This is a genomic window from Microterricola gilva (genome assembly GCF_004217495.1).
GTDB lineage: Bacteria > Actinomycetota > Actinomycetes > Actinomycetales > Microbacteriaceae > Microterricola > Microterricola gilva.
In genome coordinates this window covers 2,962,406-3,077,748 of sequence record NZ_SHLC01000001.1, presented here as the reverse complement: position 1 = coordinate 3,077,748, position 115,343 = coordinate 2,962,406, and the positions used below count along the sequence as shown (strand labels likewise).

The window sequence follows — 115,343 nt, the reverse complement described above, 5'->3', positions numbered from 1 at the left end:
GCGAGAAGCCCATGCCGAACATGCCCTGGTAGGCGCCGGCGCGCCGCGGATCGGCGAGCTCGAAGCTGAGCCCCCACGTCCCGGCCTGCGAGAGGATCTCGGCCAGTGCGTGGGTGAGGGCGCCGGCCACGAGCAGGGCGATCGCCACCGCGATGGCAGCGTCGATACCGCCGCCCGCGGCATCCGGTTCCCCGGCCGACGCCGCGTAGAGGGCGCAGGCGAGCACCATGAGCGCGCCGGCGAGCAGCACGGAGCGGCCGGCCCTGCGGATGTCGTCGGTGCCGCGCGAGAGCGGAATCTGCAGCGCGATCACCACGAGGGTGTTGATGATGAGGCTGACCGACACCATCACGTCCGGCGCGGCGGTGTTGTGCGCGATCCACAGCGGCACCCCGATCTCGCCGAGCGCGAACTGCATGCCGAAGACGCCGGAGAGCACGGTGAGCGCGATGTAGCGCCGGTCGCGGAATGGCGAGCGCGCGGATGCCGCGGCGGCCTCCTCCGCGGCGACGCGCGCCTCGGCGATGTCGGCTGCGGCGTGCGCGGCGGTGTCCGCGTCCGGCTCCAGGGTGATGCGCACGGCGCGCGGCGGGGCATCAACGCGGGCAGGCAGCCGCAGCAACTGCACCGTGCTGAGCAGGTAGATCACACCGGCGGCGATCATCAGCCCACGATAAGCCTCCATCGTGCCGGCGAGGAGTGCGATGCCGCCGATCGCGCCGCCCGCCGCGATGCCGACGTTGGTGATGGTCCGCAGCACGGCGCGGGTGTGCACCCGGTGCTCGGCGTCAAAGGCGCGGGCGATGATGGCCGAGCGGGTGGAGTTCGCCGCCCGGTTCAGGCCGGTAGCCAGGGTGGCGAGGATGAGGGCCGCGGTGAAGTCGCTCGCGAAGGGGTAGGCCGCCATCGCGACCCCCTCGAGGGCCACGAAGACCACGAGCATGCGGCGCGCGGAGAAGCGGTCGGCATAGTGCCCGCCCGCGTAGGAGGTGAGCACCCCGACGCCGGCCGAGACGCCGAGGATCACGGCGATCTCGGTCGCGCTCAGCCCGACGAAGTGCGTGAAGTAGAGCACGGTGAGGGTGTAGAAGATGCCACGGCCGACCGTGGAGACGATCGTGGCGCCGGCCAGGACCCGCAGCACCGGGTCGGCGAGGGCGCCGCGGATGCCGGCCGGGCGCTGGGCGCGGTCGGCGGCTGCCGCCCCGGCATCCGCAGTGGAATCCGGGCCGGAGTTCGGGGAGCCGCCGGGGATCGTCTCGATGCCGTCGGTCTCGGGGCTGGCGTTCGTGCTCATGGTCCATTTCTCGCACTCGCGGCATCGCGGCGAATATTGATGTAGCTTGGGGCTTCATGTTGCGCTACGTGCTGCACGACGCCGACCTCGGCGATGTGCGCTTCGGAATCTCGCCGCTCTGCGAGCTCGGCCTCTCGCTGCGCACCCTGCGCGAGCCCTCCCGCTACCCGCTGCAGCTGCCGTGGCTGCGCCGCACCGAGGCGGCCAGGGCCGGACTCGACCTCGAGGTGCTGACCGCGCTCGTGGACGAGCGGCTCTGGACGCCGGACTTCCTGAACCCGCGCCCGCTCTCCCCGCTGACCCGGCTCGACGACGAACTCGCCGCCCTGCGCCGGATGCCGAGCGAGCGCTTCGTCAGCCAGATTCTCGGCGTGCACCAGGGCGAGATGCCCGCCGTGCTCGACGGACCGCCGCGCGTCGCCATCGCCAGGGTCGTCGATGCGCTTGAGGGGCTGTGGGCGGCCTGCTTCGCGCCGTACTGGGTGCGGATGCGCGCGATCCTCGAGGCCGACATCGTCTACCGCGGGAGGCAGGTCGCGCAGAGCGGCCTCGCCGTGATGCTCAACGGCCTGGCCCCGACCGCCGAGTTTGACGGCCGTGTGCTCTCGCTCCGGCTGCGCGACCCGCGTGAGCGTATCGAGCACATCGGGGGTGCCGGCCTCACCCTGGTGCCGACGATGTTCACGACGCGGGCCTCTGCGCCGGTCGACCCCGCCGAACCGCCGTCGATGTTCTATCCGGCCCGCGGGCAGGGCGCGATGTGGGAGGCCGAACGGGTGCAGAACCCCGCGGCGCTCGCCGCGATCGTCGGGGAGACGCGGGCCCGGCTGCTGATCGCGCTCGCGGAGCCGGCGTCATCCACCGAGCTGGGGGTGCGCTTCGGCGTCTCGACCTCTGCGGTCAACCAGCACTTGCGGGTGTTGCGGGATGCCGGGCTGCTCACCGCTACGCGCTACGGGCACAGCATGCTCTACCTCCGCAGCGAGCTCGGCTCGGCGCTCCTCGCCGGCTGACCCCGCCCAGCGCCCCGACGTCACATCAGCGGCGCCGGAGCCGCTCGTATGCGGCGAGGGCGGCACGGCGGCTCTCGGCGAGGTCGACGAGCGGTTCCGGGTAGTCCGGCGTTCCCCACTCGGGCAGGTGACGGCGCACGTACTCCCCGTGCGGGTCGAACTTCTGCTGCTGCAGTAGCGGGTTGAAGACCCGGAAGTAGGGCGCGGCATCCGCCCCGGACCCGGCGACCCACTGCCAGTTGAACGCATTGCTCGCCGCGTCGGCGTCGACGAGGGTCTGCCAGAACCACTCCTCGCCGTGGCGCCAGTCGATCAGCAGGTTCTTGCACAGGTAGGAGGCGACGACCATGCGCACCCGGTTGTGCATGGTGCCCGTCGTCCACAGTTCGCGCATGCCGGCATCGACCAGGGGAACCCCCGTTCGCCCCCGCTGCCATGCTCCGAGTGCGGCAGAATCGAGCGGCGGCCACTCGAAGCCGTCGAACTCGCGACGCCAGTTGACCCGACCGAGATCCGGTGCGTGGAAGCTCACGTGGGCGGCGAACTCCCGCCAGGCCAGCTGGCGCAGGAATGCGGTCGCGGCGGAGGCGAGCGGGCTGGAGCCGCCGGATGCCGCAGCGGCGGCGTTGCGCACCCGCACCGTCTCGTGCCACACGGTGTGCGGGCTGATCTCGCCCCAGCGGAGCGCGGGGGAGAGGCGGGACGTCGCCTGCTCGGCCGGCACATCGCGCTCCGCCTCATAACGGGGGAGTGCGTCGGCGAGGAACTCCCGCAGCAACCGCAACGCGGACGCCTCGCCCGGTTGCCAGCTCGCGCGCAAGCCGCCTGCCCAGTCTGGGCGGCTCGGCTGCAGTTCCCAGGCGTCCAGCTCATCGCCGGCCAGCGTCGCCGCGAACCCTGCGGCCGCCGCGGCATCCGCCGCCCCCGGGCCGGCCGGCGTTGGCAGCGGTAGCCGGGGTTCGGGCAGCGCGATCAGCCGTCGCCAGTACGGGGTGAACACCGAGTACGGCGCGCCGGAACCCGTCGACACCGTCCACGGTTCAAACAGCAGGGAGGCGGCGAAGCTCTGTGCGGTCACGCCGGCGGCGCGCAGCTCGGACTTCAGCGCGGCGTCGACGGTGCGCTCAGCCAGGCCGTAGCGCCGATTCCAGAACACGGACATCGCGCCGCTCTCGGCCGCGAGACCGGCGATCACCGAGTCGGCCCTGCCGCGGCGCAGCAGCAGCGGGATTCCGATCGCCGCGAGCTGGGCGCGGAGCGAGCTCAGGCTCTGGTGCAGCCACCACCGGGCGGCCGCGCCCAGCGGGCGCACCCCATCGGATTCCTCGTCCAGCACGTAGACGGCGAGCACGGGGCCGCCGGCGTCGATGGCGGCCGTGAGCGCCGGGTTGTCGCCGAGGCGGAGGTCATCCCGAAAGCAGAGCAGCGCGGGCGCGGTGGTCACTGGAGAGTGTCGTCGACCTGCAGGACGAGCTTGCCGCGCACGTGGCCGCCCTCCTGCACGCGGTGGGCTTCGGTGGCCTCCGCCAGGGGGAACACGCGGTCGACGTGCGGGCGCACCTGGCCCTGCTCGATCAGCCGCGTGATCACGGCGAGCGTCCGTGCGTCCGGGGAGGTGTTGAATCCGGTGGCGCGGATGCCGCGTGCTGCGGCATCCGCGACCATGCTCGGCCAGCTGCCCGTCGGTGCGTTGACGAGCAGACCGCCGGGGCGGAGCACGTCGAGCGAGCGGGTGCCGGTGTCTGCGTGCACGTTGCCGATCAGGTCGATCACGACGTCGACGTCGCTCACGACGTCTTCGAAGCGCTCGCTGCGGTAGTCGATGACGGTGTCGGCGCCGAGCCCGCGCACGAAGTCGGCGTTCTCGGCCGAGCAGGTCGCGATCACGGTCGCACCGAAGAAGCGGGCGAACTGCACGGCGAAATGGCCGACTCCGCCCGCGCCGGCGTGCACGAGCATCCGCTGGCCCTGGTGCGCCTTCGCGACCTCGACGACCATTCCCCACGCGGTGAGCGCGGCGACGGGGACGGCGGCGGCCTCGGCGAAGCTGAGGGTCGCCGGCTTCGGCGCGACGCTCATCGAGGACACCGTGATGTACTCGGCGTAGCTGCCACTCGCACGCGGCACGCGGCCCATGCCGTAGACGGCGTCGCCCGGCTGAAGCGGGTGCGCGGCGTACGGCACCTGCTCGATGACACCGGCGAAGTCGAGGCCGAGAATCTGCGGATACGCGGTGATGGCGGCGGAGACCCCGCGGCCGGCCCTGGTCTTCGCATCGATGGGGTTGACCGCCGCGGCCACGACGCGCACGAGCACCTCGTCGCTGATGCGAACGGGGACGGGCACCTCGGCGATGTGCAGCAGCTCTGCCGGGCCGAGTTCGCTGATCACGGCCGCCCGCATGCTGCTCGGGATCGCTGCGCCAACGGTGGCTGGTGCGGTGTTCTGCTGCGACATCCTGTGCTCCTCACTGTCTCTGACCACTGTGCCATCACTTCGATCCCGGTGTGGCACCGGCGCCAGGCGCCATCTCAAATATAACGATTTGGTAAAGAGGCTCACCGTCGGCGGTCGGCGTACGCGACCCTCGTACACGTGCCCCAAACAGGGGCCGCATCTCGAAGGAGACATCGTGCAAAAAAGAGCAATGGCGCTCGCCGGCCTGGTGCTGGCCGCGGTCGTGCTGGTTCCGGCAACCCCGGCACTGGCGGGCAACGGTAACGGCAACAACGGCAATGGCAATGGAAACGGCGGCAGCAGCACCGAGAAGCTACTCAAGGCGGTGACGGTCAACGGCATCCTGCAACACGAGCGCGCGCTACAGCGCATCGCGAACAACAACGGTGGAACGCGCGCATCGGGTACCTCGGGCTTCGACGCCTCGGCCGCCTACGTCAGCGATCAGCTGCGCAAGGCCGGATACACGGTCACCTCGCAGCCGTTCGACTTCCCGTACTTCGAGGAGACCGGGCCGGCCTCGCTCAGCCAGGTCTCACCGACCCCGACCGACTACGAGGTGTCGACGCTCGAGTATTCGGGCAACGGTGAGGTGACCGGTGCCATCGTGCCGACGCTCAACGTCGTGATCCCGGCCACGCCGACCCCGAGTTCGGCATCCGGATGTCTGCCGGAGGACTTCACTCCCGCCTCGGCAACGGAGCCTGAGGTCGCGCTCATCCAGCGCGGCACATGCACCTTCGAGGTGAAGGTCGCCAACGCCGCAGCTGCCGGCTATGACGCCGCCGCAATCTTCAACGAGGGCAACCCCGGCCGGACCGACCTGCTTGCGGGCGTGACGCTGGGCGTTCCGGCAGCGATCCCGGTCGTCGGCCTGAGCTACGCCGACGGTGTCGCACTCTACGACGCCTCCCAGGCTGGGTCGACCGTCGTCGCGCTGAGCACCTCGACCATCTCGGAGACCCGCACGACGACGAATGTGCTGGCCGACTCCAAGAGGGGCGATCCAGGCAAGGTCGTCGTCGTCGGGGCGCACCTCGACTCGGTGCTCGTCGGACCGGGCATCAACGACAACGGCAGCGGAACGGCCACGATACTCGAGACCGCCATCCAGATGGCGAACCTCAATATCAAACCGCAGCAGCAGCTGCGTTTCGCGTTCTGGGGTGCAGAGGAGAACAATCTGCTGGGATCGACGCACTACGTCGACACCCTCAGCGATGTGCAGTTGGCGACGATCTACGCGAACCTGAACTTCGACATGCTCGGGTCGCCAAACTACGTGCGCTTCGTCTACGACGGCGATGGCTCGGCCGACCCCGAGGGGATCGGTGGCCCTCCCGGATCCGCGCAGATCGAGGCGGTCTTCACCGACTACTTCGCCTCCAAGGGACTCGCCAGTGAGCCGACCGCCTTCGACGGTCGCTCCGACTACGGCCCCTTCATCGCCGTTGGTATTCCCGCCGGTGGACTGTTCAGCGGTGCGGAGGGTCTGAAGACCGCGGAGGAGGCCGTCGTCTACGGCGGCACTGCGGGGGCGCCATACGACGCCTGCTACCACCAGGCCTGCGACACGGTGGACAACCTCAGCACGGCCGCGCTCAACGAACTCGGCGATGCGGCGGCCCACTCCATCATGACCCTGGCCGTCAGCAAGACCGGATTCTTCGAAGACGGCAGCCGCATGGCCAAGTCGGCGCAGCTCGACGTGAGCAGCGTCGACTACTGGGGCAGCAAGCTGATCCGCTAATGCCCTGAGCACAGCGATCAGGCGCAGGCCCGGTTCCCACCACGGAGGGGTCGGGCCTGTTCCTGTGCGCGGCGGGGGATGCCGGCGCCGCCGGGTCGCGCTGCCGGACCGGCGCCACCGGTTCAGCCGCGCAGCCAGTCAGCCACACCGGTGCGGAGGGCGGCGGTCTGCGCCGGCTGCCCGTCGTCACGGGCCGGCACACGCAGCAGGGGTGAGCCGAGCCCCGCCGCCCACTCCTCGGCCACCGTCATCGGGTGCACGGGGTCCCGCGGCGCGGCCACGACGAGGGAGCTCACCCCGCGCGCGGCGAGGGCGGCGAGCTCGGCCGGGTCCCGGTAGGCGCTGTTGCGCGGAATCTCGCTCAGGCGCACGGCGCGGGCCGCGGCATCCGGTGCCGTGAACTGGCCGAGCAGCCCGCTGGCGCCGAGCGGCGATGCGGCGGCGACATGCTGGTACAGCGAACTCTCGCGGAAGGCGGCGGCACCCGCGGCCGGCCCGAGCCGCGCGAGCAACTCGGCGATCACCGGGAAGGCGCGCAGATTCGGCGGCAGCGACTCGCCCGCGAATGCCGGCCGCACGAATACGGCCCGCCGCACCGGCAGCATCTCGCCGAGCGCGATCCGCAGCGCGAGTGCCGCGCCCATCGAGATGCCGATCAGGGTGACGGGCTCAGCTTCGGCGGGCGTGCCGTCGGTGGCAGCGGTGACGGTTGCCGCGAGCTCCCGTGCGAGCGCGTCGAGGGCGAAGTCACCGGCCGCACCGAGCAGCGGCGAGTCTCCGTGGGCGCGCACATCCAGGGCGATGACGGAGTCGCTCCGCTCGGCGGTGGTCAGCACGGGGGCGAACAGCCCGAGCGGCTGGTGCCGGTCGGCACCGAGGCCGTGCAGCAGAACCGTGACCACTGGCCTCCTAGGGAACGTAGAGCGCGCCGGGGCCGTAGAGTTCGCGGGCCTCGGCGGCGCGGGCGGCGCGGGCGGATGCCGCGGCGGCGGCCTCCAGCTTGCGGGCCGTACGACCGCGCAACTCGTCGACGAGCTGCCCGGCGAGCCCGATCAGCACCGCGATCTGTTCGTCGTCACGGTCGACCCAGCGCGAGAGTGGCTCGTCGCCGATCGGCACGAAGTTCTCGTGCTGCTCCCACACGACGAGCGTGCGCTCGGCGCCGAGCACGTACTGCTGCCACCAGACCTGACGCAGGTACGCGCGCGGAATGCTGCGCCACGCCTTGCTCGTCGTCTTGATCTCGGCCAGTTCGACCCGGCCGCCGTCACGCACGACGATGCCGTCAGGTGTGGCCAGGTGCAGCCGCTCCTCAGCGGCGTGGAACAGGCTCGAGCTCGGCTCGATGCCGTGTTCGCGGCGCACCCACTCGGCGATCACCGGTTCGCGGGCGCGGCCGTGGTCGGTCCAGGAGTTCCCGCCGAAGTTCGAGCCGTTGAGCTTCTCGTGGGCCGCCGACTGGATGGAGCGCGGGGTCGAGAGCTTCGCGACATCCGTCGCGGTGATGCCGCGGGCCCTGGCGTAGAGCCAGGCGGCGCGGTCACCCGAATCGGCCACGATGCGCGTCAGGCAGGGGGCGACGGATGCCGGCGGGGCGGCGTCACCGATGGAATCGGTGTCGAACAGGCCCAGCACAGCATCACTCACCCGTCCATTCTCTCTCGCGCTCGCCGAAGTGCGAACCGCCGGAACGTCTGGGCAGGCTCAGGCGCGCGGAGAGAGGGCGTCGACGCCCTCGGGGGAGAGCGCGTGGTGGATCGCCAGCATGCTGGCGCCGAGCACCGCGGCGTTCTCGGCCGCCGAGCTCTGCACGATCGAGAGGTGCTCTGTGGCCAGCGGCATCGACCGCGTGTACACGACCTCACGCACACCGGCGATGAGGTGCTCTCCGGCGCGGGCCATGGAGCCGCCGATGGCGATGACCGAGGGGTTGATCAGGCTCACGGCGGCCGTCAACACCTCGCCGATGTCGCGCCCGGCCTGCCGCACGGCCTGGATGGCCTCGATGTTGCCGCGCTTGACGAGTTCGACGACGTCGCGGCCGGAGCTCACGTCGAGGCCGGCCTCCCGCAACGACCGTGCGATGGCGGGGCCGGATGCGAGCGCCTCCAGGCATCCGCGGTTGCCGCAGTGGCAGGGCACGCCCGCCCCGCGTGCCACCTGGACGTGGCCGATGTCGCCGGCAATGCCCTGGGCGCCGCGCTGCAGCAGCCCGCCGGAGATGACGCCGGCACCGATGCCGGTGGCCACCTTGACGAACATGAGGTGCTCACTGTTCGGCCAGGCGAACGCGCGCTCACCGAGGGCCATGATGTTGACGTCGTTGTCGACCAGAACCGGTACCTCGAGGTGCTGCTGCACCCAGCCGGGGACGTCGAAGCGATCCCAGCCGGGCATGATCGGAGGGTTCACCGGCCGGCCAGTGGAGTACTGCACCGGGCCGGGAATCCCGACGCCGATCGCGACGAGGTCGTGGCGCGGGCGCCCCAGCTCGTCGAGCAGTTGCCTGGCGGCCGACACCATCCAGCCGAGCACGGCCTCGGGGCCGCTCGCGATGTCGATGCTCGTGTGCACCTCTCCGAGCACAGCTCCGTTGAGGTCTGTTGCGGCGAGCGTTGCGTGGGAGGCGCCGAGGTCGGCGGCGAGCACCACCCGGGCAGAAGGGTTGAACGCGAACTGCGAAGAAGGGCGGCCACCGGTCGAGGCGGCGTCTCCAACAGGAGAGATGAGCTCGAGCGACATCAGCGATTCAACGCGTGCGGCGACCGTTGAGCGGGCAAGGCCGGTCATTGCTGCGAGTTCTGCACGTGTGCGCGGCTGACCGTCGCGCAGCAGTTGGAACAGCTCGCTCGCCCCGAATGTTCCGAGGGCGGCACCCCGGCTAATGTCCACCATTCGCACAGTAAACCACATCGGCTTACTGAGGTAGAACTTAATGAAGATGTTGTACAACAAACAACTTTTGATTTTTAACTAGCAAAAGTCGAATGATGTGTGTCACACTCTCCAGCATGACAAAGACAGTCATTGACTCCGCCGCACCGGCCGGAGCCGACCGCACCGAAGCGACTGGCCCGGCCGTCGCTTTGCGTGCGGGCTTTATCGGTGCTGGCTTTATGACCACCGTGCACAGCAGGGCCGCTCGCGCGGCGCGTGCCGAACTCGCTGGCGTCGCATCGTCGAGCAGCGGCAGCGCGGAGCGCGCAGCCCTCGAGCTCGGGCTCGCACGCTCGTACAGTTCGGTTGATGCGCTCCTCGCCGATGACGCGATCGACATCATCCATGTGTGCACCCCCAACACCACCCACGCACGATTTGCCTTGGCTGCTCTCGACGCGGGCAAGCACGTGGTGTGTGAGAAGCCGCTTGCAACATCGGTGGTGGATGCCGCTGCTCTTGTGCGTCGGGCAGAAGCAACGGGGCTCACCGCTACCGTCCCCTTTGTCTACCGCTTCCACCCCATGGTGCGCGAAGCCCGCGCCAGAGTGCAGGCGGGCGAGACCGGACGCGTACTCACGATCAACGGCGGCTATCTGCAGGATTGGCTGGCAGAGCCTCACGCAGACGACTGGCGTGTCGACGCTGACCTCGGCGGCCCATCTCGTGCCTTCGCCGACATCGGCTCGCACCTCGTCGACCTGCTCGAATTCATCACAGCCGACCGCATCGTCCGTCTGAACGCCACAACCCGCACGGTGTATGGCAACCGTTCGAACAACCACGACATCGCAACAGAAGACCTCGTTGCCCTGGTTGTCGAGATGAGAGGCGGTGCCGTCGGCACGCTGCTGATCTCGCAGGTCGCGCCCGGCCGCAAGAACAGCCTCGTGCTCGAGATCGCCGGCACAGAGCAGAGCATTCGCTTCGACCAGGAGCGCCCCGACGAACTCTGGCTCGGTCGTCGGGTGGGCTCACAACACATTCTGCGCGACCCGGCAGAGCTTGCACCAGATGCAGCCAGGCTCAGCACAGTGCCGTCCGGGCATCCAATGGGCTACCAAGACGCCTTCAACGCTTTCGTCGCAGACAGCTACGCCGACGCAGCGGCCAATAGCCTCGCAGCCAGCACGGGCGTGGAGTCGGGCTGCAGCCCAGAGGGCCTCCCCACCTTCGCCGACGGCCTGCGCGCGGTGCGCGTGACCGCCGCAGTGTTGGAGTCAGCGGCATCCGGAGCCTGGGTCGAGGTGCTGTCATGAGCGCTCGGCCACTCACAGAAGATCGCACCATCCCACAGACGAACCACGAGACAAGGACAGAGAACCGATGAGCGAGACCTACGACGTTGTCATCGTCGGCAGCGGCATCAACGGCGCGATCGTTGCTGCGCGCATCCATTCTGCATCGCCAGAGACGTCGGTTCTCGTGCTGGAGGCAGGCCGCGAGATCACCGGCATCGCCGGTGAGCACCTCGTCGAAGCCGACGAGAACGCGATGAACGCCTCGTACGAAGACCTCATGCGCCGTGCGCGCCAGATCGAGTACGTGAAGGGCGCCGTCTCGATGAACGAGATTGAAGGCGACTCCTGGCGCGACGACCTGCCTGGGGTGTTTCCCGCGGCATTCCTCGGGCACAACTTTGCCGAGTTTCCCGGTGCGTCAATTGCGTGGAACATCGGCGGCATGGGTGTGCACTGGACTGCTGCGTGCCCGTGGCCCTACGCAGAAGAAATCCCCGACTTTCTGCCCAGTGCAGAGTGGGATGCCGACGTGGAGGCGGCCCGTGAGCTCTTGCGCGTGAGTCGAGGCCCGCTGGTGCCCAACCCATTCACCGAGCCCATCTTCGAGGCGCTCCGCACGGCAGTGCCGAGCCCAGACCCCAGCCGCGAAGCCGGCTTCATGCCGATGGCCGGCGTTGACCGCGATGGCGCGCCCTTTGCGCGCACCGGACCGCGCGATATCGCACCGTTCCTCTTTGACGGCAGCGCAGCAGGCGTGGCTCTCAAGACCGGAGTGCTCTGCACACGCATCGTGAGCGACGGGCACGACGTGAGCGGCATCGTGGGGCGTGACATCGTCACCGGCGAGGAGCGCACATACACGGGGCGCACCTACCTCGTCGCCGCAGACGCGCTGCGCACCCCCCAGCTGCTGTGGGCCTCCGGCATCCGCCCTGAGGCCCTCGGCGTGCGCCTCAACGAGCATGCTTCGATCGACGGCGATGTCGTCATTGACGCGGAACGGTTCGGCCTGACGGATGCCGACATTCCCACCCCGCCTGCCGGCGAACCGTTCATCGGCTCGTACTGGAGCCCATCCATCGGTGCCGAGCGCCCAACACACGGGCAGCTCATGGAGCGCGACGCAGAAGGTCTCGGACACGTTCTCGGCGTCGGATGGTACTGCTCAACCGAGATTCGCCCCGAGAACCGCATCGAGTTCTCCGACGAACTGACAGATTCACTCGGGATGCCGCACATGACTGTGCACTTCTCCTACTCGGAGCGCGATCTCGAGCAGATTCGCGCCACCCAAGAGGTACAGAGCGCTGCTGCCAACGCCATTGGCGTATTCAGTGCGGAGTCCTCTGAGGTTCTCCCCGCCGGAGCGTCGCTGCACTACACCGGCACCGTGCGCATGGGCCCCGTCGACGACGGCACCAGTGTGTGCGACACAGATGGCCGCGTGTGGGGGTTCTCCAACCTCTACCTCGCGGGCAACGGCGTGACCCCGACCGCGCTCACCTGCAATGCAACCCTCACAGGCGCAACCCTCGCCGTGCGCACTGCACGGGCGATGGTCGCCCACATCAATTCCTAAATCACGACCCGATTCACAATCGCACAACGTTTCACCATCCCCCCCCAGAGAACTCAAAGGAGTAGAAGGCCATGCGAAGCTACCTGACCAAGCGGAATAGAGTGCTGCTCGGCGCGGCACTCATCACCGTTACAGCAGTCGCCCTCACAGGCTGCGGCCGTGCATCCGACACCGGCAACGCCGCCGGCGGAAGCGGTGCCGCCATCGATGACAAGCCGGCAACAGGAACCGTTGAGCTCTGGGCACAGGGCGCCGACGGCGACAAGCTGCCAGACATGATCGCAGAGTTCAAGAAGTCGAACCCCGATGTCGAGATCGAGCTCACCAAGCTTCCTGGTGACCAGTTCGCGTCGAAGATGACCGCGGCGATCACCGCGGGCACCGTGCCCGACCTGATCTTCTCCTACACAGAAGACCAGCCCGCGCTGCTCAACACCGACGGATTCGACCCGATGCCGGAAGGACTTGTCAAGGAAGACGACTTCTTCTCAGCGATGTGGGCCAACTCGATCGTTGACGACGTTCAGTACGGTGTGCCGTGGTACACCTACGCGAATGTGCTGATCTACCGCACCGACCTCGCGCAGGAGGCCGGCGTCGCAGCAGCTCCGAAGGACTGGGACGAGCTGCGCACCTTTGCCGAGGACCTCAAGTCCAACGGTGTGGAGTTTCCGCTCGCGCTCGCTGCCAGCTACGACAAGTACACGGCCGCGCAGGTGGGTGTCTTCGCCGTGCAGAATGGCGGCTCGCTTCTGAAGGCCGATCGCTCTGCCTGGACGATCAACGACCCCAAGAACGTTGAAGCTCTGGAGTTCTGGTCTGGCCTGATCAAGGACGGGCTCTCGTCGGCAGACGGCCCGCAGTTCCTCGACACCGTTCCGTGGTCGTCGCAGGGCAAGAACGCGGCAATCGTTGACGGTGGACCGTGGTTTGCCTCGTGGTTCGATGACGCCAACGGCGCGGGCTGGGGCGCAGACCACCTCGCATTCGTCGACAACCCCACTGGCCCCGGTGGCGACCAGGCTGCAACAACGGGTGGCGGTAGCTGGTTCGTGCCGAAGGACGCCAAGAACAAGGATGCAGCGTGGAAGTTCTCGCGCTTCATGTCGGAGCCGACCTCGCAGGTGAAGTGGTACGAGCTCATGCACAACATGCCCGCGCTTCGCGCCGCATGGGAAGACCCTGCGCTGCAGGGAGACCCGCTGCTCGACGCGGTGCACTCCGCGCTTGAGCACGGTGTCGGCCAGCCGAATGTGTCGACGTGGTCGCAGGTTGGCGACATCCTCGGCAAGCAGATCGAGACGGTCGTGCGCGGCGATGTATCGGCGCAGGATGCGCTCGATGCCGCCCAGCAGCAAGCTGAATCAATCGGCGTAGGGCAGTAGTCCCCACCATGTCGATGAGTGCAACGCGCTCGGTAACTGTGCCAGAGGCGCCCACGCGGCGCCTCTGGGACAGCCGCCCGAGCCGTAAGACGTCTGAAGGCAGTCGTGCTGAGACTGCCACCGCTTGGGTGTTTCTCGCACCCTTCCTCGCGATCTTCCTGATCTTCACCGCGATTCCGACGGTTCTCGCCGTGAGCGCGAGCCTCACCGATATGTCTGCACGTGACGTGCGCGACCCTTTCGCCGTCAACTTCGTCGGTCTCGATGCATTCGCAAAGGTGCTCGGCAACCCGTCCTTTCAGGGCGCGTTCCTCAACACCATCATGTTCGTGGTTCTCTGCGTTCCGCTCAGCATGGCACTGGGGTTTGCGCTGGCGCTCATGCTCAACCGGGGTATTCGCCGCTTGCGCGCATTCTTTCGTGCCGCTGTGTACGTGCCCGTGATCACGAACATCGTGGCTGCCGCGGTGATCTGGCAATACGCGTTCTCGATCTCGGGGCCGGTCAACTCGTCCCTGGGCGCGTTGGACCTCGCCCAGCCGAATTGGCTCGGTGAGTCGGGGTGGTCGATCACACTCGTGGTGATGATGGGCATCTGGCGCACGGCCGGAACCTGCATGATCCTCTTTCTTGCCGGGCTGCAGGCCGTGCCAGAGGAGATGTATGAGGCGGCGGCAACAGACGGTGCGAGTGGCCTGCGGCGGTTGTGGTCGATCACCCTCCCGCTGTTGCGCCCGACGACTTTGCTGGTGACCGTGCTCATGACGGTGTCATTCCTCAATATTTTCGAGGAACCATTCCTGCTCACCAAGGGTGGGCCGCTCGGCTCAACGCGCTCGATGGCGCTCTGGGTTTATGAGCAGTTCGGATTCGGAAACATTTCGGCGTCTATGGCCGGTTCCGTAGTGCTGCTGGTGCTCGTGGGCATCGTGGCCATTGTTCAGTTTCGAATGCTGAGGCCAAAACATTGAAAACTGCATCGCCTACCCGTCTCGCCCTGACCTACACGGGACTCATCGTCATCACCGTTGTGATGTTGCTGCCATTCGTGTGGCTGTTCTTTGGATCGTTCAAGACACAGTCAGAGTTCTTCTCGAACCCCGGCGCGTGGTTTCCTGAGGCATTCCAACTGGGCAACTACGTCGAACTCTTCATCTCGGGCGGCTTCGGCGGCTACATGAGCAACAGCATCATCGTTGCGGTGGCCGTCGTCGCCGGGAACGTGCTGTTCAGCGCGATGGCGGGCTACGCGCTCGCCAAGCTTCGCTTTCGGGGCAAGGGGTTCGTCTTCCCCCTGGTGATCGTGTCGATGATCGTGCCCTACGTTGCGCTGTTCGTGCCACAGTTCGTGATCGTGGTGCAGATGGGCCTCGTCAACACGCTCACAGCCATAGCCCTGCCGCTGCTCGTGATGCCGCTGAGCGTGTTCATCATGCGGCAGTTCGCGCACGCCGTGCCGTTCGAGCTGATGGAAGCTGCGCGACTCGATGGCGCGGGTGAGTCGCGGATCTTCTTCCGTATCTTCTTGCCGTTGTCGGGCCCCGGCCTGGCCACGGTTGGCATCTTGTCGTTCCTTGCGGCATGGAACAACTTTCTGTGGCCGCTCGTGGTAGCCCAGTCGCAAGACACCTACACCGCTCCGGTTGGGTTGGCCGTGGCCTCTCAAGCCTCCAACACACTCAACTTCGGAGTGATGCTCGCCGGTTCGATGATCGTGCTGCTTCCAATCCTCATCCTGTTCCTCTTTCTGCAGAAGTACTTCATTCAAGGCGTCGCCACCGCAGGGCTCAAGTAGTCACCGCCCAACACCTGCCGACACTGCATCCGTTTCAAGAAAGGACATGCCATGTCTCGTCGAGACCTCAAATTCGCGCTCAACGCCATCCAGTGGATCAACGTCAAAGAAGACCCCAACGACCCGAACAGCGCAGACCTGTGGCGCTTCGCAGACCCGAGCTTCGTGGCTGACTACCCCGATGTGCTCGGCCAGATCAAAGCCGCTGGCTTTGACACCACCATGCTCGAAGTTCTCGACACCCAGACTCTGCAGAACTACAAGGCGATGGTGGATGCCGCTGGCCTGCAGCTCTCGCCTGGCTACGTCGAGGTGCCGCTGCCATCCGATCACGGAGGGCAGCTTGCGCGAGGCTCATACGAGCGTGCGCACTGGTTCGACCACGCGCGCCGCCGCGCCGAGGAGTCAAACTACTTCGGCCTCGACACGATCTTCGTCTCGGCCGAGGTGAACCAGACTCCCAGCGGCGTGCGATTCAATGAGAGGGCCGCCGTTGGCTACGACTTTCGGCAAGATCGGCTCGACGAGTTCGTCGAGTACCTCATTGAGACGTGTGAGGTGCTGAAAGCTGAGGGGATCCGCTCTGGCCTGCACAACCACGTGGGAACATGGGTCGAGACGGAGGCCGAGATCGAGTACGTGCTCGGCCAGGTCGACAGCTCACTGCTCGGTGCCTCTTTCGACATCGGCCACCTTGAGTGGGCCGGTATCGACTCCCCGAGCTACCTGAGCAAGTGGTCGGACCGACTGATGGATCTGCACATCAAGGACCTCAACCTCGCCGTGGCGCGTTCTGCGCGCGAGAACCCCGTGCCCTACAACGTGAGCACGAACCGTGGGCTCTTCCTCGAGCCGGGTCTGGGGCAGATCGACCTGCCTGGCGTTCTGAACGCCCTGCCCGAGGCGTTTGACGGGTGGGTGCTCATCGAGGTTGACCGTGCATCGATGAATCCGGGCGAGAGCGCTGCCGTCTCTGCCGAGTGGATGCGTCGAGTGAAGGCCGGTGAACTGTGACCGAGACCACGCATCCGATCACGCTCTTCACCGGCCAGTGGGCGGACCTCCCGTTCGAGGAGGTGGCGCGGCTCGCGAGCGAGTGGGGCTACGACGGGCTGGAGATCGCGGCATCCGGCGACCACCTCGACCTCAGGCGAGCCGACGAGGACGTGGCCTATCTGCGCTCGCGGCTCGAGATCCTCGACCGCCACGGACTCAGCGTCTACGCGATCTCGAACCACCTCACCGGGCAGGCGGTGTGCGACGACCCGATCGACTTCCGGCACCAGGCCATCCTGCGCGACTACACCTGGGGCGACGGCGAGGCCGAGGGCGTGCGCCAGCGCGCGGCCGAGGACATGAAGCGCGCGGCGCGGGTGGCCCGCAAGCTCGGCGTCGACACCGTCGTCGGCTTCACCGGCTCCAAGATCTGGCCGTACGTCGCGATGTTCCCACCGGTTCCGGCGAGCGTCATTGACGCAGGCTTCGAGGACTTCGCCACCCGCTGGAATCCGATCCTCGACGTCTTCGACGACGAGGGCGTGCGCTTCGCCCATGAGGTGCACCCGAGCGAGATCGCCTACGACTACTGGTCGAGCGTGCGCACGCTCGAGGCGATCGACCGCCGCCCGGCGTTCGGATTCAACTGGGATCCCAGCCACATGATGTGGCAGAACATCGACCCCGTCGGCTTCATCTGGGACTTCAAGGACCGCATCTACCACGTGGACTGCAAGGACACACGGATGCGGCCGCAAAACGGGCGGGCCGGAGTGCTCGGTTCGCACCTGCCGTGGGGCGACCCACGACGCGGCTGGGACTTCGTCTCAGCCGGGCACGGCGATGTCCCCTGGGAGGATGCGTTCCGCGCGCTCGACGCCATCGGCTACTCGGGCCCCATCTCGATCGAGTGGGAGGACGCCGGGATGGACCGCCTGCACGGTGGCCCGCAGGCGCTCGCCTACATCCGTTCACTGCTCTGGCCGCGGCCGACGGCCGGCTTCGACGCGGCGTTCTCGACGCAGTAGGGCTCGGGCTGGGCGCTTTGCGAACGCCCAGCCACCTCGCCTACGGTTGCACTCTGACCTGACCGGCAAACGAGGGGCACAGCCGATGAGCCAGCAACCACCACCCAGCCACGCGCGCCGCAACATCTCGCTGCTGCTGCTCCTTGCCTACGCGGGTGTCGTCGCCGCGATGACCCTCTCCCCGACCCCGCTCGACCAGGGCTTCGAGTCATCCATCGACAAGCTCCTCGGCGTGCTGCACCGCAACGGAGTCCCGGAGTGGTTCGGATACAACAAGCTTGAGTTCACGGCGAACATCGCGATGTTCATTCCGCTGGGATTCCTCATTGGCCTGGCGCTTCCGGCGCGTGTCTGGTGGCTCGCCCTGCTCGCGTCTCCGGCGATCTCCATTGCGATCGAGCTCACCCAAGCCGGCCTGCTTGAGTCGCGTTTCGCGACGGCGAGTGATGTCTTCGCGAACACGCTCGGCGGGCTCTTCGGCACACTGATTGCCGTGATTCTGCGTGCGATCGTCAACGCCCGCGACGAGAAGGTGATTGCGAGAGCGCTCTGGCAGGCCAAGCAGACCCCACGTCCCGCGGTTCCGCGCTACTGATCCCACAGCGGTGAGATTTCTCTCAGCTGTCACAGGCGAGGATGATTGATACTGAAGCTCGTCGGCACCACCGGCGAGGAGGGTGGTCACGCCGCCCCGACACCAAGCAATGGAGAGTGCCTTCGTGAAGTTGTCAGTGATCGGATGCGGTTACCTCGGCGCCGTGCACGCCTCGGCGATGGCCGAACTCGGTCATGAGGTTGTCGGCATCGACGTCGACGCCGCCAAGATCATGCAGCTCGCTGCCGGCAAGCCATCCTTCTTCGAGCCCGGCCTGCCCGAGATCCTCGCATCGGCAGGCGCGAGCGGACGTCTGCGGTTCAGCACCGACATGGCGGATGTCGCCGACGCCACCGTGCACTTCGTCGCCGTCGGCACCCCGCAGATGCAGGGCAGCCACGCCGCCGACATGAGCTACGTCGACGCGGCGGTCGCCGGCCTCCTGCCGTACCTCAAGCCCGGCGACCTCGTCGTGGGCAAGAGCACCGTGCCGGTGGGCACTGCCGCTCGCCTGGCGCAACTGATTGCCGACAGCGGCACCGGCGCGACGCTCGCCTGGAACCCCGAGTTCCTCCGCGAGGGCTTCGCCGTGAAGGACACCATCGAACCTGACCGGCTCGTATACGGTGTGGCCGACGAGAGCGCGGCGGCCGTGCTCGACGAGGTCTACGCCGCGGCGCTGGCCGCGGGCACCCCACGCATCAGCACCGACTATGCGACTGCCGAGCTCGTCAAGGTGGCGGCCAACGCCTTCCTCGCGACGAAGATCTCCTTCATCAACGCGATGGCAGAGATCGCCGAGGTGACGGGCGCCGACGTGAGCCAGCTCGCGGATGCGATCGGTCACGATGCGCGCATCGGTCGCCGCTTCCTGAACGCCGGTGTCGGATTCGGCGGCGGTTGCCTGCCCAAGGACATCCGCGCCTTCACCGCCCGCGCCGAGGAGCTTGGCCGCGGCGAATCGGTGGCTTTCCTCAAAGAGGTCGATGCCATCAACCTACGTCGTCGTCAGCGCGCGGTCGACCTCGCCGTCGAAGCCCTCGGCGGTTCCGTCTACAACAAGCGCATCGCTGTGCTCGGTGTCACCTTCAAGCCCAACTCTGACGACGTCCGTGACTCTCCTGCACTCGACATTGCGGTGCAGCTGAAGGGTCTGGGCGCCGGTGTGATCTCCACCGACCCTCAGGGCATCGAGAATGCACGGCTGCGCCACCCCCAGCTCGACTACACGGACTCGATCGACGAGGCTCTCAACGGCGCCGAACTGGTCGTGCTGGCCACCGAGTGGACGCACTTCCGCGAACTCGACCCAGCCCACGTCGCGTCCTTGGCCGCGGGGCGAACCATCATCGACGGACGGAACGCTCTCGATGCCGCTGCATGGCGCGCCGCAGGCTGGACGTACCGCGGCATGGGGCGGCCGTAGCCGACCGCCCCACGCGCGGCGGTTTCGCCTACATCGGGCTAGGAAAGTTCGTTCGTCTTGCCCTGCGCCAAGGCGAAGTCGGCCCACACTCGGTCCTCGCCTGCACCAGGCGTGTAGGTGGTGTGCGGGAGTGAGCGTCCCCGGGCAGTACACCTGCTTGGGCGGCATTCGAGCCACTACCTGTCGAGCTGGATCTCACCTTCAGAGAGCCTTCATCCTCCACCCATCGACAGTGCCGATTCGAAGCCCCCACTGCTGATGCTGTTGCGGTACACCCCGATAGCCTGCAGGTGAAAGCTGTACTACGGGGTGCCAGTGCGGGCACTGGCCATGACGGTCGCCTCGACATTGAGGTAGCACCGCTTCGTAGGGTCGAACCCGAAGGTCTGATGATGCGTGGGGCGTTCGTCGTCACGATGCCGGTGAGAGCGGAGCGCGGCTCCAAGCTCGCTCCGGCCAACGGAGAGCGCTCTACCAGCGGAGAGGCCGTTGGTGTGGAACTAGTGCTGTAATCTTCAGGAGACTATGTATGGCTCAGCCGCGGTTGCCATGCGTGGGTTGCAGGGGGCATCTGGTTCGTACCGCGCGGACGGCTGCATGTCGCAATTCTGACAGCACAATAGATGAAAGTTAGTGGTGAGTTCAATCCCAAGCGTTGCCGGCAGGTCTGAAAGTCCGTGGTGCTCGCTCATCACGGTGACGCACAATAGCCGAAAGGCTCTTGAAGAGTTTTGGGGCAAGAACGATGCGGTTCCCTCCGACGTCGAGTGGATCGTCGTTGACAATTGCTCTACGGATGGAAGTGCCGAGCTCGCCGAACGGCTAGGCGCCACGCGGGTCATCCGACTCACCGAGAACCTTGGTTTTGGTCTGGCGAACAACAAGGGTTTTGAGATCGCTCGCGGCCAGTTTGTTGGCTTCGTCAATCCAGACATTCGTGTGAAGTATGCGGACTTGAAAGCACTCGAGCTCGTCGCGACTGAGAATCAAGCGGTCGTATCGCCGCAGCTGATGAATGCCGATGGCTCCGTGCAACCAAACGGGCGAGGGTTCCCTTTCCTGCTGGACAAGGTCAGGAACAGGCTCGGCTCCGGAGAGAAGCTTCATGGTAGCTACTTGTTGTTCAGCGAATCCGATGAGCCAAGAATGGTGTGCTGGCTGATGGGCGCTTCCATCTTTGCGGCCCGTCAGAGCATTGAGATGTTCGGTGCCTGGGATTCGCATTTCTTCCTCTACTACGAGGACAAGGATTTCTGCTTGCGGGCGTGGAAGGCTGGAGTCCCCGTGGCCGTTGTCCCGCGCGTGAGGTGGACGCACGGCTGGGCTCGTGAGACCTCCAACTTGAGCGCGACGCCATGGAAGCGAGAGTTGGCGTCTATGTTCAAGTTCTACGGACGCTACCCAGAATTCCTATTGGGCAGGAACATCGCGTCTCGCAAGCACGCGAGGATCAGCCGCGAAGTCTACGGAGCTTAGGAATGCCAGTTATTCGGGCAGGGGCCCTCGTGCTGACCGTACTGAATGAGGCGCGGGGTCTTCCCGTGTTTCTGGAGAGCTTGTCGGCGCAGAGCGTTCTCCCTTCTGAAATCGTCGTCGTCGACGGTGGCTCCACCGACGGCACGGTAGATTTGCTCCGTGCCTGGCCAGCCCCAGCAAACTGCATGCTCACTTTGCTGGTGCGACCCGGGGCGAGTATCTCTGAAGGGCGCAACATTGCTGTGGCGCAGACGTCGGCCGAACGTATCCTGGTGACCGACGGCGGGACCACACTTGACCCGCGTTGGGTTGAACGCATGCTCGCTGCCTTTGATTCTCCCGAGGCGCCTCAGGTCGTGGGCGGGTTCTTTGAACCGGTCGGCCAATCGCTCACCGAACGCACCATTGCTTTTGCCGTGACACCGGAACTTCACGAAATCGAACCAACTTCGTTTCTCCCGTCTAGCCGCTCACTCGCATTCGTGCGGGAGGCGTGGGAAAGTGTCGAGGGATACCCGGAGTGGCTCGACTACTGCGAGGACCTGATCTTCGATATCAGTATGAAGAACCGCGGCTTTGTCTTTGCTTTCGTCCCCGAGGCCATAGTTACGTGGTCGGCACGATCGAGCGTTCGCTCGTTTATGAAGCAGTACTTTCGATATGCACGCGGGGATGGCAAAGCGAGCCTGTGGTGGAAGCGGCACCTTGCGCGCTATCTCGCATACATCGCGGGGTTGCTCTTGCTAGTCGGGTCCTTCTTCACCCCGTGGGCCGCGGTGGCGCTTGCGCTCGGATTCGTCTTCTACATGCGAAAGTTCTGGTGTCGCGTGTGGAATCGACGTGCGCGCTTCGGACCGGGGCTGATCTGGGGCCTTGCGCTCGTACCACTGATTGTTGTCGCCGGCGACCTCGCGAAGATGGCCGGTTATCCGGTTGGGCTCCGTTGGCGCGCCGCTCACGCCAAGGCGAACCGTTGAGTGTCTCCGAAGTGGTCGATGACGTTGCGTGCATCGTCGTGCATCACAAGAGCCCTGAAACGCTGGTGCACACCCTTGGGGCGCTCACAGCCAACGGAGTGGCTCAGGATCGCATCCTCATTGTCGACAACGGGAATGACGCGACTGACCGCCAGATCCCCGGCTGTGACGGCTATGCGGTTTTGTACACGAGAAATCGCGGCTATGCCGCGGCCGTCAACGATGGGGTCGCGCACCTGAAGTCGACTGAGCAGGATCGAGCCCTCACGCTCGTTTCAACTCATGAGTCGCTTGCGGCGCCAGGGGCGGTTCGAGCGATGAGAGAAGAGATTCTCGGCGACCCGCGGATCGCGGTCGCGGGCCCCACTTTGCTGAATGCTGACACCGGCAGGCAGATTTGGTCAGTTGGTGGGAGGCTCACACCAACATTGAAATTGCCACGGCATTGGGTCAATCTTGACGCCTTGGCGAACGAATCGAATGTCGATCGAGAATGGCTCGACGGTGCATTTACGATGTATCGCACCGCCGACCTCGAGAATTTCAAGCTCGACGAGACGTACTTCCTCTACTTCGAGGAGACTGACCTACACACGAGACTCCGACGGGCCGGGCATAGAGTCATCTGGGTTCCGCGCGCGCGCGTCAGCCAGAAGTCCAGCGGAATCCCTTCACGGCTCCTGGGGCGGAACTTGTTTCTCTTCCACCGAAAACTGTACTCAAAGAACCGTGGACGGATAGCCGTCAGTTTCGAGATCACCCGTTCAATTGCCCGCGCGCTGCTCACAAAGCGCGGTCGGTGGTCTTCCTTTCTCGAGATCGCGAAAGGCTGGCGTGAGGGAGAGCGGATGCCCGCATCCTCGCTGGACAGCCGCGAGAGGCTGGCTGGCTAGAGTGACGCAACCGCCGAATCCAAGAGTGCTTCGGCGTCTGGTCCGCGGGATGCAATGAGATGATCCACCAGCTCCCGAGGAACCGAGGTTCCAGCCAGGCTGCCGGCTAGCCGCTTCTCGATAGCGTCAAGAACGCTCGGCGCGTTCCTGCGAACCTCGCCAAGGTCGCAGGGCAGGACACGGTCGTCATCACAGAGCACAAGGGTCAGTACACCTTTTGTGATCGCATCGATCGCCGAAGTTGACGTAACGCACACAACGACGTCGCTTGCGGAGATGCTCTCCGCGAAAGATTCGCGCCCACCGGAGACTGATGAGGCCATCCTCGAGATTCTCGCCCAGTTCGAATCGAGCCCTTCCTCCACCATGCTCGGGTGCAGCCTCAGATGCACTTCAAGCCCGCGCCGCTGGAACGCAGCGACTGATGCGGTGATGCGCTCAACCTCAGTGAGGCTCAGAATTTCCCGCGAGTGGCAAACCACGACGCGCCGAAGCCGCTGTGGCGCGTCAGCAGTCCAGTTCGACAGATCCGGTCGCCCGACGACAATCGCTCGAGCGTCGGGGCTCCGCTCTGCGAACCAACTGAGTTGTGCTTGCCCCCAGACCAGCACGTTTCGCGCGAGAACAGGCACGTAGTTGGAGTCATTCGGTGAGCCGTGCACTAGTGACGCAGTTGAGAGACCACGCTCGTTTGCGGCCGAGATCCACGGCCAGTTGTACGTATGGCGATCGTAGTCCGTGACTAGAACCGTCTCCGGGGCCAGCCGACTGACGATCTCGCGTGCCTCGATGAAGCGCAGCGCCTGGGCCAGGAACAGGTACTCCCGGTAGAAGTGGTTCTGAGAGCCGATCAGCTGGTGTGTACGCGGTACAGAGCGTCGAAGGCGCAACCCCTCGAACAGTCGGCCAAAAGTCGTAGCCGCTTTGAGCGAGCGAGAGGAGATTCCGGGGAACGAGTAGTCAATCTTCAGGCTGGGATCGGCAAATCGTGCGTCTGCGACCGTGACCACGGATCTGCTGTGGATGCTGCGTTGCGTGGCGCTCGCGAGTCGAGCTCCATGGGCGAGGGGGTTTGCGATCAGAAGGAGTACTTCACCGGGCGGAAGCGCCTCCTTGTCGTTTCCGAACAAGTTCCTGGTGGCGTTGAGGAACAAAGTCGCAAGCCCGAAGGGCGCACGCAGCACAGCCTTTGAGTGAAAACCATGGTCCCCGACGGCGAGAGATCCAATGATCTCGGCCGCTAATGCTTCTCTTGCCTCTGAGGTGGGCAGAGCCTGGGGGATTGTACGGGCCGCGTCTGCGGAAGCAGGTTGGGACATTAGCAGCCGCTCCTACTCGTTTGCTGAGGACGATTGTGTGCGCTGACGCCTGCCGCCGAGTTGCGCGTCCTGATTCGGGGCCCTGCCTCGTCCCGCCGCCAAACCAGCCATATCACGATCCCCAGCGCAAGTGTGAAGAGCAAGTAGCCCAAAACAGATGCAAGCGAACCCCGAAGCAACATGATCAGAAGCGCACCGACCGGGACCTCGATCATCAGTGCAGCGGGCGTGCGCATGGGCTGGAGCACACCTGGAGACGGTCGAACTAGCCCCAAAACTATGCCAAACGCCGCGAACGCCAACGCAACTGCGACAAATCCGCCGACCAAGTAGGCTTCTCCCCACAGCGGCATGGATACATTCGTCCAGGTCATTCCGGTGATTTCGGCCACAACCGGGCCGCCGTCGTGACCCTGAGTTGTTGCAGATAACACCGGAACCCACCTCAGAACTGGCGCCAGGAAGAGCTCAAACGGGGTCGGAAAGCCATTGGGCACGTGGCCGAATACAGTCACGGCTCTGAGCAGCATTTCGAACGAGTCAAAATCAAAGGTCAGCAGAGTCTGGCTTGGCATCGAGAGCGCGAGTTCCTCGGCGCCGGTTCCGTCATTTCGCAGAATGTCCAGGGAAGGGAACAGCGTCACGAAAGTGAGCATTATCCCCAGCGGGACGAATCTCAGAAGGTGTCTGCGGAGAAGTAGTGCGCCGATTAGGGCGAGAAGGAACGTACCGGTGAGGAATCGTGAACCGGTCAGCGGATTCGTTGCGACAAATCCCAGGGCACAAACGAGCAACACGACCGGGAGCGGTATGCCAACGTCATATCGCCTCGCGATGATCGCGATCGCCGGGATGCACATTGCACCGGCGATGGCGACCAAGAACACGGTGCCGGAGCCCGGTATGCTCGCGTTCGCCTCAAGCTGGTCCTGGAAGGCAGCCTTGCCCTGGAAAAGCGCGGAGCCGTTCGAGATGATGAACCAGATCGTGACTGCGGAGTACGCGTAGCAAAATGTCAGGACTGTGATCCGCAACTTGGCAGGTCGCACGGGCGGTTCACCATGCGCGGCCGTGGCGCTGAGCACCGCGCGTTTGCGCCGCATCGTCATTTCTGAAGCGAGATACAGGGATCCGCTCCCGAGCAGAATGACCGCTTGTGCGGTTAAGACGGTCGAATCATCGAAAGCTGCTCCCCACGGGAATTTGTTGCTCGCGAGTTGATATAGCTGGGTGAGCCCGAGGAACACATACACCCACATCCAGAAGAGCGACATCGCAAAACTGAATGTCTTTCGGGCTGCTGACTGGAAAAGCGCTGCAGCGGCTCCGACGGCGATGGCAACAGCCAGAACCTTGACCAACGGCGTCCAGCCTGCGTCTGAGAACAGCACTGCAATCGACGCGGGGATCAGCGTGAGAAGGAGAGCGGCACCGTAGACCCACGGAACGTAGTCAATCTTCCTCGCGAATGCCACAGCGTTCGAAAAGCTCATTTGGCTCGTCATCGTCGTCCCATACCCTTTGCCCGATTCCAAAACAAGCCATTCACTTTCGTAGAGAACGCGAAAGCAGCGGCGAGCGTCACGAAGAGGACTCCCGTAACGACAGCGTCGATCCGAAGCAGAATAACAACTGCTGGAAGCGCCATTGCTGCGCACAACGCGGGCAGCGCGGAACGAATCCGCGGCGACTCGAATCCAGTCCGTCGACGCAACAGAATGCTGATCAACCATTGCGCGAAGTAGAAGGCTGGAACTCCACACGCGAAAATGACGAGATTGGTAGTGTCTCCGAGCTGGATGCCAGCGACCACCACTCCGACGCTGAACACCAAAGAGAGAGGCGTCGTGAGCGTCAACCAAGCCGTATTGCCCGCAAGGAACACCAGATGCATATTCGCAAGGTAGAGGGCCATGAAGGGCGCCGCGATTGTGGCCACTAGGGACGCACCCAGCATTTCGGGTGTGAAGAGACTGGGGCCGGCGATGAACGGCACGACGACGGGCGCCAGCGTGCAGTAACCGCCGACCAGGACGAAAACAAGCAGAGACACTATTCGGAGCGTGTCCTGCAGCACGTTCGAACGAGTGGCATCGCTTGAGCGATAAACGATTGGTGCCCAAGAGTTATTGAACGCACCAAGAAGGATTATCGGCGCAGTGCCGAGAAGCAGTCCGAGCTGAAGTCTTCCTGCCACCTCTGCGCCTGCCATCTGTGAAGCCAGAACCACGAGGGCGCTGATCAGAAAGGTTGTGGCGATGGTGTGCACGATGGTCGGTGCGCCGATTCGTATGCTCTGCCAGAGCTCGCGCATTGAGATCTTGGGCACAGCGATCATCACAGTCGCGAGGATGCTGACGATGCCAGCAATGAGATGTCCCATACCCAACCCGCTCAGGTAGTTGGAAGGCAATGGGCCCAATGCCAGCAGCATCCCGAACCCGAGAGCCGGCGCAAGCAGAGACGACAATGTCCCGAGACCAACGAAGAGCCACACTCTGTCGACAGCGCGCAAGAACGCCTGGGTGAGTGAAAGCATGGCTAGGCCGACCGCGGAGATGACGGGCCAGATCAGCACATCGCTGTCGCCGTTCGTAAGGACCAACGGCCCCCAAAGAGGGACAAGAACGGCGAGAGCAGCACCCGTGAGCAGTGCGAGAAGTGTTCCGAAGGCTACGAGGAAGGACGCCCCTCTGACGCCGGATTTCCGTATGATTGCATGCCGGGTGATGGCGTACGGAAGGCCGAATCCAAGGAGGATGGCGCCGACTTGGTTCAGCGTGATTGCTACGCCGACGGTTCCATAGCCTTCCGGTCCGAGGGCTCTCGTGACTAGGGGAGTGGTGAGGAGCATCGAAATGATCGGCGCAACAAGCCCCAGCGTGTAGAGGCTGCCCGTGGTCACCAATTGGCCACCGGCACGTTTCGGAACTGCTTTGATTCTTAAGATCTCTTCCAACCCCCAGTGCAACCGGTGTCGATCATGGTTGCTTCACTGCTGTTCCAACTCAGCCACGGTCGCTAGACCTCGAACAGGGCGCGCGACACGATGTTGTCGTGCGGACGATGCAATGCGGAGACGATTCAGCGGCGCCCAAGCTGAAAACAGCAACCGAGCCACTGCCGGGTTGTCTTCGTCATCCATCTAATCGGGGTCGACCTCAGCCGTTCCCTTAGCTCGGTAAGTCTAAAGGGCATTTCGGAAAACTCCAGTCCTGCCGCCCTTGCTTGCGCTTCCCGGCCCGGACCACGGCACAGAGGCATCGTTGATGCGCCCCGATCGAGCAGCTCCGCGTCAAATGAGAATCGCGGTTCAGCGAAATCGCCATCGAAACCTCGCATGTATAGTGGCTCTTCGGGGGCGGCACAAGTGCATGTCTCATGAAACTCTCACGTTCAGGTCGGGAGTCACTCGAACAAGAGTCTTATGAGGGTCAATGTCAATTCTTAGTGGAAGTTCCGTTCTCATCACCGGCGGAACTGGTTCATTGGGAAAAGCACTCATTGGTGAGCTTCTCGCCAACCATGATGTCCGCCGCTTGGCCATTTTCAGCCGTGACGAATTGAAGCAGCTTGAAGTTCGCCGGATGTTCAACGATGACCCGCGTCTTCGCTTCTTTATTGGCGATATCCGAGATGCGGCGCGCTTGCGTCGTGCTTTTCACGGCGTAGATTACGTCATTCACGCTGCGGCGTTGAAGCAAGTTGACACGGCCGAGTATAACCCTTCGGAATTTGTCGCCACGAACATTGCCGGCTCGCAGAACGTGATCGATGCATCGATCGACAGTGGAGTCAAGAAGGTCGTCGCGCTGTCAACCGACAAGGCATCCAGCCCTATCAACTTGTACGGTGCCACGAAGCTCGTCGGAGACCGGCTCTTCATCAGCAGTAATCACTATGCTGCCGGCTACGAAACGCGCTTTGCTGTCGTGCGGTACGGCAATGTCATGGGATCCCGTGGAAGCATCGTCCCTGCATGGCGTGCGCTCGCCGAGCGCGGCGAGTCGCTACCGATCACTGACAACCGCATGACTCGCTTCTGGATCACGATCTCGCAGGCCGTCGGCTTCGTGCTCGAGTCGTTTGAGAGTATGTCCGGCGGTGAGCTGTACGTCCCTCGAATTCCCTCAATGCGTATTACCGATCTGGCTGAAGCTATCGCCCCTGGAGCACGCACGCACGAGATCGGGATCCGTCCAGGCGAGAAGCTTCACGAGGAAATGATTGCTCCGGACGACTCCCGCCGCACGCTCAACTTGGGATCCCGCTATGTCGTCATGCCGCACATCGGTGGCTGGGGATACGAGGCGCCAGCAGGCACGCCTGTTGAAGATGGATTCGCCTACTACTCCAACACCAACGATCTGTGGCTGTCAGTCGATGAGCTGCGCGAGATGATCCGAGCGAACGACTAAGCACATGCCACGGTGGTTGGTGACCGGGGCCACTGGCCTGCTTGGTTCGAACGTCGCATTGCGGCTTGGCGAAGAGTCAGAGATCGTTCTGACAGCTCGGAGCGCGCCCAGGTCCGCCCCAGCGACCTTCCTCGCCGCCGATCTCGCTTCTGCCAACAGTCGAAGTGGATTGGTGGATCGTGCGGCTGCCGACGTCATTTTCCATTCCGCCGCCATCTCGTCGATCGAGGCCTGCGAATCCAACCCGGCGCTCGCACAGTTGGTCAACGTTGACGCTTCAGCCGATTTAGCGCGCCAGGCTTACGCCGTTGGAAGCAAATTCGTTTTCATTTCAACCGACGCGGTCTTCGACGGATCCATCGGAAACTATTCCGAAACCGATCCCGCCTCTCCATCAACTGAGTACGGGCGAAGCAAAGTACGGGCCGAGAATGCGGTGCTCGAGGCCAATCCAGATGCAATCATCGCCCGCGTCAACTTCTACGGGTGGAGTCCTACCGGACGACGAAGCCTTGCGGAGTTCTTTCATCGCGAGCTTGCGGCCGGTCACACAGTGAACGGTTTCACGGACACTGTTGTAAGCACGATGTATGTTGGGGATCTCGTTGAGAGCATCGCGCTTCTCGTCGCTCATCGCGCGAGTGGAATTTTCAACGTCGTGAGCAGCGAGCCAATTTCAAAGTACGATTTCGGCCGCAACATCGCTAAGGCCTTCGGCTTCGATCCCCTTCTGGTGAGGGAAGCCACCTCGGCGGATCATCTCGCAGACCGCCGCGGGTCGCAGATGAGCCTCTCGGTCGACAAGTTCTGGAGTACGACCGGTTCCCGACCGGTAGGGCAGCTTGACGGTATTGCGCGGCTCCGAGCGGCGTTCGATTCCGGTGTGCCGGAGATCATCAAACAGTACGCGAACTAGAGCGAGGAACAAATGGACCTTCAGATTGCCGGCAGAAAGATCGGGCTTGAGTACCCGACATATTTCGTCGCCGATATCGCCGCCAGCCACGACGGGGATCTGGATCGGGCCGTCGCTCTCATCCACCTCGCTGCAGAGGCAGGTGCGGAGGCTGCGAAGTTTCAGAACTTCGCAGCGAAAGAGATCGTCTCCGACAAGGGTTTCGCGGAGCTTGGCGGAAAGCTGAGCCACCAGGCGTCCTGGACAAAGCCAGTAACAGAGGTCTACGCCGAGGCGTCTATTCCCCACGCGTGGACGCCGGTGCTGAAGCAGGCGTGTGACGACGCAGGCATCCACTACTTTTCCGCTGCTTACGATTTCGAAGCAATTGACATGCTTGAGCCGTACGTTCCGGCGTACAAGATCGGAAGCGGGGACATTACTTGGCTCGAGGCGATCAGCTACACCGCTTCAAAGGGCAAGCCAATGCTGTTGGCGACCGGAGCGTCAAGCATTGGCGATGTCGATGCCGCGATGCAAGCAGTGCGCAAGCACACCAACGATATTGTCTTGATGCAGTGCAACACGAACTACACGGCATCACACGACAACTTCAACTTCCTTGATCTGAACGTGTTGAAGTCATTCGCCCAGTTGTATCCCGATGTGGTGCTGGGTCTGTCTGATCACACGCCAGGACATGCCTCAACGCTTGGCGCCATTGCTCTTGGTGCTCGCGTGGTTGAGAAGCACTTCACCGACGACACAACCCGACCCGGACCAGACCACCTCTTCTCAATGGACCCGATCACGTGGCGAGACATGGTTGATCGTTCGCGTGAGCTGGAGGCGTCACTCGGAACGTCGTACAAGCACGTGGAGGCCAACGAAGTTGACACCGTCGTCGTGCAACGTCGTGCGGTTCGTTTCCGCAGGGATGTCGCTGCTGGAACGGTCCTCAGCCGCAACGATCTCGTCGTGCTCCGGCCATGTCCTGCTGACGCTATCCCGGCGAGCAAGGTTGAGTCGCTCGTGGGCCTGGTAGTCCGCCGTGACGTGTCGGCCGACGATGCCGTGAGCTGGAGCGACCTCGAACGGCAGCCCTAGTGCGAATCCTCTACGCCTCGCGCGGTCGAACAACGCACGATGTGCGTTTTCTGGACGCGTGGATGGCTGCAGGGTTTGACGTGCTCATGGTTGCAGTCAGCGACGGGTCATCGTCGTCGCCGCAGCTTCGTGATTTTGGGGAGCGAGTAGCAGCTGCGCTTGGGGAGTTCTCGCCCAACATTGTGCAAGCTGGGCCCCTCACTGACGTAGCTGCCGAAGTGGTGAAACACTGGGATGGTCCGCTGATAGTGACCTCGTGGGGCTTCGACCTCATGAAGGATGTCGACATCGATGTGCTAGCTCTAGCGCAAGCGCGGCGGTCCATCGAGCGGGCTGACGCGATACTAGTCGACAACGATGGGCCGCAGGCAAAGGCGCTTGCGCTAGGGGCTCCAGCAGGCTCGATCGTGCAGTTTCCTTGGGGCATCGACCTCGCGCGTATGACCCCTGAGGGCTTAGACCTTCGGCAGGAGCTCGGCTGGGTGAATGATGAGCGCGTGGTACTGTGCGCCCGGCAACACGAGCCTCTATACGACCTTCATACTCTGATTCGCGCCTTCATCCTCGCGGCGTCCAGCGATCGGGAGCTTCGACTGCTTATTGCGTCTGGTGGTTCGCTTTCTGCAACGCTTGAGCAGATGATTGTGGACGCGGGCTTGGCCGAGCGCGTTCAATTCATCGGATCCGTGGATTGGGCTCGATTGCCTGCGTTGTATCGAACGGCTGATCTGTACATCAGTCCTTCCCCCGTCGATGGAACATCCGTTTCACTTCTTGAGGCGATGGCGTGCGGGACTCCTGTCTGTGTAACGGCGATCCCTGGAAACGCACAGTGGGTGACTGAACATTCCGGATCCAGTTTCCCGGTGGGCGATGTCGATCGGCTCAGTACTTTCATGCGGGAGTGCCATCGACGAACATCACCGGATGAAGCGTCTGCTGAACGCACACGCAATGCGCTGACGCTGGTGCGTGAGCGAGCTGATTGGGCCAAGGCCCCTCAAAGGCTCCGCGACCTTGCTGACTTGGCGATCAGTCGTCACCAGGATCGGCATCCCGAGAAGGGAACGCAATGAGCGTGCTCTGTTTGATTCAGGCCCGAGCCGGGTCGAGCCGCCTCCCAGGCAAGGTCTTCGCCGACATCGGAGGGGAACCGATGTTGAGCCGTGTTGTTCGGAGAGCGCAGGCATCACGCCTCGTGAGCGAGGTGGCGATTGCGACAACTGTCTCGCCGGCCGACGATCTCGTTGAGGCACTAGGCGCTGAGCTCGGCGTCAAGGTGCATCGAGGCAGTGAGTTTGACGTCTTGGACCGTTACTATCAGGCGCTCCAACAACATCCCGAAGCGAGCCTAATCGTGCGCATCACGGCAGACTGCCCCTTCATGGACCCCGCAGTGATCGACGCTGTCATTCGCGCGCAACAGGAACACAATGTCGACTTCGCCGCGAGCAGGCTGCCGCCGCCATATCCGCGCACGTACCCAGTGGGTCTCGATGTCGAGGTAGTCACGCGTGCGGCGTTGGAGCGCACGTGGGCAGAGGCGCGTGAAGGACACCACCGAGAGCACGTGATGCCATTCATCTATGAAAACCCCGACAGCTTCTCCATCGAGATCATCGATCTAGACGAAGACCTGTCAAGCCTCAGATGGACGGTTGATACCCCTGAAGATCTTGCGTTGGCCCGTGCGCTTGCCGGTTTCGTGCCGCCAACCACAATGAACTGGCTCGACCTTTTGCGCGTCGTCAGAATGCATCCGGAACTTTCCGAAATCAATGCGGGCTCGACTCAGAAAACGGTTGATGTGGTTGATGAGCGTTGGGAGCCGTGAGCCACCCCAAATTGTTCATCGAATTGGACGCACGAACTTGTGGAGTGTCTTAGGGTCGGCGGACGGAGCGGTTCACGATTCTCGCTCCAGGGAGGCAAGCACCCGAGTCTCTGAGGTGTTGGAGTTGAGAGCCGCCGTGGGCAGTTAGCGCGCACCTTCGGGGGTAACGACCGCTCGAACGGTGCGGAACAGAATCATGATGTCTACCGTTAGAGACCAATTCTCTACGTAGTAGAGGTCGAGACGAATACTGTCTTCCCAGCTGAGGTTTGACCGACCGCTCACTTGCCAGAGCCCGCTCATGCCTGGCTTCATGATCAATCGCCGATGTGCGGCGTCATCGTAAAGGGCCACCTCTGCTGCTCGCTGCGGGCGCGGGCCAACCAGACTCATCTCGCCGAGCAACACGTTGAAAAGCTGGGGAACCTCGTCGAGCGAGTACTTCCGAAGGAACTTTCCCACTGGGGTGATCCTCGGATCGTTCGTGACCTTGAAGAGCGGGGTTTCCGAGGTGCCCTGAGCGTCGAGCAGGCTCTCGAGCTGGTCGTCGGCATCTTGAACCATGGAGCGGAACTTGAGCATGCCGAACTCTCTACCGCGTCGGCCAACACGAAGTTGGCGGTAGAGGATGTCACCAGGGCCCGATCGCTTGACTGCAATGGCCACGGCGATGAGTACGGGCGATCCGAGGAGAATCAAGAAGGCGGAGCCGAGGATGTCGAAAGTGCGCTTGTACACTCGCTTCGCGCCTTCGAGAGTCGGATAGCTCACATGGATGAGCGGCAGGCCAGCGACCGGGCGAGCATGGATGCGCGGTCCTGCAATGTCGGTCAATGCCGGTGCCACAATGAGCTCGATGTTGCGTGCCTCAAGGTCCCAGCCGATGCGGCGCATATCGTCGGGACTGATCTCGTCGGCGCCGGTGAGGATCACCGTGTCGGCATTCGACGCGTCGACGGCGATCATGAGCTCGGAGTAGTCACCTAGTACCGCGACGCCCTGGATTGGCCCTTTGCTCATTGTTCCCGAACGAGTGAGCGCTCCGACTAGAAGCAGGCCGGCTCCGGGTGTGCGTTGAATTGTCTTGGCGACGTGAGCCGATTTGAGTCGCTCACCCATCAGCAGGGCCCGCGACACATACTGGTCCCCGCTTTGCTGACGACGCAGCCACTGCCGCCACGTCCAGCGAGCCACGAAGAGGAGAAGGAGGCCGATGGGGAGCGCCGTCAGAAAGTAGCCACGAGCGAGCTCGATTCGGAATAGAAACGCCAGAATCGCGAACAGGCCGAACAGCCAGATCGTCGCGTCAGCGACCCTCTTGTACTCGAGCGTGCCACTCCCGATCACCTTGTGATCGCGTGTGGCGAAAACGTCGAGGGCAATCATCCATGCTGCGACGAGAAGGACTGAAATCGTGGTGTACCCGATCCGCACGCCACCAGCGTTTTGCGCGGCAAGGTCAACGGGCTCTGAGCCAAACCAGAAGATCTGAGCTCCAAAGACGGCCACAAGTACGACAGAGATGTCGCTCAGAAAAAGACGGATCGCGTACGCGCGCTGCCAGGTCTTGCGCCTGAGAACCCCCGTCGCGCGCATGCTGTCCAAACCCAATTGCTCCCCCGTGCACTCAGAGCCAGCCGAATCGACGCCTTTGAAACAGCCGAAAACCTATGACGCTATGATTCCACAACTCTGAGCAACCGTCGGTATCGACGCTGGTGAACGAAAACCTGAATCAAGACAGGTGATAGGGATACGTGCGACAAGCGAGGGCCTAGCGTTCATCACATCTAGGGACCTGAGGCTTCCCGTAGTAGTTCCAAATTGTTGCCTGACGGGTCGATCGCCACCGTCGGTGTGTTCTGCATTGCAAGAACCCGGAGAATTTGCCGCGGCCGCTCGCTGCGACGGAGAAGGGATCCGAGACCTGGCTGCTCTCACCGGGGCGCAGCAGAGGGCGTGAAATTGACGGCCGGGCGGCCCAGGTTGTCGTTGCCGGGCTCGTGGAAGGTGCTTGTTCCAAGCGCCTCGATCGTCACGACGGATGTACCTAGAGCTCGCGCACGGAACCGTGCGCGATGTGCAGCCGGCGCTCGGCCCGCGCGGCCACGGCGGAGTCGTGGGTCACCAGCACGAGCGTGAGTCCGCGCTCACGCCAGAGGCCCTCGAGCAGATCCATGATCTCGTCGCGGGTCTGCTCGTCGAGATTGCCCGTCGGCTCGTCGGCGAGCAGCACCGCCGGTTCCTTCACGAGCGCCCTGGCGATGGCCACACGTTGTTGTTGACCGCCGGAGAGTTCGGCGGGACGGTGCTCGAGGCGGTCGGCGAGACCGACGGATGCCAGGGCGGCCGCCGCACGGGTGCGCCGAGCCTCCGCGGGGAGGCCGAGCGGAGCCAGGGCCGTCTCGACGTTCTCTGCCGCGGTCAGCGTCGGGATGAGGTTGAAGCTCTGGAAGATGAAGCCGATCTCGCGCGCCCGGATCTGCGCGAGCCGGCGGTCGCCGAGCGCCGACAGCGTGTTCTCGCCGAGCCGCACGCTGCCTGAGCTGGGCCGATCCAGCGCGCCGAGCATCTGCAACAGCGTCGACTTGCCGCCGCCGGTCGGGCCCTGGACGGCGACGAGCGCCCCCTCGGGGATGGAGAGGGTGACACCGGACAGTGCGGTTACGGTGCGCTTGCCCTGCTTGTAGCTCTTGGAGACGTTCTCGAGGGTGTACATGAGTGGGTCCTTTGTGGTGTGAAGTGGTTTCGGGGGCCTTGGTCTCGATACAGCCGTAGACGGCCTACTCGACCAGCGGGAGAGCGGGAGGCGGGGCGTTAGCCGATGCTGCGCAGGGCCTCGGCCGGGCGCAGCCGGGCGGCGCGCCAGCCGCCGAACGCACCGGCGAGCAGGCCGCCGAGCACAGCCAGCCCGACCGCGATCAGCACGACGCTGAGGGTGACGGGCGCCTGCAGTGTGACGTCGCTCGAGGCTGCAGCGGATGCCGCCTGGCCGAAACCACCCGGCATGGCGCCGGGGCCTGCCGCCGCGGCATCCGCCCCGGCACCAGGGCCGCCTGCCTGCATGCCGCCACCGGCCCCGTCGACGCCGCTGCTCAGCGTCGGGGCGACGAGGTTGACCACGAGCACCCCGATGAGGCCGACGGTCACGCCGACTGCCCCGCCGATGAGGCCCTGTACGAGCGACTCGCCCGTGACCTGCCCGACGATGCGGCGGTTGGACCAGCCGATCGCCTTCAGCGTGCCGAACTCCCGGGTGCGACGGGTGACCCCGGAGATCGTGAAGAGGATGGCGATGAGGAACGCGGCGAGCAGCACAGCGACCGAGAGCCACAGGCCGAGGCTGGTCACGAGGCTGGACGCGGTCGCGAGGGATCCGGAGACGCTCGACGCGAGATCGGCCTGCGTGCTCACCGTGGCGTCGGGCAGCGCCGTCTCGATGTCGCCCTGCACCTGGTCGATGTCGGTGGAGGAGGCGGCCTGCACATAGACGGTGCTGAGCTGGCCGTCGAGGCCGGCGAGCTGCTGCGCGAGCACGAGCGGCATGTAGACGTCGGCGGCGGTCGCGGCATCCGCGGCGTTGGAGGTGACGATGCCGATCACCTCGAGCTCAGTGTCGGCCACGGTGATGCTGTCGCCGACGGCGAGCTCGGCCGTCGTGGCGTAGGCGGAGTCGAGCACGGCGACCGCGGCCTCGGCATCGTCGGCGGTGAGGCTGCGGCCAGCGCTCAGGGTCACGGAGGAGAGCGGGCCGACGGCCGCAGCGGTCGGGTCCAGACCGAGCACACTGAAGGAGTCGACGTCGAACGAGCTGCCGCCCGCGCCGTCCGGTCCGCCCTGGGGCGGGGCCTGACCGTCGCCGGGCGCGCCCTGCTGCATCTGCGTCATGTCGGGCAGTTCGCCGCTGAACGTCGTGTTGTTCAGCGCGAGGGTGCCGGATGCCGCTGCGACATTGTCGACGCCGGCGACGGTGTCCAGGGCGGCCGCATCGAAGGTGCTCGTGCCGCGGGAGGCCTCCAGGCGTGACGTGCTGATGGCCGTGGTGCCGTCGCTGGTCGCCCCGGCCTCCGCCCCGAAGTCGAAGCGGCCGCCGCCCTCGACCGGCGCCGTTGGCGCCTGTGTCACGGTGATGTCGGTGCCGACGCCGTAGACGGAGGAGAGCACGGCGGCCTGGGCGTCTTTCACGCCGGCCGAGAACGCACTGACGACGATCACGAGCGCGATCGCGAGACCCATGCCGACGGCGATGATCACCGTCTGCTTGCGCCGGCCGGCGATTTCGCGCCGGAGAAGGGTGAAGAACATGGGGCTCCTTGACTCTGGATCTCGGCCACGGGGCGTGTCGAGGGTGGCTGGCTCGAAGCTAGGAGCGGCGACTATGGCACGCCTATGGCAGAGCTGGGAGAGCACTATGACGGCGCGTGCGGCGTCCGTAGATCTGATTCATAGACAGCTCATAGGCACGCATCGCATACTCGAACGGTGAACAGCTCAAACTTCGACGCCCCCGCCACCAGCGCAGCCATCGCGCCGCTCGTGCGCATCGACGGAAACCCCGTGCGGGTGCTCGTCGTCGACGACGAGCGTTCGCTCACCGATCTGCTCAAGATGTCGCTGCGCTACGAGGGCTGGGAGGTGCGCACGGCCGGAGACGGGCACGGCGCCGTCGTCGCCGCGCGCGAGTTCCGCCCCGACGCCATCGTGCTCGACATCATGCTGCCCGACATCGACGGGCTCGAGGTGCTCAAGCGCGTGCGCGCGGACGGCAGCGAGGTGCCAGTGCTCTTCCTCACCGCCAAGGACTCCCTCGACGACCGCATCGCCGGACTCACCGCCGGCGGCGACGACTACGTGACGAAGCCGTTCAGCCTCGAAGAGGTCATCGCCCGGCTGCGTGCACTCATCCGCCGCTCCTCGCTGGCGGTCGGTCAGGCCAACGACCCGGTGATCCGCGTCGGCGACCTCCTGCTCAACGAGGACAGCTACGAGGTGAGCCGCGCCGGCGAGCCGATCGAGCTGACCGCCACCGAGTTCGAGCTGCTCCGCTTCCTCATGCGCAACCCTCGCCGTGTGCTGAGCAAGGCCCAGATCCTTGACCGGGTGTGGAGCTACGAGTACGAGGGCAAGGCCAGCGTCGTCGAGATCTACATCTCCTATCTGCGCAAGAAGATCGACGCCGGCCGCGAGCCGATGATCCACACCGTGCGCGGTGCCGGCTACATGATCAAGGCCGCCGGATGACGCAGGCACCCGTGTCGGCGTCGAGCCCAGCGCCCGACTCCGAAACCGAGCCCGACGCCGGATCCCCGCTCGGGGCGCTGCGCGCCCCGCTCACGCTGCGCCGCCGGCTGCTGCTCGGCACGATCGCGCTGTTCGTGCTCGTCACGACGATCATCGGACTCGTGAGCGTCGCCGCCCTGCACGGCTCGCTCGTGGAACGCCTCGACGTGCAGCTGCACTCCGCGGCCGACCGCGGCCGCATCGGCATTGGCTCCGGCCTGCCGCCCGGCAGCACCCCGCCGGACGGCAGCGGCGAGGCCGGCCTGGCCCTGCAGGTTCCCGGGCAGCCGGTCGGCACCATCGGGGCCGTCATCCTCGGCGACACGATCGAGTCGGCCGGGCGCATCTCCGAGAGCGGCGGCGTGCTCGGCGTGACGCCGGAGCAACGTGCAGCGCTACTGACCGTTCCGGCCGACGGCAACCCGTACAGCGTCGACATGCCGGGGCTCGGCAACTACCGCGCGATCGTCAGCGAGCAGGGCCCGGGGCTCAGCTTCATCGTGGCGCTGCCGCTCGCGAGCGTCGAAGGCACCTCGGCGCAGCTCGCACTGATCATCGCGATCGTGGCGCTCTTCGGCATCGCGATCGCCGTGATCGCCGGAACCCGTCTCATCGACGCCTCGCTGGCCCCGCTGGAGCGGGTGACGCACCTGGCCAGGCGGGTCTCCGAACTGCCACTGGATCGCGGCGAGGTCGCGCTCGCCGAACGAGTGCCGACAACCGACACCGACGTGCGCACAGAGGTCGGGCAGCTCGGTGCGGCATTCAACCGGATGCTGGGGCACGTCGCATCCGCCCTCACCGCCCGCGAGGCGAGCGAGCGCAAGGTGCGGCACTTCGTCGCCGACGCCAGCCACGAGCTGCGCACGCCGCTCGCGGCGATTCGCGGCTACGCCGAGCTGACGCGTCGGAGTGGCGAGGCGCTGCCCCCGGATGCCGCCCACGCCCTCGGCCGGATCGAGGCCGAATCGAAGCGGATGAGCGCGCTCGTCGAAGACCTGCTGCTGTTGGCCCGCCTCGACGAGGGGCGCGCGCTGGAATCCCTGCCGGTCGATCTGACGGCGCTCGCCGTTGACGCGCTCGGCGACGCCCAGGTCACCGGACCGGATCACGAGTGGAGCGCAGCACTCGACGAGGAGCCGATCGTCGTGAACGGCGATGCGAGCCGCCTGCAGATGGTCGTCGTCAACCTGCTCGCGAACGCCCGCGTGCACACGCCGCCCGGGACGAACGTCGAGATGGGTCTGCACAAGGCGGGGTCGGATGCCGTGCTCACCGTGCGTGACGACGGCCCCGGTGTCGACCCGCTCGTGCAGGGCACCCTGTTCGAGCGCTTCGTGCGCGGTGACAGCTCGCGCTTCCGCGCCGACGGCGGCGACGGTGGTGCCGCCGTGCAGAGCACGGGTCTCGGCCTCGCGACCGTGCGCGCCGTGGTCGAGGCGCACGGCGGAACCGTCACCGTGCAGAGCGAGCCGGGCGACACGGTGTTCACGGTGCGGATTCCGATCGGCCAGCCCGAGGAACGGGTGTCGCGCGGCGAGGGGAACTCGGCCGTCCACTAGCCTTGGTGCGGGAACGTACTGCTGCGAACGCGGCTGGTCGGCCATCGCGCCGTCCCACGCCAGCGGGGGGATTGTTGTGCAGCAGACGCGCCGAGGTCGAGTGCTCAGCGCGCTCGCCGCTGCCGCGTTCTGCGCCGCGTCCGCCGCGGCGCTCGCACTGCCGTTGACGGCTGCCGCGGCATCCGGAACCGACGACGTCACGTCGTCGGTCGGCGCCTCCGTCGGCACGCCAGCAGACGAGTCAGACCGCGGATGCCGCGGCGTCGAGGTGTCGGTGCACGGAGAAGCACGCGTCGGCTCGACTCTGACCGCGACCCTGAGGTTGACGACGGTCGGAGCCGTGACGGCCGCCCTTCCGGATGCGTCAGGCGATGACGCGCTCGCGCCCGAGGTCGACGCCGTCGATGACTCGCCGCTCGGGGCAGCCGTCCAGCCGGTGGAGACTGGCGTGGCCGGGATCGAGGCGGTGGCGTTTGAGTGGCTGAGCGGGCCGGCGAGCCCGGTCCGCCCGACTCCGAGCCCAAGCCCGGTGCCGACCGCGACGCCGAAGCCGACCCCCGTGCCGAGCCCGACGCCGACCGCAACCCCGACGGCAGTGCCGACCGCGGTGCCAGGCCCGACCCCGCACCCGAGCCAGACCCCCGCGTCGACGGCGGCGCCCGCGCCGGAGCCGACCTCCCGCCCGGTGCCCGACGCGGCGCTGCCGACGCCGACGGGCGCCGACTACAGCGTGCGTGCCGCCGACCTCGGCCTCGTGGTGAGGGCGCGCGCGATCGTGACGCGCGCCGGTGAGGAGCCGGTGCGCTGCCTGAGCGCGCCGAGTGCCGTCGTGCTCGTCGCTGAGAAACCCGAGACCGCGCTCCCGCTCACGCCGTTGACTCCCGCGCTGCCCGCCGCCCCGGATGCCGCCCCCACGCCGCTCGCCCCTGCGGCCAACTGGTCGCGAGGCCACGCCGACGTGGATGCCGACCCGATCACGGACCCCGTCGCAGAGGCGCCGGCCGCGGCATCCGGACCGGTGGTGAGCGTCAACGTCTCGAGCGACGTGCTGCTGATCGGCGGAGCGGCCGCTCTCGTGCTCATCGCCGGTGCCGCCGTCCTGGGGCGTTCAGGGGACTGAGGCCCCGCGAGCACCTGCCCCAGCACCAGGGGTGGTCCCCGAGTCTGCCGCGGTTCTGGGCTGCCGCCTTTCGCGACGCTGCGCGTCGCGCAACTCGTAAAAACCGCGCCCTTCCTGAGCGGAAGGGCGCGGTTTCTACGAGGTCGACGGGGTTACTCGGCCAGGCGTGCGAGCAGCGTCGCGAAGCGGGTGAGGTCGTCGTCCGTCCAGTCGCTCAGGCGGGAGCGCAGCTGCGCCTGGTTGGTGTCGCGGATCGCGTCGATCTTCACCACGGCCTCCGGCGTCGCGGTGAGGATGCGTGCGCGCCCATCGTTCGGGTCGGGTGCGCTCACGACCAGACCGAGCTCCTCCATCAATTTCACCTGACGGCTGATCACGCTCTTGTCGGTCGCGAGGAGTTCTGCGAGAGCCCCTGCGCTGCATGAGCCCGAGCGCACCAACGTCGCCAACAGCTTGTAGCCGACGGGCTGGAGATCGGGGTGCACGCGATGCGCACCCTCTTTCCAGAGCGTGCGCACGCGGCCGAAGAGCACTCCGAGCTGCGCTTCCACCTCGGCGATGGCTTCGTCTGTCGATGGCGTCTGGTCGGGGCTCATGCTCAGCATCCTATTGTTGCCGCTCCTACTTGGCGGAGTCGCTCTGGCCAGAACCGGCGCCGGCCGATGCGGCGTCGACCAGTTCGGCCTCGCTATCGGTGGGGTGCGCCAGTCCGACGGCGGCCAGAGCCGCGACGCCGGAACTCGCGTCAATGAGCGCGTCCTCGGCATCCTCGATCTCGCGCTTGAGCGTCCCAGGGGCGTCGTCCGATGGCGTGCCCTCGGTCTTGGCCCGCTGGATCGCGGTCAGCGTTCCGAGCTTCGCGTTCGGCAGGAACGCCACGGCGATGAGCGTGATGACGGCCAACGGAACGGCCACCAGGAACACATCGCCGACACCGCTGCCGTATGCGCTCTCCACGATCACCTTGAGGAAGTCGGGCAGGGCGCTGACCTTGGGGATGGTTCCGGAGCCGAGGGTCTCCATGGCGACGGCCTGCTGCTCGGGGGCGAGGGTGAGCACGCCCTCCTTGATGTTGCTGGCCACGACTGTTCCGAGGATGGAGCCCATCACCGAGACGCCGATCGTGCCGCCGAGGCTACGGAAGAAGGTGACCGCGCTGGTGGCGACACCCATGTTCTTGACCGCGGTCTCGTTCTGTACGACGAGAACGAGGTTCTGCATCACCATGCCGACACCGGCACCGAGGAGGAACATCGAGGCGCCGACGAACCAGAAGTTGGTGTCGTAGTGCAGGAAGCTGAGCAGTGTCGTGCCGATGATCATCAGCACGCTGCCGCTGACCATGAAGGCCTTCCACTTGCCGTGCCGGCTGATCAGGGCACCGACGATCGTCGAGGAGATCAGCAGACCACCCATCATCGGGATGGTGAGCAGGCCGGACTCGGTGGGAGTGGCGCCGCGGGCGAGCTGCATGTACTGGCTGAGGAACACCGAGGTGCCGAACATGGCAACGCCGACTGAGATGCTGGCGACGACAGAGAGGGTGAAGGTGCGGCTCTTGAACAGGCCCATCGGAATGATGGGTTCCTTCGCCTTGAGCTCTGCGACGACCGCGAGAACGAGCAGCAGAACCGCGCCGCCGACCATGACGAAACTGGTCGTGGATGCCCAGTCGAACTGGCTTCCGGCCATGCTCACCCAGATGAGCAGCAGCGAGACACCGCTCGAGATCAGGATGATGCCGAGGTAGTCGATGGAGACCGTGCGCTTGGGCAGCTTCGGCAGGTGCAGGGTGCGCTGCAGCAGAACGATGGCCACGATGGCGATCGGCAGGGCGACGAAGAAGTTCCAGCGCCAGCCGAGGGTGTCGGTGATCACGCCACCGAGCAGCGGGCCGCCGATGGTGCCGATCGCCATCACGGCGCCGAAGAGACCGGCGTACTTGCCGCGCTCACGCGGGCTGATGATGTCGGCCATGACGATCTGGCTCAGTGCGGCAAGACCACCAGCGCCGAGACCCTGGAACACGCGCATCGTGATGAGCATGGAGGCATCCTGCGAGAAGCCGGCGATGGCCGAGGAGAGCACGAAGATGACCAGGGCGAGCTGCAGGAGCAGCTTGCGGTTGAACAGGTCGGCGAGCTTGCCCCAGAGCGGCGTGCTGACCGTTGTGGCCAGAAGGGTGGCGGTGACCACCCAGGTGAAGGCCGACTGGTCGCCCTTCAGGTCGCCGATGATCAGCGGGAGGGAGGTGCTGACGACGGTCGAGGCGATCATCGAGACGAACATGCCGAGGAGCAGGCCGCTGAGGGCCTGCAGTACCTGGCGGTGGGTCATGCCGCTCTCGGTGAGCTCTTCATTTTTCGGGCGGGTCTGTGGTGTTTTCTTCGGCGCGTTCTTCGTTGCGCCGGTGGTGCTCTGTGACATCTGGCTCCAGAATCTAATTGACTGTGGTCAACTATATGACTCTAGTTGACCATTGTCAACTACTTTCCGGGCCGTGCCACTCTCGGCGGCGAGGCGATCAGCGCCGTGAGCACCTGGCGCAGTGTCTCCTGCGGCAGTGGCTCGTTGTCGGAGACGTAGCGGCGGTAGAGGCCGAGGCCGAGCGCGGTGTGCACGATGGTGCGGCCGTCGGCATCCGCCGGGAGCTCGCCGCGCTCGATGGCCTTGGCGATGAACTCGTCGGCGACGCTGTCGCGCTCATTCAGGACGGCCTCGCGCAGCGCGGCGGAGACCTCGGGGTCGAGCATGGCCGTCCAGGCCACGGCTGGCAGCCGACCGAAGGTGAGCAGCGACGGGCCCTCTGTGACGTGCTGGAGGATGTCGTCGAGCAGATTGCCGTTGTCGATGACCGTCGACCCCGGGTATTCGGACGCGATCGCCGCGGCAACGAGCTTGCCCTTCGAGCCCCAGCGGCGATAGATGGTCGTCTTCGAGCAGGATGCCGCGGCTGCGATGGATTCGATCTCGAGATTGCTGTAGCCGGCCGCCGCGAGCTGTTGCAGCGTGTGATCGAGGATGCGCTGGCCGAGGGCGACGTCGACGGGGCGGCCGCGACGAGGTGGTGTGGCCGGGGTGGCGGCCGGCGTGCCCGCGTCCGGTTGAGGCGTCGTGTCCTGGGGCGTCTTGTCCTGAGGGGTTGTCGTCGCCATCGTCACACTTTCACTCAGGGCTTCCGGCCGGTGCGCTGCCGAGAACACGTAGTTGAGTAAATCACAACTCCGGCGCTCGACGAGGGTGTCGCGGGGGAGTGGGTGTTGGGCGCCGCCGCGGCGCGTGGCGCCCGATTTGCACCGGCCAGCGGCATCCGTTAGCCTGTACGAAGCCAAAGACCGCTGGTTGTTGCTGCGTAGAAATACACGGTGACCGAAGGCTTGTGAAAACAAGGCCCGCGCAGGTGTGTGAAGAAGTTTTCAATCGCAAGATTGTCTCCAGCTCCGTGCGCTTGCGCCGGAGCTTTTTTTTGTTGCCACGAGCTGGGAGAGCCGGGCGGTCTGGGTGCACATCGCTTCCGCGATGTGTGACGTAGACATATAGGAGTAGGCCATGGCGAACAAGGAAGCCACGGTTGCCGAGCTCACGAACCTGTTCGAGACCTCGACCGCCGTTCTGCTGACCGAATACCGCGGCCTGACGGTCGCCCAGCTCAAGCAGCTGCGCGGCAACATCCGTCAGGACGCGAACTACGCCGTGGTGAAGAACACGCTGACCAAGATCGCCGCGAACAACGCGGGGATCACGACGCTGGATGCCGACCTCGTCGGCCCGTCCGCCGTCGCCTTCGTGCACGGTGACTTCGTCGCCGCTGCCAAGGCCGTTCGTGACTTCGCCAAGGCAAACCCGAATCTTGTGATCAAGGGCGGCGTCTTCGAGGGTAAGGCCCTCAACGCCGACGAGGTCAACAAGTACGCCTCCCTCGAGAGCCGCGAGGTTCTGCTTGCGAAGGCAGCGGGAATGATGAAGGCAACGATGGGCAAGGCTGCCGCCACCATCGACGCGCTTCGCGAAAAGCTGGAGACCGCGGCCGCGTAAGCGCCCGACGTTCTCGTTCCACAACACCAAGAAATTTAGGAGATACATCATGGCGAAGCTCACCACTGAAGAGTTGCTCGAGCAGTTTTCCGGCCTGACCCTTGTCGAGCTCAGCGAGTTCGTGAAGGCGTTCGAGGAGAAGTTCGAGGTCACCGCGGCCGCTCCCGTCGCTGCTGCCGGTGGCGCTGGCGCTGCTGCTGAAGAGGTTGAGGAGAAGGACTCCTTCGACGTCATCCTCGAGGCTGCTGGCGACAAGAAGATCCAGGTCATCAAGACCGTCCGCGAGCTCACCTCGCTCGGTCTTGGCGAGGCCAAGGCTGTCGTCGATGGCGCCCCCAAGGCTGTCCTCGAAGGCGCCAACAAGGAGACCGCCGAGAAGGCAAAGGCTGCCCTCGAAGAGGCCGGCGCTACCGTCACCCTCAAGTAATTTGCGCCCGGCTTGCCGGGCACAAACTGCTGCGTGACGCGCCGTCTCATGGAGTTTTCAAACTCCATCGAGTAACGCTGACGCAATTTCGGACGCGGTCTCCCCGAGTACGAGGTCTCTGACCTCCCATTACCCAGGTATTCCGCGTTCCGAGGGCGTCGCCCCCGAAACGGGGCGACGCCCTTTTGTTGTTTCTTCACCGAGTTTCTGATTCAGATCGTTTCTGATTCTCACCGTGACGCGACGCGAGAGGGTTCCGCCAACGGATGCCTGCGGCATCCGTTCTGCCACTCGGCAGGCCGGCAACCCCGCGTCCGTACTGTGTGAACTGTGCTGTCGCGCCCGCTCGCTCCGCGAGTCGGCGTGATTCGTGCTCCCACAATGGGGTGGACGCGCACACAGAAATGAAGAAACAATGCGACGATTCGCGAACGCGCTCGGCCTGCTGTTGGCCGACGCCTACCTCCGCAACGATGGGCACTCGCCCGCCGCGCACCCACCGGATATGTACCGGAGCCCAGTGATGCACGGCATCACCTGGATCCGGTAGCCCACCTTCTATGAATGCCCCGACACGCCAGTCGGGGCATTCGCCCGTTAACGGGGTGCCGCGCGCGCCGGAGGCGTCAGTGCCAGAATGCGGCGAGTTGCTCGGCGCGCGCTCTGCCCTGTTCGTAGCCGGCCCGCGCGGCAGGCGGGCGAAGCGACAGATCCATCGCGTTGGCGCCGAACATGTGCTCGGCGTCGCCGTCGGGGATGATTGTCTCGACCCTGCTGCCGTGCGCGCGCAACTCGTCGAGCTGTGTCGACAGGTGCATGCCCCAGCTCTCTGGCGTCAGAGACCTGCCGCCGAACGGTGCGAGCACCAGCACACGTGCGTAGCCCGCAGCCAGGTCCGCGTTCTCGGCGTTGGACCGATAGCCGCCGTCGATGTATCGGTGCTCGCCGATGCCGAAAGCGAAGCCGCTGGAGCAGCTCGCGGCGACGGCATCCGCCAGTTCGACGCCGCTGTGGCGGTCGAACACGACCGGGTCACCGCTCTCCGCATCGACCGCCGTGATGAGCACGGTTCGCTCCGGCCAGTGCTGGCTGGGCAGTCGCGAGGCGACGGTTGCACGCCACTGGGTCTGCCAGGTGTCGCCGGCGGCGGCATCCCGCTCACGTGCCGCCGCGCCCACTCTGCGGCGCAGGTCAGACGCGTCCTCCGCTGCGGCGATGAGGGCGCGCATCCGGTCGAGGTGGTCCGTCACCGGCTTGTTCGCCGTGCGTGCTCGCTCGGCTCCGGCTCCGGACGCGCTGCGTGGCGGCAGGGGTGCGGCAAGGATCGCGGCGTAGAGCTCGGGCGGGGTCGCGCCGGCGAGCTGGGCCGCGGCCGTCGATCCGGCCGAGGTGCCGATGGTCGCGTCGGCCGCTGTGACGTCGAGCCCGGCGTCGAAGAGGCCAGCGAGGACGCCGATCAGCCACGCGTTGCCGGTCGATCCGCCGCCGCCGAGGACGAGCGCTCGTTCGCCGGCACTGGCCGTCATAGCGGGCAGTGGTGCTGAAGATGGGGTTGAGTTCATGGGAGTCGCCTTTCGCGAAGTGCCTGACGGGCGCTCCCGGTGGCGACTAGCTCAGTCGCGCGATCGGTGGCTGCGGGGGAGCGCCCAATGCGGATACTGCGTACATGGGTGTCACCTCCTGACTGCCGTTCACGATCACCGAGACGCTAGCACGCCGTCACCGGGCGCGCCAAACATTACATAGCTCAGCTATGTATAATGAATGGATGCCACAGAATCCCGCCCACGACGGCACGACCGAGCTGGCCACCGTGCTCGGCGAACTCATCGCCGCCAGCAACAGGCTCACCCGGATGGCCGCCCAACTCACCGAGGGCACCGAGTCGCCCGCGATCTGGCGCACGCTCAGCGCGCTGCGCGCCGGCGGCTCGATGCGCCTCGGCGAACTCGCCGCGCAGAGCCGCGTCGCCCAGCCGACGATGACCAAGCTCGTGCACAGCCTCGTCGAACGAGGCTGGGTGCAGCGCATCGCCGACCCGGCGGATGCCAGGGCGACCCTGTTGGCCGCGACGGCGAGCGGCACGGCCGCCATGGAAGCCTGGCGCACCGAACTCGTCGCCGCGATCCTGCCGAACTTCGCCGGGCTGAGCGCCGAGGAGGTCGCGACGATCGCCCGCGCCGTCGCGCTCGTGCAAGGCCGCCTGGACGGGGCGCACGACGACGGAATGAAGAACGAAGGAACACTGAGATGAGCACAAGCACAGAGACCGGCAGCATCCTGCGCCAACCCAAGGCGGTGTGGGCGGTCGCATTCGCCTGCGTCGTCGCGTTCATGGGCATCGGCCTCGTCGACCCGATCCTGCCCGCCATCGCCAGCGAGCTCCAGGCGACGCCGACCGAGACGGTCATGCTCTTCACCAGCTACCTGGTCATCACCGGAATCGCGATGTTCTTCACCAGCTGGATCTCCAGTCGCATCGGTGCCAAGCGCACCCTGCTCGCCGGCCTCGCGCTCATTGTGGTGTTCGCGACGGCGGCCGGCTTCTCCGGCGACATCGAGTCGGTCATCGGCTTCCGCGCCGGGTGGGGCCTCGGCAACGCGCTCTTCATCTCCACGGCCCTCGCCACGATCGTCGGCGCGGCGGCCGGCGGCACGTCATCCGCGATCATCCTCTACGAGGCCGCCCTCGGTCTCGGTCTGGCCATCGGTCCGCTGCTCGGCGGGCTGCTCGGCAGCATCAGCTGGCGGGGCCCGTTCTTCGGCACCGCCGCGCTCATGGCCGTCGGCTTCATCGCGATCCTGACCCTGCTGCGGCCGAACTCCGATGCGGCGAGGCCGACGCCCACCAGGTTGTCCGCGCCGTTCCGCGCGCTGGCCCGCCCCGCGCTCGGCCTCCTCGCCGCGGCCGCCGTCTTCTACAACTTCGGCTTCTTCGTGCTGCTCGCCTACACGCCATTCGCCCTCGTGCCGCTCGGCGTCGGTGACGCCATCGGCCTCGGCCTTGTCTTCTTCGGCTGGGGCGTCGCGGTTGCCGTCACGTCGGTGTGGGTCGCGCCGATCCTCACGAGGCGGATGCCGCGTACCAGGGTGCTCTGGTTGGTGATGCCGCTGCTCGCGCTCGACCTGCTCGCACTGGCGCTCTTCATCGACTCGCTCCCGGCGGTCATCACCGGGGTGATCGTCGGCGGGATGCTGCTCGGCGTGCTCAACACGGTGCTCACGGAGTGCGTGATGGAGGCGACCGACCTGCCCCGCTCCGTCGCATCGAGTGCCTACTCCGGCGTGCGTTTCCTGGGCGGAGCCGTCGCGCCGCCCGTGGCCACGCTGCTCGCCGAGGCGCTCTCTCCCTCCGCGCCGTTCGTGGCAGGCGCCGTCGCCGTGCTGGTCTCCGTCGCCATCGTCATCCTCGGTCGAAAGCAGCTCCGCGCGGCCGACGGCGTGCACGAGCCCGCCGCAGCGGAGGCACTGCGTGAAGCGGAGGCGATCGGCATCGGCGACGCGTCGTAGGGGCGGCCGAACGGGTGTCGGTGCGGCATCCGCAGCTCTGGTGAATCCCACTGAACGCGCGGATGATCGCGCTCTCTGACTACCAGATCGTGACTTTTGAACCCTTGTGAAACGCGCGGGCGATGTCTAGCGTGGCGAGTGCGGGCGGTTCTTCATGGGGCGCCCGTGACACCATCACACGTTCCGCGTCACATACTCAACGAGGAGTCAGAGATGAGATTCACACGGCGCCGCCGCTTGGCGATTCCGCTCGCCGCGGCAGCAACTATTGCCCTCGCGCTCACCGCATGTACGGGCGACGCAGCCCCGGAAAGCAGCGGCGATGCCGCCGATTGCAGCGACTACGAGGCCTATGGCACCTTCAAGGACGGCGCAGAGGTCAGCTTCCTCGGCACCCCGGTTGATGTGGAGGCGGAACGTCTGCAAGAGACGTTCAACGACTTCACGTCCTGCACCGGCATCCAGGTCACGTACACCGGAACCCAGGAGTTCGAGGCGCAGATGCGCGTGCTGGTCGACGGCAACAACGCCCCCGACCTGGCGATGTTCCCGCAGCCCGGCCTCTTCGCGACGTTCGCCGACTCATTCATCCCGCCGTCTGAGCAGACGGTGTCCAACGCCCAGGAGTTCTGGTCCGAGGACTGGCAGGCCTTCGGAACGGTCGACGGCGAGCTGCTCGGCGCCCCGCTGATGGCCAGCGTCAAGGGCTTCGTCTGGTACTCCCCGAGCGTGTGGAAGGACAACGGGTGGGAAGTCCCGACGACGCTCGACGAGCTCAACACGCTGACCGCTGATATCGCCGCGAGCGGCACGATGAAGCCGTGGTGCGCCGGATTCAGCTCCGGTGAAGCCACCGGCTGGCCCGGCACCGACTGGATCGAAGACTACGTGCTGCGTCAGAGCGGCCCCGAGGTCTACGACCAGTGGTACAAGCACGAGATCCCGTTCAACGACCCGCAGATCGTCAAGGCATGGGATGCCGTCGGCGACATTCTGAAGAACCCGGACTACGTCAACGGCGGGCTCGGTGATGTGCGCTCGATCAACGACGTCATCTTCCAAGAGGCCGGTTGGCCGGTGCTCGACGGTACCTGCGCCATGCACCACCAGGCGACGTTCTACGAGGGCCTCTGGCCCGAAGGAACGACTGTCGCGGAAGACGGTGACGTCTGGGGCTTCATCCTCCCGGGAACCGAAGCCGGCGCGAACGCCGTGACCGGTGCGGGTGAGATCGTCGGTGCATTCCGCGACGCTCCGGAGGTTCAGGCGGTGCAGGACTTCCTCTCCAGCGCCGAGTGGGCGAACATCCGCGTGAAGATCGGTGGAACGTTGAGCGCCAACAACGGTGTCGATCCGGCGAACGCGTCGAGCGCACTGCTCGCCTCGGCGATCGAGATCCTGCAGGATGAGAACACCACGTTCCGCTTCGACGCCAGCGACCTGATGCCGGGCGCGGTCGGATCGGACTCCTTCTGGAAGGGGATCGTGGCGTGGATCGGTGGCCAGGACACGAAGACCACCGTGGACACGATCGAGGCCAGCTGGCCGGCCAGCTAGTCGATGTCAGCAGCGGGGTCGCCGGGCGATGAGCGCCGGCGGCCCCGCTTCCTCACCACAGCCAGGGAGTGCTTCCGGGCAGAAAGGGGTAGTCGACCGTGACGACGGCGGACCTCATCGGCAAGATTGTCCAGGTGGTGCTCGCGCTCGCGTTCTTCGCGGCCGCGGTCGGGCTGATTCTCTTCCTCATCGACAAGGCGCCCAAGCGTGGCCGTGACGTCTGGCAGCTCAGCCTGTTCCTTGCACCGGCCGTGCTGCTGCTCGCGGCCGGCCTGATCTACCCCGCGGTTCGCACGACCATACTCTCCTTCGCGAACGGTGCAGGCGATCTCGTCGGTCTGGACAACTTCGTCTGGGCCTTCACCCAGCCGGCCGGTCTCATCTCGCTGCGCAACACGATCATCTGGGTGATCCTGGTGCCGCTGATCTCCACGATCGTCGGACTGGCGTACGCCGTCTTCATCGACAGGTCCAGGGGCGAGAAGATCTACAAGACCCTGGTCTTTATGCCGATCGCGATCTCTTTCGTCGGTGCAGGCATCATCTGGCGCTTCGTCTACGAGTACCGCGGCCCCGGGATCGAACAGATCGGACTGCTCAACCAGATCGTCGTCTGGTTCGGCGGTGAACCGGTGCGCTGGCTTCAGGAGTCGCCGTGGAACACCTTCTTCCTCATCGTCGTGATGATCTGGATCCAGACCGGGTTCGCCATGGTCGTGCTCTCCGCCTCGATCAAGGGCGTGCCGACCGAGCAACTGGAAGCCGCCGAACTCGACGGCACCAACGGCTGGCAGCGCTTCCGCAACGTGACCCTACCCGGCATCCGCGGAGCCCTCGTCGTCGTGGTCACAACAATCTCGATCGCAACGCTCAAGGTCTTCGACATCGTGCGCACCATGACCGCAGGTAACTTCGAGACGAGCGTTGTGGCCAACGAGATGTACACGCAGGCGTTCCGAGCCGGTGAGGCGGGGCGCGGCGCGGCGTTGGCTGTCGTGCTGTTCGTGCTGGTCTTGCCGATCGTCATCTACAACGTGCGCGTGCTGCGCCAGCAGAGGGAGATCCGATGAGCGACAACATTGTTGACCTGCCGGTTCCCGGTGCGGAGAAGCGCTCTCGCGACACCGGCTACGAGATGGCGGCATCCGACACGAAAACGTCGCGGGTCAAACGACGACTCACCTCCCGCACGGCGACGGTGATCGCACTGATCATCGCCGTTGTCTGGACGATCCCGACCTTCGGGCTCTTCATCTCCTCGTTCCGGCCGGAGCAGGACATCAAGACCACCGGTTGGTGGACGATCCTGCAGAACCCGGGCTTCACCCTCGACAACTACAAAGAGGTGCTGTTCTCCTCGTCGGCCTCGGCGCCGCAGCTCGGCCAATACTTCGTCAACTCGTTGGCGATCACGATCCCGGCGACGATCTTCCCGCTGGTGCTCGCGACCATGGCTGCGTATGCCTTCGCCTGGATGAGATTCAAGTGGAGTGGGGCACTGTTCGTGCTGATCTTCGCGCTGCAGGTGGTGCCGCTGCAGATGGCACTCATCCCGCTGCTGCAGATCTTCTCCGCATTCCTGCTGCCAGCCCAGGAGCAGCTGCACGATCTCGTGCCGATCATCCCGGCGGAGACCTACGTCCCGTTGTGGATCGCGCACACGATCTTCGCGCTGCCGCTGGCGATCTTCCTGCTGCACAACTTCATCAGCGAGATCCCGGGCGAGCTGATCGAGGCCGCCCGAGTCGACGGGGCGAGCCACGGTCAGATCTTCTTCCGCATCGCCATCCCCCTCGCCCTGCCGGCGATTGCCTCCGTCGCGATCTTCCAGTTCATCTGGGTGTGGAACGACCTGCTCGTCGCCCTGATCTTCTCCGGGGGAACGCCGGACGTCGCGCCGCTGACGCAGCGCCTCGCCGAAATGACGGGGTCGCGGGGACAGGAATGGCAACGCCTGACGGCGGCGGCTTTCGTGTCGATGGTGCTTCCGCTTCTGGTCTTCCTCGGGCTGCAGCGCTATTTCGTGCGCGGCCTGCTCGCTGGCTCGACGAAGGGCTAGCCGGCGGGCAGCTCCCCACTCCCGTTTCGGGGCGGGGCGGGAGTGTCCTGTTGTGTCAGGGCTTCGGGGGCGGCCTCGTTCCTCGGCTGCTCCCTCGAGCCAGCGTGCTTCTCCTGTCCAGTGCTGGAGCCGGCGTGCGGTCTCCTTCGGCTGCGAGGGCCGGCGTGCGGTCTCCTTCGGTCGGCTATCTGCACGCTGGCTTGAGCGAGCGGCGCAGCGACGAAGGAGCAGCGACGCACGCGAAGCCGCGAGCGTGTCTGCGAACGCGGTTGCCCTTGCGGCGGGACGTGTCTGGCGGTGGCTTCGGGGGCGGCCTCGTTCCTCGGCTGCTCCCTCGAGCCAGCGTGCTCTCTCCTGTCCCGTGCTGGAGCCGGCGTGCGGTTTCCCGTCGGTCGGCTATCTGCACGCTGGCTTGAGCGAGCGGCGCAGCGACGAAGGCGCAGCGACGCACGCGAAGCCCCGAGCACGTCTGCGAACGCGGTTGCCCTCGAAGCGGAATGTGTCTGACGGTGTCAGGGCTTCGGGGGCGGCCTCGTTCCTCGGCTGCTCCCTCGAGCCAGCGTGCTTTCTCCTGTCCCGTGCTGGAGCCGACGTGCGGTCTCCGTCGGCTGCGAGGGCCGGCGTGCGGTCTCCTTCGGTCGGCTATCTGCACGCTGGCTTGAGCGAGCGGCGCAGCGACGAAGGAGCAGCGACGCACGCGAAGCCCCGAGCGTCTGCGTGAAACCGGGCCCCTGCATCCGGGCACAGCCTTCACTCGTCGGCGCGAAACCGAGCGGCTACGTGCTCGCCGCTCGGCAGTACGCGCATCCCTGGGCCGCTGACGAGGAGTTCGTCTTTGCGCGCGCGAAGCCAGCCCTGCACGGTGTGCTCGCGGGCGAACGCAGCAGCGATGCTGTCGAACTCTTCGTAGTACAGCAGTCGCACGGGAAGCCGACGAGCCGTGTAGCGGGCGCCGCGCCCGCTCTCGTGTTGCTGCAGTCGGCCACCTAGGCTCCACGTGCTCCCGGTGTAGAGCGAGCCGTCGTTGCAGAGCAGCATGTACATGTACGGCATCCACCAAGCCTGCGTCGCGGATGCAGCGGCGGGCTCCCGAGCCAGCGACCTGTGGATGGCGCTCCTGAGTGTGGGCACTGTGCACAGCAGCTGCCCGCTCCAGCGTGCGAGACGGGATGTGTCTGTCGGTGTCAGGGCTTCGGGGGCGGCCTCGTTCCTCGGCTGCTCCCTCGAGCCAGCGTGCAATCCCCTGTCCCGTGCTGGAGCTGGCGTGCGGTTTCCCGTCGGCTGCGATGGCCGGCGTGCGGTCTCCTTCGGTCGGCTATCTGCACGCTGGCTTGAGCGAGCGGCGCAGCGACGAAGGAGCAGCGACGCACGCGAAGCCCTGAGCGTGTCTGCGAACGCGGTTGCCCTCGAGGCGGGATGTGTGTGTGGCGGTGTCAGGGCTTCGGGGGCGGCCTCGTTCCTCGGCTGCTCCCTCGAGCCAGCGTGCTTCCTCCCGTCGGCTTGAGCGAGCGGCGCCGCGATGAAGGAGCAGCGACGCCGGCTGGACGCCCGGAGCGGATGGGCGGAGCGGCCGCACTGGCATCCGGGCCCGTAGTGTGAAGCTAGGACCGGAAGGAGCGCACATGAGCGGAGCACACGGCGGTGGCGCGGGCGGAGGCGGTCGTGGCGGCGGGGGCGGCGGGGGCGGAGGCGGCGGACGCGGTGGTCGCGTGAGCGCGGCCGATGAGAAGGCCCAGCGCGCGATCAACGCGGAGGCCCCGCGCATCCCACACCTGTTCTCGCGCATCGCAGCGCTGTTCGCTCCGCACAAGACGGAACTCATCATCACCGTGGTGCTCGTGCTGATCGGTGCGGGGTTGAGCGTGATCCCGCCGCTCATCACGCAACGCGTCTTCGACCATGCACTGTTCCCGCCCAGCGGCGAACCGGACCTTGCGTTGCTCGGCTGGCTCGTGGCGGCGATGGTGCTCATCTTCGTCGTCGGCGCCCTGCTCGGGGTGTGGCAGACCTGGCTCACCGCGACGGTCGGCAACTCGGTGATGGGATCGCTGCGCGTGCGGCTGTTCACCCACCTGCAGGCGATGGAGCTGAGCTTCTTCACCCGCACGAAGACCGGCGTCATCCAGTCGCGCCTGCAGAACGACGTGGGCGGTGTGGCCAGCGTGCTCACCAACACGATCTCGAGTGTGCTCGGCAACACCGTCACCGTGATCGCCGCATTCGTGGCGATGCTGATCCTCAACTGGCAGCTCACCCTCATCGCCGTCGTGCTCATGCCGATCATGGTGATCGCCCAGCGCCGGGTCGGCCAGGTGCGGGCGCGCATCGCCGCGAAGACGCAGGAGTCGCTCTCGGAGATGACGGCGATCACCCAGGAGACGCTCTCGGTCAGCGGGATCCTGCTCTCGAAGAGCTTCACCCGACAGGGCACCGAGATCGCCCGCTACGCCGACGAGAACGCGAATCAGATCTCGCTGCAGGTGCGCCAGCAGATGAGCGGGCAGTGGTTCTTCGCGCTGGTGAACATCTTCCTGTCGAGTATTCCCGCGATCGTATATTTAGCGGCTGGCTACCTCGTTGCCGGTGGTGCACCCGACGTCACCGCGGGAACCATCGTCGCATTCACCACCGTGCAGGCCCGCCTCATGTTCCCGCTGATGGGTCTCATGCGCGTCGCACTCGACCTGCAGACCTCCTCGGCGCTGTTCGCCCGCATCTTCGAGTACCTCGACCTGAAGCCCGCGATCGTCGATGCCCCGGATGCCGTCGAGCTGCCGGCATCCGCCGCCGACACCGCCGCCGGAGCGGGCTCGACCGCACTCGGCCGCGTCGAGTTCGAGCACGTCAGCTTCCTCTACCCCGACCAGGCCGCCGACGCCCGGCCGACGCTGAACGACGTCTCGTTCGTTGTCGAACCGGGCCAGTACGCGGCATTCGTCGGCCCGAGCGGCGCCGGCAAGACCACCGTCTCCTACCTCGTTCCGCGCCTGTACGAGGCGACGAGCGGCGCCGTGAAGTTCGGCGGCGTCGACGTGCGGGGGCTCACCCAACGCTCGCTCGTCTCGAACATCGGCATCGTCAGCCAGGAGACCTACCTCTTCCACGCCACGATCGCCGAGAACCTCCGCTACGCGAAGCCGGACGCCACCGACGCCGAGCTGGAACGGGCCGCGCGCGCCGCGAACATCCACGCGACGATCGATGCATTCCCCGACGGCTATGCAACCGTCGTGGGGGAGCGCGGCTACCGCCTGTCCGGCGGTGAGAAGCAGCGCATCGCCATCGCCCGGGTGCTGCTGAAGGACCCGGCCGTGCTCGTGCTCGACGAGGCGACGAGCGCGCTCGACGTGATCTCGGAGCGCATCGTGCAGTCGGCGCTCGACGATGCGGCCCGCGGGCGTACCACCATCGCGATCGCACACAGGCTGTCGACCGTGGTGAACGCCGACGTCATCTTCGTGGTCGAGGCCGGGCGACTGGTCGAGCGCGGCACTCACGCCGAGCTGCTCGCGGCGGGCGGCAGTTACGCGCGACTGTTCGCCGAGCAGAGCGCGCTTGCCGCGGTCGGGCTGGACCTGCCGGTGGAGGAGCTGCCCGAGTAACCCGGCCAACCGGGGTCGTGGCATCCGCCCGGCGCGGTCGTGGCACGAGCCCGGCGCGGTGCTGATCGGGCCGGATTCGCCCGTGCAAGCCCGACTCGCAAAAGAACGTCCCAACGCGCTGCACGTGGAACGTTCTCTTGCGAGTCGATTGCGGCCCTCCGGGGATGCCGACGCGGGCTACTGGCGCTTGGCCAGCATGCTCTCCATCAGCTCGATCTCCGAGGTCTGGCTGGCGAGCACCGAGTTCGCGAACGGCACGATCACCGAGTTGGTGCTGCGTTCCAGCACCGACTCCGCCATCTCGAGCGCGCCCTTGTGGTGGGCGATCATCAGAGTCAGGAAGATGCGTTCGGCCTCGACACCGCTGGCGGCCTTGAGCTCGGCGAGCTGCTCTGGCGTCGCCATGCCGGGCATGGGGCCGCCCGGCACGTGGTCGGTGCTCGCGGGATCCGTCGACGCAGCGTGCGCGTGACCGCCATCGCCGTTCAGGGCTGGACGCGTCATCCACGTCATCGACGGCTCTGCACCGAACTGGCCGAGGCCCCACTCGCTGAGCCAGCCGTAGAGCTGGCCGGACTGCTGCCCCTGGGTGGTGGCGATGTCGTAGGCGAGGAGGCGCGTCTCTGGGTCGTCGGTGAGGTCGCGGATGATCATCGCCATCTCGACGCCCTGCACGTGGTGCGCCTGCATGTCACGGGCGAAGCCCGCCTCCGCGCTGGTGTCACCCGGCGTCGCGCCGATCGTGCTGAGGCGGCCGATCGAGAAGGAGACGAGCGCGACGACGATGATCGCGAGCACGGCGATGATCGCCACGAACACGCGTCCGCCGACGCGGCGCGCGGGTGCGGCGCTCTCGGGGACGTCAACAGCCTCGACAGCGCCGGTCGCGCGCTGGATCGTCTCGGTCACGGCGGCGGCCCTAGGAGACCTTGCCCGGTGCGTCCAGCGCGCCGGTGCACAGGGCGCCGGGCTCGGGAACGAACTGGCTCTTCCAGAACTCCTCGAGGAACTCGCCGACGCGCTCGTCGTCGACGGAGTCGAGCTGGATCTGGGCGTTCCAGGCGCTCAGCACGATCGTCGACGGCAGGTCTTCCTTCGGGGAGAGCACGATGTAGCTGCTGGGCAGCTTCAGCTTGAGGGCATTGAGGTCGTCCTCAGAGAGCTTGGGGTCGTACGTGACCCAGACGGCACCGTGCTCCATCGAGTGCACGGCGTTCTCGTTCGGAACCGGCTGGTCGTAGACGCCGCAGTTGAGCCACATCTGGTTGTGCTCGCCACCGGCCGGCGGGTTCTGCGGGTAGTCGACGGTGCCCTCGACGTGGCCCGCGCCATTCTTGAACGTCTCGACACCGGTGATCTTCGCGCCGTCGCTGCCGGCGGTGTAGCTCGCGCGCTGCGGGGTGAGCACGATCGCGGAGACGACCAGGGCGACCACCACGACGGCGCCGGCGACGGCCGACCAGATGCCGACCAGGCGGTTGCGGCGGGCCTTGGCCTCGCGCTTCTTGTACTCTTCGAGCTTCTTCGCGCGTGCCTCCGCGCGCTGTTCCTTCACGGTGAGCGCCTTCGCCTGTGCCTTGGCGGCAGGGGGAATGGGCGGGGTCGGGGAAGAAGACATTCTCGGCCTCTCGAATGCTGAGCGTGGGTGGGTGCAAAAGCGAATCGTCCGGTGCGCTGTGCAGACACCGAATGAATACGAATGTATCGGCATTCGCTGGGGAGGCGCTGAACATGTGCCGGATGGCGCGGGCCACCGCTCTGCCGTTCACCGGCCCCCTGCGTCCGCCGCCGGGGCGCCACCGCGACGTCGTTTGACGTCGCGTGCGTGACACGGCCGGTGCTCGTGGCTAAGGTGAGAGCGTGTCCACTGTGAAGTCCTGTTGTTGTTGTCGCTGATCGACGCGCCCACAAACAGACTCACCCACGTGCGCGGCAGCACTCCCACAGCCTGAGACCTCGACACTCGAGGCCGTTTCCGGGCGGTTTCGGGAGGTGGCGCCGCGGCATCCGTCAGAGGATCCCCTCCCTGACAAGACAGCTCGTGAAGGACACCACCATGCACTTTGCAGAATCGATCGTCGACCTGATCGGCAACACGCCCCTGGTCAAGCTCAACCATGTGACCGACGGCATCGCGGCCACCGTGCTCGTGAAGCTCGAGTACCTGAACCCCGGCGGCTCGGCGAAGGATCGCATCGCCACCCGCATCATCGATGCGGCCGAGCGCGAGGGGAAGTTGAAACCGGGCGGCACCATCGTCGAGCCGACGAGCGGCAACACCGGCGTCGGACTCGCCCTCGTGGCCCAGCAGCGCGGTTACCGCTGCATCTTCGTGCTGCCGGACAAGGTCGGCGAAGACAAGATCAACGTGCTGAGCGCCTACGGTGCGGAGGTCGTCGTGACGCCGACGGCCGTCGCGCCCGACAGCCCGGAGTCGTACTACGGGGTCTCCGACCGGCTGGTGCGCGAGATCCCCGGGGCGTTCAAGCCGGACCAGTTCTCGAACCAGAACGGTCCGCTCAGCCACTACGAGAGCACCGGCCCCGAGATCTGGCGCGACACGGATGGCACGGTGACGCACTTCGTCGCCGGCGTCGGCACCGGCGGCACGATCAGCGGCACCGGGCGCTACCTCCGCGAGGTCTCCGGCGACACGGTGCGCATCATCGGCGCCGATCCGGAGGGCTCGGTGTATTCGGGCGGCACCGGCCGGCCCTACCTCGTCGAGGGTGTCGGCGAGGACTTCTGGCCGACCGCATACGACCCGACCGTCCCGCACGAGGTGCTCGCCGTCAGCGACGCCGACGCCTTCGCCATGACGAGACGGCTCGCCCGCGAGGAGGGGATCCTGGTCGGCGGCTCCAGCGGCATGGCCGTCGTCGCCGCGCTGCGAGCCGCGGCCGAGTTGGGCCCGGATGCCGTCGTCGTCGTGCTCCTACCCGACGGCGGCCGCGGCTACCTCGGCAAGATCTTCAACGACAAGTGGCTGCGCAGCTACGGCTTCAGCAACGCCCCGAGCGGCCACACGGTCGCGGAGCTGCTGGCGTCCAAGGCCGGACACGCGCCGGCGCTGCTCTACGTGCACCCGACCGACACGGTGCGCGAGGCGATCGACGCGATGACGGCGGCCGGCGTCTCGCAGCTGCTCGTGCTGAGCGCCAAGCCACCCGTCGTGATGGGCGAGGTGGTCGGCGCGATCGAAGAGGGGCAGCTGCTCGACCAGGTGTTCTCCGGCGAGGCGCCGCTGAGCGCGCTGGTCGGGCAGTTCACCGGGGCGGCGCTGCCGCTGATCGGCGTGAACGAGCCGGTCGCGAACGCCAGGGCCGCATTCGGCACCGCCACCGCACTGCTCGTGACCGACGGCGGCAAGCCGCTCGGCGTCATCACCCGCCACGACCTGCTCCGCTACCTCAGCCAGTGACGCCAGCGGCATCCGCGCCACCGATGAGCCAACACCACCGATAAGTCAGCACCACCGATAAGTCAGCACCACCGATAAGAAGGACACAGTGAGTTCGCAAGGACGATTCGCGTCGAATCGTCCTTGTAACCGCCCGATGTCCTTGCACGCGACTCACGCACGACACAGAAAGCTCACACCATGAACCAGTCCGCACAGTCCGACGGCTTCGCCACCCGCGCGATCCACGCCGGCCAGCACTTCGACCCGACGACGGGCGCGGTGATCCCACCGATCTACCAGAGCTCCACCTTCGTGCAGGATGGCATCGGTGGCCTGCGCGGCGGCTACGAGTACTCCCGCGGCGGCAATCCCACCCGCACGGCGCTCGAGACGCAGCTGGCCGCGCTCGAGGGCGCGACCCACGGCCTCTCATTCGCCTCCGGCCTCGCCGCCGAGGACGCGCTGCTGCGCGCCGCGCTCGCGCCGGGCGACCACGTTGTACTCGGCAACGATGCCTACGGCGGAACGTACCGGCTGATCAACCGGATCCACGGTGCATGGGGCATCCGGAACACCCCGGTCGATCTCACGGACCTGGCCGCGGTCGAGGCGGCCATCGAGCCAGACACCAAGATCCTGTGGGTCGAGACGCCGAGCAACCCGCTGATGGCGGTCAGCGACATCGCCGCGCTCGCCGAGCTCGGGCACCGGTATGGCGTGCTCGTGGTGGTCGACAACACCTTCGCCTCGCCCGCGCTGCAGCAGCCGCTCGCGCTCGGCGCCGACGTCGTGGTGCACTCGACGACGAAGTACCTCGGCGGGCACTCCGATGTGATCGGCGGTGCCGTCGTGCTGAACGATGTGCAGGTGGGTGGAGAGGAGCTGCACGAGAAGATCCGCTTCATCCAGTTCGCGGCCGGCGCGGTCTCCGCCCCGATGGACGCATTCCTCACCGCTCGCGGCATCAAGACTCTCGACGTGCGGATGCAGCGGCACAGCGCCAATGCATACGCGATCGCCTCGTACCTCCAGCAGCACGCCGCGGTCGAGCGTGTCTACTACCCGGGGCTGGACACGCATCCGGGGCACGAGCTCGCGGCCAGGCAGATGTCGGGCTTCGGTGGCATGATCTCGCTCGCACTGCGCGGGGGAGAGCCGGCGGCCAGGCGCTTCGCCGAGTCGATGCGGCTGTTCCAGCTGGCGGAGTCGCTCGGCGGGGTGGAGTCGCTCGTGAACTACCCGAGCGAGATGACGCACGCCTCCGTGCGCGGCACGGAGCTCGAGGTGGCGCCGAACATCGTGCGGCTCTCTGTCGGCATCGAGGACGTCGCCGATCTGCTCGCCGACGTCGAACAGGCGCTCGCGCAGCTGTAACGGCAGCCTGGTCTCGATACGCTCGTTGCTCGCTACCCGACCGGCGGGAGGGCGCGAGGGGTGGCCACTGTCGGCGGTGCAGAGTAGAACTGTGGCATGACTGACAATGACGTGATCACGCGCTGGGTCGAGGGATACGAGCGCGCCTGGAAGAGCAACGACCCCGCAGACATCCGTGCGATCTTCACCGAGGATGCCGAGTACCGCACCCGCCCGCACCGCCAGCCGTGGCGCGGGCACGACGAGATCGTCGCGAAGTGGATCGAGAACGGCGACGGCCCGGATGACGTCACCTTCGAGTGGGAGCCGGTGCTGGTCAGCGCCGAAACCGCCGTGGTCCGGGGCAAGACCGACTACGTCGACGACAGCATCTACCACAACCTCTGGGTGGTGCAGCTGGCGCCGGACGGTCGGGCCACCTCCTTCACCGAGTGGTGGATGGAGGAGCCGAAGGGTGGGGAGCCGGCGTCCGAGTGACGGGCGCAGGAGCGCGCGACAGTTTCGTGCTCGGCGATTCGGGCTTGGCAGTTTTTGTATGAACAGTGTCATTTCTGCCAGCGCGCGGCGGTGCGCGGGAGCGGCATGATGGGGAGGTGACTTCGACCACCGTGCCCACAGCTTCCGCCTCCCGCGTGGAGACGGGTGCGCCGCCGGTCGTCGAGCACCGTGGCTCACTCGGTCTCGTGCGCGGCACTGCGCTCTACATCGCGGCCGTGCTCGGAACCGGAATCCTCGTGTTGCCCGGGCTCACGGCATCCGTCGCCGGGCCCGGCTCGATCCTCGCCGTCGCCGCGGTGTTCCTGCTCTCCATTCCGCTGGCCGGCACCTTCGCGGCGCTCGCCGCACGCTACCCCGACCCGGGCGGCGTCGCCAGCTACGTGCGCCGGGCGCTCGGCAACACCCCGGCGCGCATCGCCGGCTACTGGTTCTACTTCGGGGTCTGCGTCGGCGGCCCCGTCGTCGGTGTGCTCGGCGCCGAGTACATCGTGGCGGTGCTCGGCATCGATCACTCCGCCGTCGGCATCGTCGGCCTCGCGATCTTGGTGCCGCCGTTCGTCGCCAACCTGTTCGGCCTGCGCGTCTCCGGCACCGTGCAGCTCGGCCTCACCGTGCTGCTCCTCGCCGTCGTCATCGGCGTCGTTGCCGTGTCGTTCCCGGCCGCGGATCCCGCCAACTTCCAGCCCTTCCTGCCGCACGGCCTCGCCGGAGTCGGCGCGGCGATCAGCCTCTTCCTCTGGGCCTTCGCGGGCTGGGAGGTCGGCACCCACATCGCCGGCGAGTTCGCGAACCCGCGCAAGGTGATCCCGTGGGCGACGGGCATCGCCGTGGTCGTCGTCGGCGTCGCTTACCTGTTGCTGCAGATCGTCACCGTCGCAGTTCTCGGGCCGGATGCCGGCAACGGCCCCGTCCCGCTGATCAACCTCGTGTCGGCCGTTGCCCCCGGCATCGGGCCCGTGGCAGTCGCCATCGTCGCCGGTGTCGTCGTGCTCGGTGTCATCAACGTCTACCTCGGTGCGTTCGGCAAACTCGGCGCCTCCCTCGGCCGGGACGGCGACCTTCCGCGCTGGCTGGCCAAGGGCGTCGAAGACGGAGCCGTTCCGCGCCGGGCGCTCAGCGTGACCGCCGTGCTCATCGCGATCTACTACGCGTTGATGGCGGCGAACGGCTTCGACCTGACCGCGTTCATCCTCGTGCACACCAGCTGCATGGCGGCGATCTACGCATTCGGCATGATCGCGGCCGTCAAGATCCTCGACCGCTGGAGCATCGGCTGGTGGATGGCGATCGTGTCGAGCGTGCTCACCATCGGGCTGCTCGTGCTGGCCGGCCCGAACCTGGTGATTCCGGCGGTGCTGGCTCTCGCGGCCATCGTCGTCGCACTCGTCAAACGCCGCCGCGCCCGCCAGGTTTCGACAAGCTCAACCAGCGGGGCCCCGTTGACTGAGCCTGCGGCCCCGCCGATTGAGCCTGTCCGTCCGTTGATTGAGCCTGTCGAAATCACCCCCACCGCAACACCCTTGGAGAGCAGATGACCGAGTACCGCGCTAGTTTCGACGCCGTCGTCACCTTCGTCAACGGGGGAGACCTCGTCGCCCACGGTTTCCGGCTCGATCTGCCGTCTGGCGAGGTGTCGAAGCAGCGCCTGGCGGAGCTGTTCGTGCGCCACCTCGGGCTCACCCTCGTCGAGAACGTCACCCTGACAAACATCGAGACCGTGCGGGAACAGCACAAGGGCAGCCGTGGCATCCCCTTCGCCGACATGCTCAGCGAGGCGCTCGAGGGCAGCGCGCTTGCCGACAGCCTGGCCGAGCAGGGCGCAACGGATGCCGGCACAACCGGCTCGGCCCGGGCCGGCCGCCTCGTCGACCTCAGCCACCCCATCCGTGCCGGCCTCGTCACCTATCCCGGCCTGCCCGCGCCCGTGATCACCCCGCACCTGACTCGGGAGGACTCCCGTAACAAGTACGCGCCGGGCACCGAGTTCGCCCTCGACGTCATCACCATGATCGGCAACACCGGCACCTACCTCGACAGCCCGTTCCACCGCTACGAGGGTGGCGTCGACCTGGCCGGGCTCACGCTCGACACCCTCGTCGACCTACCCGCCGAGGTCTTCCACCTCACGGATGCCGGCAGCCGCGGCATCCCGGCCGAGGTGTTCTTCGACCGCGCACTCGCGGGCTCGGCCGTGATGCTGCACACTGGCTGGGACCGCCACTTCGGCAACCCCGAGTATGCGCTCGGCGCGCCATACCTCACGGAGGCTGGCGCCAGGCACCTCGTGGAGCAGGGCGTCGCGCTCGTCGGCATCGACTCGCTCAACATCGACGACGTCGAGCCGGAATCGGGCGGGGCACGCCCGGCGCACTCGCTGCTGCTCGAGGCCGGCATCCACGTGGTCGAGCACCTCACCGGCCTCGGCGAACTGCCGGCGCGCGGTGCGCGCGTCACCGCGGTGCCGCCGAAGGTGGAAGGCTTCGGCACGTTCCCGGTGCGCGCCTTCGCGACGCTGCCCGAGTAGCGGAATCGTCGGGACGTCGCTGAGCGCACGCAAAGCTTCAGCCGCCAGAATGGGGCTGCGCTGCATTCGACGCGACCGCCGAGCACCCGGAGAACCATGACCGTTCCCACTCCCGCACCCGCCGGGCGGGTCGACGGCGCCCCGGTTCCCGCCCCGCGGCAGGCGCAACGCGGCGTCACGACGGGCGAGCTCGCACGCCTCGTCGGAATCGACTTCGCCCGCTTCCTCGCGATCGTCGGCATGATGTGCGCGCACCTGTTGCTGCAGCCGGGAATGCCGGGGCACCAGGCCTGGGTCAGCGCCCTCGTCGACGGCAACGCCTCGACACTCTTCGCCGTGATCGGCGGCATCAGCGTCATCCTCGCCACCCGCCGCTACCTCGAGGCCGGCGCCTACGCAGCGGCCGCCTGGGCCATGGCCGCACGCGGCGTTGTGGTCATCGTGCTCGGCGCGACTCTCGCGATGCTGCCGGTCAGCGTCGTCATCGTGCTCGTGTACTTCGGCGTCGCGATGCTCTGCACCATCCCATTCCTCCGGATGCCGGTGCGCTGGCTCCTCGTCAGCGCCGCACTGATCGCGCTCGTTGGTCCGTTCGTCACCACCGCGGTCCGCGGCTCGCTCAACGTCACAGCGGAGGCGGGTGGCCTGCCCTGGACCGACCTCGCCGACCCCGCGCTGGCTGTGCGCGCGGTGTTCGTGACCGGAACGTATCCCGTCATCACTTGGTTGGTCTACCTGCTGGTTGGCATGGCGCTCGCCCGGCTGTTGCTGGCCGCTCGGCGTGACGAGCAGACGGAGCGACGGTTCATCGTCCGCAGCGGGGTGACCGGAATCGTGCTCACCGTCGTGAGTCTCGGCGCGTCCCGCCTGATCTTCGAGCTGTGGGGGCGCGCGGCCATCACCGCCGCAACACCGAGAATCGATCCGGCCCTGCTCGAGGAGCTGGTCGGGGAGTCCGGATACGGCGCCCCCGTGTCCGGGGACTGGTGGTGGCTGCTCGGAGCGGCCCCGCACACGGGCACGCTCTTCGACGTGCTCCGCGGCATCGGGGTCGCGCTCATCGTGATCGCGCTCATGCTCGCCTTCGCCCGGTGGGCGCCGCGCTGGCTGCTCGGAGCGCTGCGCCCGGTATCGGCTGCGGGTGCGGCGCCGCTCACCATATATACGGTGCACGTGCTGGGTGTCGCGGTGACCACGAGCATCGTGATGCTGCTCGACCCGGTCTCGTTCACGGAGCTGCCGTGGTGGTACCTGGGCTGGCAGATCCTCGCCGTGCACGTCGCGGTGGTGCTCGTGATCGGTGCGGTGCTGGCGGTGCTGGGCAGGCGCGGTCCGCTCGAGGTATTCGTCAGCGCGGTCGCAACGTGGGCCGCCCGCGTCGGGTCGCGCGAAAACTGGAGCAAGCACATGCGCAGGATGCCGCCGGCCGCAGGCGCTGAACAGTAGCAACCGCGCCGTCGAGGGAGACCGATCGCGCGACTGGGAACATCTAGAGTGGGGTCACCCCCTCCCCGGATCGGCCCGCGACCCCCTCGCGACGTTGCTGGGGCCGAGCCGCGATGGAGCGTGCGAGAACATGATCGATCCCCGGCGACTCCTCGTTCTCCGCGCCTTCGTGCTCTCGGAATCGGTCACCGCCACAGCCGCTGCCATGCATCTCACGCCGTCAGCAGTGTCGCAGCAGCTCGCCGCACTTGAACGTGAAGTCGGCCAGGCGCTCGTGGTCCGCACGGGGCGAAAGCTCGCTCTCACTCCCGCCGGGCGCATCCTGTCCGAGCATGCAGAAGAGATCAACTCGCGCCTGAAGATCGCCGAGGCCGAGCTCGCGGCACACTCCGGCGGCGTGCTCGGGCAGCTCCGCATCGCCGCGTTTCCGACGGCGATCAGCTGGGTCGTCGCGCCCGCCATCGTCGAGCTGCGCCGCAACGCGCCCGGCATCGACGTGAAGGTCATCGACGCGGAAGCCCACATGAGCCACAGGATGCTGATGCGCGGCGACGTCGACGTGACGGTCAGCCTCGAGTACCAGTCTGACCCGGAGCGGGACTCGCCCGACATCATGAAGTTCCCGCTGTACATCGAACGCTTCAAGGCGGTGCTGCCGCACAGTCACCCGCTCGCGGGATCGGCGGACGGCATCGAGCTGACCCAGCTCACTGGGGACGGCTGGATCATGCCCTCACCCGGAAACCCATGCCGGGCGATGGTCCTGCAGGCGTGCGCCGAAGTCGGCTTCCACCCGCCGATCACCCACGTCTCCGACGACTACCGCGCCGCCGTGGCGCTCGTCGCCGCCGAGGCGGGAATCTGCCTGGTGCCGGAGTCTGCGCTCGCGGCGACGGATGCCGAATGGGTGAGCATCCTGCCGACGCGCGGCATCGCGCCGCTCCGCAAGGTCACCATGACGACGCGGCGCGACAACCAGGGCCACCCCGTCGTCCGTGCCGGACTCGACGCGATGCGCGCCGTGCTCGCCGAGCCCGACTCGGAGATCCACGGTCCGCTCGCGCGGTCCGACACGTTCAGCGTGGAGTGACCGTCCCTACGGCCGGTGCGTTCTCGCGGAGGAACGCGTCGACGTGGCGATGGTACTCGTCCGGCTTGTCACGCCGGATGCAGTGGTGAGCGCCCTCAATCACGACGATGTCGAAGCCGGGGGCCACGGCCATCAGCCGCTCCCGCGAGTGCTTGTCGACGATGACGTCGCCGCTGCCGGTGATGAGCAGGGCAGGCACGCCGGCCGGCCCGACCGTGATCTGCCGCGCCGTCGGCGTCCAGATGCGCCGCTTCTCGTGGAGGCGCCGCTCCATGAAGTCGGTGTCGACGGCCTTCATCGCCTCCGCAAGCGGGCGCAGCTCGGACTCGGCCCAGTGCGGGTTCTGTGCGCGCTGCATCTCGACGAGCTCGTCGACCGTCGCCGTGTCGCGAAAGTCGAATGGGTCCGGGGTGGTCTGCTCAACGCTGAGCCAGGGGTTCGGCCCGTCTTCCGGAACCCACCACGGCGGATCCTCCAGCACGACGCCGGCGATGAGGTGCGGAGCGTCCGCCGCGACGAACGCGGCGATGCGGGCGCCCATCGAGTGCCCGACGATGATCGTCTTCCGCCCGCTCGATGCGAGCAGGTCCTCGAGAATGTCGATGGCATCCTGCACCATCACGTCCGTTGACGGCACGTTGTCGTGCTCGGGCAGCCGACTCGGTGAATCACCGTGCCCCCGCGCGTCGGGCGCGACGATGCAGTAGTCATCACCCCAGCGGGCGACGGCATTTGCGTAGCAGGCGCCGGACTCGACGGCTCCGTGCAGGATCAGAATGGCGGGCGCATCGCGTGCGGGCCGGCCGTACTCTCGGACGAACAGATCGGTTGCCACGTGTTCTCTTTCAGTCTCGTGCCGCGCGGGCTTCCGGCCCGGCCACGGCGTCGCGGTCGTTCGGTGAGTCATGCTGAGGATTGTCGCACGCGGCATCGGCCCCGTCATCCGTCGGCGCGGCCAGCGGTGGGATCTCCGCCTCCGGCGTCGCCTCGACGAGGGAGCGCGTGTACGGGTGTTTCGGGGCCAGGAAGATCTCGTCGGATGCCCCCGTCTCCACGATGCGGCCGAGATTCATGACGGCGACGCGGTCGCTGTAGAGACGGATCACGGCGAGGTCATGGCTGACGTGCAGGAAGGAGATCCCGTGGTCGCGCTGCAAATCGGCGAGCAGGTTGAGGATCTGGGCGCGTACGGACACGTCGAGGGCCGACGTGGGCTCGTCGGCGATGATGAGCTCAGGCTTGAGGGCCAGTGCTCGGGCGACGGCGACACGCTGCAACTGGCCGCCGGACGCCTCGTGCGGGTAGCGCTGCAGGTAGTCCGCGCCGAGCCCGACGGAGTCGAGCAGGGCGACGAGCTCGGCGGTCGACGTCGTCTCGCCATGGGCGCGGAACACGTTCTCGAGCGTCTGCCGCACGGTTTGCCGGGGGTTCAGCGACGCGAGCGGATCCTGGAACACCATGCCGACGTTGCGCCGCAGCCGGCGGAGGCCCGCCCCGCTGAGACGGCCGACATCCCGCCCGTCCGTCAGCACGGTGCCGGAGCTCGCGCGGACGAGCCCGTTCACCATGCGGGCAAGCGTCGACTTGCCCGAGCCGGATTCGCCGACGAGACCAAGCGATTCGCCGCGCTCGATACGGAGGCTGACGCCGTCGACGGCGAGCACCGTCTTCCGCTTCGCGCCGAACGCCCCGCCGCTGCGGTAACTCTTCGTCACGTCCGTCATCTCGACGATGGCCGCGCTCATCGGGCGATCTCCTGCATCTCGGGCAGGCGAGCGAGGTGGCAGGCCGCGCGGTGCACGCCGCCGGATTCGCTCGCCGTTCGGAATCCGGGCAGCGGCAGCTCGACGGTGCACCGGCCGTCGAGCTGCCCGGAGAACGCGCACCGGGGCGCGAAGGCGCACCCAGGTCCGGCATCCCGGAGCGAGGTCGGCACGCCGGGGATCGCCTGTAGCCGCTTCCGCTCGCCTCCGGCATCCAGGCGCGGAGTGGCCGCGCGGAGCCCGGCCGTGTAGGGGTGCGCCGGACGGTCGAAGATGTCCCGGAGGCTGCCGTACTCGGCTTCCCGCCCGGCGTAGAGCACGAGCACATCGTCGGCCGCTCGCGCGACGACGCCGAAGTCATGGCTGATGAGCAACATCGCCATCCCCATCTCATCTTGGAGTTCGCGCAGCAGATCGAGGATCTGCGCCTGCACCGTCACATCGAGCGCCGTCGTCGGTTCGTCCGCGATGAGCAGCGCCGGCCGATTGACGAGTGCCATCGCAATCACCGCCCGCTGCCGCATACCGCCGGAGAACTCATGCGGGAAGCGTTTCGCGGCACCGCGCGGATCCGGGATGCGCACGCGCTCGAGCATCTCCACGGCGCGTTCGAACGCGTCGCGACGCGAGACGGACGCGTCGTGCAGGCGGACAGCCTGCACGATCTGCGCCCCGACGCTGAGGTAGGGGCTGAGCGCAGAGAGGGCATCCTGGAACACCATGGCGACATCGGCGCCGCGCACCCGGCGCAGCGCATTCTCGTCGGCGGTCAGCATCTCGCGCCCCGCGACGACGATGCTTCCGCGCGTGCTCGCCCCTGGCGGCAACAAGCGCATGATCGCGCGCCCCGTGATCGTCTTGCCCGAGCCGGACTCGCCGACGACCGCGAGCGTGCGGCCACGGTCGAGGTCGACCGAGAGGCCACGGACGACGTCGACGTCGCCGCCGCCGCTGGCGAAGGAGACGGAGAGTTCGTTGATCTGGAGTACGGGCTCAGGCACGGCGGATCCTCGGGTCGAGAAGCGGCATCAGCAGGTCGGCGACGAGGTTGCCGATGATGATGAGGAAGGCGGAGAACAGCGTGACCCCGACGACGAGACTGAGATCGGATTCGTTCACACCGGAGAGCAGCAGATCGCCGAGGCCGTGCAGGCTGAACACTCGCTCCGCGATGACGGAGCCTCCGAGCAGCGCGGCGACATCGAGCGCGAACATCGCGACGACGGGGATCATCACCCCGCGGAGGGCGTGGGCGTTGATCCGGGATGGGGCGGCACCGCGGGCGGTCATGGCGACGAGGTGCTCGGAGGAGAGCTCGCCGAGCAGTTGCGTGCGTGTGACCCGGATGTAGCCGGCCGCCAGGATGAACGAGAGCACCATCCACGGGCCGATCAGGTGCCACAGCCATTCGCTCGGATTCTCCGACAGCGGCACGAACCCCGAGTACGGGAGCATGTTCAGTGTGAAGCCGAAGAACTGCACGACGAGCAGGCCGACGAGGAACGTCGGCACGGACAGCCCGAGCATGGCGAAGCCGGTGGAGAAGCGGTCGAGGACGCCGCCCTTGCGGATCGCGGACAGTGCGCCGAGGCCGAGGCCCACGACGAGGCAGAGGATCGCAGCGCCGATTGTCAGCGAGAGTGTGACGGGCAGGCGCTCGACGATGAGGGTCGTCACATCGCTCTGGTTGGGGAATGAGTAGCCGAAGCACGGTGCGGCGCAGTGCACGGCCTGGGATCCGGAGCCGTAGCTGCGCCCGACGAACAGTCCCTTCACGAACTCGATGTACTGCCAGACGATGCCGTGATCGGTCTGCATGTATGCGCGCACCTTCGCGAGCGTGTCTGGCGCGCACGGCTTGCCGCACATCGCGCGCGCCGGATCCTTGGATGCGCCGAAGAACAACGCGATCGTGAAGAAGGCGATCGAGAGCAGCACGAAGATCGCGGTGAACAGTCGGCGGATGATGTAGGTGGTCATGCGGCGTCCTCCGTGCGCACGTCCAGGACGTCGCGCAGCGCATCCCCGGCGAGCGTCGCGCCGAAGACGATGCAGAACACGACGGCTCCCGGAAAGAACATGTACCAGACATCCGCGCCGCTGTAGATCCAGGGCAGGGAGTCGGCGAGAAGTTTGCCGAGGTCGGGCACGTCGCCGCGCAGGCCGACGCCGAGGAAAGACAGGCCGGCGACGGTGCTGACGTTGGCTGGCAGTGCCATCGCGAAGAGCACGACGACGAGGCTGAACAGGTGGGGGAGCATCTCGCGGCGGATGATCTGCCACGGCGGTGCGCCCGTCGCCCTGGCGGCCTCGACGAACGCGCGGGCGTTGATCGCGCCTGCCTGGGCGCCGATGATGCGGGCCGGCACGATCCAGCCGAAGAATGCGAGGACGAGCACGAGCAGTAGTTCGCGCGGGAACTCGGGCGGAACGATCACCATGATCGCGATGACGAACATGAGCCCGGGGAACCCGAACATGAAGTCGATGACGCGCCCGGCTGCGGCGTTCAGGAAGCCGCCGAAGTAGCCCATCGCCGTGCCGAGGATCGCCGCGAACACGATCGCGATGATGCTCGCGCCGAAGGCGATGAACAGGGACGAGCGGATGCCGAAGACGATCTGCGCGAACAGGTCGACGCCGGTTACCGGCACCACACCGAGCCAGTGCTCGGCGCTGACGCCGCCGAGCGGGCCGAGTGGGCGACCGCCGTTCGGGTCAAGCAGTTCCGTGTGGAACGTGTACGGATCCTGGCCCTCCAACGCCGTGAGCAGGGGCGCACACAATCCAGCGACGAGTGGGACCGCGAGCATGATCAGCCCGATCACGCCGGAGCGCTTCCGGGTGAAGCGGCGGAAGACCGACGGACGCCGGCCCTCCGCACGCTTCGTGTCAACGAGTGACGACACCGACGACCAGCTCGTTCGCGAACGGCGGGTAGGAGGGGATGAAGTAGTTGACGATGTTTGATCCGGCGAGTCCCTGCGTGCGCTGCACGAGGATCGGCACGATCGGGGCATCCTCCATGATCTGCTTGTCGATCGCGGCCCACATCTCGGCGGCCTTGTCGAGGTCGGGTTCCGAGATGGCGGCGTCGATCGCCGCGTCGACCTCTGGGTTCGAGTACTGCGAGGCGTTGCCGCCGCCGTTGCCGATCTCGCTCGACGCGAACAGAGGCTGGATGGTGCTCATGCCGCTCGGGAAGTCGGCGCCCCAGCCGCTCGTGGTGAGGTCGTAGTCGCCGCCGGCGGTGGAGACGAGCTCGAACCAGCTATCGGAGTCGAGGCCGTTGAGTTCGATGGTGATGCCGACCTTGGCAAGCGCGTTCTTGATGCTCTTCGCCTCCTTCTCCTCGATGTCGCTGATGTCGGCGGCGTAGGCCAGGTTCAGCGTGAGGTTCTCGGCCCCGGCCTCCTTGAGGAGCGCCTTGGCCTTCTCGACGTCGCCCGTCGGGCCGCCGTCGTAGAGGTCGAACGGGGTGTATCCCGGGATGCCGGGCGTCATGATGTTCGACGTGATGGTGCCGCCGAACTTCGGTCCGCCGTAGACGCTTTGCAGTTCGCTCTTGTTGATGGCGTAGTTGATCGCCTGGCGGACCTTGAGGTCGGCTAGGGCGGGCCGGGTCACGTTCATGGCGATGTAGCGGAAGTAGCCGGAGTCGCTGTTGGCCAGGCGGGATTCCACCGACGGGTCCGACTCGATCCGCTGGAACTGGGCGGGGGAGAGCAGCGCATTGCTGATCGCGTTCTTGTCGTCGCCCTTGTCGTCGATGAGTCGCTGCACGATCGTGTCGTTGTTGAGACCCATGTCGAGGATGATCTTGTCCGGTCCGGCGAAGCGGGCCTGGTCGGACTCGGCCTTCCAGTATGGGTTCCTCTCGAAGACCGCTTGCGCGCCCTTCGTGAAGCTCGTGATCTGGTAAGGCCCGCTCGCGACGGGGTGCTCGCTGTAGGTTTCCGGGTTGGTGTCGGCCGCGGCCGGGACGGGCGCAAATGCGGGCATGCTGACGATCCACGGCCAGTTGCCGAACGGACGGTTCAGGTGGAAGACGAGCGTCTGATCGTCGACGACCTCGATCGAGTCGAGCTCCTGGCCGTCGTAGGGTCCGTCATACTCCGTGCCGCCCTCGAGCAGCGTCTTGTGGTAACCGAGTCCGCCCTGGAACATCGGTGCGAATGAGCGCTCGACGCCGTACTTGACGTCCTGCGCCGTGATCGGCGTGCCGTCGGAGAACGTGAGATCGTCCTGGAGTGTGAAGGTCCACGTCATGCCGCCGTCATCCGTCTTGCCGGTATCGGTGGCGAGGTCCGGCACCAGCACGGTGTCCTTGTCTGGGAAGGTCTGCCAGGAAGTCAGCCCACGGTGCACCCAGCGAAGGCGGCTCGTCGGAACCATCTGGGCGCTCGCGGTCTCGAACGATTCGTTCGCGCGCCTGGAGAGGTAGTGCAGCGTGCCGCCGCTCGGAACGGAGTCGAGCGCGGTCGCGCTCCCGCTCGTCGCTTCGCCGCTCGGCTGCGAGTTCGCATTGCAGCCGGACATGACGAGGACCGCGGCGAGCGCGACTCCTCCGAACAACAATTTCCGTGAACGATTCGCCATTGATCGCGCTTCCTGTGAGGCGGGTCCCCATGGGGTGAGCCCGCAGCTTGGTCTCAGGAATGCATTCTGTTGGCGCGGCGATCACCACGTCCATCGAGCAAATCTGCACGCGACCGTGAAGAAAATCTTCACGATTGTTTGGGGAGGCCAGCGGCAGCGGTGCCGCTCTGTGGCTCGCACATCCGATATGACCGGCTGAGATCCCCGGAATTCCGGGCCTCTCGCCGCGTCGACGCATCGAGGAGACGACACATCACGGCGGCCATCATTGCACCCTTTTCGAAAAGCCCCAAGCGTTACTGCATGAACGCATCAGGCGACGGGTGGACCGAGCGCGCCCAGACTCGCTCAACAGACGCCCGCCTCGCTGTGCGCCGCCAACTCGCCAACGCTGAGCGCGCGATCGGCATGTCTTTTTCACGGGCCGACACGATGTCCAGTCCTGCCGTCGCCGCCGCGCTTGATCTCAAGCACGGTTGAGGTCCTAGGCTCGAAGACGTGCCATTCCGCGAGACAGACCCCACCGAGCCCCATGACCCGTCGACACCGAACCCGGCCGTGGAGAGCGTAGTGGCGGCGACGGCCGCAACGCCCGCGACGCACTCGGCGCCGGCATCCGCGCGAATCGACGCCCCGACGCGCCCCGCGAGTGTGCTCAGCCCGGAGTATCGCTGGATCAGCATCGGCATGTGCGTACTTATTCTTCTTGCGGCATTTGAGTCGCTCGCCGTGACCACGGTCATGCCGTTGATTGCCACCGAGCTCGACGGCCTCTCGCTCTACGCGCTCGCCTTCGCCGGCCCGCTCGCGGTGAGCGTGGTCGGCATGGTGCTCGCGGGCAACTGGGCCGACCGGCGCGGGCCGAAGGCGCCGCTCTACGCCTCCGTCGCGCTGTTCGCCATCGGGCTCGTGCTCGCTGGCACCGCGACGAGCATGGAGGTGCTCGTCGCCGGACGCCTCATTCACGGCCTCGGCGGCGGCGGGCTCACCGTTGCGCTCTACGTGATCGTGGCGCGCGTCTACCCGCACGCCCTGCAGCCGCGCATCTTCGCCGGCTTCTCGGCGGCCTGGGTCGTGCCCTCCCTCGTCGGACCTTTCGTCGCCGGGGTCGTCGCCGATGCGGCCAGCTGGCACTGGGTGTTCCTCGGCGTCGTCGCGCTGGTGATCCCGGCGTTGGCGATGGTCGTGCCCGCGCTCCGCGGCATGATCCATGAAGCGGATGCCGACGCACCCGTCGCCCCCTGGAACATCGCCCGCATTCTCTGGGCTGTGCTGGCCGCCGCCGCCGTGCTCGTGCTGAACCTCAGCGCGGAGGCCGCCGGCTGGGTGCTCTGGACGCTGCCAGTGCTCGCCGTCGTCGTGCTCGCGATCGCGCTGCGCCCGCTGCTCCCAGTCGGCGCCCTCCGCGCGGCCGCCGGCCTGCCCGCCACCGTGCTCGTGCGCGGCCTCATCGCCGGCGCCTTCTTCGGTGCCCAGGTGTACGTCCCCCTCATCCTCACCGAACGCTACGAGCTCACCGCCTCGATGGCCGGCCTCGCGCTCACCCTCGGCGGCCTCGCCTGGGCCGTGACCGCGCAGATCCAGGGCCGCTACGCCGAGCGGCTCTCGCACGCCCGTTGCCTCCGGATCGGGCTGACCCTGCTCGGCGCCTCCCTCGCGATCACGGTCACCGCCGTCACGCTTGCACTGCCCGCGCTCGTGCTGATCGTGGCGTGGGGCTTCGCCGGCGCCGGCATGGGAATCATGTACCCGCGCACCTCGGTGATGACGCTGCAGTCCTCGAGCGAGGCCGATCAGGGCTTCAACAGCTCGGCGATCGCGATCTCCGACGGCATCGGCGCAGCCATCGCCATCGCGCTGGCCGGAATCGTGTTCGTGCTGCTCTCGCCGTTCGGCGGTGTGGTGCCGTTTGTTGGCTGCTTCGCCCTGGCGGGCGGCTTCTGGCTGGTCGCCGTGCTCGTGAGCAGGCGCGCAGCCGTCACGGCGCCGCTCGGCTGAGACGGGCGGCCCGACGTGCGCCAGTTCCCGGCCCGCGAGAATTGCAGGGGCCCGTGGTATTTCCCGGGCCCGCGCGAATAGTGCGGGCCACGGGAGTGCACGGCATCCGCCGACCGCGCCGACCGGGCCACGGGAGTGCACGGCATCCGCCGACCGCGCCGACCGGGCCACGGGAGTGCACGGCATCCGCCGACCGCGCCGACCAAGCCGCCGACCAGGCAGACTAAGCCGCCAGCCGCGCCGATCACCTCCCGCCGACCACCTCCCGTAGGGCCGCGCCCGCGTCCTGACGCGGATGTGCCTGTCACACGCGCCGATGTGACAGGAACACGCGCGGATGTGACAGGAACACATGTGACAGTCACAAAGCTGCGCGGGGTGCATAATTGACGTGCGCGATCGCATGTGAACGTACACATCGAGTGCAGACATCGCAGGTTCTTACATCGCAGAGACGGGATGACCGTGACAGACGAAGGCAGCCGGGGGCGGGCTCCGAGTATTCGCGATGTCGCGCGATTGGCGGGAGTCTCCCACCAGACGGTGTCGCGGGTGTTGAACCATCACCCGAGCATCCGGCCGGAGACGAAGGCGCGCGTGCTCGCCGTCATGGACGAGCTGCAGTACCGGCCGAACCGCGCGGCCAGGGCGCTGGTCACCAGCCGCTCGCGCACGATCGGGGTGCTGTCGGCATCCAGTTCGCAGTACGGCCCGGCCAGCAGCATCGCCGCGATCGAGGTCGCCGCCCGCGCGCAGGGGTACTACATCAACACGGCGAACATCGTCAGCGCCGACCGTGAAGCCATCACCGGCGCGATCGAACACCTCATGGCACAGGCGGTCGAGGGCATCGTCGTCATCGCCCCCCAGGTGCGCGTCTTCGACATCCTGGGCGAGTTCGCCATCGACGTGCCGCTGGTCACCCTGCAGTCCAGCGGGCGCTTCGACGGGAACACCCTCGCCGTCGACCAGATCACCGGCGCCCGGCTGGCGACCCGGCACCTGATCGAGCTCGGCCACCGCCACATTTACCACCTCGCCGGCCCGCAGGACTGGATCGAGGCCGAGGCGCGGATGACCGGATTCCTGCGGGAGATGTCGGACAGCGAGGTGTCAACGACCGCGCCGATCCTGGGGGACTGGACGGCCGACTTCGGCTACTACGCCGGGCGCGAGCTGCTCAGCGTGCGCGACTTCACCGCGATCTTCTCCTCGAACGACCAGATGGCGCTCGGGCTCATGCACGCGGTGCGCGATGCGGGGCTCGACGTTCCGCGCGACGTCAGCATCGTGGGCTTCGACGACATCCCGGAGGCCGCGCACTTCGCCCCGCCCCTCACCACCGTGCGGCAGGACTTCGCCGAGCTCGGCCGGCGCTGCGTCGAACGCCTGATCACCGACATCGGCCGCCGCTCGGGCGCGCACAGCGATAAGACCGCGGATGCCGCGGCGCCCCTCGCCGCCGACACCGAATCGGTCGCGGAAACCGAGGTCGCCGGCAGCCGTCTGCTCGTGCCGGAGCTCATCGTGCGCGCGTCGACGGGCCTGCCCGCGTTCTGACCCTCGCCGGCGCGCTGGGCGCATGCTCCGTGCCCCCTCCGTGCGGCCTCCGCGCGCCCGGTGAGCGCGCTGAGAGCGCGATCACCCCCGGAATCACGCGGATCGCGCGACCGTTACCGATCTGAGACATGAGGGATTTGACAATCGGATCACCGATGCGGCTAACATGAGGACACTCGATGTGACCGTTCACATTGAGTGTCACATCCGGCGCTCAGTCGCCAGGAGCGAAATGCCAAGACGCACTCGGTGTGTCGACAAAGGAGTCGAGAAACGTGAAGCAGCATTCGATGCAGACAGGCCTGGCGGCACTCGCCGGCGCCGCCGCATCCGCGTCTCGACGCAGCACAGGCGGCGACTCCACCCGCAACGGCGACGGCCTCACCGGAGCCCGCTCGTGAGCGGCTACGGACCCACGATTGAGGTGGCGATCGCCCGCCTGCGCACCGAGGTCGCCCAGCTGCACTCGGAGCTCACCCGCAACGGTCTCGTCGTCTGGACCGGCGGCAACGTCTCCGCCCGGGTGTCGGGTGCCGACCTCTTCGTCATCAAGCCGTCCGGCGTCTCCTACGACGAGCTCGGTCCGGAGAACATGATCCTCTGCGACCTCGACGGCGCCGTCATCGGTGACACCCCAGGCAGCGACAGGGCACCGTCGAGCGACACCGCCGCACATGCATACGTCTATCGGAATATGCCAGAGGTCGGCGGCGTCGTGCACACCCACTCGCCGTATGCGACGGCCTGGGCCGCCCGCGGCGAGGCGATCCCGTGTGTGCTCACCGCCATGGCCGACGAGTTCGGCGGCCCGATCCCGATCGGCCCGTTCGCGATCATCGGCGACGATTCGATCGGCCGGGGCATCGTGCAGACGCTCACCGGTCACCGTTCCCGCGCCGTGCTGATGCAGAACCACGGCCCGTTCACGATCGGCAAGGACGCCCGTGACGCGGTCAAGGCGGCCGTCATGGTCGAGGACGCCGCGCGCACGGTGCACCTGGCCCGCCAGGGCGGTGCCGTGATCGAGATCCCCCAACCCGCGATCGACGCGCTCTTCGATCGCTACCAGAACGTCTACGGTCAGGCCGGCAGCGCCCGCCCGCCGAAGGCTCCGCGCGGCGCGCGGAAGCCATCCACGACTCCACCACCCGCGCGGCGCCCCGGCGCCGCCGGTGCGAAGGCGAGCAGCAGCTAGCCGACGCACCGCCCCAGACATCGAAGGCGCGACAGCTGCGCTGCCGATCCGGATCCCGGCTCTCATGGACGAAGCCGAATCCGGTTTGCACCACCCGACAATGATGTCCATGTCACAACGAAAGGAAACACAGTGAAGACGAAGAAGGTCCTTCTCACGATGTTCACGGCCGGCGCCATGCTGGCACTCGCTGCTTGCTCCGGCACCTCCGGCGACACCGCCGGCGGCGAGGGTGGCGGCGACGGCGGCCTCATCGGCGTTGCGATGCCGACCAAGAGCTCCGAGCGCTGGATCCAGGACGGCGACGCCGTCAAGGAGCAGCTCGAGGCCCAGGGCTTCAAGGTCGACCTGCAGTACGCAGAAGACGACATCCCCACCCAGGTCTCGCAGATCGAGAACATGATCACCAAGGGCGCAGAGGCCCTGATCATCGCGTCGATCGACGGCACGACGCTGACCAGCGTCCTCGAAGAGGCCGCAGCGAACGACATCCCCGTCATCGCCTACGACCGCCTGATCCGCGACTCGGAGAACGTCGACTACTACGCGTCGTTCGACAACTACATCGTCGGCCAGCAGCAGGCATGGTCGGTCCTCAACGGACTCGGCCTCGTCGAGCTCGACGGCACCCCGATCGACGGCGCCCCCGCCGGCCCGTTCAACATCGAGCTCTTCGCCGGCTCGCCCGATGACAACAACGCCACGTTCTTCTGGCAGGGTGCCATCGACGAGCTCCAGCCCTTCATTGACGCCGGCACCCTCGTCGTCAAGAGCGGCCAGACCGAGTTCGAGCAGGCCGCCATCCTCCGCTGGGACGGCGAAGTCGCCCAGAAGCGCATGGAGAACCTGCTGACGTCGACCTACTCCGACGGCTCCAAGGTCAACGGCGTTCTCTCTCCCTACGACGGCCTGTCGCGCGGCATCATCTCCGCTCTGACGGATGCCGGCTACACGGTTGGCGCCGAGTGGCCGATCATCTCCGGCCAGGACGCCGAGCTCGACTCGGTCAAGGCAATCAACTCGGGCGAGCAGTTCGCCACCATCTTCAAGGACACCCGCCAGCTGGCAGAGGTCGCCGTCACGATGGCGTCCGCCATCCTGAACGGTGAAGAGGTCGAGGTCAACAACACGACCGACTACGACAACGGCAAGATCACCGTCCCGTCGTACCTGCTGCCCTCGCAGATCGTTGTCAAGGACAACATCAACGAGGTCCTGGTCGACAGCGGTTACTGGACCGAAGACGAGATCAAGGGCTAGTCAGCCGCGATCCATCGCACTGGGCGGCCGGTGGGGGTACTACGGTATCCCCACCGGCACTCCCACTGCGGCATCCGCTCGTCACCAGGCAGCGGACCAGACTGCGCCAGGCAGAACAAGCAAAGAAGTAGGAAGTCGAATGAGGAAGGCACACTCGTGACCACCAACATTCTGGAGATGCGCGGCATCACCAAGACGTTCCCCGGGGTCAAAGCACTCTCCAATGTCACGCTCTCGGCCGAGCGCGGCGAGGTGCTGGCCATCTGCGGCGAGAACGGCGCGGGCAAGTCCACGCTCATGAAGGTGCTGAGTGGCGTCTACCCGCACGGCAGCTACACCGGCGACATCGTCTTCGAAGACGAGATCGTCGAGTTCAAGGACATCACGGACAGCGAAGCCAAGGGCATCGTCATCATCCACCAGGAGCTGGCCCTCAGCCCCTACCTCTCCATTGCGGAGAACATCTTCCTCAACAACGAGTTGACGAACAAGGCCGGCCTGATCGACTGGAACCGCACCAACCACGAGGCGCAGAAGCTGCTCGCCCGCGTTGGGCTCAGCGACAACCCGACCACTCGCATCATGGACATCGGCGTCGGCAAGCAGCAGCTGGTGGAGATCGCGAAGGCGCTCTCCAAGCGTGTCAAGCTGCTCATCCTCGATGAGCCGACGGCCGCCCTCAACGACGAGGACTCCAACCACCTGCTCAACCTGATCCTGCACCTCAAGGGCCAAGGCATCACGTCGATCATCATCAGTCACAAGCTGAACGAGATCAAGAAGATCGCCGACTCGGTCACCGTCATCCGCGACGGCAAGACGATCGAGACGATCGCCAAGACGGATGTCACTGAAGAACGCATCATCAAGGACATGGTCGGCCGCGACCTCGAGAGCCGCTACCCCGACCACACGCCGAACATCGGCGAGGAGCTGCTGCGCGTCGAGGACTGGACGGCGCACCACCCGCAGGACCAGAACCGCGTCGTCGTCGACAACGTGAGCCTCAACGTGCACGCAGGTGAGATCGTCGGAATCGCCGGCCTCATGGGCGCCGGGCGCACCGAGTTCGCGATGAGCCTGTTCGGTCGCAGCTACGGCACCAAGATCTCCGGCCGCGTGTTCAAGCGCGGCAAGGAGATCAAGACGCGCACCGTCGCGGAGGCGATCGAGAACGGCATCGCCTACGCCACGGAGGACCGTAAGACCTACGGCCTGAACCTGATCGAAGACATCAAGCGCAACATCTCGATGGCCTCGCTCGGGAAGCTCGAGAAGTTTGGCCTCGTTCACGACAACGAGGAGTACCGCGTCGCCAACGACTTCCGCAAGAGCATGAACATCAAGGCCCCGTCGGTACTCGTGAAGACCGGCAAGCTCTCCGGCGGAAACCAGCAGAAGGTCGTGCTGTCGAAGTGGATCTACTCCGACCCCGACGTGCTCATCCTCGATGAGCCCACCCGCGGCATCGACGTCGGCGCCAAGTACGAGATCTACGCGATCATCAACAAGCTCGCGGCCGAGGGCAAGGGCATCATCGTGATCTCCTCCGAACTGCCAGAGCTGCTCGGCATCTCGGATCGCGTCTACGCGATCTCTGAGGGCCGCATCACCGGCGAGGTTCCCATCGCGGAAGCCACACCGGAATCCGTCCTCAAACTCATGACCATGGAAAAGCCCCGCTAGCGTCGGCGCTCGGGAATCTCAAGGAGACACTCACATGACAAAACTTGAAAACCGGCCGACGGACAATACCGCGGTCGGCTCACAGATCAATCCGTCGGACAACAAGTTCACGCGCTGGCTCAGCCACGTTCTGGCCGACCTCGGCAAGAACGGCATCTTCCTCGCCCTCATCGCCGTGGTCGTGCTGTTCACCGTGCTGACCGACGGCATCCTGCTTCGCCCGCAGAACATCTCCAACCTGATCGTGCAGAACGGCTACATCCTCGTTCTCGCGATCGGCATGGTGATGGTCATCATCGCCGGCCACATCGACCTCTCGGTCGGTTCCGTCGCCGCCTTCGTCGGGGCCTGCTCCGGTGTGTTCGCGGTGACATGGGGGCTGCCGTGGTGGCTCTCGATCATCCTCTCGCTGCTGATCGGTGCCCTGGTCGGTGTCTGGCAGGGCTTCTGGATCGCCTACGTCGGCATCCCAGCGTTCATCGTGACGCTGGCCGGCATGTTGATCTTCCGCGGTCTCGCCCTCGTCGTGCTCGGCAACGCCAACATCGGTTCGTTCCCGGCCGAGTACCGCGCCCTCGGCAACGGCTTCCTCACGAATGTGTTCGGGGAGTTCCCGCTCGATCCGCTGACCATCGGCGTCGGTGTGATTGCGATCGCCGCGTTGATCCTGCAGCAGGTGCGCACCCGCGTCGGTCGTCAGAAGTACGGCCAGGAGGTGGAGCCGCTCAGCTGGTTCATCACCAAGCTCGTGCTCATCGCGGCCGTCATCGGCGCATTCGCCTGGGCCCTCGCCAGCTACAAGGGCATCCCGATCACGCTCATCGTGCTCGCCGTCCTCGTGCTCATCTACGGCGTGATCATGAACCGCAGCGTCTTCGGCCGCCACATCTACGCCATCGGTGGCAACCGTCACGCCGCTGAGCTCTCCGGTGTCAAGGCGCGTCGCGTCGACTTCCTGCTGTTCGTCAACATGGGTGTGCTCGCCGCTCTCGCCGGCCTGATCTTCACCGCCCGCCTCAACCTGGCCGGCCCGAAGGCCGGTGACGGCTTCGAGCTCGAGGCCATCTCCGCCGCCTTCATCGGTGGCGCGGCGGTACAGGGTGGTGTCGGTACGATCGCCGGCGCGATCATCGGTGGTCTGATCATCGGTGTGCTGAACAACGGTATGTCGATCATGGGCATCGGCATCGAGTGGCAGCAGGCCGTCAAGGGTCTCGTGCTGCTGCTGGCCGTCGCCTTCGATGTGTACAACAAGCGCCGCGCCGGGGGGAACTAGCCGACGCGTCTCACGCAACAAGGGCCCCGGCATCCGCTTTTCGGATGCCGGGGCCCTGTGTGTGTGCACTACCCAGCCCCAGCGGCGCAACTGCCGCATCGACACGTCGCGACGCGCCCTGTCGGCTGCGGCCCGCGATACTCGCGCGGGCCCGGTGTATTCGCCGGGCCCGCGCGATTTCGGCGGGCCGCGACGGTGCGGCGTGCGGTGGGGCCGACAAGATGTTCCAGGTTCGGTGCCCACGCTACGCTGCTCCGAAGCGGTGACCGAGGAATGCGTCCGGGCGCGAGTCCTCCCCAACTCGGCCCACGGCGGCGGTTGTCCACAGGCGACGACGCGACGGATGCCGTCGCACCCACCGTGCGGCAGGCTGCCGGCATGATCGATACGCTCGAGCTCCTCAGCGCCCTCGATGGCGGACTCATCTCGGTGGTGATGCTGCGCGATGCCGGCGTCTCGAGCCGGTGGCTGGAGCGCCTCGTCGCCACCGGGGTCCTTACGCGCGTGCGCCGGGGAGCATTCGTGCTGACGTCGGTGTGGCGGACGATGTGGCCGAACGAGCGGTACCGACTCTTCGTGCGGGCGACGGTTGCCTCCTCGCCGCGAGCGCTCGTCGTGTCGCATCTCTCGGCTGCCGTCATGCACGGCCTGCCGCTGGTGGGCGAGTGGCCGCAGACCCTGCACGTGCTGGACGCGGGCGCTGGCGGAGGAGCCTCATCACGGCTGATGACGAGTCATCGTTCCGTTCCTGAATCCGACACGGTGCTCATCGACGGCGTGCGGGTGACAGCGCTCGCGCGCACGCTCGCGGACATCGCTATCGCCGAGACACTCGAACGGTCCGTGCCTGCGCTGGACGCCGGGCTGCATTCCGCCCGAGTGGCCGCGAACACGGTTGCGCGGTTGCGCGGCGTGCCGTGGGGGAGTGAAGAGATGGCGGCGTTAGCCCAGCTGGCGGAGCACGGCTTGAGGGAGCAGCTGAGCGAGGAGCTGGAGCTCCTGGCGCCCCGGCGGTGGCGCCTGCGCGCCGAGCGAGCGATCGGATTCGCGAATGGGCTGGCCGACGGAGCGGGGGAGAGTCTGAGCCGGGTGCGCTTCGTGGAGCTCGGATTCGAGATCCCAGAGCTCCAAGTCCGCTTCGACGGCGCGGATGGCCGTGACGCCTTCGTGGACTGCTTCTGGCGCGGCGTGCGCAAGGGCGGTGAATTCGATGGGAATCACAAGTACATGCGGGGTGTGATTCTCAAGCCGGGGCAAGACCCGGGTGAGATCGTCTTCGCCGAGAAGCGCCGCGAGGACGCGCTGCGCACGCAGCTCAACTCGATGGCGCGCTGGGTATGGGACGAGGTGCTGCCAGCGCGAACGTTCTTCCGTTTTCTGACGGAACACGACGTGCCTCGTGCTCAGGTGCGGGCCCAGATGCCGCGGCGCACCCCATCGCGTCCGAGCGTGCCGGCTTCCGCCATCTCGCTGCGGCCAGCCACGCCGCTCCAGCCCGTTCCGGAGTCGGGGCCCGCGAAAGCCGCAGGGGCCCGGTAAATGCACCGGGCCCGTGCGCTATCTCCGGGCCGCGAGCGCGAGCGCGAGATCACGCCGCCGCCCCGTCCGCCGCGCCCGCAGCCGCGCGAAAACGGGTGTCGGAGGGTGCTGGCAGAGTGTCCATAGCAGCACACGATCCCGTGGTCAACGACATCGGAACGCGACACGCCGGTGAGCTTTCCACAGGCAAACAGTTTCCCGAATGGGGGGCTGTGGATAAGCCTCGGCCGAGGCGCGGAAACAGGCCGAACACGCGCGCTCAGCCTGTTGAGAACCGGTGAGTAACCGGTGGATAACTACATAAATGTAACTACATCATCTAGTGGCTGTTCCCATCGGCGAGCACTAGATGTAGTATTGAGGTGTCGGCAAAACAGCGCGGACTTCGTACAAAACTAAGGGGAAATCGATGACTGTAACGGTCTACACCAAGCCTTCGTGCGTGCAGTGCACGGCGACGTATCGCGCCCTCGACAAGCAGGGTATCGAGTACGAGGTTCTGGACCTGTCGGTCGACGAGAATGCGCTCGCCGCCGTCAAGGAGTTGGGCTATCTGCAGGCGCCCGTCGTGATCACCGACGAAGACCACTGGTCGGGCTTCCGCCCCGACAAGATTTCGGAGCTCGCCTCGCGCCTCGCGTAGGTCTCGACTCCGAGAAACCGCCGCTTTGCGGCATCCGGGCAGCCCGGCACTGAGCAGCGTCTCGGTGCGTGGGGCACGCCCAAACCACAGCGAACACAACCCATTCGGCCTACCGAGAGGGGATGATCCCATGGCCAACCTGGTCTACTTCTCCAGCGTTTCGGGCAACACGCACCGATTCATGCAGAAGCTCGGCCTCCCGGCCGATCGGATCCCGCTGTACCCCAGCGATGCACCGTTGCAGGCCACGGAACCTTACGTTCTCGTCATTCCCACCTACGGGGGCGGCGACGGCAAGGGTGCCGTGCCCAAGCAGGTCATCCGGTTTCTCAATGACGAGAACAACCGGATGCTGTTGCGCGGCGTCATCGCGGCAGGAAACACCAACTTCGGCACGGCCTATGGCCTGGCCGGAGACATCATTGCGGCCAAGTGCAACGTGCCGCAGTTGTACAGATTTGAAGTATTCGGAACACCGGACGATGTGAACATCGTCCACGAAGGATTGGACTCGTTTTGGTCGGAACAACTGGCGACAGCGTCTCATTGATGGAAGCACCCCGCACGGGCATGGATTATCACTCGCTCAACGCGATGCTGAACCTCTACGGCCCGAACGGCGAGATCCAGTTCGACAAGGACCGTGAGGCGGCGCGCGAGTACTTCCTGCAGCACGTCAACCAGAACACGGTCTTCTTCCACTCGCTCAAGGAGCGCCTCGACTACCTGGTCGAGAAGGAGTACTACGAGAAGGACGTGCTCGACGCGTACTCCTTCGAGTTCATCACCACGCTCAATGACCTCGCCTACTCGAAGAAGTTCCGCTTCGACACGTTCCTCGGCGCGTTCAAGTACTACACCAGCTACACGCTGAAGACCTTCGACGGCAAGCGCTACCTCGAGCGTTTCGAAGACCGCGTCGTGATGACGGCGCTCGGTCTGGCCGCCGGCGACGAGAAGCTCGCCGTCAACCTCGTCGAGGAGATCCTCGCTGGCCGCTTCCAGCCGGCCACCCCCACCTTCCTCAACTCGGGCAAGGCCCAGCGCGGCGAGCTCGTCTCCTGCTTCCTGCTGCGCATCGAAGACAACATGGAGTCGATCTCGCGCGGCATCAACTCCTCGCTGCAGCTCTCCAAGCGCGGCGGCGGCGTGGCCCTGCTGCTCTCCAACATTCGCGAGGCCGGCGCCCCGATCAAGCAGATCGAGAACCAGTCCTCCGGCATCATCCCTGTCATGAAGCTGCTCGAAGACAGCTTCAGCTACGCCAACCAGCTCGGTGCCCGCCAGGGTGCCGGTGCCGTCTACCTGCAGGCGCACCACCCCGACATCATGCGCTTCCTCGACACCAAGCGTGAGAACGCCGACGAGAAGGTGCGCATCAAGACCCTCTCGCTCGGTGTCGTCGTTCCAGACATCACCTTCGAGCTGGCCAAGAACGACGAGGACATGTACCTCTTCTCCCCGTACGACGTCGAGCGCGTCTACGGTGTGCCGTTCGCCGACATCTCCGTCAGCGAGAAGTACCGCGAGATGGTTGACAACCCCGCCATCAAGAAGTCCAAGATCAAGGCCCGCGAGTTCTTCCAGACCCTCGCCGAGATCCAGTTCGAGTCCGGCTACCCGTACATCATGTACGAGGACACCGTGAACGCTGCGAACCCCATCAAGGGCCGCATCAACATGTCGAACCTCTGCTCCGAGATCCTCCAGGTCAACACGCCGACGACGTACAACGAGGACCTCTCGTACGACAAGATCGGCAAGGACATCAGCTGCAACCTCGGTTCGCTGAACATCGCCCTCGCCATGGACTCGCCCGACTTCGCCAAGACGATCGACACCGCCATCCGCGGCCTCACCTCGGTCTCGAACCAGAGCCACATCAGCTCGGTGCGCTCGATCGAGGACGGCAACGACAAGTCGCACGCCATCGGCCTCGGCCAGATGAACCTGCACGGCTACCTCGCCCGTGAGCGCATCTACTACGGCAGCGAGGAGGGCATCGACTTCACGAACATCTACTTCTACACGGTGCTGTTCAACGCCCTGAAGTCCTCCAACGCCATCGCGATCGAGCGCGGCGAGACCTTCGACGGCTTCGAGGACTCCAAGTACGCGAGCGGTGAGTTCTTCGACAAGTACACGGATGCCGCCTGGGTGCCCGCCACGGAGCGTGTCGCAGAGCTGTTCGCCAACTCGGCGGTCGAGATCCCGACGCAGGAAGACTGGCTGGAGCTCAAGGCCTCCATCCAGAAGCACGGCATCTACAACCAGAACCTGCAGGCCGTGCCGCCGACCGGCTCGATCAGCTACATCAACAACTCGACGGCATCCATCCACCCGATCGCCTCGAAGATCGAGATCCGCAAGGAAGGCAAGCTCGGCCGCGTCTACTTCCCGGCGCCGTTCATGACGAACGACAACCTGGACTACTACCAGGACGCCTACGAGATCGGTGCCGAAAAGGTTATCGACACGTACGCCGCGGCGACGCAGCACGTGGACCAGGGCCTCTCGCTGACGCTGTTCTTCAAGGACACCGCCACCACGCGCGACATCAACAAGACGCAGATCTACGCGTGGCGCAAGGGCATCAAGACGATCTACTACATCCGTCTGCGCCAGATGGCGCTCGAGGGCACCGAGGTCGAGGGCTGCGTCAGCTGCGCGCTGTAAGCGCGACGAACGCCCTCCGACCGGCATCCTCGAATCTCTAAGGAATCACAATGACTCTCACCGACCAGGTCAACTCGGCCCAGAACGATCCCGCCCACCAGGGCAAGATCAAGCTGGTCAGCCACGTCAATGCCATCAACTGGAACAAGATCCAGGATGAGAAGGACGTCGAGGTCTGGAACCGCCTCGTCAACAACTTCTGGCTGCCGGAGAAGGTGCCGCTGTCCAACGACATCCAGTCGTGGGCGACGCTCACCCCCGAGGAACAGCTGATGACGATGCGCGTGTTCACGGGTCTGACCCTGCTCGACACGATCCAGGGCACCGTCGGCGCCGTGTCGTTGATCCCGGATGCCATCACTCCCCACGAGGAGGCCGTCTACACGAACATCGCGTTCATGGAGTCGGTGCACGCCAAGAGCTACTCCTCGATTTTCTCGACGCTGTGCTCCACCAAGGAGATCGACGAGGCGTTCCGCTGGTCCACCGAGAATCAGAACCTTCAGAAGAAGGCCGCGATCATCATGGACTACTACCAGGGCGACGACCCCCTGAAGCGCAAGGTGGCCTCCACCCTGCTCGAGTCGTTCCTGTTCTACTCCGGCTTCTACCTGCCGATGTACTGGTCCAGCCGCGCCAAGCTCACCAACACGGCCGACCTCATCCGCCTCATCATCCGCGACGAGGCCGTGCACGGTTACTACATCGGCTACAAGTTCCAGAAGGGTCTCGAGAACGAGACCGAGGAGCGCCGCCAGGAGCTGAAGGACTACACCTTCAACCTCATGTACGAGCTCTACGAGAACGAGGTGCAGTACACGCAGGACCTCTACGACGGAGTCGGCCTCACCGAGGACGTCAAGAAGTTCCTGCATTACAACGCCAACAAGGCGCTGATGAACCTCGGCTACGAGCCGATGTTCCCGAAGACGGTCACCGACGTAAACCCGGCCATCCTCTCGGCGCTCTCCCCGAACGCCGACGAGAACCACGACTTCTTCTCGGGCTCCGGCTCGAGCTACGTCATCGGCAAGGCCGTTGTCACGGAAGACGAGGACTGGGACTTCTAGTCACCGTGTGACGCGTCAAACTAGCTGGCAATTTGTTGAAACTAGTTGTCACGGATTCAGACAACTTGGCCACGGTTACAACTAGTTTGACGCGAATCATCGGTACTAGAACAGCTGGTCGCCTGCGCGACCTTGTGGCCCCGTACGCGTGGTTGCCGAGTCCCGGACACAGCCGCACGACGTCTTCCTCTGCCGCGCCTGGCCCGACCGCCAAGCCGACGCAAGGGATGTCTACGACTTACTCATCGGCGTCGACGTATCGGTCTGGTTCATCGAGGTCGCGCTGAGGCCCGGCACCGACATGCGCGTAGCCATCGACAAGGGTCTCGTTGGTTCGCGCATCGGCGGCGTGAAGTCGTCCGGTGTCGGTCGTGAACTCGGTGAGTACGGCATGGCTGAGTTTGTGAACCGGAAGCTCATCCGGCGGCCGTGACGCCGACCGAGCGTGGCAGCGATATCGCAGATAGCCCGATGGTGGGCCGGTACTCGGGGTAAGCGAGCGCGGGTGTGACGGTCAACGCCGCCGCACCCCGCGCTTGTTCTTGCGCTCGGCGAGCTGCGGGGCTGTCGCGTCGACGAGTGTTCCGTCGGGGGAAACCACGGCGTACTGCTTCGCACTAGCCACACACGCAAAAGGCCTGCAGTCCGGGTGAAGCATCCAATGTCTGTGGCCTGCGCCATGATCGAAGAATGAGCACAGAGCACATCATGATTGTTCTATGGGTATGGGGGGTTGTTGGCCTGCTTGTGGCTGGCGCCGCTTGGCTCAGCAGCGTCATGATCACCTATTCCATGAGCGATTCCGGCTACAAAGCGAGCCGCTTAGAGCGCAAATTCGCCAAGCTCCCAGGTTGGATCCGGCGGATCCCAACTCGCTCGCTCCCTGAGTCGCCAATGATCGGGAGGAGCTGGGATCAGTTTTTCGGGGGACACGAGGTGGAGCTACGCCTGGCGCACAAGGGCCACCAAGGCCTGTCCGCGCTGCCAGCGATTCTTGCATGGCTAACGTTCCTGCTCGGAGTCTTGCAACTCGTCGTGATATCCGTGGCCTTCTTCTTCGGTCGGCCAGACCACTGGCTTCTTCTCTCAGTGGCTTTCAGCATCGCCGCTTTGGGACTGCTCGCACTCGACCTATTCCTCCAGCGCAAGCGGTGGAACTCTCGAGCTCCGTTCGAATGGCGATTTGCAGCTGCAGCGGTACTCGTGGCAAATCAGCAACGCGACGAAGAAGGACCGGGCTTAGGAATGGATCATGCGCGAAAGCGGCTTGCAGGGCTCGAGCTGTTGGAGCATGTTCTCGCCGACCGCATCCAACGTCCGGAGTCGCGCTCCGCGCATGTGGCGGCAACGAAATGGGAGCACCGAACCCGCCCACTATCCGATGCGCTGGCGTCGGCACGTTTGTCATCGATCCCTTCCGGGTTACCCCGCACCACCGCGTGGATCGAGAGCGCCGCGCACGCAATCGTCGTCCCAGTTACTCGCGCCTCGATGTGGAGCCGACTCGCGCTCGACGAGGATCCGTCAGCGCGAGCGATTAGGAATCAGAAGACTCCTGCAGATCGCGCGGCCGTATGGTTCCTCTACTTATCGTTCGGTATTGCCGCTGGCCTCGGACTGATGTTCTACGCGACATTGGTTCTGAACGGAGAAGTCGCGGCGTTGGAATTCGAGGCCATCGCCCCGTGGCTCAATAGTTTCGTGGGCGTTGCGACAGTTGTTGGTGTCGTCATCTCCGCTCGGCATCAGATAAGACGCAACTGAGCGCCGATCAGCAGCCCGAATTCTCTTTGTCTGAGGCCGCGCCTTCGTCGGCCCTTCCTGCGGGGCGTTAGCGAGAACCGCGGGGCACTTTGGCTTCGGGGTGTCGCCCCGATCCAGCTGTCCACTAACGCGCTGGGCGGGACAAGCCTTGTGACTCGGGAAGCACTGGTGTTCAGGCATGACGTTGATCCACACGATCACCACGCCCCCTTAGGGTTTCGGCGACAGCGCCTCCCCGGTGAGGATCGGGTCATCGCTGAGTCCAAAGGACATCGAGCATCCGTCATCAATCTCGTGACTCGGCGCTCGAGTGGACGGACGTATTGGGCGATCCGAGAGTTTTTCGGAGGGGGCTTTGAACACGCCGACGCCGTAGTTCTCCTAGATGGTCAGTTTTCCGTGGGATCTGAGGCGCTCCCGGCGGGCACGGTGCTCCGTCCGGCCGCGCTCCCTGACGTCGTATCGTCATCTGGCGGGTTGATTGCGCTGCTCCGGTTGGCTTCGTCGTGATGCGTGACGGCCGGCACGGGCGGGGCATCCTTTGGCAGCAGTCGGCCTACATGCGAATCCGCTTCGATTTCAACGCGATTCAGTAGATTGCATGAGCAGATAGTTCGTCTTGGCCCGCTACCCGTCGATAGCTGTCGAATGGACTGAGCTTCGACTCTGGCGTCGGTTCGACCAACGTTCCCAAACGGGGGCTCGGCAGGGACGTGGGCTTACGCAAGACTGGTCTATTCGGTCAATCATCGGGGGAGTATGGGTTTCTATGCCCGGAAGAGCATCAAAGCGGGCCCGTTCAGGTTCAATCTGAGCAAATCAGGGCTCGGTGTGAGTGCTGGCGTACCAGGTTTCCGTGTAGGGGCTGGACCGCGTGGCAACTACGTGCACCTTGGCGCCGGCGGTGTGTATTACCGGACCACCCTGGGCCCTGGCGGCGCTGGAAGTAGGCGCGTTTCCGAGGCACCCGCCGACTTTCGTGGCAGTACCCTGCTCCTTGAAGACGTGACCGGTGCCTCCGTGCAAGACTTGGCGCCGACCGGTGGCGGCGACGTCGTTGAACAGCTGAACCTCGCCGCGTCTCGCGCAAGTCTTGGCTGGCCAGTTTTGATCGCCGTCTTCCTGATCGGTGCGATCACCATGCCTTTCGGGCTAGCAGTGTGGGCGCTTGGAGTGCCGCTCGTGTGGTGGCTTTTCCTGCGAGACCGCGCTCGACGTACTGTCGTAGTCTTCTACGACGTAAATGATCGAGATGCGGAGTGGTTTGAGGCGATGACAGCCTCAGCGGGGAACCTCTCGACTGCGCAAGGGATCTGGAGAGTCCTCGAGTCCGGGCAGATCTCAACGACACATCAACACAAGACGAATGCGGGCGCCGGCAGCCTCGTTGGCCGTACCCCCGCAAAGGTCCACTTCAAGGGCCCTAAACAACTTGCGACCAACGTTGTCGTCCCCACTATTGAGGCGGGCAAGACAAGCCTGCATTTTCTCCCGGATCGGGTTCTCGTTCGAGAGAACAAGAAGTTCACGGACATCGCCTACAGCGAGCTTCTGAGTTCGGCTTCAGATCGCCGGTTCATCGAGAGTCCCGGAAAGGTCCCGAGTGACGCTCGCCTCGTAGGCGAGACGTGGCAGTACGTGAACGTCAAGGGAGGCCCGGACCGGCGTTACGCCAACAATCCTCGCCTGCCGATCATGCTCTACAGCGAAATTCTCTTGCGAAGCCGGTCTGGTTTCAACTGGGAGCTTCAAGTCTCGATTGTGCCCCAGGGAAACCACTTCGCGCAGATGCTGGACTACCGGCGCACGATGTAGTGGCTGGATTGCGCGTCGCCGCCGACGGCGACGCGAGCATGCTCGAAGTTATTTGCTAGAGCAATCGCCAAATTGCCGGGCGGAACTAGTCACGTCAACGGAGGAAGATGTCTGAGACTTTTGCACTGGCACGGTTGGTCTGCCATGACAGCGATGACCCAAATTTTTGGAAGAAAACTCCCAGACCAGAGTTTGAAATCAGATGGAACGGATGGATCGAGACCAGCCGTATCAGCTGACGAGCACTGAATTCGGTGCGAGGTCGATCTCAGTTTTGGTGACTAGAGCCCGGTGCTCAAGACCATGCTCATGAGCCTCCTGGCGCTTGAGCATTTCAACTCGACGCCTAGAACGAAGAGATGGTGACGAGCGAGTTCTGTCCCTTGTAGAACGTGAACGTGAGCTGTCCGGAGTAGCCACCTAGGTTGCACGTCTTCGTGGCGTTGTACCCCATGGTGCCGCTGCAGTTGGTGGCTCCGGTGACGCCCTTGTTCACCGTGTACTGAGCGGAGCCGGAGGAGACGTTCGAGGACACGGTCTTCAGAGTGATGGAAGTCTGAGAGACGTTGGAGCGGGTGTCGCGGCACACCTCCTGAACGGCGGAACACGAGGCAACCCGCGTCCCGATCTCGGCGGCCTGTGCGGCTGCCGGAGCGGCGACTACTGCGAGGGACGCAAGCGCGATTCCCAGTGGACACCTCCTAGGGGGTACCGCAGCTTGCATCATCTGTGCCGTCGGCACAGGCATGACTAGTCAACGCCGGCGAACACCGCAGGGTAGTCGTCAAGCAACGCCCAATGGTCCATCGGCCAGGACACCACGACGGCACGCCCAACCACGCTGTCGAGTTTCACGAAACCCTTTCCGGGTTGTGACTGCTGCTTGGACGAGTCTTTCGAGTTGAACCGGTTGTCGCCCATGACCCAGAGGCTGTCCGCGGGAACGACCACATCGAACAGGAGTGATGCGGAGTTGATGTCAGTTTCCGAGTGGACGATGTATGGCTCGTTGATTGGCTGCCCATTGATTTCCAAATTGCCCAGTGCATCGCAACACACCACGTTGTCTCCTGGCAGCCCTATCACCCGTTTGATGAGGTGCTCATCAGTGTCTTCTCCACCTCCAACGAGGGACAGAAGTGCGCGTGAGGATTGTCCCCAGAAGCTCTGCTCGGGTGCACTGGGTGGCGGCAGCCATCCTCCTGGATCCTTGAAGACCACGATGTCACCCCGCTGTAGCGGAAAGACCTGTGGCTGAAGCTGGTTCACAAGAATTCTGTCGTTCACCTGCAGTGTGTTCTCCATTGAACCCGAGGGTATGTAGAACGACCTGACGATGAATGTTCTCACCAAGAACGACACCGTGATGGCTATCACGACGATGACAAGCAGATCACGTATCAACGTCCCGGCACGGGAGCGTTTCGATCGCCTAGGGCGCTGAACAACATCATGCGTGGTCGTCAAGAGTTCAGCTTTCGGGGAGGATGTCGGTTTCGGAGACAAACCAGGCGAGAACAATCGTGCGCGTTTCTGTTCTCAACTGGATTGTGGCGGTCGAAAAGACCAGCGCCATTCCGCATCTCTGCTTCGCCGTCCACCCGTTCCCCCATCCCGGGAGCTTAGTGACGCCAGGCAAGGCATTACGGTTCCCTCGGCGCTTCTCTCGTCAGTGCCGCACGAAAATTGAGGAATGCCCCGCGAACTCGATTTCCATGCGTTCCCGCGATGCGGCCGTGGAGCACCGCGCAATTTGTTCAGCATTATGAGCATGCAACGTATGTCGTACTCCCGGAGACGTTCGTGCCCGCTCCGGAGCCAGCAGTTGCCAGCAAGACGGTGCTCGAGTAGGCGCGTATGCTGCCACTCGTGCGCGAGTTAGCCATCGAGCGGACGGGGCTGCCGAGTGCGGATACGCTGTGGATTCCAGTGCAAGTAGAGATTGTTAGCTTGTTCCCGGTGTAGCCGCCCAGGCTGTAAAGGCAAAACGAGCCAGCTGCACATCCGCCGACCGCGGCGAGCGTGGCAGCCCTTGAGGCGGCTTCAGGAGCGACAGTTAGAACGACCTCTCCTCGGTCCCAGCTCACTTCATTCCAAGAGCTCTGAACGCCGCCGGGTTCTTCGTGCAAGACAGCGTCGATGCGTGCTTGCATGTCCGCCCCTTCGTCAGCTGATGCCGCGTGGCCCGGCGCGATGCAGGTCAGTACGACGATCGCAGTCACGATTGCGGCAAGGGGAGACTTCTTCACTGAGATTCCTACTTCCAAAGGTAGTAATTGACGACGGACGGAGAGTGGATGTCGGTGCGATCGTTGCCTGTGTACACAGTCTCGGTCGCGAGGATTTTGCCGGTGTCCGGGGAGACAATCAAGTGCTCCTCATAACCAGCCCGGTCAGTATCGTTCGCCGTGAATAGCAAGGCGTTCCGCCCAAGGCGGTCGACGACCGGTCCCACGACATGCAAGTCTGAGAGCTCCGCGAGGTACGTCAGGAGAGCGACTTGTTGCGTGCCGTTCAATTGCTGCTCCATCAGGACGGAATTCAAGGCTTGGATCACTGCACCCGCGCTTGGTGAATCTCCACCGCTAAGGGTAGAGAGGTATGGGCCAACTACTTCCGCGTTGTCGGGGAAGCGCGTCGGGAACAGGAACTGATACTCCCCGGGCGCCCAGCTCTCCTCCCAACTGAGATCGCCTTCTGCGGGCAGAGCATGGCCGCTGACCGGCGTCCCGTCACCATCAACGGGCTGCGCGAATGTAACGGTTGTGCGAAAAGAGCCATCGGCACCGCGCGTGAATTCGTAGTTCTCGGGAGTGATGCTGCTCGAGATGGCGACCCCGTCGTCGTTGGTTGCGAGCGTCCAAGCCTGCACGCTGATTGCGTACGGCGCTTCAGCCAGTTGGGCGGACCCGACGAGTTCCTGGGCCATCTGTGTCAGCAGCTCCCGTGCAGTGTCGGCGGTTTCGGTCGGCTGAAGCATCCGCGGCGTGGCCGCGTAAGTCGGCTGCGGGCTCAGAATTGACGTCGTGGCAACCGTCCCGAGAGCCGCGACCACCGCCACGGCTAACGCAATGCCAACCACACGGAGGAAGCGTGAAGGCCTCAAACGGAGGCGGCTCCGTGACACGCTGGATTGATCGCCAGGCAGGAGATCAGCCAGCTCGCGCTTGGCTCGATCGGAGAGCGGGAGGCTGCGGTGACCGCTAATCGGGCGCGCGTTGCGAACGAGTCGTTCAAGCTCGTCCATGTGCTGCCTCCTCCGCCGTCAACTCGGACAGATCAGCCTGCTCGATCAGCAACTTGAGCTTTTTTGCGCGCTCGCATGAGCCGGACCCGAACAGTCACAGGCGAGCACCCGAGTATTGCCGCGATCTCCTGGCCCGTAAGGTCCTCCCAATACGCCATGTAGATGAGCTCTCGCTCCTGGAGTGGGAGAAGCTGTAGCAGGCGCCTCATCTCTAATGCGCTATCCGGGCTCTCCGCGAAGGAATTCAGCATCTGATCGCCGAATCTCTGGGAGAACTGATCAGCGCGAGTTGTGCGGCGGTACTCGTTGCCGACAACGTTCCGCAGCACTTGATAGAGCCAAGGAAGATTGAGTTCGTTACCGTCGCTGTGGTATTTCCACGCGATACGGAAGACCTCTGCAGTCAGGTCTTCGGCATCAGAGAAGCTAGGGAGCCGTTGCTGAGCGACCGTCAAGATGAGTCGATAGTACTGCTTGTAAAACGACGAAAACGTCTCAACGGCCAACTCAACCCCCCAACGGCTCCCTGTCATATCTATTTCCGATCAGCCCCATTGTGTTTCATGAATCTCAAGTGCCATGTTTCGTTCGAATGCGGTTGCTGTCGATTGGCGGTTCAAGGCCCACGGGGCGGCGGGATTCTCCTGGCCTTTCTTTGCAGGACGCCGGCGCCGACTCTCGCGGCGGACGTAACACCTGCGGCGCCACGGGAAACAACTAGTGTGAGCCGCCAAATGGCGGACACGAGTCGAGTGAGTCGCCCTCAAACGCTGCAGCGCTGCAGTTCATGGAAGGCGAACATCGAGTGAACGAGAAGGAATCTGAACTCATGAAGTTGAAGACGAACCGATCGCTACTCATGGCATCCGCCCTGACTATGGTCCTTGTGCCGGCTTTGACCGCGGTCGCTCCGGCGCAGGCCGCGCCTGCACCGACGGAGCCAAGCGTCGAATCCATCGCGCTTGAGGTCTACGAAACCCTCGACGCTGCGCCGGACCCGCAGTTGGCGTTCGCGGAGCTCTCTGCTGGCGAGAGGACAGCGTTCGAGGCGTACTTCCTGCCGGTCTCGACTGAGGTGACGGTCGTCCTCACTCCTCTCGACGCGGCGAGCGAACGTGCGAGTCGTTCCGGTGCCGTAGCGTCCACGTATTCCTCGGCTGAGGATGCTTCCGCTGCGGTGGCGGCCGTTAGCGGTTGTTGGGGCACCTACTCCGAAGCCACTCAGTCCGGGTCCCTGGGCAACGCGATTTGGGACACTTTCAACGAGGGCACTTGGTGCGCCAATGGCACGACAGTGACATCTGCCACTTTCAGCCGGTCCTGGTCGTCAATTGCTGCAGTTGGATGGCGCGACGACGGGCAGATCGGCAAAGGTGCGGGAGTTGTGAGCAACAAGGCCAGGATCTGGTCTCAGCGAAAGATGGTACTCGGGTCCGGCGGCTGGGACATCCAGACGATTCAGCCGTGCAACCGCTTCTCAGGGTCGTCTTCGGGCGGGGCCACTTCCGACAACGTCTGCTCGACACTTTGAGTTCGAAAACATGACGACAAGCAGTTCTGCTCGTGGGTCTCGCACCGACGCATACCGCGTTGTAATGCGCGTGTTGATCGTCGTGCAGGGGGCAGTGACGCTCCTGGCGTGCTTGTTCCTCTTCCCGCTCGGGGCAGCGATGGTGCTCACGAACGGAGTTCTGGCGGTCGCTACTCGGGGTGCTGACAGGCGACTCTTCGCAGGGATTGCGATCGCGGGGGCGCTGCTTTGCATCGTCCTCGCGCTCGTCCTCTCGGCTGTTTCAACCTCGAGCAACTTAGGACCGGTAGTGCGGCTCGAGGACTGACATCGATCGGCTAGGCAAGAGCAGAGGCCTCCGGGGAATTCAACGAGTCTGGTTCCTCGGAGGCTTCATTCCTGCCCACAGAAGCCCACGCCGAGGAGATGCCGACCGCGGCCTGCTCCTCGTTGGCCTGCGCAGCCGGCTCCAGGAGGGCTGGGTCTGGTTCATCAGCTGGGCCGAGTTCGCGCTCATGCACCTCACGAACGCTCTCGTCATCCGCGGCGCCGATGGCGCACCGCGAACTGATCCCAGCGCGCTCGGAACGAGGTTCGACCCCAGAACATGAAGGGCGGATGCCGCGGCATCCGCCCTTCATCGTTCGAGCGCGCTGGTCGATGAGCTACGGTCTCGACGACCGCGTGAACCAGGACCAGAGGATCCCCATTGTCGAGACGATGAAGATCGCGAACAGACTCTGGGCCACGACGCCAAAGACCGACAAACCGCCGACGAGGGCAAACACCGTCCAGTTGACGGCGACATCCGCCAAGATGACCGTCACCCCGAGAACAATGCCGGCGCACAACCGCAGCAGCAGGAGGACGACGACGGTTGGGTCGAGCACGGTCAGCGCTGTCCACAACAAGCGAACCCCCAGAGGGAAACCTTCATAGGCTCCCGTGCCACCGACGACGAGATCCGCGATGTGCGTGCACGTGCCGACCATGAATCCGACGATCCATACTCCTCGCACGATCCGGAGCGTTCGCACGGAGGGGCCGGTCGTCGTCACCGCGCCATCCTATTGGCCCGGCCGCGTTGGCCGCGGTTCTACTCGAAGACGGGAGAGAGGAAGCGCCTTTCGTAACGGCGGATGCACTGCGTCGTCTTCGCGAAATCGAACGCGGCGATGCACTCCGGGTCAGAGGCGGCCGCAATGCGGTACTGCTCGTAGCTGGCAAAGGAGTCGAAACTGAACAGCGCAAACGCTTCGTCGCTGTCGCCCTCGCTGGGGAGGAAGTAGCCGTGGTGGGTGCCGCCGAGCTTCGTGACCAGCCGGATCCACTCCTGGCCGTAAGTGCGGAAGTCGTCGAGTTTGTCGGCATCGATCTCGTAGCGGAGGTGGATGGTGATCATGGGCTTCCGTCTCTCTGAAATGTGCTGTGTGTGTTCATTGTCGCGCAGGGGGTGTCGTGTTCCATCAAGCGCATCGCCTCCTGGCGGCCGAAGTACATCATCGTCTTCCTCGGTGGCCAGGCCAGGCCTGGCGTGGCGGTGGGATCACGGTGATCCCTCGGAAGAGCGTCATGCTCCACACGCAATGCTCGCCCGCGTGCACGCAATCGTGGCGAGCCGCGCACGCAATGCCGAAGGTGTCCGCCGAATAGCGCTGCGGCGCTTCATACGGTCGGAGCATGAGCAAGAAAGTCAGCACCGTCTCTCACCCCGATCGCAGAGCTGACGCGGGATCCCGGCACCACAGCGAGGTGTTCCGTTCGGCCCGCACTGCGGCAGAGATCCACGTCAGTTGCCAGTGTGCGATTGGCAGCAATCACAGCTATGTGGGCCGGCGTGCGCGGGCCTGAGAGCTCCCCGGCCGTCGTGTCGGTCGTCAGAGCGCTGACCGAGGTGATCGCCCGTCGCACGTCGATCACTGAGTTCGCCAGGTGCCAGGGGATTGACGACGCTGAAGCGGGACGGCTCGAGGCCGCAATCGTGAACGCGGTGATGGTGCGCCGGATGACCGGCATCGACGGCATCCGCACCGTCCGGGTTCCCACGCCAGGGCTTGACGTCTTCGTGTGCCACGCTCTCGACGAAATCGCCGGTGCCACGGCTGTCTCCCTTCACATCACCGTGACGAATGAGCTGCCGGTTCCGCTGATCGGAGTGAGCCTGGCGTGTTCGGCTCTCGGCAATTCGGCGATGTCCGCACTCGAGCTGGATGGGGCGCCCGAAGCTGTGCCCGCGGTGACTGGCCAACTGGGACCGGGCGAATCGATCGAGTATCGCGCTCGATACACCGCGACGGCAGGCGACTTCCTCGACGATGCCGTCCTCATCGCTTCGTTCGTCGCTCAGGCTGTGAGTGCCTCGGGGGAACGGGCAATGGGGCAGGGTGACGCCTGGATTGCGCTGGACGATTACGCCGGCGCCCTCGCGCGCGCGTGAGCCGGGGTCTCCCGACCCGACGATGCCCAACCATTACACTCTGGCTAGGAGCATTCCGTTGAGGAAGAGGGCGCGCGCGATGATCGGCAGAGACCAAGATCTCACCATGGCGGTAAGCCTTGTGAACTCCGGCGCCAGCGTTGACATCGTCGGAAGCCGCGGAAGCGGTCGGAGTGCCTTTCTGTCGGCCCTGAAGACCCGCCTTGAACTTGATGAGTGGCAGGTGATCGCGGTGCGTGGTGTCGCCTCGTTGCGCCAGCATCCGCTTGCCGCGATGCACCTGGCCGGGGTAGGGGCGCCCAATGAGCCACGGGCGGGTGGTGCCATCCAATCAGCCGCGGAGGCGCTCAGAGAGCAAACCAGATTCGCGAAATCCGTGCTCTTCCTCGACGACTGGGACGACCTCGATGAGTCGTCATGGGGCGTTGCGGAGGCGGTGCGTCGCGCCACGGGTCTTCCCATCGTTCTCTCTCGCCTGCAAGGACTGCGTGCCCGGCACACGCCGAGCGGCCTGCACGCCTCAACGCTCGAGCCGACGTTCGTCATCGAGATGGTTCCGATTCGCTTCGAGGAACTCGAACAGGTGATCAGCGGCCACCTCGCCGGTCAGATTGAGAAGAGCACGATCAGCAGGCTCTACGCGAAATCGGGCGGCATCGTCGGTCTCGCGTTGAGCCTTGTCGATGCGGGAGTCCGCGAGGGGCGATTGCGCGAGAGCGACGGAGTCTGGGTCGCGACGCGCGACATGTGGAGCCCGGGCCTTCGCGGTGTTGTGGAAGCCCACCTCGAGAATCTCGGCAGTGACGCCCGCGACGCGCTCGAGATCATCGCCCTCGTCGGCGTCGCCGATATCGAGACCGTGCGCAAGCTCGTGAGCTGGGACACGCTTGAACTGCTCGAAGAGCGAGCGATGGTCAAGCTCGTTCCATCAGGCAACCGGCACCTTGTCACCGTCGTGCCACCGCTGTTGGTGGAGTTTTTCCGTCACGAGCCCGTCGCTGCCCGGCGGATCCGCCTGACTGAGCTCATCTTGGAGCGCCTCGGAGCGGCCGAATCGATGGGGGTTCTCCTCGCGAGCGCGGCCCCGGATGACGAGAACGTGGGCGAGAGCGATGCACTCTTTGTGCGCCTGCTGCAGGAGCGCGCACGCACGCGCCGCATCGTCACGAAGGCTGAGTGGGAGCAGTCACCGACCCCGTCAACGGCAACCACCTACATCCGGGCGCTGATGCACGCGCCGGAGGCCCGCGGCCTGATCGCCGAGGTTTTCGAGTCGACGGACTCCTCGCTCGGGGACGAGGCAAGCCGCGTCGAGTATCTGATCCTCCGAGCGCAATGGGGGGCGTTCGTCGACGGCACGCTCGACGCCGCCCTCAGCAGCCTCGCCTCCGCGACGCGCGACCTCGGCGTGCATCGTCGGGCTGCGGACGCTGCCAGCGTGATCGTCGAGACTTCGCTTCGTGCTGTTCCGAGCGATTTCGCCGATCGGCTGGAGATCACCGATGATCTCCCCGAGGCAGTGCGGGTGCGGTTGCTGGAAGCGCAGATGTTCGTGCTCATCACGCTTGGGCGATTCGGTGACGCGAGTCGAGTGTTCCTCTCGATCGGCGAGAAAGAGAAGAACGCGGTTGGCTTCGCGCCCAACGTGCTCTACGGGCTAGTGCTGCTCGGCCTCGGTGACCATGCCGGCGCGGTCTCCTGGTCGCTGCGCGGGGTCGACGAGGCCCACGGGTTCCTCGACGTCGACGCCGTGCGCGCACACGGGGCGGTCGCCGCGCTCTGCCTCACGATTGAAGGTGACTATGCCGGCACCGAATCGATCTTGAACACGATGTTCGCCGCCGGGGATGCGCCGCCGCACCTGCAGGGCAGCCAACTCACGCTCCTGAACATCGCATCGCTCGTGGCGATACGACGCGGCAATATGGCGTTGGGCGAGAAGTATGCCAGAGACCTCGCGGAGCTGCCCATTGCGGATGGACCGCTGCCCGGCCAAGCGCGAGCGTGGTCGATTGCTCAAGACGTCGCGTTCAACGGTGACCTCGCAGCGGCGGCACGGATCTTGTGGGATTCTGCGGAGGAGCTCTGGGAGCGCGGGGCGCGCTTCGCGGCGGTGCTTGCGTACATGACCAACGTGGAGATGCTTCCGGATGCGGAACGGCTGGCGACCACTCGGGAGCGGGCCGCGCTGATCGACGACGCGTACATCAAGCCGCACCTGGATTTCCTCACCGCCAGGTTTGAGAACGACCCAGCCGGCCTCATCGCCAACGTGCCGGCGCTCCTGGAGACTGGTCGGCCGGGTCTTGCCTTGATCTCACTGCGGCGGGCAGCCGAGCTTTACCAGGAGTCGGGCGAGTACGACCGCTCGGTGGCCACTGAAGCGGAGCACGACCAGGTGCTCAAGGAACTCGGAGACCGCGGTATCGACACGACGCGATTCCAGGCCACGGCGATCAACCTCACCGATCGTGAACTCGAGATCGCGCGGTACGTCGGGCAGGGCCTGACCAACCCGGAGATCGCAACCAGACTCGTGCTCAGCGTGCGCACGGTCGAGAGTCACATGCATCGCATCATGCGCAAGACCAACGTCGCAAACAGACGAGAACTCATTCGGAACCTCGAGTCCTTCGCGCGCTAGCTCCGCCATCTCTGCCGGGCGAGCACGTGACCTCGTGCCGCGCCGTTCTGGGACACGCAAAGCCGCTGAGCGATCCACACCGAAGCGCAAGTGCTCGCACTGAGATCGGCAGTTGGCGCACTGAGATGTGCCGTATCCACGGCTTCGAGCTCGGCATCCGCGGTTCCATAGAGGCACGGAGAACCCGCCGTCACAGATCGGGTCTGTGGCACGGCCCCTCCGTATGTGCGCATTGTGGTGGCCCCCCGGCGGTGTAGGGATCGGCTGCGGGGCCGCCAGATGCGCGCGGTTGTGACCGCAGACGCGGAACGCCGTTTCCAGACGCCGCTCGTGATTGCTGGCTCGCTCGTGGACCCGCCCTGTGAGGCACCGAGCTCGTGTTCCCACGCGCTGCCGGCACGGCGACATCGCTGCCGCTGATACAGAATGGAGGCATGACTTCTCGCACCCCACGCCGCTGGGTCGTGCTCGTGCTCGGGATCCTCGCGGCTTGGCTGCTCGGCGCGGTCGTCGTGCGACTGGGGCTCGACTGGGCTGACACGTACCCGTACAGCCCGGCATCCGAGATCCGCTATCTCGTGATTGCCGGGGTTGCCCTCACGATTGCCTTCGGTGGTTCGATTGCGAGCGTGCTGTGGGTTCGGCGGGGACGGAAGACGCGCCGCTGAGTGGCGAGAAAGCGCAAGTGCCCCGGGGAGCTGATCCCCGGGGCACTCGCTTTCGCGCGAGCTACGCGGCGCTGACCTCGGCGAGCCATGCCGAGACCGAGCGCGGCTGCAGCTCGAGGAGCTGCTGGGCGCTGTTGGCGGCGTCGATCGTGTTGCCATCCTGAGCGCCGAGTGCCTCGTAGAGGCCGACGACCGGCGCCGAGGCATCCGCACCGAACAGCGGCGTGATGAGCACGCCGAACTCGGCGGGGGAGAGTGCCTCGAAGCGGACGTCGCGGCCCATGTGGGCGGCGAAGCCGGCGGCGAGATCGGCGCCGGTGAGCGCAGGGTGGTGGCCGACGGCGACGGTGCCCTCGAGGGCGGGGCCGGTGAGCAGGCGCACGACGGTGGCCGCGACGTCCAGGTGAGAGCTCCACGAGACGGGGTAGTCGGCGCGCAGCGGGTAGCGCAGCACGCCGTCCTCGGCGGCGGGTCCGGCGACCATGGGCAGCAGCAGGTTCTCGAGGTACAGGCGCGGGGCGACGACCGCGAACGGCACACCTGTGGCCTCGACGCCGCGGATGAGCGTCATGATCGCGCTGTCGTCGGCGGCCTGCAGGGGCGACTCCGGATCGTCGACGATCTGACCGCTGGTGGAGATGACGACGCGAGCGGGGCGCGCCTGACCGATGGCCTCGACGACGGATGCAGCGAAGCCGGCCAGCTGATCGGGGGCACCGAGCGGGAGGTGCACGAACACGCCCTCCGAGCCGCGGTAGGCATCGGCGAGGGACGCGGCGTCAGCGAAGTCGACGGTCACCGCTCCGGCGCCGGTCGGCAGGCCAGCGGGGGTGCGGACCGCGGCGGTCGCCTCCTTGCCGGCGGCAAGGAGGGAGGAGAGAACGGGGGAACCTTGGGCGCCGGTGGCGCCATGCACGATGTAAACCATTCGTCCATTAGTGCATAGGATGCACTGGTTACGTCAACTGCACTAAAGGGAACTCGGAGGAAGTCGTGGAGAAGGATCTCGTGCCGGAATGCGGTGTCGCCCGCTTCCTGACGCTCTTCGACGGAGCCTGGGCAACGCTCATCGTGCGGGAGCTGCTGCACGGCCCGCATCGCTTCACCGAACTCCGCACGGCGCTCCCCGGCATCAGCGCGCACACCCTGACCAGCCGGCTGCGGCGCTTCGAGGAACACGGCATCGTCACGCGAACGGTCTACGCAGAGATCCCGCCGCGGGTGGTCTACGAGTTGACGCCGCTCGGCCACGAGCTGCGCGCGGTGCTGGACGCGATGAACGCCTGGGGCACCGCCGCCCCGGATTCGGCGTTCGTCGATGTTGCGTGAGCTGAGTCGAGCTGAGTCGATGCTCAGTCGAGCCTGCGGGCGAGCACCTGGCCCGGCCAGTCCTGAGGCTGCTTTTCGACCGCGAACGTCTCGGCGCGGGTGTACCCGCACGACTCGTAGAAGGCGATGAGATCGCCCGTGCCGCCCGCGTAGCAATCCACCCGCAGGAGAGTGACGCCGGATGCCGCGGCGCGCTCGTCCGCGAGGGCGAGCAGGCGTCGGCCGGCGCCCTTCGCGCGCGGGTCGCGTGAGCCAATGAGCGAGCGCACGTAGAGCTCCGGTTCGGTCGCCGCGGGCACGTAGCTCGAAGCCTCGCCGAGCACGAGTGCGCCACACACGCCGAGCTCGGCATGCGTCGCCACCCAGCTGTCCGGCGCGGCGCACCACTCCGAGATGCGCTCCACCCACAGGGCTGGCCCGAGAACGGCTCGGTGCCCCACTGGTCGGTGTTTCCGATCTGCACGAACCATGCGATCGCTTCGTCGAACAAGCCAAGGACCGCGGGGGCGTCGTCGGGGACTGCCCGGCGCACGGAGGCAGCGTTCATCACGCCACTCTATTGCCGCCGCTGATCGGCGCGACGAGCAGCCCCTCCGTCGACCGCCGCTACACGGGCTGAGGCTGGAAGCCAGGCACCTCCTCGAGCGAGAAGTAGACGGGGATGCCGCGCCGCTCCGCGATGGCGACATCCTGATCCGCACCGGCCGAGGTGCCTGGCAGGCGCAGCACGGCGTCGCAGTGCTGGAGCAGGCGGTCGGCGGTCGGGTACATGATGTCGGCCGCAACCGGATCGGCCACGCTCGTCCCGCCTGCGCCGCGGAGCACGGGCAGGGCCACCCACTCGCCGATCATCGGGATGTGCCCGGCCTGGAAGATCGGCCACGCCGCCCGTTCGAGCTGCGCCAGGTTGGCGGCCAACAGAGCGGGGTCGTCCCCGGTTCCCGAACGGTAGGGGCCTGCGATAAGAATGAGCAGTGGTGTCGTCATGCTCGCATGGTAACGTGCATAAACGTTAAAAAACAAGGAGAAACGCGAATGCTTGCAGCTGAACGGCACGAGTACCTGCTGGAGAAGCTTCGTTCAGAGGGCAAGGTTGTTGCCAAGGATGTCGCCGCCGAGCTCCGCCTCTCGGAGGACAGCATCCGCCGCGATCTGCGCGAGCTCGCCGCGGCGGGAAAGTGCCAGCGCGTGTACGGCGGGGCCCTGCCGATCTCCGCCGCGATCGCCGACTACGGCACCCGCACGGAGCTGAACGTCGGCGGCAAGCAGTCCGTGGCCCGGGCTGCCGCCGCGCTGATCCGGCCGGGCCAGACCGTCATCCTCGACGGCGGAACCACGACGCTGGAGCTCGTTCGCGAGCTCGATCGCGAGCTGGCACTGACGGTCGTCACGCACAGCCCGACCATCGCCGTCGCCCTCCTCGCGCACCCGAACGTCGAGGTGTTCATGCTCGGAGGCCGGCTCTTCAAGCACTCCGCCGTCACCTGCGGCGCCGCAGCCGTGGAGGCCGCCGCGCAGGTCAACGCCGATCTGTTCTTCGTCGGTGTGACCGGGGTTCACTCCGAGACGGGCTTCACGACGGATGACGCAGACGAGGCCGCGATGAAGCGCGCGCTCGCGCGTCACGCCGCAGACACCTATGTGCTCGCCGATGCCGACAAGATCGGCACGGCGTCCCGCTTCGTCGTGCTCCGTGCCCCCGAGATCGCCGGGTTGATCACCGATGCGCCGCGCAACTCGCAGGCGCTGGAGCTGCTTGCGGCGGGTGGCCTGCCGATCACGTACGCGACGGGCGTCTAGGCAAGCACCTCTCCGCCGTCCGTGCCGCGCACGAGCGTCAGGTCGAGGCCGGCGATCAGGGCATCCAGGCCCCGGTCGAACATCTCGAGGTCGCGGAGCCCGGCGATGCCCGGCGCCGTCGCGGCGTACTCATCCGAGCGGCCCCGCGTGCTGCTGCGGGCCCAGACGATGAGGAAGCCGGTGGCGTAGCCGTCCAGGATTCCGAGAATCTGTCGCGCCTGCTCCGGCGTGAGCCCGGCCTGCTCGAAGCTCGCCACGGTGCGGCTCAGGTGCGGTGCGACGGGGGAGGAGTCGTAGGGTGCGAGCGCGAGCAGTTCGAAGCTGTTCGGCATCTGAACGGCCAGGTCGCGGTAAGCCTCCAGGGTGCGCCGGGTGACCTGCTGCCAGCTCTCGCCGCTCCACTCCGGTGGCGCGAGTTGTTCGATCAGGTGCTCAACGACCGCGTCGATCAGGTCGTCCCTGCTGCGCACGTGGGTGTACAGGCTCATCGGGGCGCACTCGAGTTCGGTGGCCAGGCGTCGCATGCTCAAGGCGTCGAGACCCTCACGCTCGATCAGGGCGATCGCGGCCGTCGTCAGGTCGCGCCTGCTCAGCTTGTTCCGGTTCTTTTGCGAAAGCTCTTGACGTGGCGCCATGATGGCAACAGTATCGTCCGTACAGTGTACGGACAATCGAAAGGCACCATCTCCATGGATCTCTACCGGCTCACGGCCACCGAAGCGTCAGAGCAGTTCCGGCGGCGGGAGCTCTCCCCGGTCGAACTGCTCGAATCGGTGATCGCCCGCACCGCCGCAACCGAGCCGACGATCAACGCGGTCACCGAGCAGTGGATCGACAGCGCCCGCGCCGCAGCCGCCGCCTCCGAGGCGCGATTCGCCGCGGGGGAGCGTGTCGGCGCACTCGAGGGCATCCCGTTGATGCTGAAGGAGGAGCAGCCCATCGCCGGTCACCTGCTCGAAGAGGGAAGCCTGCTCGAGAAAGGAACCATCGCCGAGGAGACGCACCCGATCGTGGAGCGCATCCAGGAGGCCGGCGCGGTCATCCACGGCCGCACCACGACGCCGGAGTATAGCTGCGCACCCGTGACCCACTCGAAGCTGTGGGGGATCACGCGCAACCCCTGGAACCCCGACTTCACGCCCGGCGGCTCCTCGGGCGGCTCGGGCGCGGTCCTCGCGGCAGGGTCCACGCTGCTGGCGACCGGGTCCGACATCGGCGGATCCATCCGCATCCCCGCATCGTTCTGCGGCGTTGTCGGATTCAAGCCGCCGTTCGGCCGCGTGCCTGGCATGGCCCCGTTCAACTCGGACACCTATTGCGCCGACGGCCCGATGGGGCGCAGCGTGGCGGATGTCGCCCTGCTGCAGAACGTGATCTCGGGTCCGTGGGTCGGCGATGCCGCGTCCCTGCGCGAGATCGCGGCGGTCTCCGGCGCGGTCGGCTCGCTGCGCGGCATCCGCGTCGCGCTCTGCATCGATCTCGGCGGCTATGACGTCGATCCCGCGGTCGAGGCGAACACGCGTTTCGTCGCGGCAGCGCTGACCGCCGCCGGCGCGATCGTCGACGAGGTCACGCTGCCGTGGGGACCCCAGCGGGTGTTGACGACGGCCTGGCCGCACTTCGGTGCCGTGATGGGGCCGTTCATCGAGAGCATCGCCGATGGTGTTGCGGAGCGTGTCGCGCAGCTGATGCCGTACACCCGCGCCTTCGCCGCCGAGGCCGCTGCGGCAGGCGACTATGTGAGCGGACTGGTCGCCGAATCCGCCTTCTACCGCCCGTTCGCCGAGCTCATGACCGGGTACGACGTGTTGATTTGCCCGACGATCGCCACCGCCGGACTCGCCGCTGACGAGCCATGCACCGACAGTGAGGCCGTGTTCTCGAAGCTGATGACCTTGCCGTTCAACGTGATCGGGCGGGTGCCCGTGCTGGCCGTTCCCTCTGGCATCGCTCCGAACGGCGTGCCGACCGGCGTGCAGATCGTGGGGCGCAGCTACGACGACACCGCGGTGTTCCGGGTGGGGGCCGCGCTCGAACAGGAGCTCGCGCTGTGGACCGATCCCGCCTGGTGGCCGACGCTGTAGGCGCGAGGCCGCTCCGGCGCTCGCCGGGGGAGAATGAGGGTATGAAGATCGACGTGCTCAGCATCGCTGACTGCCCGAATGGCGACACAGCGCTGGCCAGGGTGCAGGAGGCGATCCAGGCGCTCGGGCTCAGCAAGGTCGAGCTACACAGCCACGTTCTGCGCTCGAGTGCGGACGCCGCCCGCTGGGCGTTCGCCGGCTCGCCGACGATCCTCATCGACGGCAGCGACGCCTTCCCGTCTGACGGGCGCACCGCCGAGCTGGCCTGCCGCGTGTATCCCGGCGAGCTCGCGCTCGAGGGTGCGCCCAGCCGGGAGCAGCTCGTTGCCGCGCTCCGGATGCGGCTTTCCTAGCCCTGCGGTCGCCGTGATGGGCGCGTTTCTCGCCGACTCGGCCATCGGCGCGGGAGAATGGCAGGCATGAGCCCTGCCTTCCCCGCCCTCACCGAGATGCCGAGCCCGCAGTTCGTGATGGCGGCCGACGGACGGCGCATCGCCACCTACCTCTGGGGCGATGACGACGCGCCAACCGTGCTGTGTGTGCACGGCTTCGCCTCGAGCTGCCGCGACAACTGGGTGAACACCGGCTGGGTGCGCGACCTGACCCGGGCCGGTTTCCGGGTGCTCGGTGTCGACCAGCGCGGCCACGGTGCGAGCGACAAGCCGCACGAGGCCGAGGGGTTCAGCATGGACGCCTTCGTCGACGACCTCGTGACCGTGCTCGACACCTACATGCTGGAGAGCGTGCTGTACGTCGGCTACTCGCTCGGCGCGCGCGTCGGCTGGCAGCTCGCCGTCGCGCACCCGGAGATGGTGGAGCGGGCCGTGCTCGGCGGCATCCCGGACGGGCGGCCCCTCGCCCGGCTGCAGATCGATCAGGCCCGTGCCTTCGCCGAGCACGGCACGCCGATCGAGGACCCGGTGACTCAGAACTACGTGACCCTCTCCGAGCGCGTGGATGGCAACGACCTGCATGCCCTCGTCGCGCTCGCCGAGGGCATGCGGCTGGGTGATGCCGACCCGGATGTCACGCACCCCCCGCTGCAGCCGATCCTCTTCGCCACGGGCAGCGACGACGCGATCCTCGCGCAGTCGCGGGCGCTGGCGGCCGCAACCCCGAACGGCTCGTTCGTCGAGCTGCCACGGCGGCACCACTTCAACGCCCCTGGCTCCCGGGTGTTCCGCGAGGCTGCGCTCGAGTTCTTCGGCGTCGGGGTCTGAGCGCGGGCCGGAGCCGGCGGCATCTGCTCGTCATCGAGTGAATCTTTGGGCCGTCAAGCGGTCAGCGGACGTACTATGGCCCTGTCTCGCCCGACGTCTCGACGGGAGTCGCCATGGTCAAGGTTCACGTTCTCGGAGTCGCCCTCGACGCCGAGGGTCAGCACATCATCCTGCTGAAACCGGTGCGCGATGCACCCGGCGCCGGCCGCGTGCTGCCGATCTGGATCGGGGAGCAGGAGGCGACGTCGACGTTGTTCGCCCTCGGCGGTGACACGCCGCCGCGGCCGCTGACGCACGACCTGATGAAGACGCTCGTCGAATCCCTCGGCGCCCACATCGAACGGGTGGACGTGACCCGGATCACCGAGGGAACCTTCTACGCCGAGATTACCCTGGTCACCCCGCGCGGCCCGCTCATCCTCGACGCCAGGCCGTCGGACTCCGTGGCTCTCGCGGTGCGCACCGAGGCGCCGCTCTTCGTCGCCGACGAGGTGCTGGAGGAGGCGGGGATCCCCGCCGAGCTGGTGGAGACCGTCAGTGTCGAAGAGGACGCTCTCGACGAGTTCAAGAAGTTCCTGGATGACGTCGACCCGGAGGATTTTCAGGGCTGAGCGGGGCCATCAGAGTCGAGCGGGGTCAGGGCTGGGCCGGCTCACCGCCGCCAGCAGCGCGGGCGGCATCCGCGGCCCGCTCCGCCCACTTCGGCACCTCGCCGTAACGCTGGAACGGCACGAGCAGCCCGGCCGCGCTGTCGTCGATGAGCTGCGTCAGGCGGCGTTCCCTGGTCGCCTCCTGCTTGGCGGAGAGCACCCAGTGAATGACCTGGCGCCGGTACGTCGCCGTGGCCGCCTCCCAGAAGGCGGATGCCGCCGGGCTCGCGGCCAGCCGGGACGCCGCCTCGGGCGAAAGCTCCTGCCCGGGGTTCTCGTGGGAGTAGATGCCAGAGCGGTCGTCACGCCTGCGCTCGAACGCCGCGATGCCGGCCGGGTACATCAGCCCCTCGGCTGTGAGCTTCTCGACGAGGGCAATGTTGACGCTGGACCAGGTGCTCGTAGTCTTGCGCGGCGTCCAGCGTTGGCGCCTGGCATCGTCGTCGATGCGCTGCGCAACCGAGTCGATCCAGCCGAAGCACAGGGCTTCCGGAACCGCCTGTTCCCAGGTCAGTCCGCGCTCAGGCACGTGCTTCTTGTAGAGCCCCATCCAGAGTTCGGTCGCGGTGGCGTGGTTCGCCACCAGCCAGGCGCGGAACTCCTCCGGGCTGTCGAAGAAGATGGCCGGCCGCTCTGGCGTGCCACCCGGTGTGCCGATGGTCGTGCTCATGGGCCGAGTCTGCCAGACGAGTGCGACATCGCTCAGCAGCGCGCCAAACACGGGCGGATACACGGACGTCTGCTGATTTCTGAATTGTGTCCACGTAACGCTATGCAAAGAACCGTCCGGTTGGTATGTTTACAGCGTAGGCGTCGTTCGCGACGCCTGCAGTGACGGGCAGAATTGGGGGCTGCCCGTCACCACCGGGCTCGCTGGCCCGCTGGATAAGATTGCTCTCGCGGCAGAGGTGGAGAGAGCGATGGCACAGCAGGACCGGGCGGTTCAGACGCGCGAGCGCATCGTCACCGGCGCGGCCACCGCCTTCTACCGCGTCGGCTACGCGGATGCGTCGATCGCGACCATCGCCGAGACGGCTGGCGTGACCAAGGGTGCGCTGTACTTCCACTTCAGCTCGAAGGAAGAGATCGCGCGCGCCGTCATCGACGAGCAGCACCGCCGCGTGTTCGAGTCGGCGGCGGAGATCCTCCAGGCGACAGCCAGCCCGGCCGAGACGATGATGCTCATGTGCGCCGACCTGGCCGAGTGGCTCGTGAGCGATGTCGTCGTGCGGGCCGGCATCCGGTTGACGACGGGTGGGGCCATCTTCGACCCGCCGACGCGGGCGCCATACGACGACTGGCTGGCGACATTCGAAGACCTCGTCGGCCGTGCCGTTGCAGCGGGGGAGCTCCGGCAGGGCACCGACCCGGCTCGGCTCGCCCACTTCATCATCCCGTCGTTCACCGGCGTGCAGCTGCTCTCGGACGTGCTGACCAACATGGACGACCTGAAGGTGCGGGTCGGCGAGCTGTGGGATGTGCTGCTCGCCGCCTTCGCCGAGCCCACCCGACTGGACGAGCTGCTCGCACTCCGATTCCGGATCTTCGGCCCGGCCAGCTGAGTTCGCCAGCGTGGTGAGCTCCTCCGCGCGCCGACCCTCGCGCTGAGCGGGCCAGAGGGATAGCGTGGACGCGTGCCCGCACCCGTGGTCAACGCGCGGAGCGCTCACGCCGCCGGCGTTGAGCGCCTTCTGGCGAGCTATCGGGCGGTGCCGGCAACCGCCCCGGTGCGCCTGGCCAAGCCCACCTCGAACCTGTTCCGCACCCGCAGCAGGGCCGGCGCCCCCGGGCTGGACACCTCGGGGCTCACCGACGTGATCGCGGTCGACGCCGAGGCGCGCACCGCGGATGTCGCCGGCATGTGCACCTACGAAGAGCTCGTGGCCGTGACGCTCCAGTACGGCCTGTCGCCACTGGTTGTGCCGCAGCTGAAGACGATCACCCTCGGCGGCGCGGTCACGGGGCTCGGCATCGAATCCACCTCGTTCCGCAACGGGCTCCCACACGAATCGGTGCTCGAGATGGACATCCTCACCGGCGCGGGCGAGGTCGTCACAGCCTCGCCCACCGAGAACCCCGACCTCTTCCGCGCCTTCCCCAACTCCTACGGGACGCTCGGCTACGCGGTGCGCCTCCGCATCGAGCTCGAGCCCGTCGCCCCGTTCGTCGCACTCCGGCACGTGCGGTTCCACACCCTCGCCGAGCTGCTGCAGGCGATGGCCGGGATCTTCGAGACGGGTGCATTCGACGGCATCGCGGTCGACTACCTCGACGGCGTGGTGTTCAGCGCGGCGGAGAGCTACCTCTGCCTCGGCACTGGGAGCGCGGCATCCGGCCCCGTCAGCGACTACACCGGACAGGGCATCTACTACCGTTCCATCCAGCACGCGCGGGGCGTGACGGAGGACCGGCTGAGCATCGCCGACTACCTGTGGCGCTGGGACACGGACTGGTTCTGGTGTTCGGAAGCGTTCGGCGCGCAGAGCCCAGGCATCCGCCGGCTCTGGCCGCGGCGCTACCGGCGCAGCAGCGTCTACTCGAAGCTGATGCACTACGAACAGCGCTTCCACATCGGTGACCGCATCGAGCGGCTGAACGGCCGGCCGCCGCGGGAGCGCGTCGTACAAGACGTCGAGGTGCCGATCGAACGGTGCGCGGAGTTCCTGGACTGGTTCCTCGCAACGGTTCCGATCACACCCATCTGGCTGTGCCCGCTGCGTCTGCGGGGCGACGAGGCGTGGCCGCTGTACCCGCTGCAGCCCGGGCGGAACTATGTCAACGTCGGCTTCTGGTCGACGGTGCCGATCAGCTCGAGCCCCGGCGCCAGCAACTTCGGGGCGACGAACCGGCTGATCGAGCGCGAGGTCGGCGCGCTCGACGGGCACAAGTCGCTGTACTCCGACTCCTACTACTCGCGGCAGGAGTTCGACGAGCTCTACGGCGGGGAAGCCTACCGGGCGGTGAAGCGGCGCTACGACCCCGACTCCCGCCTCCTCGACCTCTACGCGAAGGCGGTGCAACGACGATGACGACCACCAAAGGCAGGGCATCAGAGAGCCAACGGATGCCGGACCCCGCAGAGTCCGGCGGCAAACTCAGCCTCGCCGCCGTGCTCGAGATCCTCGCCGGCGGCCGGCTCCCGCTGCACTTCACCGCCTACGACGGCAGTTCGGCCGGACCGCCGGACGCGCCGTTCGGGCTGAATCTGAAGACGCCGCGTGGCACGAGCTACCTCGCGACGGGCGGCGGCGACCTCGGCCTGGCCCGCGCGTACATCGCCGGTGACCTCGAGATCCGCGGTGTGCACCCTGGCGACCCGTACGAGCTGCTCAAGACGCTCGCCGACAGCCTCGTCTTCACGCGCCCGCCTGCGCGGACGATGCTGGAGATCGTGCGCTCCATCGGCATCGAGCACCTGCGCCCGATCGCCCCGCCACCCGGAGAGGCACCGCCGCGCTGGCGCCGCGTCGCCGAGGGGATGCGGCACAGCAAGGCCCGTGATGCCGAGGCGATCCACCACCACTACGACGTGTCGAACAGCTTCTACGAGCTCGTGCTCGGCCCGTCGATGACGTACACCTGCGCGTGCTACCCGGACGACGCGGCCGGTCTCGATGCTGCGCAGGAGAACAAGTACCGGCTCGTGTTCGAGAAGCTGCGCCTGCAGCCAGGCGACCGGCTGCTCGACGTCGGCTGCGGCTGGGGCGGCATGGTGCGCTACGCGGCGCGCCGCGGCATCCGCGCCACCGGCGTGACGCTCTCGCGCGAACAGACCGCGTGGGCGCAGCGGGCCATCGCCGAGGAAGGGCTCGGCGATCTGGCCGAGGTGCGGTACGGCGACTACCGCGACATCGTCGAGGGCCGCTTCGACGCGGTCTCGTCGATCGGCCTGCTCGAGCACATCGGCGTGCGCAACTACCCGGCCTACTTCGAGTTCCTGCAGTCGAGGCTGCGGCCGGGCGGGCTGCTGCTCAACCACTGCATCACCCGGCCCGAGAACCGCACAGCGCCGGCCGCCCGCGGGTTCATCGACCGCTACGTGTTCCCCGACGGGGAGCTGACCGGTTCGGGGCGCATCATCACCGACGCGCAGGATGCCGGCCTCGAGGTGTTGCACGAAGAGAATCTGCGTCGGCACTACGCGCTCACCCTGCGCGACTGGTGTGCCAACCTCGTCGAGCACTGGGACGAGGCGGTCGCCGAGGTCGGACTCCCCACCGCGAAGGTGTGGGGCCTCTACATGGCCGGTTCCCGGCTCGGCTTCGAGAACAACGGCATCCAGCTGCACCAGGTGCTCATGGTCAAGCCGGGAGCGCCGGACGACGCGCTGCCGATGCGGCCGTGGTGGACGCCCTAGCGCGGACCTGCTTCGGACTCTGGCGTGACGTCGGACGGTGACTTCTCGGGTCGCCATCCGCGCCAGCTGGGCTGTCGCAGCTGCCCGGTCGAGGTCCATTCGAAGAACTCGACCTCCGCGACCAGCTCTGGCCTGACCCAGTGGGCGTCTCTGGCGACCGTCTCCGGCACGTCGATGAACGGGCTGCTCGCGCTGGCCAGCCCGGCCATGCGTGAGCGGGCGGCGTCCAGGGCCTTCGCGCTGAAGCCGGTGCCGACCCGCCCGACGTAGCGGAGGCCGTCATCCGACGGCACACCGAGCAGCAGGGAGCCGATGCTGTCGCGCCTGGCGCCATTGCCGGGCCGCCAGCCGCCGATGACGACCTCCTGCGTGCGCAGGTGTTTGAACTTGAGCCAGTCGGTTGAGCGCCGCCCGGGTTTGTAGCTGCCGTCGCGCCGTTTCGCCACGACGCCCTCGAGGCCGAGATCCGCGCTGATCTCCAGCGCGGCATCCAGGCCCACAGTGATCGCGGCGGGCAGCACCACCTTCTGCGTCGGCGCGAGCGCCCGTTCGAGTCGGCCGCGGCGCTCGTCGTAGCTGCTGTCGATGAGCGAGACTCCGTCGAGCTCGAGCACGTCGAACACGATGAACTGCACGGGGACGCTCTGCGCCGCGCGTTCCACCTCGCGCTCCCCGGTCAGCCCCATCCGGGCCTGGAGCCGTCCGAAGTCTGGCCGCCCTGTGCTGTCGGGCGCGACGATCTCACCGTCGAGGACGGCGTGCCCCGTGTGCGCCGCCGCGCGCAACAACGCCGAGATCAGCTCCGGGTAGCTCCGACCGAGATCGAGTGCGTTCCGGCTGGAGAGCGTCGCCGTGCCGGCATTGGCGTCGACGACGGCGATGGCGCGGATGCCGTCCCACTTCATCTCGATGGCCCACTCATCTTCGTCGTCGAGCTCCGTGCGCTCCGCGAGCGTCGCCAGCATCGGCGCCAGCTCGCCGCGTTGCCGCATCTCGTTGGCAACCGCGCCGGAGCTCTCGGCGCTCTGCCTGCTCCAGTCGTGGTCGGGCTTCTGTGCCTTCATGCGATGCAGCAGCCAGGACGCCCCTTTGCCGTCGACGGCCGGGGTGGTGCGGATGAGTGCAACCCGGGTCGGAGCGCCCAGGCCGCCGCCCGCTCGTCCGTGCAGGGAGACGATCACCTCGTCCTCTCGCCACTTCTCGAGCTCGTAGTCTCCGGTATCCCAGATCTCCACCGTTCCCGCGCCGTACTCCCCGCGCGGGATCACGCCCTCGAAGTCCGCATACTCGACCGGGTGATCCTCGGTCTGCACCGCGAGTCGATTGTGTTGCGCATCGCTGGGAAGGCCCCGCGGCAGCGCCCAGGACACGAGCACCCCGTCGTGCTCGAGCCGGAAGTCGAGGTGGTGGGCTCGTGCCCGGTGTTCCTGGATCACGAATCGCCGGCCCGGCCCGCCCCGATAGGAATCCGGCATCGGTTCCGGGGTCTTGGAGGCGTCGCGGCGCTCGCGGTAGTGCGCCAGCCGATCGCCGCCGGCCGGGGCGCCGGCCAACGCCGCCATCGGGTCGCCGCGGTCCGTGATGCGCCGGATGGTCTCCCGGTAGTCCAGCTGGCGGAGGTCTTTGGACATCAGTTCGCGCCAGGTGCGGGGTGCGGCGACCATCGGGCGAAGCTTGCCCCGCAAGGAGTACGGGGCGATCGTCGTCTTGGCGGCCCGGTTCTGGCTCCAGTCGATGAACACCTTGCCGGGCCGGAGTGCGCGCGACATCGAGCTCACGATGTCGTTCGGGTGCTCGGCCTCCAGCGCCCTGGCCAGCTCGTGGGCGACCTCGGTGACGTCATCGGAGGACTGGCTCCCGTCGAGCGCGGCGTAGAGGTGGATTCCCTTGCTCCCGCTCGTGACCGGGATCGGGTCGAGCCCCATGTCCCGGAGGATTCCGCGCGCCAGCGCGGCGACCTCCGCGCAGTCGGCGAGGGGAACCCCCTCGCCGGGGTCGAGGTCGAGGACGAAGCGGTCGGGGTTCTGCTTGCGCCCCTGCGCGTCGAACCGCCACTGCGGCACGTGGATCTCGAGTGCGGCGATCTGGCCCAGCCAGGTGAGCGTGGCCACGTCGTTGACGAGCGGGTAGCTGTTCGCGTGGTCGGAGTGTTCGATGACGCCGCGGGCGAGCCACGTCGGCGCGGAATCGCCGAGGTCCTTCTGGAAGAACACAGCGCCGGGTTCCTCGGCGGTGCCGACTCCGTGCACCCAGCGTTTGCGCGTCGCCGGCCGATCCTTCACGTGGGGGAGCATGACGTCGGCCACGGACACGTAGTACTCGATCACGTCTGCTTTGGTCGTCCCGGTCTCCGGGTAGAGAACCTTCTCGAGGTTCGTCAGCGTGATCGTACGCCCACCGACGGAGACAACGGATTGCTGCTTCGATGCCATGCCCTGAGCATGCGTCCCTAGACGCTCGCCCGCAAGGGGTGTGTACTGGAGCCATGAGAGCGATCTGGAAAGGCTCGGTTGCATTCGGATTGGTGAACGTGCCGGTCAAGCTTTACAGCGCGACCGAGGACCACGACATCACGCTCCATCAGGTGCACGACAAGGACGGCGGCCGGATCCGCTACCAACGCAAGTGTGAGGTGTGTGGGCGCATCG

At 66.1% G+C, this 115,343-nt stretch carries 106 protein-coding genes (2 of these 106 running past the window's edge); 69 read left to right on the top strand and 37 right to left on the bottom strand.

Features of this window, described 5'->3' with window-relative positions:
* Positions 1 to 1,297 carry the 5' portion of an MFS transporter gene (locus EV379_RS14245; protein WP_130506718.1) on the bottom strand. The gene continues 173 nt to the left of window position 1, outside the view, so the window shows 1,297 of its 1,470 coding nt (coding positions 1–1,297); its start codon is at positions 1,295 to 1,297; its stop codon lies beyond the left edge, outside the window.
* Positions 1,298 to 1,353: 56 nt separating this feature from the next.
* On the opposite strand from EV379_RS14245, the gene EV379_RS14240 reads away from it, so the two are divergent.
* On the top strand, positions 1,354 to 2,310 hold the full coding sequence (locus EV379_RS14240; protein WP_130506717.1) for an ArsR/SmtB family transcription factor: 957 nt from the start codon (positions 1,354 to 1,356) through the stop codon (positions 2,308 to 2,310).
* Between the two features lie 25 nt (positions 2,311 to 2,335).
* Here the strand turns inward: EV379_RS14240 and EV379_RS14235 are convergent, their stop codons facing one another.
* Positions 2,336 to 3,754, bottom strand: a complete 1,419-nt coding sequence (locus EV379_RS14235; protein WP_130506716.1) for a cryptochrome/photolyase family protein — start codon at positions 3,752 to 3,754, stop codon at positions 2,336 to 2,338.
* Complete coding sequence (locus tag EV379_RS14230; protein ID WP_242616391.1) at positions 3,751 to 4,767, bottom strand: NADP-dependent oxidoreductase; 1,017 nt, start codon at positions 4,765 to 4,767, stop codon at positions 3,751 to 3,753. The genes EV379_RS14235 and EV379_RS14230 overlap by 4 nt, the downstream gene beginning before the upstream one ends.
* 175 nt (positions 4,768 to 4,942) lie before the next feature.
* On the opposite strand from EV379_RS14230, the gene EV379_RS14225 reads away from it, so the two are divergent.
* Entirely contained in the window at positions 4,943 to 6,517 is a 1,575-nt protein-coding gene (locus EV379_RS14225; protein ID WP_207226260.1) for a M20/M25/M40 family metallo-hydrolase, read from the top strand.
* Between the two features lie 122 nt (positions 6,518 to 6,639).
* Here EV379_RS14225 and EV379_RS14220 read toward each other — a convergent pair whose 3' ends face one another.
* The 3 genes from EV379_RS14220 to EV379_RS14210 form a co-directional block, all read right to left on the bottom strand.
* Entirely contained in the window at positions 6,640 to 7,419 is a 780-nt protein-coding gene (locus tag EV379_RS14220; protein ID WP_130506715.1) for an alpha/beta fold hydrolase, read from the bottom strand.
* A gap of 7 nt (positions 7,420 to 7,426) precedes the next feature.
* Complete coding sequence (locus EV379_RS14215) at positions 7,427 to 8,125, bottom strand: YqaJ viral recombinase family protein (RefSeq protein WP_130507500.1); 699 nt, start codon at positions 8,123 to 8,125, stop codon at positions 7,427 to 7,429.
* Between the two features lie 96 nt (positions 8,126 to 8,221).
* Positions 8,222 to 9,412, bottom strand: a complete 1,191-nt coding sequence (locus EV379_RS14210; protein ID WP_130506714.1) for an ROK family transcriptional regulator — start codon at positions 9,410 to 9,412, stop codon at positions 8,222 to 8,224.
* A 116-nt stretch (positions 9,413 to 9,528) separates the two neighbouring features.
* Between EV379_RS14210 and EV379_RS14205 the strand changes: the two genes are divergently transcribed.
* The 12 genes from EV379_RS14205 (at position 9,529) to EV379_RS14150 (ending at position 22,845) form a co-directional block, all read left to right on the top strand.
* On the top strand, positions 9,529 to 10,713 hold the full coding sequence (locus EV379_RS14205) for a Gfo/Idh/MocA family protein (RefSeq protein WP_130506713.1): 1,185 nt from the start codon (positions 9,529 to 9,531) through the stop codon (positions 10,711 to 10,713).
* A 67-nt stretch (positions 10,714 to 10,780) separates the two neighbouring features.
* Positions 10,781 to 12,274, top strand: a complete 1,494-nt coding sequence (locus EV379_RS14200; protein WP_130506712.1) for a GMC oxidoreductase — start codon at positions 10,781 to 10,783, stop codon at positions 12,272 to 12,274.
* A gap of 71 nt (positions 12,275 to 12,345) precedes the next feature.
* Positions 12,346 to 13,659, top strand: coding sequence for an extracellular solute-binding protein (locus tag EV379_RS14195; protein WP_130506711.1), 1,314 nt, complete (start codon positions 12,346 to 12,348; stop codon positions 13,657 to 13,659).
* 128 nt (positions 13,660 to 13,787) lie between these two features.
* Positions 13,788 to 14,630 carry a carbohydrate ABC transporter permease gene (locus EV379_RS14190; protein WP_207226259.1) on the top strand — a complete coding sequence of 281 codons (843 nt, stop codon included), beginning with the start codon at positions 13,788 to 13,790 and terminating at the stop codon, positions 14,628 to 14,630.
* A complete protein-coding gene (locus EV379_RS14185) occupies positions 14,627 to 15,454 on the top strand; it encodes a carbohydrate ABC transporter permease (RefSeq protein WP_242616390.1) in 828 nt (275 codons plus the stop codon). The genes EV379_RS14190 and EV379_RS14185 overlap by 4 nt, the downstream gene beginning before the upstream one ends.
* Positions 15,455 to 15,505: 51 nt before the next feature.
* Entirely contained in the window at positions 15,506 to 16,468 is a 963-nt protein-coding gene (locus EV379_RS14180) for a sugar phosphate isomerase/epimerase family protein (protein ID WP_130506710.1), read from the top strand.
* The gene (locus tag EV379_RS14175; RefSeq protein WP_207226258.1) at positions 16,465 to 17,478 is read left to right on the top strand and encodes a sugar phosphate isomerase/epimerase family protein; all 1,014 of its coding nucleotides are present in this window, start codon (positions 16,465 to 16,467) and stop codon (positions 17,476 to 17,478) included. The genes EV379_RS14180 and EV379_RS14175 overlap by 4 nt, the downstream gene beginning before the upstream one ends.
* Positions 17,479 to 17,563: 85 nt before the next feature.
* Positions 17,564 to 18,073 (top strand): VanZ family protein, encoded by a 510-nt coding sequence (locus EV379_RS14170; protein WP_130506709.1) that lies wholly within the window; start codon positions 17,564 to 17,566, stop codon positions 18,071 to 18,073.
* 124 nt (positions 18,074 to 18,197) lie between these two features.
* Positions 18,198 to 19,499, top strand: coding sequence for a UDP-glucose dehydrogenase family protein (locus tag EV379_RS14165; protein WP_130506708.1), 1,302 nt, complete (start codon positions 18,198 to 18,200; stop codon positions 19,497 to 19,499).
* Positions 19,500 to 20,135: 636 nt separating this feature from the next.
* A complete protein-coding gene (locus EV379_RS14160) occupies positions 20,136 to 20,975 on the top strand; it encodes a glycosyltransferase (protein WP_165397380.1) in 840 nt (279 codons plus the stop codon).
* Between the two features lie 29 nt (positions 20,976 to 21,004).
* Positions 21,005 to 21,952 (top strand): glycosyltransferase, encoded by a 948-nt coding sequence (locus EV379_RS14155; RefSeq protein WP_165397379.1) that lies wholly within the window; start codon positions 21,005 to 21,007, stop codon positions 21,950 to 21,952.
* Positions 21,949 to 22,845, top strand: a complete 897-nt coding sequence (locus EV379_RS14150; RefSeq protein WP_165397378.1) for a glycosyltransferase family 2 protein — start codon at positions 21,949 to 21,951, stop codon at positions 22,843 to 22,845. The genes EV379_RS14155 and EV379_RS14150 overlap by 4 nt, the downstream gene beginning before the upstream one ends.
* Here the strand turns inward: EV379_RS14150 and EV379_RS14145 are convergent.
* The 3 genes from EV379_RS14145 to EV379_RS14135 form a co-directional block, all read right to left on the bottom strand.
* Positions 22,842 to 24,029 (bottom strand): hypothetical protein, encoded by a 1,188-nt coding sequence (locus tag EV379_RS14145; RefSeq protein WP_130506704.1) that lies wholly within the window; start codon positions 24,027 to 24,029, stop codon positions 22,842 to 22,844. The genes EV379_RS14150 and EV379_RS14145 overlap by 4 nt on opposite strands.
* A 134-nt stretch (positions 24,030 to 24,163) precedes the next feature.
* Positions 24,164 to 25,657 (bottom strand): hypothetical protein, encoded by a 1,494-nt coding sequence (locus tag EV379_RS14140; RefSeq protein WP_130506703.1) that lies wholly within the window; start codon positions 25,655 to 25,657, stop codon positions 24,164 to 24,166.
* 8 nt (positions 25,658 to 25,665) lie between these two features.
* Positions 25,666 to 27,069, bottom strand: coding sequence for a lipopolysaccharide biosynthesis protein (locus EV379_RS14135; RefSeq protein ID WP_130506702.1), 1,404 nt, complete (start codon positions 27,067 to 27,069; stop codon positions 25,666 to 25,668).
* 532 nt (positions 27,070 to 27,601) lie between these two features.
* On the opposite strand from EV379_RS14135, the gene pseB reads away from it, so the two are divergent.
* From pseB to EV379_RS14110, 5 genes are read left to right on the top strand one after another with little or no spacing between them, the layout of a single operon-like run.
* A complete protein-coding gene (gene pseB / locus EV379_RS14130) occupies positions 27,602 to 28,582 on the top strand; it encodes a UDP-N-acetylglucosamine 4,6-dehydratase (inverting) (RefSeq protein ID WP_130506701.1) in 981 nt (326 codons plus the stop codon).
* Positions 28,583 to 28,586: 4 nt separating this feature from the next.
* Positions 28,587 to 29,498, top strand: a complete 912-nt coding sequence (locus EV379_RS14125; protein WP_130506700.1) for an SDR family oxidoreductase — start codon at positions 28,587 to 28,589, stop codon at positions 29,496 to 29,498.
* Positions 29,499 to 29,510: 12 nt separating this feature from the next.
* Complete coding sequence (locus EV379_RS14120; protein ID WP_130506699.1) at positions 29,511 to 30,584, top strand: N-acetylneuraminate synthase family protein; 1,074 nt, start codon at positions 29,511 to 29,513, stop codon at positions 30,582 to 30,584.
* Positions 30,584 to 31,660: a glycosyltransferase gene (locus EV379_RS14115; protein ID WP_130506698.1), complete on the top strand. Its 1,077-nt coding sequence runs from the start codon at positions 30,584 to 30,586 to the stop codon at positions 31,658 to 31,660. The genes EV379_RS14120 and EV379_RS14115 overlap by 1 nt, the downstream gene beginning before the upstream one ends.
* Entirely contained in the window at positions 31,657 to 32,418 is a 762-nt protein-coding gene (locus tag EV379_RS14110) for a cytidylyltransferase domain-containing protein (RefSeq protein ID WP_130506697.1), read from the top strand. Before EV379_RS14115 ends, EV379_RS14110 begins: the two co-directional genes overlap by 4 nt.
* 144 nt (positions 32,419 to 32,562) lie before the next feature.
* Here EV379_RS14110 and EV379_RS14105 read toward each other — a convergent pair whose 3' ends face one another.
* The 3 genes from EV379_RS14105 to EV379_RS14095 all read right to left on the bottom strand — a co-directional run bounded on the left by EV379_RS14105 (position 32,563) and on the right by EV379_RS14095 (position 36,723).
* The gene (locus tag EV379_RS14105; protein ID WP_130507496.1) at positions 32,563 to 34,014 is read right to left on the bottom strand and encodes a sugar transferase; all 1,452 of its coding nucleotides are present in this window, start codon (positions 34,012 to 34,014) and stop codon (positions 32,563 to 32,565) included.
* A 454-nt stretch (positions 34,015 to 34,468) separates the two neighbouring features.
* Positions 34,469 to 35,137, bottom strand: a complete 669-nt coding sequence (locus EV379_RS14100) for an ABC transporter ATP-binding protein (protein WP_130506696.1) — start codon at positions 35,135 to 35,137, stop codon at positions 34,469 to 34,471.
* A gap of 98 nt (positions 35,138 to 35,235) precedes the next feature.
* Entirely contained in the window at positions 35,236 to 36,723 is a 1,488-nt protein-coding gene (locus tag EV379_RS14095; protein ID WP_130506695.1) for an ABC transporter permease, read from the bottom strand.
* A gap of 177 nt (positions 36,724 to 36,900) precedes the next feature.
* Here EV379_RS14095 and EV379_RS14090 point away from each other — a divergent pair, with 177 nt between their 5' ends.
* The 3 genes from EV379_RS14090 (at position 36,901) to EV379_RS14080 (ending at position 40,380) form a co-directional block, all read left to right on the top strand.
* Positions 36,901 to 37,659 carry a response regulator transcription factor gene (locus tag EV379_RS14090; protein WP_130506694.1) on the top strand — a complete coding sequence of 253 codons (759 nt, stop codon included), beginning with the start codon at positions 36,901 to 36,903 and terminating at the stop codon, positions 37,657 to 37,659.
* Entirely contained in the window at positions 37,656 to 39,260 is a 1,605-nt protein-coding gene (locus EV379_RS14085) for a sensor histidine kinase (protein WP_130506693.1), read from the top strand. The genes EV379_RS14090 and EV379_RS14085 overlap by 4 nt, the downstream gene beginning before the upstream one ends.
* A gap of 76 nt (positions 39,261 to 39,336) precedes the next feature.
* A complete protein-coding gene (locus EV379_RS14080; protein ID WP_130506692.1) occupies positions 39,337 to 40,380 on the top strand; it encodes a hypothetical protein in 1,044 nt (347 codons plus the stop codon).
* Between the two features lie 152 nt (positions 40,381 to 40,532).
* On the opposite strand, the gene EV379_RS14075 is transcribed toward EV379_RS14080, so the two are convergent.
* The 3 genes from EV379_RS14075 to EV379_RS14065 form a co-directional block, all read right to left on the bottom strand.
* Entirely contained in the window at positions 40,533 to 40,976 is a 444-nt protein-coding gene (locus EV379_RS14075) for a MarR family winged helix-turn-helix transcriptional regulator (RefSeq protein ID WP_165397377.1), read from the bottom strand.
* A 25-nt stretch (positions 40,977 to 41,001) separates the two neighbouring features.
* The gene (locus EV379_RS14070; RefSeq protein WP_130507495.1) at positions 41,002 to 42,717 is read right to left on the bottom strand and encodes an MDR family MFS transporter; all 1,716 of its coding nucleotides are present in this window, start codon (positions 42,715 to 42,717) and stop codon (positions 41,002 to 41,004) included.
* A gap of 149 nt (positions 42,718 to 42,866) precedes the next feature.
* Positions 42,867 to 43,535 carry a TetR/AcrR family transcriptional regulator gene (locus EV379_RS14065; protein WP_130506690.1) on the bottom strand — a complete coding sequence of 223 codons (669 nt, stop codon included), beginning with the start codon at positions 43,533 to 43,535 and terminating at the stop codon, positions 42,867 to 42,869.
* A gap of 394 nt (positions 43,536 to 43,929) precedes the next feature.
* Here EV379_RS14065 and rplJ point away from each other — a divergent pair, with 394 nt between their 5' ends.
* The 3 genes from rplJ (at position 43,930) to EV379_RS17535 (ending at position 45,392) form a co-directional block, all read left to right on the top strand.
* The gene (gene rplJ / locus EV379_RS14060; RefSeq protein WP_055838064.1) at positions 43,930 to 44,415 is read left to right on the top strand and encodes a 50S ribosomal protein L10; all 486 of its coding nucleotides are present in this window, start codon (positions 43,930 to 43,932) and stop codon (positions 44,413 to 44,415) included.
* A 49-nt stretch (positions 44,416 to 44,464) separates the two neighbouring features.
* Positions 44,465 to 44,842 carry a 50S ribosomal protein L7/L12 gene (gene rplL / locus EV379_RS14055; RefSeq protein ID WP_047412741.1) on the top strand — a complete coding sequence of 126 codons (378 nt, stop codon included), beginning with the start codon at positions 44,465 to 44,467 and terminating at the stop codon, positions 44,840 to 44,842.
* 415 nt (positions 44,843 to 45,257) lie between these two features.
* Positions 45,258 to 45,392, top strand: a complete 135-nt coding sequence (locus EV379_RS17535) for a hypothetical protein (protein ID WP_278044040.1) — start codon at positions 45,258 to 45,260, stop codon at positions 45,390 to 45,392.
* 76 nt (positions 45,393 to 45,468) lie between these two features.
* On the opposite strand, the gene EV379_RS14050 is transcribed toward EV379_RS17535, so the two are convergent.
* Positions 45,469 to 46,404 (bottom strand): patatin-like phospholipase family protein, encoded by a 936-nt coding sequence (locus tag EV379_RS14050; protein WP_130506689.1) that lies wholly within the window; start codon positions 46,402 to 46,404, stop codon positions 45,469 to 45,471.
* A 206-nt stretch (positions 46,405 to 46,610) separates the two neighbouring features.
* Here EV379_RS14050 and EV379_RS14045 point away from each other — a divergent pair, with 206 nt between their 5' ends.
* The 5 genes from EV379_RS14045 to EV379_RS14025 all read left to right on the top strand — a co-directional run bounded on the left by EV379_RS14045 (position 46,611) and on the right by EV379_RS14025 (position 51,968).
* Positions 46,611 to 47,096 (top strand): MarR family winged helix-turn-helix transcriptional regulator, encoded by a 486-nt coding sequence (locus tag EV379_RS14045; RefSeq protein ID WP_130506688.1) that lies wholly within the window; start codon positions 46,611 to 46,613, stop codon positions 47,094 to 47,096.
* Entirely contained in the window at positions 47,093 to 48,352 is a 1,260-nt protein-coding gene (locus EV379_RS14040) for an MFS transporter (RefSeq protein ID WP_130506687.1), read from the top strand. Before EV379_RS14045 ends, EV379_RS14040 begins: the two co-directional genes overlap by 4 nt.
* Before the next feature lie 213 nt (positions 48,353 to 48,565).
* Positions 48,566 to 49,909, top strand: coding sequence for an ABC transporter substrate-binding protein (locus EV379_RS14035; protein ID WP_130506686.1), 1,344 nt, complete (start codon positions 48,566 to 48,568; stop codon positions 49,907 to 49,909).
* A 98-nt stretch (positions 49,910 to 50,007) separates the two neighbouring features.
* Positions 50,008 to 50,979 (top strand): carbohydrate ABC transporter permease, encoded by a 972-nt coding sequence (locus tag EV379_RS14030; RefSeq protein ID WP_130506685.1) that lies wholly within the window; start codon positions 50,008 to 50,010, stop codon positions 50,977 to 50,979.
* Positions 50,976 to 51,968 (top strand): carbohydrate ABC transporter permease, encoded by a 993-nt coding sequence (locus EV379_RS14025; protein WP_130506684.1) that lies wholly within the window; start codon positions 50,976 to 50,978, stop codon positions 51,966 to 51,968. The genes EV379_RS14030 and EV379_RS14025 overlap by 4 nt, the downstream gene beginning before the upstream one ends.
* A gap of 750 nt (positions 51,969 to 52,718) precedes the next feature.
* Here EV379_RS14025 and EV379_RS14020 read toward each other — a convergent pair.
* The gene (locus tag EV379_RS14020; RefSeq protein ID WP_130506683.1) at positions 52,719 to 53,021 is read right to left on the bottom strand and encodes a GIY-YIG nuclease family protein; all 303 of its coding nucleotides are present in this window, start codon (positions 53,019 to 53,021) and stop codon (positions 52,719 to 52,721) included.
* A 569-nt stretch (positions 53,022 to 53,590) separates the two neighbouring features.
* On the opposite strand from EV379_RS14020, the gene EV379_RS14015 reads away from it, so the two are divergent.
* On the top strand, positions 53,591 to 55,570 hold the full coding sequence (locus EV379_RS14015) for an ABC transporter ATP-binding protein (protein ID WP_130506682.1): 1,980 nt from the start codon (positions 53,591 to 53,593) through the stop codon (positions 55,568 to 55,570).
* Between the two features lie 177 nt (positions 55,571 to 55,747).
* Here EV379_RS14015 and EV379_RS14010 read toward each other — a convergent pair whose 3' ends face one another.
* On the bottom strand, positions 55,748 to 56,479 hold the full coding sequence (locus EV379_RS14010; protein ID WP_242616389.1) for a DUF305 domain-containing protein: 732 nt from the start codon (positions 56,477 to 56,479) through the stop codon (positions 55,748 to 55,750).
* 10 nt (positions 56,480 to 56,489) lie between these two features.
* Positions 56,490 to 57,188 (bottom strand): DUF3105 domain-containing protein, encoded by a 699-nt coding sequence (locus tag EV379_RS14005; RefSeq protein ID WP_130506681.1) that lies wholly within the window; start codon positions 57,186 to 57,188, stop codon positions 56,490 to 56,492.
* A 438-nt stretch (positions 57,189 to 57,626) separates the two neighbouring features.
* Between EV379_RS14005 and EV379_RS14000 the strand changes: the two genes are divergently transcribed.
* From EV379_RS14000 to EV379_RS13970, 7 genes are all read left to right on the top strand, one after another.
* Positions 57,627 to 58,991 carry a cystathionine beta-synthase gene (locus EV379_RS14000; protein ID WP_130506680.1) on the top strand — a complete coding sequence of 455 codons (1,365 nt, stop codon included), beginning with the start codon at positions 57,627 to 57,629 and terminating at the stop codon, positions 58,989 to 58,991.
* Between the two features lie 180 nt (positions 58,992 to 59,171).
* Positions 59,172 to 60,347 (top strand): cystathionine gamma-synthase, encoded by a 1,176-nt coding sequence (locus EV379_RS13995; protein ID WP_130506679.1) that lies wholly within the window; start codon positions 59,172 to 59,174, stop codon positions 60,345 to 60,347.
* A 96-nt stretch (positions 60,348 to 60,443) separates the two neighbouring features.
* A complete protein-coding gene (locus EV379_RS13990; protein WP_130506678.1) occupies positions 60,444 to 60,824 on the top strand; it encodes a nuclear transport factor 2 family protein in 381 nt (126 codons plus the stop codon).
* Positions 60,825 to 60,940: 116 nt separating this feature from the next.
* Positions 60,941 to 62,380 carry an APC family permease gene (locus tag EV379_RS13985; RefSeq protein WP_242616388.1) on the top strand — a complete coding sequence of 480 codons (1,440 nt, stop codon included), beginning with the start codon at positions 60,941 to 60,943 and terminating at the stop codon, positions 62,378 to 62,380.
* Positions 62,377 to 63,369, top strand: a complete 993-nt coding sequence (locus tag EV379_RS13980) for a cyclase family protein (protein WP_130506677.1) — start codon at positions 62,377 to 62,379, stop codon at positions 63,367 to 63,369. The genes EV379_RS13985 and EV379_RS13980 overlap by 4 nt, the downstream gene beginning before the upstream one ends.
* Before the next feature lie 96 nt (positions 63,370 to 63,465).
* The gene (locus EV379_RS13975; RefSeq protein ID WP_130506676.1) at positions 63,466 to 64,815 is read left to right on the top strand and encodes a heparan-alpha-glucosaminide N-acetyltransferase domain-containing protein; all 1,350 of its coding nucleotides are present in this window, start codon (positions 63,466 to 63,468) and stop codon (positions 64,813 to 64,815) included.
* A 130-nt stretch (positions 64,816 to 64,945) separates the two neighbouring features.
* A complete protein-coding gene (locus tag EV379_RS13970; RefSeq protein ID WP_130506675.1) occupies positions 64,946 to 65,905 on the top strand; it encodes a LysR family transcriptional regulator in 960 nt (319 codons plus the stop codon).
* On the opposite strand, the gene EV379_RS13965 is transcribed toward EV379_RS13970, so the two are convergent.
* Genes EV379_RS13965 through EV379_RS13940 form a run of 6 tightly spaced genes read right to left on the bottom strand, consistent with a single transcriptional unit; the run spans position 65,892 to position 72,267 of the window.
* The gene (locus EV379_RS13965) at positions 65,892 to 66,740 is read right to left on the bottom strand and encodes an alpha/beta fold hydrolase (protein ID WP_165397376.1); all 849 of its coding nucleotides are present in this window, start codon (positions 66,738 to 66,740) and stop codon (positions 65,892 to 65,894) included. The two genes, EV379_RS13970 and EV379_RS13965, sit on opposite strands and share 14 nt — an antisense overlap.
* Positions 66,741 to 66,750: 10 nt before the next feature.
* Positions 66,751 to 67,650 (bottom strand): ATP-binding cassette domain-containing protein, encoded by a 900-nt coding sequence (locus EV379_RS13960; RefSeq protein WP_130506673.1) that lies wholly within the window; start codon positions 67,648 to 67,650, stop codon positions 66,751 to 66,753.
* Positions 67,647 to 68,669: an ABC transporter ATP-binding protein gene (locus EV379_RS13955; protein ID WP_130506672.1), complete on the bottom strand. Its 1,023-nt coding sequence runs from the start codon at positions 68,667 to 68,669 to the stop codon at positions 67,647 to 67,649. Before EV379_RS13955 ends, EV379_RS13960 begins: the two co-directional genes overlap by 4 nt.
* Entirely contained in the window at positions 68,662 to 69,648 is a 987-nt protein-coding gene (locus EV379_RS13950) for an ABC transporter permease (RefSeq protein ID WP_130506671.1), read from the bottom strand. The genes EV379_RS13955 and EV379_RS13950 overlap by 8 nt, the downstream gene beginning before the upstream one ends.
* Positions 69,645 to 70,577: an ABC transporter permease gene (locus EV379_RS13945; RefSeq protein ID WP_165397375.1), complete on the bottom strand. Its 933-nt coding sequence runs from the start codon at positions 70,575 to 70,577 to the stop codon at positions 69,645 to 69,647. Before EV379_RS13945 ends, EV379_RS13950 begins: the two co-directional genes overlap by 4 nt.
* The gene (locus tag EV379_RS13940) at positions 70,561 to 72,267 is read right to left on the bottom strand and encodes an ABC transporter substrate-binding protein (RefSeq protein ID WP_130506669.1); all 1,707 of its coding nucleotides are present in this window, start codon (positions 72,265 to 72,267) and stop codon (positions 70,561 to 70,563) included. The genes EV379_RS13945 and EV379_RS13940 overlap by 17 nt, the downstream gene beginning before the upstream one ends.
* 303 nt (positions 72,268 to 72,570) lie before the next feature.
* Between EV379_RS13940 and EV379_RS17260 the strand changes: the two genes are divergently transcribed.
* The 16 genes from EV379_RS17260 to EV379_RS13870 all read left to right on the top strand — a co-directional run bounded on the left by EV379_RS17260 (position 72,571) and on the right by EV379_RS13870 (position 90,749).
* Positions 72,571 to 72,747 (top strand): hypothetical protein, encoded by a 177-nt coding sequence (locus tag EV379_RS17260; protein WP_165397374.1) that lies wholly within the window; start codon positions 72,571 to 72,573, stop codon positions 72,745 to 72,747.
* 144 nt (positions 72,748 to 72,891) lie between these two features.
* The gene (locus tag EV379_RS13935) at positions 72,892 to 74,265 is read left to right on the top strand and encodes an MFS transporter (RefSeq protein ID WP_423203265.1); all 1,374 of its coding nucleotides are present in this window, start codon (positions 72,892 to 72,894) and stop codon (positions 74,263 to 74,265) included.
* 459 nt (positions 74,266 to 74,724) lie between these two features.
* Positions 74,725 to 75,825 (top strand): LacI family DNA-binding transcriptional regulator, encoded by a 1,101-nt coding sequence (locus tag EV379_RS13930; RefSeq protein WP_130506668.1) that lies wholly within the window; start codon positions 74,725 to 74,727, stop codon positions 75,823 to 75,825.
* Positions 75,826 to 76,100: 275 nt separating this feature from the next.
* Positions 76,101 to 76,226 (top strand): hypothetical protein, encoded by a 126-nt coding sequence (locus EV379_RS17530; RefSeq protein ID WP_278044039.1) that lies wholly within the window; start codon positions 76,101 to 76,103, stop codon positions 76,224 to 76,226.
* Complete coding sequence (locus EV379_RS13925) at positions 76,223 to 77,020, top strand: L-ribulose-5-phosphate 4-epimerase (protein WP_130506667.1); 798 nt, start codon at positions 76,223 to 76,225, stop codon at positions 77,018 to 77,020. Before EV379_RS17530 ends, EV379_RS13925 begins: the two co-directional genes overlap by 4 nt.
* Positions 77,021 to 77,179: 159 nt before the next feature.
* Positions 77,180 to 78,280, top strand: coding sequence for a multiple monosaccharide ABC transporter substrate-binding protein (gene chvE, locus EV379_RS13920; protein ID WP_207226345.1), 1,101 nt, complete (start codon positions 77,180 to 77,182; stop codon positions 78,278 to 78,280).
* Positions 78,281 to 78,436: 156 nt separating this feature from the next.
* Positions 78,437 to 79,966, top strand: a complete 1,530-nt coding sequence (mmsA, locus tag EV379_RS13915; protein WP_130506665.1) for a multiple monosaccharide ABC transporter ATP-binding protein — start codon at positions 78,437 to 78,439, stop codon at positions 79,964 to 79,966.
* A 34-nt stretch (positions 79,967 to 80,000) separates the two neighbouring features.
* On the top strand, positions 80,001 to 81,242 hold the full coding sequence (mmsB, locus tag EV379_RS13910; protein ID WP_130506664.1) for a multiple monosaccharide ABC transporter permease: 1,242 nt from the start codon (positions 80,001 to 80,003) through the stop codon (positions 81,240 to 81,242).
* Between the two features lie 318 nt (positions 81,243 to 81,560).
* Positions 81,561 to 82,781, top strand: a complete 1,221-nt coding sequence (locus EV379_RS13905) for a type IV toxin-antitoxin system AbiEi family antitoxin domain-containing protein (protein WP_130506663.1) — start codon at positions 81,561 to 81,563, stop codon at positions 82,779 to 82,781.
* Positions 82,782 to 83,190: 409 nt separating this feature from the next.
* The gene (nrdH, locus tag EV379_RS13900) at positions 83,191 to 83,424 is read left to right on the top strand and encodes a glutaredoxin-like protein NrdH (protein ID WP_055837997.1); all 234 of its coding nucleotides are present in this window, start codon (positions 83,191 to 83,193) and stop codon (positions 83,422 to 83,424) included.
* Positions 83,425 to 83,554: 130 nt separating this feature from the next.
* Positions 83,555 to 83,974 (top strand): class Ib ribonucleoside-diphosphate reductase assembly flavoprotein NrdI, encoded by a 420-nt coding sequence (gene nrdI / locus EV379_RS13895; RefSeq protein ID WP_130506662.1) that lies wholly within the window; start codon positions 83,555 to 83,557, stop codon positions 83,972 to 83,974.
* Positions 83,974 to 86,100 carry a class 1b ribonucleoside-diphosphate reductase subunit alpha gene (gene nrdE / locus EV379_RS13890; RefSeq protein WP_130506661.1) on the top strand — a complete coding sequence of 709 codons (2,127 nt, stop codon included), beginning with the start codon at positions 83,974 to 83,976 and terminating at the stop codon, positions 86,098 to 86,100. The genes nrdI and nrdE overlap by 1 nt, the downstream gene beginning before the upstream one ends.
* Positions 86,101 to 86,150: 50 nt before the next feature.
* Positions 86,151 to 87,170 carry a class 1b ribonucleoside-diphosphate reductase subunit beta gene (nrdF, locus tag EV379_RS13885; RefSeq protein ID WP_130506660.1) on the top strand — a complete coding sequence of 340 codons (1,020 nt, stop codon included), beginning with the start codon at positions 86,151 to 86,153 and terminating at the stop codon, positions 87,168 to 87,170.
* A 148-nt stretch (positions 87,171 to 87,318) separates the two neighbouring features.
* Complete coding sequence (locus EV379_RS13880) at positions 87,319 to 87,603, top strand: toll/interleukin-1 receptor domain-containing protein (RefSeq protein WP_130506659.1); 285 nt, start codon at positions 87,319 to 87,321, stop codon at positions 87,601 to 87,603.
* Between the two features lie 257 nt (positions 87,604 to 87,860).
* Positions 87,861 to 88,934, top strand: coding sequence for a hypothetical protein (locus EV379_RS13875; RefSeq protein WP_130506658.1), 1,074 nt, complete (start codon positions 87,861 to 87,863; stop codon positions 88,932 to 88,934).
* 759 nt (positions 88,935 to 89,693) lie between these two features.
* A complete protein-coding gene (locus tag EV379_RS13870; protein ID WP_130506657.1) occupies positions 89,694 to 90,749 on the top strand; it encodes a DUF4236 domain-containing protein in 1,056 nt (351 codons plus the stop codon).
* A 346-nt stretch (positions 90,750 to 91,095) separates the two neighbouring features.
* Here EV379_RS13870 and EV379_RS13865 read toward each other — a convergent pair whose 3' ends face one another.
* From EV379_RS13865 to EV379_RS13850, 4 genes are all read right to left on the bottom strand, one after another.
* On the bottom strand, positions 91,096 to 91,284 hold the full coding sequence (locus tag EV379_RS13865) for a hypothetical protein (RefSeq protein WP_130506656.1): 189 nt from the start codon (positions 91,282 to 91,284) through the stop codon (positions 91,096 to 91,098).
* A gap of 215 nt (positions 91,285 to 91,499) precedes the next feature.
* Positions 91,500 to 92,153, bottom strand: a complete 654-nt coding sequence (gene lepB, locus EV379_RS13860; RefSeq protein WP_278044052.1) for a signal peptidase I — start codon at positions 92,151 to 92,153, stop codon at positions 91,500 to 91,502.
* Positions 92,154 to 93,006: 853 nt separating this feature from the next.
* Entirely contained in the window at positions 93,007 to 93,996 is a 990-nt protein-coding gene (locus EV379_RS13855; RefSeq protein WP_130506655.1) for a hypothetical protein, read from the bottom strand.
* A gap of 32 nt (positions 93,997 to 94,028) precedes the next feature.
* On the bottom strand, positions 94,029 to 94,502 hold the full coding sequence (locus EV379_RS13850) for an RNA polymerase sigma factor (protein ID WP_165397373.1): 474 nt from the start codon (positions 94,500 to 94,502) through the stop codon (positions 94,029 to 94,031).
* Positions 94,503 to 94,801: 299 nt separating this feature from the next.
* Between EV379_RS13850 and EV379_RS13845 the strand changes: the two genes are divergently transcribed.
* Positions 94,802 to 95,527: a hypothetical protein gene (locus EV379_RS13845; protein WP_130506653.1), complete on the top strand. Its 726-nt coding sequence runs from the start codon at positions 94,802 to 94,804 to the stop codon at positions 95,525 to 95,527.
* Between the two features lie 644 nt (positions 95,528 to 96,171).
* Here the strand turns inward: EV379_RS13845 and EV379_RS13840 are convergent.
* Both EV379_RS13840 and EV379_RS13835 read right to left on the bottom strand, forming a co-directional pair.
* Positions 96,172 to 96,564: a hypothetical protein gene (locus EV379_RS13840; protein ID WP_130506652.1), complete on the bottom strand. Its 393-nt coding sequence runs from the start codon at positions 96,562 to 96,564 to the stop codon at positions 96,172 to 96,174.
* 38 nt (positions 96,565 to 96,602) lie between these two features.
* Positions 96,603 to 96,908: an NIPSNAP family protein gene (locus tag EV379_RS13835; protein ID WP_130506651.1), complete on the bottom strand. Its 306-nt coding sequence runs from the start codon at positions 96,906 to 96,908 to the stop codon at positions 96,603 to 96,605.
* Positions 96,909 to 96,938: 30 nt separating this feature from the next.
* Between EV379_RS13835 and EV379_RS17525 the strand changes: the two genes are divergently transcribed.
* The 4 genes from EV379_RS17525 to EV379_RS13820 all read left to right on the top strand — a co-directional run bounded on the left by EV379_RS17525 (position 96,939) and on the right by EV379_RS13820 (position 101,255).
* Positions 96,939 to 97,061 carry a hypothetical protein gene (locus EV379_RS17525; RefSeq protein WP_278044038.1) on the top strand — a complete coding sequence of 41 codons (123 nt, stop codon included), beginning with the start codon at positions 96,939 to 96,941 and terminating at the stop codon, positions 97,059 to 97,061.
* 270 nt (positions 97,062 to 97,331) lie between these two features.
* Positions 97,332 to 97,943, top strand: coding sequence for a hypothetical protein (locus EV379_RS13830; RefSeq protein WP_130506650.1), 612 nt, complete (start codon positions 97,332 to 97,334; stop codon positions 97,941 to 97,943).
* Between the two features lie 376 nt (positions 97,944 to 98,319).
* Positions 98,320 to 100,587: a helix-turn-helix transcriptional regulator gene (locus EV379_RS13825; protein WP_165397372.1), complete on the top strand. Its 2,268-nt coding sequence runs from the start codon at positions 98,320 to 98,322 to the stop codon at positions 100,585 to 100,587.
* A 434-nt stretch (positions 100,588 to 101,021) separates the two neighbouring features.
* Positions 101,022 to 101,255, top strand: coding sequence for a hypothetical protein (locus tag EV379_RS13820; RefSeq protein ID WP_130506648.1), 234 nt, complete (start codon positions 101,022 to 101,024; stop codon positions 101,253 to 101,255).
* 61 nt (positions 101,256 to 101,316) lie between these two features.
* Here EV379_RS13820 and EV379_RS13815 read toward each other — a convergent pair whose 3' ends face one another.
* A complete protein-coding gene (locus EV379_RS13815) occupies positions 101,317 to 102,183 on the bottom strand; it encodes an SDR family oxidoreductase (RefSeq protein ID WP_130506647.1) in 867 nt (288 codons plus the stop codon).
* 65 nt (positions 102,184 to 102,248) lie between these two features.
* Between EV379_RS13815 and EV379_RS13810 the strand changes: the two genes are divergently transcribed.
* Positions 102,249 to 102,584, top strand: coding sequence for a winged helix-turn-helix transcriptional regulator (locus tag EV379_RS13810; RefSeq protein ID WP_130506646.1), 336 nt, complete (start codon positions 102,249 to 102,251; stop codon positions 102,582 to 102,584).
* A 23-nt stretch (positions 102,585 to 102,607) separates the two neighbouring features.
* Here EV379_RS13810 and EV379_RS13805 read toward each other — a convergent pair whose 3' ends face one another.
* Together EV379_RS13805 and EV379_RS13800 are read right to left on the bottom strand one after the other, a co-directional pair.
* Positions 102,608 to 103,024: a GNAT family N-acetyltransferase gene (locus EV379_RS13805; RefSeq protein ID WP_207226257.1), complete on the bottom strand. Its 417-nt coding sequence runs from the start codon at positions 103,022 to 103,024 to the stop codon at positions 102,608 to 102,610.
* A 166-nt stretch (positions 103,025 to 103,190) separates the two neighbouring features.
* On the bottom strand, positions 103,191 to 103,571 hold the full coding sequence (locus tag EV379_RS13800; protein WP_130506645.1) for a DUF4406 domain-containing protein: 381 nt from the start codon (positions 103,569 to 103,571) through the stop codon (positions 103,191 to 103,193).
* Positions 103,572 to 103,619: 48 nt separating this feature from the next.
* Here EV379_RS13800 and EV379_RS13795 point away from each other — a divergent pair, with 48 nt between their 5' ends.
* Complete coding sequence (locus tag EV379_RS13795; RefSeq protein ID WP_130506644.1) at positions 103,620 to 104,384, top strand: DeoR/GlpR family DNA-binding transcription regulator; 765 nt, start codon at positions 103,620 to 103,622, stop codon at positions 104,382 to 104,384.
* On the opposite strand, the gene EV379_RS13790 is transcribed toward EV379_RS13795, so the two are convergent.
* The gene (locus tag EV379_RS13790; protein WP_130506643.1) at positions 104,381 to 105,019 is read right to left on the bottom strand and encodes a TetR/AcrR family transcriptional regulator; all 639 of its coding nucleotides are present in this window, start codon (positions 105,017 to 105,019) and stop codon (positions 104,381 to 104,383) included. The genes EV379_RS13795 and EV379_RS13790 overlap by 4 nt on opposite strands.
* Before the next feature lie 54 nt (positions 105,020 to 105,073).
* Between EV379_RS13790 and EV379_RS13785 the strand changes: the two genes are divergently transcribed.
* The 4 genes from EV379_RS13785 (at position 105,074) to EV379_RS13770 (ending at position 108,299) form a co-directional block, all read left to right on the top strand.
* On the top strand, positions 105,074 to 106,468 hold the full coding sequence (locus EV379_RS13785; protein WP_130506642.1) for an amidase: 1,395 nt from the start codon (positions 105,074 to 105,076) through the stop codon (positions 106,466 to 106,468).
* 41 nt (positions 106,469 to 106,509) lie between these two features.
* Positions 106,510 to 106,821 (top strand): hypothetical protein, encoded by a 312-nt coding sequence (locus EV379_RS13780; protein WP_130506641.1) that lies wholly within the window; start codon positions 106,510 to 106,512, stop codon positions 106,819 to 106,821.
* A gap of 66 nt (positions 106,822 to 106,887) precedes the next feature.
* Positions 106,888 to 107,688 carry an alpha/beta fold hydrolase gene (locus EV379_RS13775; RefSeq protein ID WP_130506640.1) on the top strand — a complete coding sequence of 267 codons (801 nt, stop codon included), beginning with the start codon at positions 106,888 to 106,890 and terminating at the stop codon, positions 107,686 to 107,688.
* A gap of 113 nt (positions 107,689 to 107,801) precedes the next feature.
* On the top strand, positions 107,802 to 108,299 hold the full coding sequence (locus EV379_RS13770; protein ID WP_130506639.1) for a bifunctional nuclease family protein: 498 nt from the start codon (positions 107,802 to 107,804) through the stop codon (positions 108,297 to 108,299).
* Between the two features lie 25 nt (positions 108,300 to 108,324).
* Here the strand turns inward: EV379_RS13770 and EV379_RS13765 are convergent, their stop codons facing one another.
* Positions 108,325 to 109,008 carry a YdeI/OmpD-associated family protein gene (locus tag EV379_RS13765; RefSeq protein WP_130506638.1) on the bottom strand — a complete coding sequence of 228 codons (684 nt, stop codon included), beginning with the start codon at positions 109,006 to 109,008 and terminating at the stop codon, positions 108,325 to 108,327.
* Positions 109,009 to 109,258: 250 nt separating this feature from the next.
* Between EV379_RS13765 and EV379_RS13760 the strand changes: the two genes are divergently transcribed.
* From EV379_RS13760 to EV379_RS13750, 3 genes are all read left to right on the top strand, one after another.
* Positions 109,259 to 109,900, top strand: coding sequence for a ScbR family autoregulator-binding transcription factor (locus EV379_RS13760; protein WP_130506637.1), 642 nt, complete (start codon positions 109,259 to 109,261; stop codon positions 109,898 to 109,900).
* Positions 109,901 to 109,972: 72 nt separating this feature from the next.
* Positions 109,973 to 111,367, top strand: a complete 1,395-nt coding sequence (locus tag EV379_RS13755; protein ID WP_130506636.1) for an FAD-binding oxidoreductase — start codon at positions 109,973 to 109,975, stop codon at positions 111,365 to 111,367.
* Entirely contained in the window at positions 111,364 to 112,695 is a 1,332-nt protein-coding gene (locus tag EV379_RS13750) for a class I SAM-dependent methyltransferase (RefSeq protein ID WP_130506635.1), read from the top strand. Before EV379_RS13755 ends, EV379_RS13750 begins: the two co-directional genes overlap by 4 nt.
* Here EV379_RS13750 and EV379_RS13745 read toward each other — a convergent pair.
* Positions 112,692 to 115,127, bottom strand: coding sequence for an ATP-dependent DNA ligase (locus EV379_RS13745; RefSeq protein ID WP_130506634.1), 2,436 nt, complete (start codon positions 115,125 to 115,127; stop codon positions 112,692 to 112,694). The genes EV379_RS13750 and EV379_RS13745 overlap by 4 nt on opposite strands.
* A 53-nt stretch (positions 115,128 to 115,180) precedes the next feature.
* On the opposite strand from EV379_RS13745, the gene ku reads away from it, so the two are divergent.
* Positions 115,181 to 115,343, top strand: partial view of a non-homologous end joining protein Ku gene (gene ku, locus EV379_RS13740; RefSeq protein ID WP_130506633.1) — the 5' portion only. 695 nt of this gene lie beyond the right edge of the window; only the first 163 of its 858 coding nucleotides appear in the window; it begins with the start codon at positions 115,181 to 115,183; its stop codon lies beyond the right edge, outside the window.

Bases quoted from the DNA above. Each gene is read 5' to 3' on its own strand.
- EV379_RS14240 (WP_130506717.1), top strand. From the start codon at position 1,354: ATGTTGCGCTACGTGCTGCACGACGCCGACCTCGGCGATGTGCGCTTC.
- EV379_RS14230 (WP_242616391.1), bottom strand. From the start codon at position 4,767: ATGTCGCAGCAGAACACCGCACCAGCCACCGTTGGCGCAGCGATCCCG.
- EV379_RS14210 (WP_130506714.1), bottom strand. From the start codon at position 9,412: ATGGTGGACATTAGCCGGGGTGCCGCCCTCGGAACATTCGGGGCGAGC.
- EV379_RS14205 (WP_130506713.1), top strand. From the start codon at position 9,529: ATGACAAAGACAGTCATTGACTCCGCCGCACCGGCCGGAGCCGACCGC.
- EV379_RS14200 (WP_130506712.1), top strand. From the start codon at position 10,781: ATGAGCGAGACCTACGACGTTGTCATCGTCGGCAGCGGCATCAACGGC.
- EV379_RS14195 (WP_130506711.1), top strand. From the start codon at position 12,346: ATGCGAAGCTACCTGACCAAGCGGAATAGAGTGCTGCTCGGCGCGGCA.
- EV379_RS14180 (WP_130506710.1), top strand. From the start codon at position 15,506: ATGTCTCGTCGAGACCTCAAATTCGCGCTCAACGCCATCCAGTGGATC.
- EV379_RS14170 (WP_130506709.1), top strand. From the start codon at position 17,564: ATGAGCCAGCAACCACCACCCAGCCACGCGCGCCGCAACATCTCGCTG.
- EV379_RS14140 (WP_130506703.1), bottom strand. From the start codon at position 25,657: ATGAGCTTTTCGAACGCTGTGGCATTCGCGAGGAAGATTGACTACGTT.
- pseB (WP_130506701.1), top strand. From the start codon at position 27,602: ATGTCAATTCTTAGTGGAAGTTCCGTTCTCATCACCGGCGGAACTGGT.
- EV379_RS14125 (WP_130506700.1), top strand. From the start codon at position 28,587: ATGCCACGGTGGTTGGTGACCGGGGCCACTGGCCTGCTTGGTTCGAAC.
- EV379_RS14120 (WP_130506699.1), top strand. From the start codon at position 29,511: ATGGACCTTCAGATTGCCGGCAGAAAGATCGGGCTTGAGTACCCGACA.
- EV379_RS14110 (WP_130506697.1), top strand. From the start codon at position 31,657: ATGAGCGTGCTCTGTTTGATTCAGGCCCGAGCCGGGTCGAGCCGCCTC.
- EV379_RS14105 (WP_130507496.1), bottom strand. From the start codon at position 34,014: ATGCGCGCGACGGGGGTTCTCAGGCGCAAGACCTGGCAGCGCGCGTAC.
- EV379_RS14100 (WP_130506696.1), bottom strand. From the start codon at position 35,137: ATGTACACCCTCGAGAACGTCTCCAAGAGCTACAAGCAGGGCAAGCGC.
- EV379_RS14095 (WP_130506695.1), bottom strand. From the start codon at position 36,723: ATGTTCTTCACCCTTCTCCGGCGCGAAATCGCCGGCCGGCGCAAGCAG.
- EV379_RS14085 (WP_130506693.1), top strand. From the start codon at position 37,656: ATGACGCAGGCACCCGTGTCGGCGTCGAGCCCAGCGCCCGACTCCGAA.
- EV379_RS14075 (WP_165397377.1), bottom strand. From the start codon at position 40,976: ATGAGCCCCGACCAGACGCCATCGACAGACGAAGCCATCGCCGAGGTG.
- EV379_RS14070 (WP_130507495.1), bottom strand. From the start codon at position 42,717: ATGACCCACCGCCAGGTACTGCAGGCCCTCAGCGGCCTGCTCCTCGGC.
- EV379_RS14065 (WP_130506690.1), bottom strand. From the start codon at position 43,535: ATGGCGACGACAACCCCTCAGGACAAGACGCCCCAGGACACGACGCCT.
- rplJ (WP_055838064.1), top strand. From the start codon at position 43,930: ATGGCGAACAAGGAAGCCACGGTTGCCGAGCTCACGAACCTGTTCGAG.
- rplL (WP_047412741.1), top strand. From the start codon at position 44,465: ATGGCGAAGCTCACCACTGAAGAGTTGCTCGAGCAGTTTTCCGGCCTG.
- EV379_RS17535 (WP_278044040.1), top strand. From the start codon at position 45,258: ATGCGACGATTCGCGAACGCGCTCGGCCTGCTGTTGGCCGACGCCTAC.
- EV379_RS14050 (WP_130506689.1), bottom strand. From the start codon at position 46,404: ATGAACTCAACCCCATCTTCAGCACCACTGCCCGCTATGACGGCCAGT.
- EV379_RS14045 (WP_130506688.1), top strand. From the start codon at position 46,611: ATGCCACAGAATCCCGCCCACGACGGCACGACCGAGCTGGCCACCGTG.
- EV379_RS14040 (WP_130506687.1), top strand. From the start codon at position 47,093: ATGAGCACAAGCACAGAGACCGGCAGCATCCTGCGCCAACCCAAGGCG.
- EV379_RS14035 (WP_130506686.1), top strand. From the start codon at position 48,566: ATGAGATTCACACGGCGCCGCCGCTTGGCGATTCCGCTCGCCGCGGCA.
- EV379_RS14025 (WP_130506684.1), top strand. From the start codon at position 50,976: ATGAGCGACAACATTGTTGACCTGCCGGTTCCCGGTGCGGAGAAGCGC.
- EV379_RS14020 (WP_130506683.1), bottom strand. From the start codon at position 53,021: ATGCCGTACATGTACATGCTGCTCTGCAACGACGGCTCGCTCTACACC.
- EV379_RS14015 (WP_130506682.1), top strand. From the start codon at position 53,591: ATGAGCGGAGCACACGGCGGTGGCGCGGGCGGAGGCGGTCGTGGCGGC.
- EV379_RS14005 (WP_130506681.1), bottom strand. From the start codon at position 57,188: ATGTCTTCTTCCCCGACCCCGCCCATTCCCCCTGCCGCCAAGGCACAG.
- EV379_RS14000 (WP_130506680.1), top strand. From the start codon at position 57,627: ATGCACTTTGCAGAATCGATCGTCGACCTGATCGGCAACACGCCCCTG.
- EV379_RS13995 (WP_130506679.1), top strand. From the start codon at position 59,172: ATGAACCAGTCCGCACAGTCCGACGGCTTCGCCACCCGCGCGATCCAC.
- EV379_RS13990 (WP_130506678.1), top strand. From the start codon at position 60,444: ATGACTGACAATGACGTGATCACGCGCTGGGTCGAGGGATACGAGCGC.
- EV379_RS13980 (WP_130506677.1), top strand. From the start codon at position 62,377: ATGACCGAGTACCGCGCTAGTTTCGACGCCGTCGTCACCTTCGTCAAC.
- EV379_RS13975 (WP_130506676.1), top strand. From the start codon at position 63,466: ATGACCGTTCCCACTCCCGCACCCGCCGGGCGGGTCGACGGCGCCCCG.
- EV379_RS13970 (WP_130506675.1), top strand. From the start codon at position 64,946: ATGATCGATCCCCGGCGACTCCTCGTTCTCCGCGCCTTCGTGCTCTCG.
- EV379_RS13960 (WP_130506673.1), bottom strand. From the start codon at position 67,650: ATGAGCGCGGCCATCGTCGAGATGACGGACGTGACGAAGAGTTACCGC.
- EV379_RS13950 (WP_130506671.1), bottom strand. From the start codon at position 69,648: ATGACCACCTACATCATCCGCCGACTGTTCACCGCGATCTTCGTGCTG.
- EV379_RS13940 (WP_130506669.1), bottom strand. From the start codon at position 72,267: ATGGCGAATCGTTCACGGAAATTGTTGTTCGGAGGAGTCGCGCTCGCC.
- EV379_RS17260 (WP_165397374.1), top strand. From the start codon at position 72,571: ATGAACGCATCAGGCGACGGGTGGACCGAGCGCGCCCAGACTCGCTCA.
- EV379_RS13930 (WP_130506668.1), top strand. From the start codon at position 74,725: ATGACCGTGACAGACGAAGGCAGCCGGGGGCGGGCTCCGAGTATTCGC.
- chvE (WP_207226345.1), top strand. From the start codon at position 77,180: ATGTTCACGGCCGGCGCCATGCTGGCACTCGCTGCTTGCTCCGGCACC.
- mmsB (WP_130506664.1), top strand. From the start codon at position 80,001: ATGACAAAACTTGAAAACCGGCCGACGGACAATACCGCGGTCGGCTCA.
- nrdH (WP_055837997.1), top strand. From the start codon at position 83,191: ATGACTGTAACGGTCTACACCAAGCCTTCGTGCGTGCAGTGCACGGCG.
- nrdI (WP_130506662.1), top strand. From the start codon at position 83,555: ATGGCCAACCTGGTCTACTTCTCCAGCGTTTCGGGCAACACGCACCGA.
- nrdE (WP_130506661.1), top strand. From the start codon at position 83,974: ATGGAAGCACCCCGCACGGGCATGGATTATCACTCGCTCAACGCGATG.
- nrdF (WP_130506660.1), top strand. From the start codon at position 86,151: ATGACTCTCACCGACCAGGTCAACTCGGCCCAGAACGATCCCGCCCAC.
- EV379_RS13875 (WP_130506658.1), top strand. From the start codon at position 87,861: ATGAGCACAGAGCACATCATGATTGTTCTATGGGTATGGGGGGTTGTT.
- EV379_RS13870 (WP_130506657.1), top strand. From the start codon at position 89,694: ATGGGTTTCTATGCCCGGAAGAGCATCAAAGCGGGCCCGTTCAGGTTC.
- EV379_RS13855 (WP_130506655.1), bottom strand. From the start codon at position 93,996: ATGGACGAGCTTGAACGACTCGTTCGCAACGCGCGCCCGATTAGCGGT.
- EV379_RS13835 (WP_130506651.1), bottom strand. From the start codon at position 96,908: ATGATCACCATCCACCTCCGCTACGAGATCGATGCCGACAAACTCGAC.
- EV379_RS13830 (WP_130506650.1), top strand. From the start codon at position 97,332: ATGTGGGCCGGCGTGCGCGGGCCTGAGAGCTCCCCGGCCGTCGTGTCG.
- EV379_RS13820 (WP_130506648.1), top strand. From the start codon at position 101,022: ATGACTTCTCGCACCCCACGCCGCTGGGTCGTGCTCGTGCTCGGGATC.
- EV379_RS13815 (WP_130506647.1), bottom strand. From the start codon at position 102,183: ATGGTTTACATCGTGCATGGCGCCACCGGCGCCCAAGGTTCCCCCGTT.
- EV379_RS13800 (WP_130506645.1), bottom strand. From the start codon at position 103,571: ATGACGACACCACTGCTCATTCTTATCGCAGGCCCCTACCGTTCGGGA.
- EV379_RS13795 (WP_130506644.1), top strand. From the start codon at position 103,620: ATGCTTGCAGCTGAACGGCACGAGTACCTGCTGGAGAAGCTTCGTTCA.
- EV379_RS13790 (WP_130506643.1), bottom strand. From the start codon at position 105,019: ATGGCGCCACGTCAAGAGCTTTCGCAAAAGAACCGGAACAAGCTGAGC.
- EV379_RS13785 (WP_130506642.1), top strand. From the start codon at position 105,074: ATGGATCTCTACCGGCTCACGGCCACCGAAGCGTCAGAGCAGTTCCGG.
- EV379_RS13780 (WP_130506641.1), top strand. From the start codon at position 106,510: ATGAAGATCGACGTGCTCAGCATCGCTGACTGCCCGAATGGCGACACA.
- EV379_RS13775 (WP_130506640.1), top strand. From the start codon at position 106,888: ATGAGCCCTGCCTTCCCCGCCCTCACCGAGATGCCGAGCCCGCAGTTC.
- EV379_RS13770 (WP_130506639.1), top strand. From the start codon at position 107,802: ATGGTCAAGGTTCACGTTCTCGGAGTCGCCCTCGACGCCGAGGGTCAG.
- EV379_RS13765 (WP_130506638.1), bottom strand. From the start codon at position 109,008: ATGAGCACGACCATCGGCACACCGGGTGGCACGCCAGAGCGGCCGGCC.
- EV379_RS13760 (WP_130506637.1), top strand. From the start codon at position 109,259: ATGGCACAGCAGGACCGGGCGGTTCAGACGCGCGAGCGCATCGTCACC.
- EV379_RS13750 (WP_130506635.1), top strand. From the start codon at position 111,364: ATGACGACCACCAAAGGCAGGGCATCAGAGAGCCAACGGATGCCGGAC.
- EV379_RS13745 (WP_130506634.1), bottom strand. From the start codon at position 115,127: ATGGCATCGAAGCAGCAATCCGTTGTCTCCGTCGGTGGGCGTACGATC.